Source organism: Herbidospora mongoliensis (genome assembly GCF_001570545.1).
GTDB classification, from domain to species: domain Bacteria; phylum Actinomycetota; class Actinomycetes; order Streptosporangiales; family Streptosporangiaceae; genus Herbidospora; species Herbidospora mongoliensis.
Genome location: NZ_BBXD01000011.1, coordinates 402,127 through 517,049, shown reverse-complemented (window position 1 = coordinate 517,049; position 114,923 = coordinate 402,127). Strand labels below are relative to the sequence as shown.

The 114,923-nt window shown below is 70.2% G+C and carries 103 protein-coding genes and 2 riboswitches (2 of these 105 only partly in view); of the genes, 57 read left to right on the top strand and 46 right to left on the bottom strand.

What is annotated here, in order from left to right; translation table 11 throughout:
• The 3 genes from AW272_RS13885 to AW272_RS13875 form a co-directional block, all read left to right on the top strand.
• A protein-coding gene (locus AW272_RS13885) for an APC family permease (protein WP_066364365.1) crosses the window boundary here: on the top strand, positions 1-235 show its end. The gene continues 1,814 nt to the left of window position 1, outside the view; only the last 235 of its 2,049 coding nucleotides appear in the window; its start codon lies beyond the left edge, outside the window; it ends in the stop codon at positions 233-235.
• 7 nt (positions 236-242) lie between these two features.
• On the top strand, positions 243-1,475 hold the full coding sequence (locus AW272_RS13880) for a class I SAM-dependent RNA methyltransferase (protein WP_066364364.1): 1,233 nt from the start codon (positions 243-245) through the stop codon (positions 1,473-1,475).
• Positions 1,476-1,604: 129 nt separating this feature from the next.
• Positions 1,605-2,033 carry a hypothetical protein gene (locus AW272_RS13875; protein ID WP_066364360.1) on the top strand — a complete coding sequence of 143 codons (429 nt, stop codon included), beginning with the start codon at positions 1,605-1,607 and terminating at the stop codon, positions 2,031-2,033.
• A gap of 4 nt (positions 2,034-2,037) precedes the next feature.
• Here the strand turns inward: AW272_RS13875 and AW272_RS13870 are convergent, their stop codons facing one another.
• Positions 2,038-2,982 (bottom strand): glycoside hydrolase family 18 protein, encoded by a 945-nt coding sequence (locus tag AW272_RS13870; protein WP_066364358.1) that lies wholly within the window; start codon positions 2,980-2,982, stop codon positions 2,038-2,040.
• A gap of 106 nt (positions 2,983-3,088) precedes the next feature.
• On the opposite strand from AW272_RS13870, the gene AW272_RS13865 reads away from it, so the two are divergent.
• The 4 genes from AW272_RS13865 (at position 3,089) to AW272_RS13850 (ending at position 9,630) form a co-directional block, all read left to right on the top strand.
• The gene (locus tag AW272_RS13865) at positions 3,089-4,000 is read left to right on the top strand and encodes an LLM class F420-dependent oxidoreductase (protein WP_066364356.1); all 912 of its coding nucleotides are present in this window, start codon (positions 3,089-3,091) and stop codon (positions 3,998-4,000) included.
• A gap of 96 nt (positions 4,001-4,096) precedes the next feature.
• Complete coding sequence (locus AW272_RS13860) at positions 4,097-5,482, top strand: 3' terminal RNA ribose 2'-O-methyltransferase Hen1 (protein ID WP_066364355.1); 1,386 nt, start codon at positions 4,097-4,099, stop codon at positions 5,480-5,482.
• Positions 5,479-7,938, top strand: coding sequence for a polynucleotide kinase-phosphatase (locus tag AW272_RS13855; protein WP_066364351.1), 2,460 nt, complete (start codon positions 5,479-5,481; stop codon positions 7,936-7,938). Before AW272_RS13860 ends, AW272_RS13855 begins: the two co-directional genes overlap by 4 nt.
• 282 nt (positions 7,939-8,220) lie before the next feature.
• Complete coding sequence (locus tag AW272_RS13850; protein ID WP_066364349.1) at positions 8,221-9,630, top strand: sugar porter family MFS transporter; 1,410 nt, start codon at positions 8,221-8,223, stop codon at positions 9,628-9,630.
• Here AW272_RS13850 and AW272_RS13845 read toward each other — a convergent pair.
• The 4 genes from AW272_RS13845 to AW272_RS13830 form a co-directional block, all read right to left on the bottom strand.
• Positions 9,584-10,192 (bottom strand): DUF6879 family protein, encoded by a 609-nt coding sequence (locus tag AW272_RS13845; protein WP_066364348.1) that lies wholly within the window; start codon positions 10,190-10,192, stop codon positions 9,584-9,586. The two genes, AW272_RS13850 and AW272_RS13845, sit on opposite strands and share 47 nt — an antisense overlap.
• Positions 10,193-10,423: 231 nt before the next feature.
• Entirely contained in the window at positions 10,424-11,506 is a 1,083-nt protein-coding gene (locus tag AW272_RS13840; RefSeq protein ID WP_066364347.1) for a HesA/MoeB/ThiF family protein, read from the bottom strand.
• A 24-nt stretch (positions 11,507-11,530) separates the two neighbouring features.
• Positions 11,531-12,016 carry a DUF1707 SHOCT-like domain-containing protein gene (locus AW272_RS13835; RefSeq protein ID WP_066364346.1) on the bottom strand — a complete coding sequence of 162 codons (486 nt, stop codon included), beginning with the start codon at positions 12,014-12,016 and terminating at the stop codon, positions 11,531-11,533.
• 8 nt (positions 12,017-12,024) lie between these two features.
• Positions 12,025-12,747 carry a PadR family transcriptional regulator gene (locus AW272_RS13830; RefSeq protein ID WP_066364344.1) on the bottom strand — a complete coding sequence of 241 codons (723 nt, stop codon included), beginning with the start codon at positions 12,745-12,747 and terminating at the stop codon, positions 12,025-12,027.
• Positions 12,748-13,012: 265 nt separating this feature from the next.
• Here AW272_RS13830 and AW272_RS13825 point away from each other — a divergent pair, with 265 nt between their 5' ends.
• From AW272_RS13825 to AW272_RS13800, 6 genes are all read left to right on the top strand, one after another.
• Complete coding sequence (locus AW272_RS13825; RefSeq protein ID WP_066364343.1) at positions 13,013-13,732, top strand: metal-dependent hydrolase; 720 nt, start codon at positions 13,013-13,015, stop codon at positions 13,730-13,732.
• 130 nt (positions 13,733-13,862) lie between these two features.
• Positions 13,863-16,601: an aconitate hydratase AcnA gene (acnA, locus tag AW272_RS13820; protein ID WP_066364341.1), complete on the top strand. Its 2,739-nt coding sequence runs from the start codon at positions 13,863-13,865 to the stop codon at positions 16,599-16,601.
• 268 nt (positions 16,602-16,869) lie between these two features.
• Positions 16,870-18,000 (top strand): sugar ABC transporter substrate-binding protein, encoded by a 1,131-nt coding sequence (locus tag AW272_RS13815; protein WP_066364340.1) that lies wholly within the window; start codon positions 16,870-16,872, stop codon positions 17,998-18,000.
• 89 nt (positions 18,001-18,089) lie between these two features.
• The gene (locus tag AW272_RS13810) at positions 18,090-18,866 is read left to right on the top strand and encodes an ATP-binding cassette domain-containing protein (protein WP_066364339.1); all 777 of its coding nucleotides are present in this window, start codon (positions 18,090-18,092) and stop codon (positions 18,864-18,866) included.
• Positions 18,863-20,116, top strand: coding sequence for a sugar ABC transporter permease (locus AW272_RS13805; RefSeq protein ID WP_066364338.1), 1,254 nt, complete (start codon positions 18,863-18,865; stop codon positions 20,114-20,116). The genes AW272_RS13810 and AW272_RS13805 overlap by 4 nt, the downstream gene beginning before the upstream one ends.
• Positions 20,117-20,159: 43 nt before the next feature.
• Positions 20,160-21,380 (top strand): ROK family transcriptional regulator, encoded by a 1,221-nt coding sequence (locus AW272_RS13800; protein ID WP_066364337.1) that lies wholly within the window; start codon positions 20,160-20,162, stop codon positions 21,378-21,380.
• Here the strand turns inward: AW272_RS13800 and AW272_RS13795 are convergent.
• The 4 genes from AW272_RS13795 to AW272_RS13780 all read right to left on the bottom strand — a co-directional run bounded on the left by AW272_RS13795 (position 21,328) and on the right by AW272_RS13780 (position 25,070).
• On the bottom strand, positions 21,328-22,749 hold the full coding sequence (locus AW272_RS13795) for an MFS transporter (protein WP_066364336.1): 1,422 nt from the start codon (positions 22,747-22,749) through the stop codon (positions 21,328-21,330). The two genes, AW272_RS13800 and AW272_RS13795, sit on opposite strands and share 53 nt — an antisense overlap.
• Positions 22,750-22,810: 61 nt before the next feature.
• Complete coding sequence (locus AW272_RS13790; RefSeq protein ID WP_066364334.1) at positions 22,811-23,293, bottom strand: MarR family winged helix-turn-helix transcriptional regulator; 483 nt, start codon at positions 23,291-23,293, stop codon at positions 22,811-22,813.
• A 51-nt stretch (positions 23,294-23,344) separates the two neighbouring features.
• Positions 23,345-24,196, bottom strand: coding sequence for a neutral zinc metallopeptidase (locus tag AW272_RS13785; protein WP_157518536.1), 852 nt, complete (start codon positions 24,194-24,196; stop codon positions 23,345-23,347).
• 100 nt (positions 24,197-24,296) lie between these two features.
• The gene (locus AW272_RS13780) at positions 24,297-25,070 is read right to left on the bottom strand and encodes a neutral zinc metallopeptidase (protein WP_169807543.1); all 774 of its coding nucleotides are present in this window, start codon (positions 25,068-25,070) and stop codon (positions 24,297-24,299) included.
• A gap of 124 nt (positions 25,071-25,194) precedes the next feature.
• Here AW272_RS13780 and dxs point away from each other — a divergent pair, with 124 nt between their 5' ends.
• On the top strand, positions 25,195-27,072 hold the full coding sequence (gene dxs / locus AW272_RS13775; RefSeq protein ID WP_066364327.1) for a 1-deoxy-D-xylulose-5-phosphate synthase: 1,878 nt from the start codon (positions 25,195-25,197) through the stop codon (positions 27,070-27,072).
• On the opposite strand, the gene AW272_RS13770 is transcribed toward dxs, so the two are convergent.
• Genes AW272_RS13770 through AW272_RS13755 form a run of 4 tightly spaced genes read right to left on the bottom strand, consistent with a single transcriptional unit; the run spans position 27,069 to position 31,535 of the window.
• Entirely contained in the window at positions 27,069-27,728 is a 660-nt protein-coding gene (locus AW272_RS13770; RefSeq protein WP_066364324.1) for a DedA family protein, read from the bottom strand. The two genes, dxs and AW272_RS13770, sit on opposite strands and share 4 nt — an antisense overlap.
• Positions 27,729-27,748: 20 nt before the next feature.
• Positions 27,749-28,351 carry a LysE family translocator gene (locus AW272_RS13765; protein WP_066364323.1) on the bottom strand — a complete coding sequence of 201 codons (603 nt, stop codon included), beginning with the start codon at positions 28,349-28,351 and terminating at the stop codon, positions 27,749-27,751.
• A gap of 11 nt (positions 28,352-28,362) precedes the next feature.
• Complete coding sequence (locus tag AW272_RS13760) at positions 28,363-30,354, bottom strand: 3-hydroxyacyl-CoA dehydrogenase NAD-binding domain-containing protein (RefSeq protein WP_066364318.1); 1,992 nt, start codon at positions 30,352-30,354, stop codon at positions 28,363-28,365.
• A complete protein-coding gene (locus tag AW272_RS13755) occupies positions 30,351-31,535 on the bottom strand; it encodes a thiolase family protein (protein WP_066364317.1) in 1,185 nt (394 codons plus the stop codon). The genes AW272_RS13760 and AW272_RS13755 overlap by 4 nt, the downstream gene beginning before the upstream one ends.
• Before the next feature lie 137 nt (positions 31,536-31,672).
• On the opposite strand from AW272_RS13755, the gene AW272_RS13750 reads away from it, so the two are divergent.
• Entirely contained in the window at positions 31,673-32,206 is a 534-nt protein-coding gene (locus tag AW272_RS13750; protein WP_066364315.1) for a hypothetical protein, read from the top strand.
• A 2-nt stretch (positions 32,207-32,208) separates the two neighbouring features.
• Positions 32,209-32,400 (top strand): hypothetical protein, encoded by a 192-nt coding sequence (locus tag AW272_RS13745; protein ID WP_066364312.1) that lies wholly within the window; start codon positions 32,209-32,211, stop codon positions 32,398-32,400.
• Here AW272_RS13745 and AW272_RS13740 read toward each other — a convergent pair.
• Positions 32,377-35,484: a CHAT domain-containing protein gene (locus tag AW272_RS13740; RefSeq protein WP_066364311.1), complete on the bottom strand. Its 3,108-nt coding sequence runs from the start codon at positions 35,482-35,484 to the stop codon at positions 32,377-32,379. The two genes, AW272_RS13745 and AW272_RS13740, sit on opposite strands and share 24 nt — an antisense overlap.
• Before the next feature lie 60 nt (positions 35,485-35,544).
• Between AW272_RS13740 and AW272_RS13735 the strand changes: the two genes are divergently transcribed.
• Genes AW272_RS13735 through AW272_RS13725 form a run of 3 tightly spaced genes read left to right on the top strand, consistent with a single transcriptional unit; the run spans position 35,545 to position 39,076 of the window.
• Positions 35,545-37,347 carry a hypothetical protein gene (locus AW272_RS13735; protein ID WP_157518535.1) on the top strand — a complete coding sequence of 601 codons (1,803 nt, stop codon included), beginning with the start codon at positions 35,545-35,547 and terminating at the stop codon, positions 37,345-37,347.
• A 38-nt stretch (positions 37,348-37,385) separates the two neighbouring features.
• Positions 37,386-38,366 carry a LacI family DNA-binding transcriptional regulator gene (locus tag AW272_RS13730; protein WP_083958280.1) on the top strand — a complete coding sequence of 327 codons (981 nt, stop codon included), beginning with the start codon at positions 37,386-37,388 and terminating at the stop codon, positions 38,364-38,366.
• The gene (locus tag AW272_RS13725) at positions 38,363-39,076 is read left to right on the top strand and encodes a sugar phosphate isomerase/epimerase family protein (protein ID WP_066364306.1); all 714 of its coding nucleotides are present in this window, start codon (positions 38,363-38,365) and stop codon (positions 39,074-39,076) included. The genes AW272_RS13730 and AW272_RS13725 overlap by 4 nt, the downstream gene beginning before the upstream one ends.
• Here the strand turns inward: AW272_RS13725 and AW272_RS13720 are convergent.
• Genes AW272_RS13720 through AW272_RS13710 form a run of 3 tightly spaced genes read right to left on the bottom strand, consistent with a single transcriptional unit; the run spans position 39,027 to position 42,036 of the window.
• The gene (locus tag AW272_RS13720) at positions 39,027-39,857 is read right to left on the bottom strand and encodes a sugar phosphate isomerase/epimerase family protein (RefSeq protein ID WP_066364305.1); all 831 of its coding nucleotides are present in this window, start codon (positions 39,855-39,857) and stop codon (positions 39,027-39,029) included. The two genes, AW272_RS13725 and AW272_RS13720, sit on opposite strands and share 50 nt — an antisense overlap.
• Positions 39,854-40,903 carry a dihydrodipicolinate synthase family protein gene (locus AW272_RS13715; protein ID WP_083958279.1) on the bottom strand — a complete coding sequence of 350 codons (1,050 nt, stop codon included), beginning with the start codon at positions 40,901-40,903 and terminating at the stop codon, positions 39,854-39,856. The genes AW272_RS13720 and AW272_RS13715 overlap by 4 nt, the downstream gene beginning before the upstream one ends.
• Positions 40,900-42,036, bottom strand: a complete 1,137-nt coding sequence (locus AW272_RS13710) for a Gfo/Idh/MocA family protein (protein ID WP_066364302.1) — start codon at positions 42,034-42,036, stop codon at positions 40,900-40,902. Before AW272_RS13710 ends, AW272_RS13715 begins: the two co-directional genes overlap by 4 nt.
• Before the next feature lie 110 nt (positions 42,037-42,146).
• On the opposite strand from AW272_RS13710, the gene AW272_RS13705 reads away from it, so the two are divergent.
• Positions 42,147-43,691 carry an alpha-amylase family glycosyl hydrolase gene (locus tag AW272_RS13705; protein WP_066364300.1) on the top strand — a complete coding sequence of 515 codons (1,545 nt, stop codon included), beginning with the start codon at positions 42,147-42,149 and terminating at the stop codon, positions 43,689-43,691.
• A gap of 103 nt (positions 43,692-43,794) precedes the next feature.
• Here AW272_RS13705 and AW272_RS13700 read toward each other — a convergent pair whose 3' ends face one another.
• Positions 43,795-45,021: an HRDC domain-containing protein gene (locus AW272_RS13700; RefSeq protein WP_066364298.1), complete on the bottom strand. Its 1,227-nt coding sequence runs from the start codon at positions 45,019-45,021 to the stop codon at positions 43,795-43,797.
• Positions 45,018-45,620: a DUF3000 domain-containing protein gene (locus AW272_RS13695; protein ID WP_066364730.1), complete on the bottom strand. Its 603-nt coding sequence runs from the start codon at positions 45,618-45,620 to the stop codon at positions 45,018-45,020. Before AW272_RS13695 ends, AW272_RS13700 begins: the two co-directional genes overlap by 4 nt.
• A gap of 528 nt (positions 45,621-46,148) precedes the next feature.
• Between AW272_RS13695 and hemE the strand changes: the two genes are divergently transcribed.
• The 3 genes from hemE (at position 46,149) to AW272_RS13680 (ending at position 48,490) form a co-directional block, all read left to right on the top strand.
• Entirely contained in the window at positions 46,149-47,186 is a 1,038-nt protein-coding gene (hemE, locus tag AW272_RS13690) for a uroporphyrinogen decarboxylase (protein ID WP_157518534.1), read from the top strand.
• On the top strand, positions 47,186-47,644 hold the full coding sequence (locus tag AW272_RS13685; protein ID WP_066364296.1) for a GNAT family N-acetyltransferase: 459 nt from the start codon (positions 47,186-47,188) through the stop codon (positions 47,642-47,644). The genes hemE and AW272_RS13685 overlap by 1 nt, the downstream gene beginning before the upstream one ends.
• A gap of 84 nt (positions 47,645-47,728) precedes the next feature.
• Complete coding sequence (locus AW272_RS13680) at positions 47,729-48,490, top strand: hypothetical protein (RefSeq protein WP_066364295.1); 762 nt, start codon at positions 47,729-47,731, stop codon at positions 48,488-48,490.
• On the opposite strand, the gene AW272_RS13675 is transcribed toward AW272_RS13680, so the two are convergent.
• Entirely contained in the window at positions 48,473-49,480 is a 1,008-nt protein-coding gene (locus AW272_RS13675) for a DUF4349 domain-containing protein (protein ID WP_083958277.1), read from the bottom strand. The genes AW272_RS13680 and AW272_RS13675 overlap by 18 nt on opposite strands.
• Before the next feature lie 77 nt (positions 49,481-49,557).
• Between AW272_RS13675 and hemG the strand changes: the two genes are divergently transcribed.
• The 3 genes from hemG to AW272_RS13660 all read left to right on the top strand — a co-directional run bounded on the left by hemG (position 49,558) and on the right by AW272_RS13660 (position 52,258).
• Positions 49,558-50,988 (top strand): protoporphyrinogen oxidase, encoded by a 1,431-nt coding sequence (hemG, locus tag AW272_RS13670; RefSeq protein WP_066364292.1) that lies wholly within the window; start codon positions 49,558-49,560, stop codon positions 50,986-50,988.
• Complete coding sequence (gene hemQ, locus AW272_RS13665; protein ID WP_066364291.1) at positions 50,954-51,655, top strand: hydrogen peroxide-dependent heme synthase; 702 nt, start codon at positions 50,954-50,956, stop codon at positions 51,653-51,655. The genes hemG and hemQ overlap by 35 nt, the downstream gene beginning before the upstream one ends.
• A gap of 123 nt (positions 51,656-51,778) precedes the next feature.
• Entirely contained in the window at positions 51,779-52,258 is a 480-nt protein-coding gene (locus AW272_RS13660; RefSeq protein WP_157518533.1) for a hypothetical protein, read from the top strand.
• Here AW272_RS13660 and msrB read toward each other — a convergent pair.
• The gene (gene msrB, locus AW272_RS13655; RefSeq protein ID WP_066364289.1) at positions 52,233-52,643 is read right to left on the bottom strand and encodes a peptide-methionine (R)-S-oxide reductase MsrB; all 411 of its coding nucleotides are present in this window, start codon (positions 52,641-52,643) and stop codon (positions 52,233-52,235) included. The two genes, AW272_RS13660 and msrB, sit on opposite strands and share 26 nt — an antisense overlap.
• An 84-nt stretch (positions 52,644-52,727) precedes the next feature.
• Here msrB and ligD point away from each other — a divergent pair, with 84 nt between their 5' ends.
• Positions 52,728-53,723, top strand: a complete 996-nt coding sequence (ligD, locus tag AW272_RS13650) for a non-homologous end-joining DNA ligase (RefSeq protein WP_066364288.1) — start codon at positions 52,728-52,730, stop codon at positions 53,721-53,723.
• Between the two features lie 227 nt (positions 53,724-53,950).
• Positions 53,951-56,071: a glycogen debranching protein GlgX gene (gene glgX, locus AW272_RS13645; protein WP_066364285.1), complete on the top strand. Its 2,121-nt coding sequence runs from the start codon at positions 53,951-53,953 to the stop codon at positions 56,069-56,071.
• On the opposite strand, the gene AW272_RS13640 is transcribed toward glgX, so the two are convergent.
• Complete coding sequence (locus AW272_RS13640) at positions 56,068-56,472, bottom strand: hypothetical protein (protein WP_066364728.1); 405 nt, start codon at positions 56,470-56,472, stop codon at positions 56,068-56,070. The two genes, glgX and AW272_RS13640, sit on opposite strands and share 4 nt — an antisense overlap.
• Positions 56,473-56,601: 129 nt before the next feature.
• Between AW272_RS13640 and AW272_RS13635 the strand changes: the two genes are divergently transcribed.
• From AW272_RS13635 to AW272_RS42025, 3 genes are read left to right on the top strand one after another with little or no spacing between them, the layout of a single operon-like run.
• Positions 56,602-57,336, top strand: coding sequence for a pyrimidine reductase family protein (locus AW272_RS13635; RefSeq protein WP_066364283.1), 735 nt, complete (start codon positions 56,602-56,604; stop codon positions 57,334-57,336).
• On the top strand, positions 57,333-58,451 hold the full coding sequence (locus tag AW272_RS13630; RefSeq protein ID WP_066364281.1) for an ATP-dependent DNA ligase: 1,119 nt from the start codon (positions 57,333-57,335) through the stop codon (positions 58,449-58,451). Before AW272_RS13635 ends, AW272_RS13630 begins: the two co-directional genes overlap by 4 nt.
• Before the next feature lie 2 nt (positions 58,452-58,453).
• On the top strand, positions 58,454-58,609 hold the full coding sequence (locus AW272_RS42025) for a hypothetical protein (protein WP_157518532.1): 156 nt from the start codon (positions 58,454-58,456) through the stop codon (positions 58,607-58,609).
• Between the two features lie 166 nt (positions 58,610-58,775).
• On the opposite strand, the gene AW272_RS13625 is transcribed toward AW272_RS42025, so the two are convergent.
• The 7 genes from AW272_RS13625 to AW272_RS13595 all read right to left on the bottom strand — a co-directional run bounded on the left by AW272_RS13625 (position 58,776) and on the right by AW272_RS13595 (position 65,338).
• Entirely contained in the window at positions 58,776-59,204 is a 429-nt protein-coding gene (locus tag AW272_RS13625; protein WP_066364279.1) for an OsmC family peroxiredoxin, read from the bottom strand.
• Between the two features lie 47 nt (positions 59,205-59,251).
• Positions 59,252-60,022 carry an ABC transporter ATP-binding protein gene (locus tag AW272_RS13620; RefSeq protein ID WP_066364277.1) on the bottom strand — a complete coding sequence of 257 codons (771 nt, stop codon included), beginning with the start codon at positions 60,020-60,022 and terminating at the stop codon, positions 59,252-59,254.
• A complete protein-coding gene (locus tag AW272_RS13615; RefSeq protein WP_218010882.1) occupies positions 60,019-60,843 on the bottom strand; it encodes an ABC transporter permease in 825 nt (274 codons plus the stop codon). Before AW272_RS13615 ends, AW272_RS13620 begins: the two co-directional genes overlap by 4 nt.
• 106 nt (positions 60,844-60,949) lie before the next feature.
• Positions 60,950-61,408 carry a hypothetical protein gene (locus AW272_RS13610; protein ID WP_066364273.1) on the bottom strand — a complete coding sequence of 153 codons (459 nt, stop codon included), beginning with the start codon at positions 61,406-61,408 and terminating at the stop codon, positions 60,950-60,952.
• Positions 61,405-62,382 carry an ABC transporter substrate-binding protein gene (locus tag AW272_RS13605; protein WP_066364271.1) on the bottom strand — a complete coding sequence of 326 codons (978 nt, stop codon included), beginning with the start codon at positions 62,380-62,382 and terminating at the stop codon, positions 61,405-61,407. The genes AW272_RS13610 and AW272_RS13605 overlap by 4 nt, the downstream gene beginning before the upstream one ends.
• Entirely contained in the window at positions 62,382-63,503 is a 1,122-nt protein-coding gene (locus AW272_RS13600) for an agmatinase family protein (RefSeq protein ID WP_066364270.1), read from the bottom strand. Before AW272_RS13600 ends, AW272_RS13605 begins: the two co-directional genes overlap by 1 nt.
• A gap of 51 nt (positions 63,504-63,554) precedes the next feature.
• Positions 63,555-63,651, bottom strand: a riboswitch (guanidine-I (ykkC/yxkD leader).
• 88 nt (positions 63,652-63,739) lie between these two features.
• Positions 63,740-65,338: an isovaleryl-CoA dehydrogenase gene (locus tag AW272_RS13595; RefSeq protein ID WP_083958321.1), complete on the bottom strand. Its 1,599-nt coding sequence runs from the start codon at positions 65,336-65,338 to the stop codon at positions 63,740-63,742.
• A gap of 64 nt (positions 65,339-65,402) precedes the next feature.
• Between AW272_RS13595 and AW272_RS13590 the strand changes: the two genes are divergently transcribed.
• Positions 65,403-65,939, top strand: coding sequence for a sigma-70 family RNA polymerase sigma factor (locus tag AW272_RS13590; RefSeq protein ID WP_218010881.1), 537 nt, complete (start codon positions 65,403-65,405; stop codon positions 65,937-65,939).
• The gene (locus AW272_RS13585) at positions 65,936-66,823 is read left to right on the top strand and encodes a maleylpyruvate isomerase N-terminal domain-containing protein (protein WP_066364267.1); all 888 of its coding nucleotides are present in this window, start codon (positions 65,936-65,938) and stop codon (positions 66,821-66,823) included. The genes AW272_RS13590 and AW272_RS13585 overlap by 4 nt, the downstream gene beginning before the upstream one ends.
• A gap of 8 nt (positions 66,824-66,831) precedes the next feature.
• Here the strand turns inward: AW272_RS13585 and AW272_RS13580 are convergent, their stop codons facing one another.
• Positions 66,832-68,211 carry an ankyrin repeat domain-containing protein gene (locus tag AW272_RS13580; protein ID WP_157518530.1) on the bottom strand — a complete coding sequence of 460 codons (1,380 nt, stop codon included), beginning with the start codon at positions 68,209-68,211 and terminating at the stop codon, positions 66,832-66,834.
• A gap of 123 nt (positions 68,212-68,334) precedes the next feature.
• Between AW272_RS13580 and AW272_RS13575 the strand changes: the two genes are divergently transcribed.
• From AW272_RS13575 to AW272_RS13560, 4 genes are all read left to right on the top strand, one after another.
• Positions 68,335-68,949: a DedA family protein gene (locus tag AW272_RS13575; RefSeq protein ID WP_066364724.1), complete on the top strand. Its 615-nt coding sequence runs from the start codon at positions 68,335-68,337 to the stop codon at positions 68,947-68,949.
• Positions 68,950-69,004: 55 nt separating this feature from the next.
• Positions 69,005-69,829, top strand: a complete 825-nt coding sequence (locus tag AW272_RS13570; RefSeq protein ID WP_083958319.1) for a DUF1707 SHOCT-like domain-containing protein — start codon at positions 69,005-69,007, stop codon at positions 69,827-69,829.
• Between the two features lie 89 nt (positions 69,830-69,918).
• Entirely contained in the window at positions 69,919-70,407 is a 489-nt protein-coding gene (locus AW272_RS13565; protein ID WP_066364264.1) for a SigE family RNA polymerase sigma factor, read from the top strand.
• Positions 70,404-71,105 carry a hypothetical protein gene (locus tag AW272_RS13560; protein WP_066364262.1) on the top strand — a complete coding sequence of 234 codons (702 nt, stop codon included), beginning with the start codon at positions 70,404-70,406 and terminating at the stop codon, positions 71,103-71,105. The genes AW272_RS13565 and AW272_RS13560 overlap by 4 nt, the downstream gene beginning before the upstream one ends.
• A 2-nt stretch (positions 71,106-71,107) precedes the next feature.
• Here AW272_RS13560 and AW272_RS13555 read toward each other — a convergent pair whose 3' ends face one another.
• The 5 genes from AW272_RS13555 to AW272_RS46005 form a co-directional block, all read right to left on the bottom strand.
• A complete protein-coding gene (locus tag AW272_RS13555) occupies positions 71,108-71,827 on the bottom strand; it encodes a sirohydrochlorin chelatase (protein WP_066364261.1) in 720 nt (239 codons plus the stop codon).
• Entirely contained in the window at positions 71,827-72,555 is a 729-nt protein-coding gene (locus AW272_RS13550; protein WP_066364260.1) for a phosphoadenylyl-sulfate reductase, read from the bottom strand. The genes AW272_RS13555 and AW272_RS13550 overlap by 1 nt, the downstream gene beginning before the upstream one ends.
• Positions 72,556-72,575: 20 nt before the next feature.
• Complete coding sequence (locus tag AW272_RS40575; RefSeq protein ID WP_082801373.1) at positions 72,576-72,728, bottom strand: Insertion element protein; 153 nt, start codon at positions 72,726-72,728, stop codon at positions 72,576-72,578.
• Between the two features lie 49 nt (positions 72,729-72,777).
• Complete coding sequence (locus tag AW272_RS13545; protein WP_066364259.1) at positions 72,778-74,460, bottom strand: nitrite/sulfite reductase; 1,683 nt, start codon at positions 74,458-74,460, stop codon at positions 72,778-72,780.
• A 119-nt stretch (positions 74,461-74,579) separates the two neighbouring features.
• Complete coding sequence (locus tag AW272_RS46005) at positions 74,580-74,663, bottom strand: putative leader peptide (RefSeq protein WP_369408734.1); 84 nt, start codon at positions 74,661-74,663, stop codon at positions 74,580-74,582.
• Between the two features lie 109 nt (positions 74,664-74,772).
• On the opposite strand from AW272_RS46005, the gene AW272_RS13540 reads away from it, so the two are divergent.
• The 6 genes from AW272_RS13540 (at position 74,773) to cydB (AW272_RS13515) (ending at position 81,536) form a co-directional block, all read left to right on the top strand.
• Entirely contained in the window at positions 74,773-75,741 is a 969-nt protein-coding gene (locus tag AW272_RS13540) for a YihY/virulence factor BrkB family protein (RefSeq protein ID WP_083958276.1), read from the top strand.
• Between the two features lie 2 nt (positions 75,742-75,743).
• Positions 75,744-75,825, top strand: a riboswitch (ZMP/ZTP riboswitch).
• 27 nt (positions 75,826-75,852) lie between these two features.
• On the top strand, positions 75,853-77,130 hold the full coding sequence (gene glyA, locus AW272_RS13535; RefSeq protein WP_066364255.1) for a serine hydroxymethyltransferase: 1,278 nt from the start codon (positions 75,853-75,855) through the stop codon (positions 77,128-77,130).
• A gap of 263 nt (positions 77,131-77,393) precedes the next feature.
• Positions 77,394-78,479, top strand: a complete 1,086-nt coding sequence (rsgA, locus tag AW272_RS13530; RefSeq protein WP_066364722.1) for a ribosome small subunit-dependent GTPase A — start codon at positions 77,394-77,396, stop codon at positions 78,477-78,479.
• A 20-nt stretch (positions 78,480-78,499) separates the two neighbouring features.
• Entirely contained in the window at positions 78,500-79,126 is a 627-nt protein-coding gene (locus tag AW272_RS13525) for a phosphoribosyltransferase (protein WP_066364254.1), read from the top strand.
• Positions 79,127-79,150: 24 nt separating this feature from the next.
• The gene (locus AW272_RS13520) at positions 79,151-80,524 is read left to right on the top strand and encodes a cytochrome ubiquinol oxidase subunit I (protein WP_066364253.1); all 1,374 of its coding nucleotides are present in this window, start codon (positions 79,151-79,153) and stop codon (positions 80,522-80,524) included.
• Between the two features lie 10 nt (positions 80,525-80,534).
• Positions 80,535-81,536, top strand: a complete 1,002-nt coding sequence (gene cydB / locus AW272_RS13515; protein ID WP_066364252.1) for a cytochrome d ubiquinol oxidase subunit II — start codon at positions 80,535-80,537, stop codon at positions 81,534-81,536.
• Positions 81,537-81,576: 40 nt separating this feature from the next.
• Here the strand turns inward: cydB (AW272_RS13515) and AW272_RS13510 are convergent, their stop codons facing one another.
• From AW272_RS13510 to AW272_RS13500, 3 genes are all read right to left on the bottom strand, one after another.
• Positions 81,577-81,891 (bottom strand): WhiB family transcriptional regulator, encoded by a 315-nt coding sequence (locus AW272_RS13510; protein ID WP_083958275.1) that lies wholly within the window; start codon positions 81,889-81,891, stop codon positions 81,577-81,579.
• 117 nt (positions 81,892-82,008) lie between these two features.
• Positions 82,009-82,887 carry a sucrase ferredoxin gene (locus AW272_RS13505; RefSeq protein ID WP_245657512.1) on the bottom strand — a complete coding sequence of 293 codons (879 nt, stop codon included), beginning with the start codon at positions 82,885-82,887 and terminating at the stop codon, positions 82,009-82,011.
• A gap of 102 nt (positions 82,888-82,989) precedes the next feature.
• On the bottom strand, positions 82,990-84,489 hold the full coding sequence (locus AW272_RS13500; protein ID WP_066364250.1) for a glycerol-3-phosphate dehydrogenase/oxidase: 1,500 nt from the start codon (positions 84,487-84,489) through the stop codon (positions 82,990-82,992).
• Positions 84,490-84,580: 91 nt separating this feature from the next.
• Between AW272_RS13500 and AW272_RS13495 the strand changes: the two genes are divergently transcribed.
• The 3 genes from AW272_RS13495 (at position 84,581) to AW272_RS13485 (ending at position 89,372) form a co-directional block, all read left to right on the top strand.
• A complete protein-coding gene (locus tag AW272_RS13495) occupies positions 84,581-86,080 on the top strand; it encodes an FAD-binding oxidoreductase (protein ID WP_066364249.1) in 1,500 nt (499 codons plus the stop codon).
• A gap of 20 nt (positions 86,081-86,100) precedes the next feature.
• Complete coding sequence (locus AW272_RS13490) at positions 86,101-87,612, top strand: metallophosphoesterase family protein (protein WP_066364248.1); 1,512 nt, start codon at positions 86,101-86,103, stop codon at positions 87,610-87,612.
• Positions 87,613-87,776: 164 nt separating this feature from the next.
• A complete protein-coding gene (locus AW272_RS13485; RefSeq protein WP_083958274.1) occupies positions 87,777-89,372 on the top strand; it encodes a bifunctional 3'-5' exonuclease/DNA polymerase in 1,596 nt (531 codons plus the stop codon).
• A gap of 23 nt (positions 89,373-89,395) precedes the next feature.
• On the opposite strand, the gene AW272_RS13480 is transcribed toward AW272_RS13485, so the two are convergent.
• The 4 genes from AW272_RS13480 to AW272_RS13465 all read right to left on the bottom strand — a co-directional run bounded on the left by AW272_RS13480 (position 89,396) and on the right by AW272_RS13465 (position 96,519).
• A complete protein-coding gene (locus AW272_RS13480) occupies positions 89,396-90,649 on the bottom strand; it encodes an MFS transporter (protein WP_066364245.1) in 1,254 nt (417 codons plus the stop codon).
• Between the two features lie 43 nt (positions 90,650-90,692).
• Entirely contained in the window at positions 90,693-92,714 is a 2,022-nt protein-coding gene (locus tag AW272_RS13475; protein ID WP_066364243.1) for a serine/threonine-protein kinase, read from the bottom strand.
• 98 nt (positions 92,715-92,812) lie between these two features.
• Positions 92,813-95,620: a bifunctional FdrA/YlbE family protein gene (locus AW272_RS45000; protein WP_245657510.1), complete on the bottom strand. Its 2,808-nt coding sequence runs from the start codon at positions 95,618-95,620 to the stop codon at positions 92,813-92,815.
• Complete coding sequence (locus tag AW272_RS13465; protein WP_066364241.1) at positions 95,617-96,519, bottom strand: oxamate carbamoyltransferase subunit AllH family protein; 903 nt, start codon at positions 96,517-96,519, stop codon at positions 95,617-95,619. Before AW272_RS13465 ends, AW272_RS45000 begins: the two co-directional genes overlap by 4 nt.
• 165 nt (positions 96,520-96,684) lie before the next feature.
• Here AW272_RS13465 and AW272_RS13460 point away from each other — a divergent pair, with 165 nt between their 5' ends.
• From AW272_RS13460 to cutA, 5 genes are all read left to right on the top strand, one after another.
• Positions 96,685-98,295, top strand: coding sequence for a PucR family transcriptional regulator (locus AW272_RS13460; RefSeq protein ID WP_083958272.1), 1,611 nt, complete (start codon positions 96,685-96,687; stop codon positions 98,293-98,295).
• 154 nt (positions 98,296-98,449) lie between these two features.
• On the top strand, positions 98,450-99,772 hold the full coding sequence (locus tag AW272_RS13455) for a uracil-xanthine permease family protein (RefSeq protein WP_066364239.1): 1,323 nt from the start codon (positions 98,450-98,452) through the stop codon (positions 99,770-99,772).
• Positions 99,769-100,581, top strand: a complete 813-nt coding sequence (locus AW272_RS13450; protein ID WP_066364238.1) for an FAD binding domain-containing protein — start codon at positions 99,769-99,771, stop codon at positions 100,579-100,581. The genes AW272_RS13455 and AW272_RS13450 overlap by 4 nt, the downstream gene beginning before the upstream one ends.
• On the top strand, positions 100,574-101,050 hold the full coding sequence (locus tag AW272_RS13445; protein ID WP_066364237.1) for a (2Fe-2S)-binding protein: 477 nt from the start codon (positions 100,574-100,576) through the stop codon (positions 101,048-101,050). Before AW272_RS13450 ends, AW272_RS13445 begins: the two co-directional genes overlap by 8 nt.
• Positions 101,047-103,470 carry an aerobic carbon-monoxide dehydrogenase large subunit gene (cutA, locus tag AW272_RS13440; protein WP_066364235.1) on the top strand — a complete coding sequence of 808 codons (2,424 nt, stop codon included), beginning with the start codon at positions 101,047-101,049 and terminating at the stop codon, positions 103,468-103,470. Before AW272_RS13445 ends, cutA begins: the two co-directional genes overlap by 4 nt.
• On the opposite strand, the gene cydB (AW272_RS13435) is transcribed toward cutA, so the two are convergent.
• The 4 genes from cydB (AW272_RS13435) to AW272_RS13420 all read right to left on the bottom strand — a co-directional run bounded on the left by cydB (AW272_RS13435) (position 103,407) and on the right by AW272_RS13420 (position 108,047).
• Positions 103,407-104,315, bottom strand: coding sequence for a cytochrome d ubiquinol oxidase subunit II (gene cydB / locus AW272_RS13435; protein WP_066364232.1), 909 nt, complete (start codon positions 104,313-104,315; stop codon positions 103,407-103,409). The two genes, cutA and cydB (AW272_RS13435), sit on opposite strands and share 64 nt — an antisense overlap.
• 11 nt (positions 104,316-104,326) lie before the next feature.
• Positions 104,327-105,757, bottom strand: a complete 1,431-nt coding sequence (locus AW272_RS13430; protein ID WP_066364229.1) for a cytochrome ubiquinol oxidase subunit I — start codon at positions 105,755-105,757, stop codon at positions 104,327-104,329.
• 456 nt (positions 105,758-106,213) lie between these two features.
• Positions 106,214-107,071 carry an SAM-dependent methyltransferase gene (locus AW272_RS13425; RefSeq protein ID WP_066364227.1) on the bottom strand — a complete coding sequence of 286 codons (858 nt, stop codon included), beginning with the start codon at positions 107,069-107,071 and terminating at the stop codon, positions 106,214-106,216.
• 157 nt (positions 107,072-107,228) lie between these two features.
• On the bottom strand, positions 107,229-108,047 hold the full coding sequence (locus tag AW272_RS13420) for a polysaccharide deacetylase family protein (protein WP_083958271.1): 819 nt from the start codon (positions 108,045-108,047) through the stop codon (positions 107,229-107,231).
• 285 nt (positions 108,048-108,332) lie between these two features.
• On the opposite strand from AW272_RS13420, the gene AW272_RS13415 reads away from it, so the two are divergent.
• The 6 genes from AW272_RS13415 to AW272_RS13390 all read left to right on the top strand — a co-directional run.
• Positions 108,333-109,016 carry an SRPBCC family protein gene (locus AW272_RS13415; protein ID WP_066364222.1) on the top strand — a complete coding sequence of 228 codons (684 nt, stop codon included), beginning with the start codon at positions 108,333-108,335 and terminating at the stop codon, positions 109,014-109,016.
• Positions 109,017-109,049: 33 nt separating this feature from the next.
• Positions 109,050-109,946, top strand: a complete 897-nt coding sequence (locus tag AW272_RS13410) for a hypothetical protein (RefSeq protein WP_066364221.1) — start codon at positions 109,050-109,052, stop codon at positions 109,944-109,946.
• A gap of 39 nt (positions 109,947-109,985) precedes the next feature.
• A complete protein-coding gene (locus tag AW272_RS13405) occupies positions 109,986-110,633 on the top strand; it encodes a DsbA family oxidoreductase (protein ID WP_066364219.1) in 648 nt (215 codons plus the stop codon).
• Between the two features lie 283 nt (positions 110,634-110,916).
• A complete protein-coding gene (locus AW272_RS13400) occupies positions 110,917-112,935 on the top strand; it encodes a hydantoinase/oxoprolinase family protein (protein ID WP_066364217.1) in 2,019 nt (672 codons plus the stop codon).
• Positions 112,922-114,742 (top strand): hydantoinase B/oxoprolinase family protein, encoded by a 1,821-nt coding sequence (locus tag AW272_RS13395; RefSeq protein ID WP_245657508.1) that lies wholly within the window; start codon positions 112,922-112,924, stop codon positions 114,740-114,742. Before AW272_RS13400 ends, AW272_RS13395 begins: the two co-directional genes overlap by 14 nt.
• A 65-nt stretch (positions 114,743-114,807) precedes the next feature.
• Positions 114,808-114,923 carry the 5' portion of a GNAT family N-acetyltransferase gene (locus AW272_RS13390; protein ID WP_066364216.1) on the top strand. It continues 346 nt past the right edge of the window, so only the first 116 of its 462 coding nucleotides appear in the window; it begins with the start codon at positions 114,808-114,810; its stop codon lies off the right edge, out of view.

Here is a 114,923-nt window from a genome sequence, read left to right as displayed (position 1 = left end):
CTACATCCCCGAATACGTCGTCGGCCGGTGGTGGGAGCACCTTCTGCACAACCAGAGCGCCCTGCGCCTGAAGGCCAACCTGCTGTTCAAGCCCGGGGTCATGGTCACCAGCGTCCCGTGGCAGCTCCAGTCGGCCGACCGCGTCATCGGCCGCGCCGAAGCGGCCGCCCCCGGCTCCGCGCGACGGGCGTATGGATCTCCGCCCGGTCGGTCCGATGGTCAGCCCAAGGCATGATGGGGGGATGCTTGAACTGACGGTGGGCCAAGTGGCCAATGGCGGATGGTGCGTCGCCCGGCACGACGGGCGGGTGGTGTTCGTCAGGCACGCGCTTCCCGGAGAGCGTGTTCGGGCCCGGATCACCGAGGAGACGTCCCGTTTCCTGCGCGCCGACGCGGTGGAGATCCTTGAGGCGTCCCCCGACCGGGTGACCCCGCCGTGCCCTTTCAGCGGGCCCGGAAAATGTGGTGGCTGCGACTGGCAGCACGCGTCCTTGGAAGCGCAGCGGCGCCTGAAGGCCGAAGTGGTGGCCGAACAGCTGTCCCGCCTGGCGGGCATCGACCGTGAGATCACGGTCGAGGAGGTGCCCGGGGCGCCCGACGGCCTGGGATGGCGCACCCGCGTGCAATACGCGACCGGGCGCGACGGCCTGCTGGGCCTGCGCCGGCACCGCTCCCACGAGGTGGAGCCGGTCACCGACTGCCGGATCGCCTCCCCGGAGATCGAAGAACTGCGGGTCGCGACCGAGGGCTGGCGCGGCGCCGCTTCGGTGGAGTTCATCGCCTCCACCGGGGGAGACCACGCGGTCGTGGTGACCCCCAAGCCGCACCGCGACGTGCGGATCCCCGAGATCGACGCCAGCGTGATGCTGGATGAGGGCCGGCGGGGAACCCGGGTCGTCCAGGGCCAGGGCACCCTCATCGAGCGCGCCGGCGACCGCGACTTCCGGGTCTCGGCCAGCGGGTTCTGGCAGGTCCACCCCGGCGCGGCCGAGACCCTGCTCGACGCGGTGATGGACTTCGCCCAGCCCAAGCCGGGCGAGTGGGCCCTCGACCTCTACTGCGGCGCCGGCCTGTTCGCGGCCGGCCTGGCCGAGGCCGTCGGCCCCACCGGCGCGGTCCTCGGCATCGAGTCCGAGGCCCAGGCCGTGCAGGACGCCCGCTGGAACCTGCGCGGTGTCTCCCAGGTCTCCTTCGAGCGCGGCCGCGTCGAGGAGGCACTCGACCGGCTGGAGCTGGAGAGCGCCGACCTCGTGGTGGCCGACCCGCCCCGGGCCGGGCTGGGGCGCGAGGTGGTGGAGCGGGTGGCGAGCCTGCGGGCGTCCAGGATCGTCTACGTGTCCTGCGACCCGGCGACGCTGTCCCGGGACATCAAGTGGTTCAAGGAGCTCGGCTACGACCTGGCCGAGATCCGCGCCTTCGACCAATACCCGATGACGCATCATGTGGAGTGCGTGGCGCTGCTGGTCCAGATCTAGATCGTCCCGCTGACCTGGAGTTCCTGCTTCAGGTCAGCCCGTCGCCTGGTACGCCAACCAATCGCGTCAGGAGCGTCGGGTCGCCGATCCCGCGGGGCAACGCTTGGGGTGAGAACCCTGAGGAGCCTCATGAGGATCACCCCCTTACTGGGCCTCGCCCTGGCCCTGACCGCCTGCGGCACCGCTGGGCCCTCCGGCGCCCCGGCGCCCGATCCGATCAACGCGGCCGCCTGCCTGGAGTTCGCCTTCGCCGCCGACGACCTGCGCGAGGCCGCCCGCCGATTAGGGTCCGGCGACGAGCCGGCCTGGGGATCCGCCCTGCGCCACATGGACCGCGCCGTCCAGGCCGCCAACGGCGAGGTCGAGCCGCTGATGGACGAGGCCGTTCTGGCGGCGGAGGACCTGCGGGCCGCCGCCAGCGGCGGACGGGCCGTCGACGCGGAGGCCGCGGCCCTGGTGAACAGGCTCGGCATCGTCGAAGGCGCCTGCCGCAGAGCGGGCACCCCGATCGAGGTGCCCTTCCCGACGAGCGGCGACGCCGTCAGCCCGCCCGCGTGATCTGCTATTGGCGCGGGGCCGTCAGGACCTGGGAGACCTCTTCCCCGGGCATCGCGCCCCTGATCGACAGTTCGCCCAGGCTGTTCTTGGTCTGGAAGGCCACCAGGGTCTTCGCGTCGGCCACCGTCAGGTCGTCGGCGCTGGCCAGCACTGGGGTCAGGCCCAGGTGGGGCCAGGCCGGGCGGTTCAGCAGGCGGGTCAGCTGGCGGTTGGTCGCGTGGGCCGCGTCAGCCAGGGCCCGCAGGTTGTTGCTCGCTCCGGGGGTGAACGGGACCAGGACGTTCACCCGTCCGATCTCCGCGCCGGCCGCCCACGTCGCCTTCAGCATCGCGCGGTCGGCCGTCGACAGGCCCGTCGGCGTCGCGGGCAGGGTCATCGTCACCAGGAGTTCGTCGCCGGCCCGGCGGGCCTCCTCCTGGAGGCGCTGGATCGCGACCGCTCGCCGCGTGGTCGCGGCGGCGTCGGCGGAGTCGGTGACCTCGAAGTCGATGGATTCCGGCCGGTACGCCTTCAGCACCGACCGATAGGCCCGCAGCAACCGGGCGGGCCAGGCGCAGGTCGAGGCCAGTTCGGCGCCCTGGGGGCCGCCGAACGACAGCGCGACCGGGCGGCCGGTCTTGTGCAGGGTCGAGACCAGCGGTTTCTTCGCCGAGGCAGGGAGGCCGCTCCACGTCGGGAGGCAGCCGGTCGCGTTGACGTGGCCGACCAGGTAGGACGGCGCGCGGGACACCCCGCCTTCGGCGCGGATGGCGTCGATGAAGGTCACGTAGGGGACGGTGCGTTCGGCCTTGGGGACCACCGCGACGGCGGGGGCGGCGGCCACGGGCGGGGCGATCGGGGCGGCCCATTCGGGGAGCGGCTCGGCCGGGAGCAGCCACAGCGCGGCTCCGGTGGCCGCGGCGAGGGCGGTCGCGGCGGCCGTGACGAGGGCGCGCGAGGGAGTGCCCACAGGGCGGGGCTGAGTTGCGGAATCCACTTGGGTCACCACCGAGCGTCGCGCGACGACTACTATCCGCAAGGGACCATAGCAAGGGCGGGGCGGCGATAATGGCCGAATGAAGTTGAGGATCTTCACGGAGCCCCAGGAGGGCGCGACTTACGCCGATCTGCTCGCGGTCGCCCAGGCGGCCGAGCGGCTGGGGTTCGACGCGTTCTTCCGGTCCGACCACTATCAGAGCATCAACGGGGGCGACCCCGGGCCGGGATCGACCGACGCCTGGCTGACCCTCGCCGGGCTGGCCCGCGAGACCGAGACGATCCGGCTGGGCACCCTCGTCACCCCTGCCACCTTCCGGCTCCCCGGCCCGCTGGCGATCAGCGTCGCGCAGGCCGACCACATGAGCGGCGGGCGGGTCGAGCTGGGCCTGGGCGCCGGGTGGTTCGACGCCGAGCACCTCTCCTACGGCATTCCGTTCCCCCCGGTGAAGGAGCGCTTCGACCGGCTGGAGGAGCAGCTCGCGATCATCACCGGGCTGTGGGCGGCCGAGAAGCCGTTCTCCTACGACGGCGCGCACTACCGGCTCACCGACTCCCCGGCGCTGCCCAAGCCGGTGCAGGACCCGCTCCCCATCATCATCGGCGGGTTCGGCGCCACCCGCACCCCCCTGCTGGCGGCCACCTACGCGGACGAATACAACATCCCCTTCCGCTCGGTCGCCGAGGTGGCCGAAGGCTTCGCCCGGGTGCGGGCGGCCAGTGAGAAGACCGGCCGGACGCTGGTCTACTCGGTCGCCCAGACCGTCTGCGTCGGCGCCGACGAGGCCGAGGTCTCCCGCCGGGCCGCCGCCATCGGCCAGACACCGGCGCAGCTCCGGGCCGGCGGCCTCGGGGGCACGCCCGAGGAGGTCGTCGACAAGATCGGCCGCTTCGGCGAGCTGGGGGCCGAGCGCGTCTACCTCCAGGTCATGGACCTGTCCGACCTCGACCACCTCGATCTGATCGCTCGCGAGGTCATGCCCCGCGTCTGACCCCGAAGTCGGGCGGCGACAGCCGCCCGACAAGTAGGGAACCACTTAGGGGAAACCCGGTCGCTCCCGGCATTTCGCCAGGGCACACTTCTCCCTGTGCTGCTGACTATCTCGACCACCCGTGAACCGGCCACCGATCTCGGCTTCCTGCTGCACAAGCATCCTGGCCGGGTGCAGGAGTTCCCACGGGCGTTCGGGGTCGCGCACGTCTTCTATCCCGAGGCCGATGACCAGAGGTGCACCGTCGCGCTGCTGCTGGAGGTCGATGCGGTACGCCTCGCCCGCACCCGCGGCAAAACGACCCCCGACTTCAGCCTCGGCCAGTACGTCAACGACCGCCCCTACGCCGCGTCGTCGCTGCTCTCCACCGCCATGGCCGACGTGTTCCGCACCGCCAGGTCGGGGCGCTGCAAGGCGCGGCCCGAGCTGGTCGAGACCGCGATCCCGCTGGAGATCACCCTCCCGGCGCTGCCGTGTCGCGGCGGACCGGGCATGGCCAGGCGCCTGTTCGAACCCATGGGCTGGGACGTCACCGCCGACCCGATCCCGCTCGACCCCGCCTTCCCCGAATGGGGCGACTCCCGCTATGTCACCCTCACGCTGAAGGGTGAGCTCCGCCTCGCCGACGCGCTCAACCACCTCTATGTCCTGCTGCCGGTCCTCGACGACGCCAAGCACTACTGGATCGCCGAAGACGAGGTCGACAAGCTGATCCGCGCGGGCGAGGGCTGGCTGGCCACCCACCCCGACCTCACCCTCATCACGAAGCGGTTCCTCAACCGGAGGGCCGCGCTGACCAGGGCCGCCTTCGCCCGGCTGGCCGAAGTGGGCGACGACGACGAGGAGACGCTGGAGCCCCCGGCCGAGGAGGAGGTCCGGGTCCCGCTCAACACGCTCCGGCGGGACGCCGTGGTGGCGACGATCGAGGAGCTGGGCGCGCGTACCGTCCTCGATCTGGGCTGCGGGTCGGGCCAGCTGGTCGCGGCGCTGCTCGACCGGGGCGTCCACAAGATCACTGGGGTGGACGTCTCCGCGCACACGCTCATGATCGCCGCCCGGCGGCTCAAGCTCGACCGCATGGGCGAGCGGACCCGCGAGCGCGTGGGCCTCTTCCAGGGCTCGGTCACCTACACCGACGCCCGGTTCGCCGGATATGACGCCGCCGTCCTGATGGAGGTCGTCGAGCACCTCGACCCACCCCGCCTCCCGGCCATGGAGCGCGTCGTCTTCGGCACCGCCAAGCCTCTGTACGTGCTGGTCACCACCCCCAACGCCGAATACAACCCGCGCTACGAGAACCTCACCGGCCTGCGCCACCCCGACCACCGCTTCGAGTGGACCCGCGCGGAGTTCCGTCACTGGGCGGGGAGCGTGGTCGAACGCTACGGCTACCAGGTCGACTACCGGCCCGTCGGCGAGGACGACCCCGAGGTCGGCCCGCCCACCCAGATGGCCGTTTTCACCAAGGAGGGTCAGGTATGACCGCGATCAGTGTTCCGGCCATGTCGCTGGTCGTGCTCGTCGGGGTGTCCGGCAGCGGCAAGTCCACCTTCGCCGGGAAGCACTTCAAGCCCACACAGGTCATCTCCTCCGACTACTGCCGGGGACTGGTCGCCGACGACGAGAACGACCAGTCCGCCACCCCGGAGGCGTTCGACCTGCTGCACCACATCGTCGGCGTGCGGCTGAGGCTCGGCCTGCTGACCGTGGTCGACGCGACCAACGTCCAGTGGAAGGCCCGTCAGTCGCTCATCGCCCTGGCCAAGAGCCATGACGTGCTGTGCGACGCCATCGTGCTCGACGTGCCGGAAGAGGTGGCCGCCGCGCGCAACGCCTTCCGGCCGGACCGCGACTTCGGGGCGCACGTCATCCGGCGGCAGCGCAACGACCTGCGGCAGTCGCTGTCGAAGATCTCCCGCGACGGGTTCCGCCGCGTCCACGTGCTGCGCGGCGACGACATCGAGAACGCGGCGATCACCTACGAGAAGTCGTGGACCGACAAGACCGAGTTGACCGGCCCGTTCGACCTCATCGGCGACGTCCACGGCTGCGCCTCGGAGCTGGAGACCCTGCTGGCCGGGCTCGGCTACGAAGACGGCGTCCACCCCGGGAACAGGACGGCCGTGTTCGTCGGCGACCTCGTCGACCGGGGCCCCGACAGCCCGGCGGTGCTGCGCCGGGTCATGGGCATGGTCGAGCGCGGCACCGCGCTGTGCGTGTCGGGCAACCACGAGCAGAAGCTGGTCCGCGCCCTCAACGGCCGCAAGGTGAAGGTCGCCCACGGCCTGGAGAAGTCGCTGGAGCAGTTCGCCCTCGAAGACGACGACTTCACCCAGCGGGCCAAGGCGTTCATGGACGGCCTGATCAGCCACTACGTCCTCGACGGCGGCAAACTGGTCGTCGCGCACGCCGGGCTCAAGGAGGCCTACCACGGCCGAGCTTCGGGCCGCGTCCGGTCGTTCGCCCTCTACGGCGACACCACCGGCGAGACCGACGAATACGGCCTCCCGATCCGCTACCCGTGGGCCGAGCAGTACCGGGGCCGGGCCATGGTCGTGTACGGCCACACCCCGACCACCCACGCCGAATGGGTCAACAACACCATCTGTCTCGACACCGGCGTCGTCTTCGGCGGCCGGCTCACGGCGCTGCGCTACCCGGAGAAGGAACTCCTCACGGTCCCGGCCGAGCAGGTCTGGTACGAGCCGACCCGCCCGCTGACGTCCAAGGGACGGGAGCCCGACGTCCTGGACATCGCGGACGTCACCGGCGACCGCTACGTCGAGACCTCGACCGGCACGATCAAGATCCGGGAGGAGAACGCCACCGCCGCGCTGGAGATCATGAGCCGGTTCGCGGTCGATCCGCGCTGGCTGGTCTACCTGCCGCCGACGATGGCCCCGCCGGAGACGTCCAGGCAGGACGGCTACCTCGAACACCCCGACGAGGCGTTCGCCGAGTTCGCCGCCGCCGGGGTGGAACGGGTGGTCTGCGAGGAGAAGCACATGGGCTCGCGCGCGGTCGCCGTGCTGGCCAGGACGCCGCAGGACGCTCTCAAGAAGTTCGGGATCGAGGGCGTCGGCACGATCTTCACCAGGACCGGCCGCCCGTTCTTCGGCGACGTCCAGGACGAGTTCACCCGCGCCCTGCGCGAGGCCGTCGACCCGCTCTTCGACACGCTCGACACCCCGTGGCTGGTGCTCGACGGCGAGCTGCTGCCCTGGTCGGCCAAGGCCGGCGAGCTGATCCGCAGCCAGTACGCCTCGGTCGGCGCCGCCGCCGCGGCGGCCCTGCCGGTGGCGGTGACGGCACTCGAAGCGGCGGCCGGGCGCGGCCTGGATGTGGGTTCGATTCTTGACCGCACCCGGCGCCGCCACACCAACGCTGCCCGGTTCCGCGAGGCCTATGCCCGTTACTGTGGGCCCGTTTCCGGTATTTCCGGTCTGCGTTTCGCGCCGTTCCAGATCCTCGCCTGCGCCGAGGGCGCCACCGCCGTGACCCGTCCGCACAATTGGCACCTGGATCACCTGGCCGCGCTTGAGCATCCGCTGATTGAGGCCACCCGGCACACGTACGTGGATCTGGAGGACGCCGATCAGCGCGCGGCGGCGACGGACTGGTGGACGGCGCTCACCGACGCCGGCGGCGAGGGAATGGTGGTGAAACCGGTCGTCCAGGGGGCTGGCCGAGTGCAGCCGGGGATCAAGGTGCGCGGGCCCGAATACCTGCGCATCATCTACGGCCCCGACTACCCGGAATCGCTCGATGAGCTGCGCAAACGTTTCCTCGGGCGGAAGCGGTCACTGGCGCTGCGCGAGCATAGCCTGGGAGTCGAGGCGCTCGCGCGACTGGCGGCCGGTGAGCCGCTCCACCGCGTCCATGAGGCGGTTTTCTCCGTGCTCGCTCTGGAGTGTGAGCCTGTCGATCCTCGGTTGTGAGGAGGGTTTCACGGGAGCGACACCTTCGTCACCCCCAAGGTCCGTGGAGAGGGCCTAGCATCGGGGCAGGCGACAGAGCGTGAACTTGCGATCACTCATGAATATACGTGGAACGAGAAAGCCCTGGTTTCACCTGCGTCATGACTGGCAGGACACCGAGCGCATCGGCAACGTCGTGGTGCAGCACTGCACCGTGTGCCTGAAAAGCCGCGTACGCATCCGGTAAGGGCCCCTTAGTGTAGTCATGGCGCTACTTGTCGTAATTGCGGGCAAGTAGGGGACATGGGGGGTCCATCGGTAGCCGCGCACAAGCAGGAGCGTCTCGGCTACGTCACGTTCATCGCGGCCGCCGGTGCCATAGGGGGTTTCCTGTTCGGCTACGACAGTGCGGTGATCAACGGCGCGGTCGTGGGCATCCAGCGCTACTTCAACGTGGGCCCGGTCACCATCGGCGTCGTGGTGGCCATCGCGCTGCTCGGGTCGGCCGTCGGCGCCTGGTTCGCCGGCACCCTGGCCGACCGGTGGGGGCGCACCAAGACCATGCGGCTGGCCGCGCTCATCTTCGCCGTCAGCTCGATCGGGCAGGCGCTGCCCTTCGCGATCTGGGACCTGGCCTTCTGGCGGGTCCTGGCCGGCGCCGCGATCGGCATGGCCTCGGTCCTCGGGCCCGCCTACATCGCCGAGGTCGCCCCGCCCGCCTATCGCGGCAGGCTCGGCTCGTTCCAGCAGCTCGCGATCGTGCTCGGCATCGCCGTCTCCCAGCTCGTGAACTTCGCCATCAACCTGTGGGCGGGCGGCGAGGTCAACAACGACCTCGGCGGCCTGCAGGCCTGGCAGTGGATGCTCGGCGCCTGCCTGGTGCCCGCCCTGATCTTCCTCATCTTCGCCAGCGTCATCCCCGAGTCGCCCCGCTTCCTCGTCTCGGTCGGACGCGACCAGCAGGCCCGCGAGGTGCTGCGCGACATCGAGGGGGAGCACGTCGACCTCGACGCCCGGGTGACCGAGATCAGGAGCGTGCTGCGCACCCGGCGCCGTCCGCGCTTCAGCGACCTGCGCGGACCCCGCTTCGGGCTGCTGCCGATCGTCTGGACCGGCGTCATCCTGTCGGTCTTCCAGCAGTTCGTCGGCATCAACGTGATCTTCTACTACTCGTCGGTGCTCTGGCAGTCGGTCGGCATCAACCAGTCGGACTCGCTGCTGATCAGCTTCTCCAGCTCGATCATCAACATCGTCGGCACGTTCATCGCCATGGCCCTGGTCGACAAGGTCGGCCGCCGTCCGCTGCTGCTGGTGGGCTCGGCCGGCATGGCGATCGCGCTGGCCGTGGCGTCGTGGGCGTTCAGCTTCACCAACAGCATCGACGGGATCGTGCAGCTGCCGCCCGTGCAGGGCGCCGCCGCCCTGATCGCGGCCAACGCGTTCGTGCTGTTCTTCGCGTTGTCGTGGGGAGTCATCGTCTGGGTGCTGCTGGGCGAGATCTTCCCCGGCCGCATCAGGGCGGCGGCGCTGTCGGTCGCGGCGGCGGCGCAGTGGCTGGCCAACTGGGCGGTGACCGTCACGTTCCCGCCGCTGTCGGAGTGGAACCTGGCCCTCACCTACCTGTTCTACGCCGTGTTCGCCGCGCTGTCGTACCTGTTCGTGGTGTTCATCGTGAAGGAGACGAAGGGTCGAAAACTGGAGGAGATGGGCTAGTGGTCTTCAGCCATCGGCTCAGGTCGTCGGCCTGGTCGTAGAGGGCCTCCACGTCGGTCAGGCAGGTCGCGATCACGTCCTTCTGGATGATCCTGCGCCCGCCGATGTGCGCGCCGATGTCGTCGTAGAGGACCTCGTACATCAGCTCGCGCGACAGGATCAGGATCTCCGGGAGCGGGCCGTGTCGCTCCAGGTGCCGCACCGCGGACACGTCGAGCACGCGGGTCCGCTCGCCCACCCCCGCCCGCGCCCTCAGGACCTGAAGCTCCCAGTTCAGGTATGCCGTCTGCGGCTGCTCGGCGATCCGCAGCCGCCGCAGCTCCACCGAGTCGACGACGTCGGCCGCGAACTCCCCGGCCGCCTCCTCGATGAGTTTCATGGCCCGGTCCCAGTCGCCGTCGGCCCAGGCCACCCAGCTCGGACTGTAGGGCTCATGAAAGTGCTGCGCCCGTTCGAGCTTCCACAGCACCCCCTCCATCTCCCGATAGACGCCGTAGAACTCGGTCGTGTACGCCTGCCGGTCGAGCACGACCCCGGGGGCGCCTTGCACGATCTCCCGCACTCATCCTCCATCGGCCGGGTCGGCGATTCGCGCCTCTCGCCGGCCCGCTTCGGTGGTCAGTTACCGTACGAGTTGCTACAGATAGCTGTTTCGTTACGCCCCAGGCGGCGAATGATGATCTGCCGTCTGACGGGCGTACTGGGCGTTGTGTCGTTTTGCGAATGCTTCATCCCATTACCTTCCGTCCCGGTTCCCCGACACGACGTGATCGTAAAGCGGTCCGCGTGGTCGTCAAGGCCCAAAGCAGACGGGACATCCCGGGCGCGCGGCGTGCCGGGCGTAGACGTGGTGGTCGGGCGAGAGCAGGTTGATCCCGTGGACGTAGCCGGGCGCCACCTCGGGCACGCCTGTGACCAGCGAGATGATCGCCTGCGCGACCAGATGACCGGAGATGCCGGCGGAGGTTCCGGTCACGCCGGGGCCGCCGCTCAGGTCGGGGATGCCGCCCTCGGCGCGGTGGGCCTGCTCGGCAGCTGTGACGCACTCGTAACAGGCGCCGTTCGGCGGGTCGAACACGCCGACGGTGACGAGGGGGCCGTTGTAGCCGCCGCCCGCCCACGGAACGCCCGCCGCCGCGCAGGCGCGGTTGGCCCAGACGCGGATGCCCTCGCCCCTGGGCTCGTCGGCGCAGAGGGCGAGGGCGTCGTAACCGGCGACCAGTGATCGCAGGTCGGCCTCGCAGGTGACGCGGTGGCGGTCCGAGGTGACCACGATGTCGCTGTTGATCCTGCTCAGCCGGGCCTGCGCCAGCAGCGCCTTCGGGAGGCCGACGTCGGCCTCGGTGTAGAGGAGCTGGCGGTTCAGGTTGGACAGCTCGACCAGATCGGGGTCGACGCAGTGGAGCCGCCCGACGCCGACCGCGGCCAGCGCCCAGGCGGCGTGACTGCCGGTGCCGCCCAGGCCCACCACGACGACCCGGGCCCGTTTCAGCGCGAGCTGGGTCTCCCACGCGCTGTGGCCGGGAACCAGGTCGACGCCCCTGAAGAAGGCCTGGTTGCGGCTGTAGCGGTCGAGTTCGCGCGCGCTCAGCCCGCGCGGCGGGCGAGCGGCGGCCTCCTCCAGATAACCGGAGCCGACCAGGTCGTCGATGACGCCGCGCGCGTCACCGGGGTCGAGCCCCGGGAACATCACGAGCAGGCGACCGGCCACCTCTTCGGGGCCGCGCCGCCCGTCGAGCAGCGAAAGGGCCGCCCACACCCAGCCCCCGGGGTCGGCGATCTCGGCGGCGAGTCCGTAGATCTCGCCGCCGATCCGCACGGTTCCCTCGGGGGTGCGGAAGGGGCGGTGCTCCGCTTTGACCCGCGGAAACCGCAATCTCGATCTCCCCCGTGACGACGCCTACCTGAATCTGGTGTGTGTACGACGTCCGTGCCGGCCGGCCGCCCCCGCGACCAGCGAGATGATCCACAGGAAGAACAGGATCTTGAACACCGTGAACACCGCACCTGTGGCGATCATGACGATGATCGCCACGACGATCAAGGGCACGAACGGTGCCATTCCGGGCCCCCTGCCCCGCGCGCAGGCCGAAGCCCGCTTCGGGGGACGGGCCAGGTGGTATCCCCAGTTGCCCATGTCGATGCCCGGAGGCACCTGAACCGGCGGAGCCTTGGGCGCCCCCACGCCCTGCCCGCCGGGCAGGTCGGCCAGCACGGCGCCCAGATTGCCGGCGGTCTTGGCGGCGAGCGTGACGTCGAGGCGCTCGTCGAGCTCCTCGCGGGTGATCCGCCCCTGCGCGAACGCGTCGTGCAGGAAGGCGGTCACCTCGTCACGCTCCTTGTCGCCGATGCGCAGCTCGGCGGGCGGAACGCGGTCAGCGGTCATGAGGGTCTCTACTCCTCGTCGGTGTCGCCGTCGGCCAGGACCTGGTACAGCTTGCGCCGGCTCTCGGCCAGGATCTTCTTGGCCTGACGCACCTGGTTCTCACTCCCAGTCTGCGCGATTTGGAACAGAGCGGACGCGGCCTGGCGTGACAAATCAAACAATTCGTGGACGTTGTCCCCGATGTCGGGAGTCATTTCCTCCCACGGGGCGCGGACCTCGTCCTGGTGCTCGGCGATGTAGGCGCGGCCGGCGTCGGTGAGGGTGAACGTCTTGCGCCCGTCGTTCTCCTCGGCGCGCACCAGCCCCTCGTCGGTGAGCTGCTGGAGCGCCGGGTAGACCGCGCCGGGGCTGGGCTTCCAGCCGCCCTGCGACCGCTCGGCGATCTCCTGGATGATCTGGTAGCCGTTGCGCGGCTCCTCGGACAGCAGAGCCAGGATGGCGGCGCGGACGTCACCGCGCTTGGCCTTCCGGCCTCCGCCGAAGCCGCGGGGCCCGAACGGGAACCCGGGCCCGAAGGGGCCGCCAGGACCGAAGCCCGGACCACCTCCCCAGGGACCGCCGCGCCCCCGGGGGCCGCGATGGCGGTGTTCGTGCGGGCCGCCGCGCGAGGTCTCCCAGGTCGCGGCGAGGCCGCGCAGGTTCTCCTTGAGCGCGGCCTTGAGGTTGCGGATCTCATGATGGAACTCGTGGGGGTGGGCCCAGGGGCCGCCTGCTGTGTGTGCGTTGGTCATGATCTCTCCTAGAGTGTTACGCGATGCCTCAACGATATATCGAGAACATGTCGTCAGCAAGAAAAAGCAGTAAGTGACTCAAGTCACGAAAAAAGATGGGAACTCCGGGAACAGGTATTGAGACCGCTCCGTTACATTGGGCAGAGACGGGATTGTTCCGCGCTGAGAGGGCTGGGGGGTGCTCTTGGAGCGGAGCGATCCCGTCTTGCATGCCCGATGATTTTTGTCGGTGCTTTGCCGTACGCTGCCGTGTCGTGATCACGACATGATGGGGCATTCCCATGCGCTGACCGGGGCGATCGTCTGGCTGGGCATCGCGCCCGGGTTGTCCGCGCTGCCCGCCGTTTTCGACTTTCAGCCGACTCTGGCCTTCGCCACGGTGATGTCGCCGGCCGAGTTGATCGCGGGGGCGATCATCTGTGCGGGGGCGGCCATGCTGCCCGACCTTGACCACCCCAGTGCGACCATCGCGCAGACCTTCGGGCCGGCCACCTGGTTATTGAGCAAGGGGGTCAACTTCATCAGCGGGGGGCATCGGAAGGCCACTCACTCGCTGTTGTTCGCGATCCTCATGGGGGTGGCCGCCCACCTGCTGGCGACCAAGTTCACTGTCGGGCAGGACATTCTTGTGGTGCTGTCGATCGGGTTGGCGTTGCGGGCCATCGGGATCGGGATCCCGGGGAACAAGATCGGGTCGGCGGTGGTGAACATCGTGCTGACCGGGGGGATCTTCGCGGCGTTCTGGGGGCTGGGGGTGAGTTACGCCTGGCTGGGGTTCGCGATCGGGATCGGGTGTCTGGTCCATGTGGCGGGTGACTGCCTGACCGAGCGGGGGTGTCCGGTGCTGTGGCCGCTCAAGCACAAGTGGCTGCTGCCGTGGGACTGGGGTCTGAAGACCGGGCAGAAGTTCGAGACCAAGATCCTGGCGCCGGCGCTCTCCGTGGCCGTGCTCGCGCTGCTGTTCCTGCGGTTAATCCCCGCGTGAGAATGCGATATCTTGATATCAAGAGATATTCGCTCAAGGTTAGGCGAGCCTGACCGATCAGCCGCTCCTGTGTATACGGGAGACTGGCCGGGCGAGTTGTCAACAGAAACCTTTGGGGAGGCGAGACTTCGTGTCCGCGAACAGCTTCGGCGCCCGTGACACACTGCGCGTGGGTGACGCGTCGTACGAGATCTACCGGCTGGACAGGGTCGAAGGGTCGGCGCGCCTCCCGTACAGTCTGAAGATCCTGCTGGAGAACCTGCTCCGCACCGAAGACGGCGCGAACATCACCGAGGCCCACATCAACGCCATCGGCCAGTGGGACCCGTCGGCCGCGCCGAGTGTGGAGATCCAGTTCACCCCGGCCCGCGTGATCATGCAGGACTTCACCGGCGTCCCGTGCGTGGTCGACCTGGCCACCATGCGTGAGGCGGTGCGCGACCTCGGGGGCGACCCCGACCGGGTCAACCCGCTGGCGCCCGCCGAGATGGTCATCGACCACTCGGTCATCGTCGACTTCTTCGGCGGCCCCGACTCCTTCCAGCGCAACGTCGACAAGGAATACGAGCGCAACCACGAGCGCTACCAGTTCCTGCGCTGGGGCCAGACCGCCTTCGACGAGTTCAAGGTGGTGCCGCCGGGCACCGGCATCGTGCACCAGGTCAACATCGAGCACCTCGCCCGCGTGGTCATGATCCGCGACGGCAAGGCCTACCCCGACACCTGCGTCGGCACCGACTCCCACACGACGATGGAGAACGGCATCGGCGTGCTGGGCTGGGGCGTCGGCGGCATCGAGGCCGAGGCCGCGATGCTCGGCCAGCCGATCTCGATGCTCATCCCGCGCGTGGTCGGCTTCAAGCTGACCGGCAAGCTCCCGGCCGGGGCGACCGCCACCGACCTGGTGCTCACCATCACCCAGATCCTGCGCAAGCACGGCGTCGTCGGCAAGTTCGTCGAGTTCTACGGCGAGGGCGTCACCTCGGTGCCGCTGGCCAACCGGGCCACGATCGGCAACATGAGCCCCGAGTTCGGCTCGACCTGCGCGATCTTCCCGATCGACCAGGAGACGATCAACTACCTCACGCTGACCGGCCGGTCCGCCGAGCAGACCGCCCTGGTCGAGGCCTACGCCAAGGAGCAGGGCCTCTGGCTCGACCCCCAGGCCGAGCCCGCGTTCTCCGAATACATCGAGCTCGACCTGTCCACCGTGGTGCCGTCGATCGCCGGGCCCAAGCGCCCGCAGGACCGCATCGCGCTGAGCGAGTCGAAGGAGATCTGGCGCCGCGACGTGCGCGCCTACGTCACCGACTTCGACGGCGACGGCGTCGACGAGGCCAACGAGGAGTCCTTCCCGGCCTCCGACGCGCCCGCCTCCAACGCCCGCGCCGGCGCCCCGCGCCCGCACAAGGCGGTGCCGGTCACCCTGGCCGACGGCGCGACCTTCGAGATCGACCACGGTGTGGTGACGATCGCCGCGATCACGTCGTGCACCAACACGTCCAACCCCTATGTGATGCTCGGCGCGGCCCTGCTCGCCCGCAACGCGGTCGAGAAGGGCCTGACCCGCAAGCCCTGGGTGAAGACCTCGCTGGCGCCGGGTTCCCAGGTCGTGACCGGCTACTTCGAGCGGTCGGGCCTCCAGCCCTACCTCGACAAGATCGGGTTCAACCTGGTCGGCTACGGCTGCACCACCTGCATCGGCAACTCGGGCCCGCTGCCCGAGGAGATCTCGGCCGCGATCCAGGCGGGCGACCTCGCCGTGACGGCCGTGCTGTCGGGCAACCGCAACTTCGAGGGCCGCATCAACCCCGACGTGAAGATGAACTACCTGGCCTCGCCGCCGCTGGTGGTCGCCTACGCGCTCGCGGGCACGATGGACCTCGACCTGAACAACGAGCCGCTGGGCGTCGGCTCCGACGGCGAGCCGGTGTTCCTCGCCGACATCTGGCCCGAGCCCGAAGAGGTCTCCCGGGTCGTCGCCGACTCGATCGGCCAGGACATGTTCCTGCGCGACTACGCCGACGTCTTCAAGGGCGACGACCACTGGCAGTCGCTGCCGATCCCGACCGGCAACACCTTCGAGTGGGACCCGAACTCGACCTACGTGCGCAAGGCGCCCTACTTCGAGGGCATGCCGGCCAAGCCGGAGCCGGTCACCGACATCGCCGGCGCGCGGGTGCTTGCGGTGCTGGGCGACTCGGTCACCACCGACCACATCTCGCCCGCCAGCTCGATCAAGGTCGGCACCCCCGCCGCCGACTACCTCAAGGCGAACGGCGTCGAGGTCCGTGACTTCAACAGCTACGGCTCGCGCCGGGGCAACCACGAGGTCATGATCCGCGGCACCTTCGCCAACATCCGGCTGAGGAACCTGCTGCTCGACGGCGTGGAGGGCGGCTACACCCGCGACTTCACCGCCGACGGCGGCCCGCAGGCGTTCATCTACGACGCCTCGGTCAACTACCAGGCCGCCGGCATCCCGCTCGTGGTCCTGGCAGGCAAGGAATACGGCTCCGGCTCCTCGCGCGACTGGGCGGCCAAGGGCACCGCTCTGCTCGGCGTGCGGGCGGTCATCGCGGAGTCCTACGAGCGCATCCACCGCTCGAACCTGATCGGCATGGGCGTGCTGCCGCTGCAGTTCCCCGAAGGGGAGACCGCGGCGTCCCTCGGCCTGACCGGTGAGGAGACCTTCGAGATCACCGGCGTCGAGGAGCTCAACCAGGGCCACACCCCGGCCACCGTGACCGTGCGGGCGGGCGACAAGCGGTTCGAGGCGCTCGTCCGCATCGACACCCCGGGCGAGGCCGACTACTACCGCCACGGCGGCATCATGCAGTACGTGCTGAGGTCGCTGCTCGCGAAGTAGCGCCGTTCGCGCCACCAAGCCGCTCGGGTCCGCCGGACCCGGGCGGCTTTCGTGTTTCCGGGGTTGACCTTGGTTTTTACCTGGGCTTGGTGGGGAGACCAGGTTCTTTGCGGGTACGTTTCTTCATTGTTACCCCAGACAACAAACGTTACCTTCCTGTGTCTTTCTCCCCATGTTGTCTTGGGCGTACGTTGTCCCAAACAACATTCACCCATTAGGTGATGTACACCCCCCAGATAGACCCCCGGCCAGAAAGGACCCACGCATCATGCGCAAGGGGATCCTCAGCATCGGTGCCGCATTCGCGGCCCTTTCCCTCGGTCTCACCGCGTGTGGCGGGGGTGACGAGGGCACGGAAGCCGCCCCGGCGACCACCGGTGCCGCGCCCGCGACGTCCGCCGCCGCGCCCGCCCAGGGCAAGATCGGCGTCATCCTCCCGGACAGCAAGTCCTCCGCCCGCTGGGAGACCGCCGACCGCAAGTACCTCGAAGAGGCCTTCAAGGCCGCCGGGGTCGCGTACGACATCCAGAACGCCCAGGGTGACAAGACGCAGTTCCAGACCATCGCCGACCAGATGATCACCGGCGGCGTGACCGTGCTCGCGATCGTCAACCTCGACTCGGGCACCGGCAAGGCCGTTCTCGACAAGGCGAAGGCCCAGGGCATCGCCACCATCGACTACGACCGCCTGACCCTCGGCGGCAACGCCGACTACTACGTGTCCTTCGACAACACCGCCGTGGGCAAGCTCCAGGGCGAGGGCCTGTCGAAGTGTCTCGACGACGCCAAGGCCGACAAGCCGATCATCTCCTACCTGAACGGCTCGCCGACCGACAACAACGCCACCCTGTTCAAGGAGGGCTACGACAGCGTCCTCAAGCCGAAATTCGACTCGGGCGACTACGTCAAGGGCCCGGAGGACTCCGTTCCTGACTGGGACAACGCCCAGGCCGGCACCCTCTTCGAGCAGCAGCTCACCAAGGAGGCGAAGATCGCGGGCGTCCTCGCCGCGAACGACGGCCTCGGCAACGCCGCCATCGCGGTGCTGAAGAAGAACAACCTCAACGGCAAGGTCCCGGTCACCGGCCAGGACGCCACCGCGCAGGGCCTGCAGAACATCCTCGCCGGCGACCAGTGCATGACCGTCTACAAGGCCGTCAAGCAGGAGGCCGACGCCACCGCGCAGCTGGCCATCGCGCTGGCCAAGGGTGAGAAGCCCGCCGCCACCGGCACCGTCAAGGACACCGAGACCAACGCCGACGTCCCGGCCGTGCTGCTGACCCCGGTCGCCATCTACAAGGACAACGTGAAGGACGTCGTCGCCGACGGCTACGTCACGAAGGAAGAGCTCTGCACGGGCGACTTCGCCGCCCTGTGCACCGAGGCCGGAATCAGCTAACAACATTCCGTCGGGTACGGCCCGCGCCCCCATTCCCTAGAACAAGGGGCGCGGGCCGTACCTCTCTCTGGAAGCAGGAGTAGCCCATCGTGTCCACGGCACCCGTCCTGGAGCTGCGCGGAATCGACAAGAGCTTCGGTCCCGTACAGGTCCTTCACGATGTCGCCTTTTCGGTGTATCCCGGAGAGGTGACCGCTCTTGTCGGCGACAACGGCGCCGGTAAGTCCACCCTCGTCAAGTGCATCGGGGGAATCCACCCCTTCGACTCTGGCGATTACTTCTTCGAGGGCAAGCAGGCCCACGTCAGCAGCCCCCGCGACGCGGCGTCGATGGGCGTCGAGATCGTCTATCAGGACCTCGCGCTCTGCGACAACCTCGACATCGTCCAGAACATGTTCCTCGGCCGCGAGCGCAAGCGCGGGCTGGTGCTGGACGAGGACACGATGGAGGAGATGGCGGCCAAGACCCTGCTGGGCCTTTCCGTCCGGACGGTCAAGTCCCTCCGCCAGCACGTCTCCAGCCTGTCGGGCGGACAGCGGCAGACCGTCGCGATCGCCAAGGCCGTTCTGTGGAACAGCAAGGTCGTCATCCTCGACGAGCCGACCGCCGCTCTGGGCGTCGCGCAGACCGCGCAGGTCCTGGAGCTGGTACGCCGCCTGGCCGACAAAGGCCTGGCCGTCGTGCTCATCTCCCACAACATGAACGACGTGTTCGCGGTCTCCGACCGGATCGCCGCCCTCTACCTCGGCCGGATGGCGGCCCAGGTCAAGACTTCCGACGTCACCCACTCCCAGATCGTGGAGCTCATCACGGCCGGGCGCAGCGGGGAGCTCGGCCTGCAGAACGGCAAGGAAGCGACCGCATGACCACCACAGCCACTCCGGAAGAGAAGGCCGTCGTGGCCCCCGCCGCGTTCGGTCAGCAGATCCGTGACTACGTGGATCGGGTGCGCGGAGGTGAACTCGGCGCCCTTCCGGCGGTCATCGGCCTGATCGTGCTGTGCACGGTCTTCGCGGTCCTGTCACCGGTGTTCCTGTCGCCGGTCAACTTCGCCAACCTCTTCACCCAGGGCGCGGGCGTCACCATCATCGCGATGGGCCTGGTGTTCGTCCTGCTGCTGGGCGAGATCGACCTGTCGGCGGGCTTCGCCTCAGGGGTCTGCGCGGCCGTGCTGGGCGTGACCCTCACCAACGAGGGCTGGCCCTGGTACGCCGCCGTGCTGGCCGCCATGGTCATCGGCGTGGTGATCGGCCTGATCATCGGCTGGCTGGTCGCCAAGCTGGGCATCCCGTCGTTCGTGGTGACGCTGGCGGCGTTCCTGGCCTTCCAGGGCGTCGTGCTGATCCTGCTCGACGAGGGCACCAACATCTCGATCCGCGACTCGGTCATCCTGGCCGTCGCCAACGAGAACATGTACCCGTGGCTCGGCTGGGCGCTCGTGGTCGTCGGTGTGCTCGGCTACGCCGGGCTCCAGCTGGCCAACAACCGCCGCAGGGCGGCCCGCGGCCTGGTCACCGACCCGCTGTCGCTGGTCGCCGTCCGCGTCGGCGCCCTCGCGGTCGCCGCGGGCTTCGCGGTCTACGTGCTGAACCTGGAGCGCAGCCGCAACCCCGGCGTCATCTCCCTGACGGGCGTGCCGGTCGTGGTGCCCATCATCCTGGTGCTGCTGCTGGTCTGGACGTTCGTGCTGCGCCGCACCCGCTTCGGGCGGCACATCTACGCCGTCGGCGGCAACGCCGAGGCGGCCCGCCGGGCCGGCATCAACGTCGACCGGATCAAGATCTCCGCGTTCGTCATCTGTTCCTTCATGGCGTCCATCGGCGGCATCGTGGCGGCCTCCCGGGCCAACTCGGTCGACCCCAACACGGGCGGCAGCAACGTGCTGCTGTTCGCGGTCGGGGCCGCGGTCATCGGCGGCACGTCGCTGTTCGGCGGCAAGGGCCGGGCCCTCGACGCGATCCTCGGCGGCGCGGTCGTCGCGGTCGTCATCAACGGCATGGGTCTGATGGGCTACAGCTCCAGCGTGAAGTTCGTGGTCACCGGTGCGGTGCTGCTGCTCGCGGCCGGCGTGGACGCCCTTTCCCGCAAGCGGGCGTCGGCATCCGGCCGCCGATAGGGTGGGCGCGAACGACGACCCCCCGGCACCAGAGGCAGGACGCATGCTGCGCGCAGGTCCCTCCCAGGAGGAGATCCGCAGGCACAACCTCGGGACCCTGCTGCGACACGTCCATCTCGGTGGTCCCACCTCGCGTGCCGAACTGACCAGCCGCATGGGGCTGAACCGCAGCACCATCATGGCGCTGACGGCCGACCTCACCGCGGCCGGTCTGGTGCGCGAGGAACTGCCCAGAGAGACCGGCCGGGCCGGGCGCCCGTCACTGGTGGTCCGGCCCGAGTCCTCGCGGGTCTACGTGCTCGCCTTCGACGTGGGTGTCGACCGGCTGGTCGCCGCCCGCATCGGTTTGGGCGGGGTCATCCTCGACCGCCGCTGGGCGGTGCGCCCGCGCGGCGCCTTCGACCTCAACGAGTCGGTGGCCACCCTGGCCGGGTTCGCCCGCCAGATGCACCGCAAGACCAGAGCCGACACCGTCTGCGTCGGCGCGGCCGCGGCGTTCTGCGGCGCGGTGCGCAAGGCCGACGGCGTCGTCCGGTTCAGCCCGAACCTGGAGATGGAAGACGGCCCGTTCGGCGAGGAGCTGTCCAAGCGCCTGGCGCTCGGCCTGCCGGTCACCGTCGGCAACGACGCCAACCTGGGCGCTCTCGCCGAACACACACGCGGCACCGGCGCGGGCTGCCGTGACATCGTCTACCTGCACGGCGACGTCGGCATCGGCGGCGGCATCGTGGTCAACGGCCAGCTCCTCGGCGGTGCGGCCGGTTACGGCGGCGAGGTCGGCCACATGATCGTCAACCCCGGCGGCCGGGCCTGCGGCTGCGGCTCCCACGGCTGCCTGGAGGCCGAGGTGGGGGAACGGGCGCTGCTCGAACTGGCCAGCCGCTCCGGCATCCACCGCCTGGCGGCCGGGCGCGGCCGCGACGGCATCCACGCGGTCGTCGAGGCGGCCGACCGCGGCGACATAATCGCGCAGGACGCGCTCCACCGGGTGGGCGACTGGCTGGGCATCGGCGTCTCCAACCTGGTCAACGTCTTCAACCCCGAGGTCGTCATCTTCGGCGGCACGCTGCGCGAGATCTACCTCGGCTCGGCCGCGCAGGTCCGCAGCCGCCTCAACCTGGCCACCCATCCCGCGCTGCGGGAGACGCTGCGGCTGCGGACCTCGGAACTGGGCGACGACGCGACGCTGGTGGGGGCCGCCGAACTCGCCTTCACGAAGGTACTCGCCGACCCGCTCGAGGTCCTCGCGCGGATGAGTGGCTAGCCGGGCGCAGCACCGTGAAGGCCACGACGAAGGCCACCACGAGCAGCCCCGCCGCGACGGTGAACGCCAGCCGAAATCCCTCGGTCAGCGCGACCGGTTCCGGCGTACCCGCCCCGAGCAGGCTCCCCGCCCGCCCCGCCGCCAGCGTCGACAGCACCGCCACACCGAGGGCCATGCCGATCTGCTGCGTGGTGTTGAACAGGCCCGAGGCCAGTCCGGCGTCGTCCTCCCCGGCGTCCGACATGCCGAGGTTCGTCAGCGCGGGCAGCACCAGTCCGCCACCGGCGATCAGCAGCATCACCGGCAGCAGGTCGGTGACATAGTCCGCCTCGACCGGCACGCGGGTCAGCCATCCCATCGCGGCCGCCAGCAGCACCAGCCCCGCGAGCAGCACCGTCCGGGCCCCGAACCGGTTGTTGAGCCGGGCCGAGACGAACAGCGACACCCCGCCGATGGCGACGGCGGCGGGCAGCATGGCCAGCCCGGTGGCGAGCGCGCCGTATCCGAGCACCCGCTGCATGTACAGGGCGACCAGGATCTGGAAGGCGAACATCGCCGCCAGCGCCAGGATCTGCACCACGTTGGCGCCCGACACGTTGCGGGACCGGAACACGCGCAGCGGCATCAGCGGGGTGCGCGCGGTCGCCTGCCGCAGGAAGAACCCGGCCAGCAGCAGGAGCGCCACGGCGCCGGACACGAGGCTCTGCCCGCCGCCGCGCTGCTCGATCCCGACCACGGTGTAGACGCCCAGCATCAGGCCGCCGGTGACCAGGACCGCGCCGGCGACGTCGGCCCCGGCGGCCAGTCCGGCCCCGCGTTCCGACGGCAGCACCCGGATCGCGAGCAGGATCGTGGCCAGCCCGATCGGCACGTTGATGAAGAAGATCCAGTGCCAGTCGAGGGCGTCGGTGAGCACGCCGCCGACCACCTGCCCGATGGAGGCCCCGGCCGCGCCGGTGAAACTGAACACGCCGATGGCCCTGGCCCGCTCGGCGGGCTCGGTGAACATCGTCACCAGGATGCCCAGCACGACCGACGAGGCCAGCGCGCTGCCGGCGCCCTGCAGGAACCGGGCGGCGATCAGCAGACCCGGGCTGTCGGCCAGCCCGGCGAGCAGGGACGCCGCGACGAACACGACGTTGCCGGCCAGGAACACGCGTTTGCGGCCGATCAGGTCGCCCAGCCGCCCGGACAGCAGCAGCAACCCGCCGAAGGGGATCAGGTAGGCGTTGACGGTCCAGCTCAGGTCGGCCGAGGAGAAGCCGAGGTCGTGCTGGATGGCGGGCAGCGCCACGGTCACGATGCTGCCGTCGAGGATCGTCATCAGCATGGCGGCGGACAGCACCGCCAATGCGAGCCAACGGGACATGGTCGTCTCCTGTTCATGGGGGAACAGAAACGACCGTAGCAGATAGTTTTGTTGTAGACGATTATCGGGCGACGCGCTGCCGGGCCCGCCGCGCGCCCTGGGGCGCTTCGACGGGGGTGGCCAGATGACCTTCTGTCAGGTGAGTCAGCAGGCGGACCAGGGTCTTGGCCCCGTCGGCGGGAAGGGCGTCGAGGACCTCGCGGTGGACGCGGTCGGCGATGCGCTGACTCTGGGCGGCGACCTCGGCGCCCCGCTCGGTCACCGCGATGATCCGGGCCCGGCGGTCGGTGCTCGACGGCCGTCGTTCGGCCAGGCCCTCCTGCTCCAGGGCGTCGACCGTGACCACCATCGTGGTCTTGTCCATGTCGCCGATCTCGGCGAGCTGGATCTGGGTGCGCTCCTCTTCCAGGGCGTGCACCAGCACGCAGTGCATCCGCGCGGTCAGCCCGATCTCGGCCAGCGCCGCCGCCATCCGGGTGCGCAGCACATGGCTGGTGTGGTCGAGCAGGAACGACAGATCCGGTTCGGTACGGGAGGGCGCCATCCCCTCAGGATAGACAACCGCTCCCGTACCGGATCGTCCGCGACGGGAGGGTCAGGCGACCCTGGCGTTGGGCGCCGACCACGTGTTGCACGAGGCGAACGACTGCGAATCGTAGCCGCGCTCGAGCCAGAAGGCCTGGTTGCGGCCCTTGCCGTGGACGGTGTCCGTGGCGTGCTTGGCGGCCCAGTCGACGACCTGGTCCCACTCCTCGAACACGACCGGCAGGCTCTCCTGCACCGACCCGAGGAAGACCCCGGCCATGCATTCGGCCTGCTGCTCGACCCGGTGGTTCAGGTAGTTGCGGGCGGTCTTGGTGCGCGCCTGCGCGTAGAGCTGGTTGAACGCCGGGACGATCCCGGCCCGCTGCTGCGCGTGGTGGCCGATCTCGTGGGCCATCGTCTTGGCCAGCGTCAGGCCCCACGGGTTGCGGATCGTGGACTTCGGCAGGATCTGGTAGATGGTCTGCGAGGCGGTGCAGTAGTGCGCCGTGTAGGTGTTGGTGAGCTTGCCGCACGGCGTCCTGGCGCCGGTGGCGCGGATCACGATCTTCGGCACCCGGTAGCTCATCCCGGCCGCCTTGAACTGCCGGGCGTACATCAGGTTCACGCACCGCGCGACCTTCAGCAGGTACGTCTTCAGCGAGTTCGCGCTGCCCGCGCGTGGCTCGCCGGGGGAGCAGGTGAACGAGTCGACGGCGCCCGAACGGTAGAGCCTGTTCTTCGTCAGCACCGTGGGGAACCCGCGCTGCGCGGCGGCGGCCGGCGCGGCCGGTGGGGCCGGGGCGGCCAGACCGGACGGGGCGGCGGCCAGGGGCGGGGGAGAGGAGGTGGCCTGGGCGGCGGAGCCCGTCACGACGAGGACGGAGAGCACGCCGGAGGCCAGTGCGATCAGGGGAATTCGCATGGTGTGGAAGACCATAAACCAGGTCTTATGAACGAGTAAAGTCGGGTAAATACGGATATTTACGGCGGTCACCCCCCGTGGATGACCGCCGCACCGCAGGTCAGGCCACCTGTGAGGCCGGGGCCTTGTAGGTGTTGCAGGCGCTCGGCGAACCCGCCTTGAAGCCTCTGTCCGTCCATGCCGCCCGGCTCTTACCGGTGCCGTGCACGGGGTCCCCCATGTCCTCCTTGATGTAGGTCAGCAACTCCTTCCAGTCGTAGGAGTCGCGTCCCGTGGAGGCCCAGATGCTGCGCAGATACGCCCCGGACAGGCAGTCGGCCTGCAGTTCGAGGCGGGCGTGCCAGCGGTAGGCCTTCTTGGTGTCCTTGGGGGTCAGCTTGTCGTGGGCCTTGATGATCCCGGCCCGCTGCTGGACGTGGTGGCCGTATTCGTGCGCCAGCACATAGAAGAGGAAAGGCGTGCCCTCGTACTCGAGCATCCAGCCGTCGACCAGGACGACGATGCCCTGCGTCTGCTGGCAGTACGCGCCACCCCAGAAGCCGTCGATGCTGCCGCACGCGCGGGTCTTGACGGTCGACTTGTGGATGAACTCCATGCTCGGCTTGCGGAACGGGAGCTTGGCCTTCTTGAAGTAGGACGTCCAGGTGGCGTCCAGGCACAGCGCGCCCTCGCGCAGGTAGTTCTGCGCGGTCAGGTAGTCGGGGATCTCCTCGGCGTATTCGGGACACGACCGGACCGGCAGCTTGCCGGTCGTGTAGATCGGGTTGTTCGTCAGAGCGGACAGTCCGGTCGGAACAGGCCGTGCGTGGACCGTTCCGGGCGCCAGAAGAGGCGCGACCAAGCCCGCGACTAGTAAGGAGATGATTTTTCGCACGAATCCAGGAGAGTACGGGACAAGCCAACCACCCGTAAAGGGATTCCCCAGGCCTTGGATCCGGAAGCCGGGCATTGTCGAACTACACTCCTACTGTTCGACGGCGAACGGGAAAGGAATCGCAGTGGGCCTTCTGGAGTCCCTGAGCGGACCGACCGACCTCAAAGCACTCGACGCGAGCGAGCTGCCCCGGCTCGCCGAGGAGATCCGCGACCTGCTGGTCCGCTCCGTCGCGAACTCGAAGGCCGGCGGCCACCTCGGTCCCAACCTCGGGGTGGTCGAGCTGACCATCGCCCTCCACCGGGTCTTCGACTCGCCCCACGACCGCATCGTCTGGGACACCGGGCACCAGTCCTACGTCCACAAGATGCTGACCGGCCGGGCCGACCAGTTCGACGGCCTGCGCCAGGAGGGCGGCCTGTCGGGCTACCCGAGCCGGGCCGAGTCGGCCCATGACATCGTGGAGAACTCCCACGCCTCCACCGCCCTTTCATGGGGCGACGGCATCGCCAAGGCGTTCCGCCTGACCGGCAGCGACCGCACGGTCGTCGCGGTCATCGGCGACGGCGCCCTCACCGGCGGCATGGCCTGGGAGGCCCTCAACAACATCGCGCTGACCAAAGACCTGCCGCTGGTCATCGTGGTCAACGACAACGGCCGCTCCTACTCCCCGACGATCGGCGGCCTGGCCACCCATCTGTCGAAGCTGCGCGTGACCCAGAGCTACGAGCAGGTCCTGGAGTTCGTGAAAGACCGCTTCGGCAACGTGCCGGTCCTCTACGACACCCTCCACGGCATCAAGAAGGGCCTCAAAGACGTCCTGGCCCCGCAGGTCATGTTCGAGGACCTCGGCATCAAATACGTCGGCCCCATCGACGGCCACGACGAGCCCGCGATGGAGGCCGCGCTGCGCAAGGCGAAGGCCTACGGCGGCCCGGTCATCGTCCACGTGGTGACGAAGAAGGGCCAGGGCTACGAGCCGGCCGAGAACCACGACGAAGACTGCTTCCACGCGCCGCAGCCGTTCGACATCGTCACCGGCGAGGAGCGGCCCAAGCAGCTCGGCTGGACCAACGTGTTCAGCGACGAGATGGTCCGCGTCGGCGCCGAGCGTCCCGACGTGGTCGCCATCACGGCCGCGATGCTCCACCCCACCGGCCTGGCCGACTTCGCCGCCCTCTACCCCGACCGCATCTTCGACGTCGGCATCGCCGAGCAGCACGCGTTCACCAGTGCGGCGGGCCTGTGCGTCGGCGGCCTGAAGCCGGTCGTCGCCGTCTACGCGACGTTCCTCAACCGCGCCTTCGACCAGCTGCTGATGGACGTCGCGCTCCACCGGCTCCCGGTGACCGTGGTGCTCGACCGGGCCGGGGTGACCGGCGACGACGGCGCCAGCCACAACGGCATGTGGGACCTGTCGATCCTCCAGGTCGTGCCGGGCCTCCAGGTCGCGGTGCCGCGCGACGCGGTGCGGCTGCGCGAGCTGTTCGGCGAGGCGCTCGCGGTCACCGACGGCCCGACCGTGGTGCGTTTCCCCAAGGGCGGCCTGGTCAAAGAGGTCGAGGCGGTCGGCCAGGTCGGCACGATGGAGTTGCTCCACGAGGGCGAGGGCGAGCCCGACGTGCTGATCGTCGCGGTCGGCCCGATGGCCGAGATGTGCCTCGACGCCGCCGGGCTGCTGGCCGCCCAGGGCGTCTCCGCCACGGTGGTCGATCCGCGCTGGGTCAAGCCGCTCGACGAGTCGCTGACCCTGCTCGCCTCGGCCCACAAGCTGGTCGCGGTGGTCGAGGACAACGGCCGCGTCGGCGCGGTCGGCGACGCCGTGTCGCGGCTGCTGCGCGACCACGACATCGACGTGCCGGTGCGGAACTTCGGGCTGGCCCAGGAGTTCCTCGACCACGCCAAGCGGCCGAAGATCATGGCCGACGCGGGGCTCACCGCGATCGACCTGGCGGGCGAGCTGTCCGACGCGCTGCGGCGCCGGACCGCGGTCGACTTCTAGCGCTTCTCCGGATTCACCACGCGAGACTCGGCCGGCCCGCGGCCGTCCGTGTCTCGTCTGGCCAGGACCTTCTTCATCACGAAGCCGATCGTGGCCGCGACCACCGCGACCCCGGCCGCGATCGGCATGATCAGCCCCTCGTTCTGGCGGGCCGCCTCCCCGGCGACCGCGCCGATGGTGACGTAGCCGACGACCCAGACCGCGCCGCCGAGCATGGCCCAGAAGCCGAACCGGCGGCGCGGCATGTCGAGGATCCCGGCCAAGACGGGGGTCAGCGCGTTCAGTCCCGGCACGAAATAGGTCAGCGCGATCAGCCAGCCGCTGCCGTTGAGCACCTCTTCCGCCTGCTTCCACTTCTGGTCGCCGACCCAGCGGCCCACCCTGCCCGCGCGGATGCGAGGGCCGAAGTGCTTCCCGATCCAGTGGCCGGAGAACGCGCTCACCGCGACCCCGCCCAGCCCGCCCGCGACCACCAGCGGGCCCTCCGCGACGCTGTCGACCGTGGTCCCCGCGATGATCAGTGACAGGTCACCAGGCACGATCACCCCGATGAGCAGCAGGCCTTCCAGGGCGACGTACAAGAGAATGACGAGGGCGACGAGGGCGGGGCTCTGGGTGGTCAGCCATTCGAGAATCTGGTCCACGGCATCGAACATCACGACACTCTGCCCAGCGGCTATCCGGTCACGCCTTGGATGATCAACCAGACCCCCGCCCCGGCCAGCAGGAGTCCGCTCGCGGCCAGGGTGAGCCGGTAGGCGCGTGGGCTCAGCCTGTGCCTGCCCGCGGAGACGAGCGCGGCGAGGATCACCTTCGAGCCGACGAGCAGGAGATAGAAGCCGGCGAGGAAAGCGGCGGCCGCTGAAAGACCGGTCTCCCAGGCCGCCACGACCGATGGCCCGCCCACGGTGATCCAGAACAGCCACGGGTGCGGGTTCAGCAGGTTGACCAGCACGCCCTTGCCCATCTGGGCGGGCACCTTCTCGCCGGGCGTGGGCAGGGTGGCCGTGCGAGAACTGGAGAACGCCTCGTAGCCGAGGTGGACGACGTACAGACCGCCGGCTACGGACAGACCACGCAGCAGGGCGGAAGGGAGCGCGCCCGCGAGCACGATCGAGAGCACCACGACGGGCAGGTCCGACAGCAGCGGCACGCACGCCATGCGCAGCCCGGCCGGGAAACCCCCGCGAAGGCTCGCGGTGATGACCAGGCCGAGCAGCGCGCCCGGCGCGACCCCGGCGCCCAGGCCGAGACCGATTCCGAGCAGCAGTTCCCGCACAGCACGGGAGCTTAAGGGAGGAAACGGGCTCCGTTGACCGCCTCGGAGACACCGGTCCGGTCGAGGTAGGGCGTGATGCCGCCCAGGTGGAACGGCCAGCCCGCGCCGAGGATCAGGCACAGGTCGATGTCCTGCGCCGCCGCCACGACCCCTTCGTCGAGCATGATCCGGATCTCCTCCGCCAGCCCGCGCAGCGCCCGGTCGCGCACCTGCCCGGCGTTCGACACCTCGCCCGGCCCCGGGTACAGCGTGTCGCCGCCGGTGGAGACCATCGTCGCCAGCGCGGCCGAGACCGCGAACCGGTCGGGATAGGCGGTGTTCATCGTCTCGGCGACGTGCAGCGCGACCGCCGGGCCGACCAGTTTGAGCAGCGTGAACGGCGTCATCGGCAGGCCGAGCCCGTCGAGCGCGTGGTCGGCGACGTCGGCCGAGGTGCCCGTGTCGACCGAGGCCAGCACCTCGCCCATGAACCGGGTGAGCAGCCGGTTGACCACGAACGCGGGCGCGTCCTTGACCAGCACGGCCGACTTGCGCAGCGTCTTGGCCACGGTGAACGCGGTCGCGACGGTGGCGTCGTCGGTCTGCTCGCCGCGCACGATCTCCAGCAGCGGCATGACCGCGACCGGGTTGAAGAAGTGGAACCCGACGAGCCGTTCGGGGTGCCGCAGCAGGGAGGCCATCTCGCTGACCGACAGCGAAGAGGTGTTGGTCGCCAGCACGCAGGTGTCGGAGACGACCTCCTCGACCTCGGCGAACACCGTCTGCTTGACCTTCAGGTCTTCGAACACGGCCTCGATGACGAAGTCGGCGTCGGCGAACGCCTCCTTGGTCAGCGACCCGGTGACCAGCTTCTTCAGCCGGGTGGCCTGGTCGGCGGTGATCCGCCCCTTGGCCTGGAGCTTGTCGGCCTCAGCATGCACGTAGCCGACGCCCTTGTCGACGCGTTCCTGGTCGAGGTCGGTCAGCACGACGGGAACCTGCAGCCGCCGCGCGAACAGCAGCGCGAACTGCGAGGCCATCAGCCCCGCGCCGACCACGCCGATCTTGGTGATCGCGCGCGGCGGCACCGCGGGCACCCCGGCCGGCTTCTTGGCGCGGCGCTGGGTCAGGTCGAAGGCGTAGAGCCCGGCGCGCAGCTCGTCGCTCATGATGAGGTCGGCGAGCACGTCGTCCTCGGCCGCGAAACCGGTGTCGCGGTCGCTGGTGCGCGCCTTCTCGATGAGCTCCAGTGCCCGGTACGCCGCCGGCGCCGCCCCCCGGAGCTTCAGGTCCACCAGCTGACGGGCCTGCTCGACGACGGGCGCCCAGTCGGCGGCCTCGTGCCCCGGCCGGTCGACCACGACGTCGCCGTTGACGACCTTGGCGGCCCAGCGCAGCGACTCCTCCAGGAAGTCGGCCGGCTCGAACAGCGCGTCGGCGAGCCCCAGCCCGTAGGCCTCGGGACCCTTGATCATCCGGTTCTGCGACAGCGGGTTCTCGACGATCAGCTTGATCGCCTTCTCCGGCCCGATCAGCCGGGGCGTGAGGTAGGTCCCGCCCCACCCCGGCACCAGCCCGAGGAAGCACTCGGGGAAGGCGACCGCCGGGGCACCGGAGGAGATCGTCCGGTACGTGGCGTGCAGCGCCAGTTCCAGCCCGCCGCCCATCGCGGCGCCGTTCACGAAGGCGAACGACGGGATGCCCAGCTCGCCGAGCCGCCGGAACACGGAGTGGCCGAGCTGACCCACCACGTGGGCCTGCTCCCGGGACGAGATGGAGCCCGCCTCCTTGAGGTCGGCCCCCACCGCGAAGATGAACGGCTTGCCGGTGACCCCGACGGCGGCGAGGTCCGTGCGCTTCGCGATCGAGTCGAGCGCGTTCTTCAGCTCGTTGAGACCGCCCTCGCCGAAGGTGTTCGGCTTGGTGTGGTCTTCGCCGTTGTCGAGGGTGATCAGCGCCATCGTGCCCGCGCCGTAGGGGAGTTCGACGTCGCGGACGAGGGCGTGCGTGACGAGCTCGCTCATGCCAGGTTCTCCCAGATCACGGTGCCGCCCATGCCGAGGCCGACGCACATGGTGGTGATGCCGTACCGGACGTCGGGGCGCTCGGCCATGCTGCGCGAGAGCTGGGTCATCAGCCGCACGCCGCTGGACGCGAGGGGGTGGCCGTAGGCGATGGCGCCGCCGTAGGGGTTCACCCGGGCGTCGTCGTCGGCGATGCCGAAGTGGTCGAGGAAGGCCAGCACCTGCACGGCGAAGGCCTCGTTGATCTCGAACAGGCCGATGTCGTCGATGCTCAGCCCGGCCAGCCGCAGCGCCCGCTCGGTCGAGGGGATCGGCCCGACACCCATGAGCTCGGGGTCGACCCCGGCGAAGGAGTAGGAGACCAGCCGCATCCTGGCGGTCAGCCCGAGCTCGGCCGCGACGTCCTCGGCGGCCACGATGCACCCGGTGGCGCCGTCGTTGATGCCGGAGGCGTTGCCCGCCGTCACGTTGCCGTGGGGCCGGAAGGGGGTCTTGAGCTTCGCGAGACCGTCCATGGAGGTGCCCGGCCGCATCGCCTCGTCGGTGGTGGCCAGCCCCCAGCCCTCGGCCGCCTTGCGGGTGGCCGTCGGCACCAGGTCGGGCTGGATCACCCCGTCGGCGTAGGCCTTGGCGGCGCGCTCCTGGGAGAGCACGGCGTAGGCGTCGGCCCGCTGCTTGGTGATCGCGGGGTAGCGGTCGTGGAGGTTCTCCGCCGTCATGCCCATGATCAGGGCGGACCCGTCGACCAGGCCCTCGGACAGGAACCGGGGGTTGGGGTCGACGCCCTCACCCATCGGGTGGCGGCCCATGTGCTCGACGCCCCCGGCGATGGCGACGTCGTAGGCGCCGAAGGAGATCCCGCCCGCCACGGTCGTCACGGCCGTCATCGCGCCCGCGCACATGCGGTCGATGGAGTAGCCGGGGACGGTCTTGGGGAGCCCCGCCAGGATCGAGGCCGACCGCCCGAGGGTGAGCCCCTGGTCGCCGATCTGGGTGGTGGCCGCGATGGCGACCTCGTCGACCCGCTCGGGCGGCAGGGACGGGTTGCGGCGCAGCAGTTCGCGAATGACACGGACGACCAGATCGTCCGCCCTGGTCTCGGCGTAGAGGCCCTTGGGCCCCGACTTGCCGAACGGCGTGCGAACGCCGTCGACGAAGACGACTTCACGTGACGCGGGCACGGTATCTCCCTATTTGCGTGGGCTGACACCTGTAATGCTACTCACCAGTAACCATAACGGCTCACGGGGTCCGCGATATCTGTGTCACGGAAAGCTGAGAGATGTCACGATACGTACATGCCCCCTGAGGAGCGCGGATGAACGACGCCCCGACGGTCGTCGAGACGGCGCAGACGGTGACGACGACGGTGGCCGTCCTCATCGGGGGCGGCTGGGCCTACTTCAAGTTCGTCAGGGGCCGGGTCTTCGCGCCCCGCGCCGAACTGACGGCACGGGCGAGCCTGTTCACCGGCCCTGAGGGCACTCTGGTCGTCGGCACCGTGACCCTGACCAACCGCGGCATCACCCGCGTCCGCCTGGAACCCGACGGCAAGGTGGTCAGGGTCCACGCCGGGACCATCACCGACCGGACCGCCGTCTCGCCGCCCGCCGAGCGGTACCTGGGCATCGCGCGCCTCTTCGACCGGCACTCCTGGGTCGAGGGCCAGGAGACCATGGCGGAGGAGATCACGTTCTTCGTGCCCGCCGGCGACTGGGTCTCCCTGCGAGTGGACGCGGAGGTCTTCGCGAGCCGCAGGCGGTGGCGGCGGCGAGGGGTGCGGTGGGCCGCCTCCGTGGTCGTCCCCGGACCGGGGTGGCAACCCGCCGTCGAGACACAGCAGAAGAGGTGAACATGGGAGAGAACGGCAGATACCAGGGCTCGTGGGCCGAAGAGGACCTCGACCGCAACCGTCGTGAGCTGAGAGACATCAGCAGGCGGTCCCCCTCCCTCGCGGAAGCGGAGGAGGACGACGACGAACCCCCGGCCGAGCAGGAGATCCTGCCCGGGAAACGGCGCATCCTATGGCGACGCGGCGGCACCTGATTCCAGACTCGCCAGCAGGGACCGCAACCGGGTGACCTCCTCCTCCCCGCCCGGCAGCGCCGACAGCTGCTCCAGAGCGGCCCCGCCGTAGGTCCGGGCGTCGGCGTCGCGCCCGGCGCGCGCCAGCAGGTAGGCCACGGCGGCCCGGCTCACCGCCGCCTTGAACCGGTCACTGGCAGCGACATGCAGGGCGATCGCCTCCTGGAAGCGGGCCAAGGCCCGGTCGAAGTCGCCCCTCATCTCATGGATGGTGCCGATCTGGTGGAGGATCGCCCCCCGGTCGGCCCGGTCCCCGAGCTGCCCCAGGGCGAGCTCGTAGTACCGTCCGGCGTCGGTGACGGCCGCCGCGGCCTCCTTCGTGAGGTCCACCGTGATGCGTCCGGGTTTGAGGACGCCCTCGTCGACCAACCGCCGGACATGCTCCGCCATCAGCCGTTCCATCGTCTGCATCCGGGTGGAGGCGAGTCCCTGGAGCGCCAGGGCGGCCAGGTCGGAATCGCGGTCGCCCGCCAGTCCGAGGGCCTCCTGGAAGTGGCCGAAGGCGTGGAACTCCTCCCGCGCTCCCGCGTCCTGCTGGTTCAGGTGCCAGTGGCCGATGGAGACGAGGCCGCGCGCCTCCAGGACGACGTCGCCGATCGAGTGGGCGATGTCGGCCACCCGCACCAGGTCGGCCAGGTCCGTGGAGTCGAGCAGCCCGACTGCGGTGTTCCTCGGCTGACCCTCACCCGACCTGCCCCGCCGGAACGCCTCGCGGACCTGAGCCGCCCGTTCGCCGCCGTGCCTGATCGAGGCGAGGGCGGCTCCGTAGCCGGCCAGGATCACCAGGTTCGCGTCGTCGGTGAAGGCGAGGTGGTCGTGCGGAAGGAAGGTGTCGGGAGACAGCAGGCCCGGCACGAGGTCCGCGAGAAGCCCGGCCCAGCTGCCGGTACGGCCCTGGTGCTCGTAGAGCAGGCGTAACGCCTGCATCGGCCCGATGGCCGCTTCCGGGGCCGGTCCGGCCAGCGCGAGCGTCCGGGCGGACAGCAACTGCGGTTCTTCGATCGCGATCAGCGACTTGAGCTCCGGTGAGCCCATGACGACGTTCGCGAACAGCGCGTGGCCGTAGCCGTCGTACTCGGCGACCACGGCCGCGTCGATCCTGGCCCGCGCGGCGTCTTCGACGGCGATCCAGCGGGGCAGCAGCGGGTGGAGGGTGAACAGATCGCCGGGGTGGCGGGCGAGCAGGCCCATGTCGGCGGCCCGGTCGAGGAGGGCGGCCACGTCGTCGTAGCCGGGTCCGGGCGGGCTCAGCCGGGCGGCGATCCGGGTCAGGTGAGCCACCGGGACGTGGCCGCGCATCCGGGTGAGGATCGCCAGGATCTCCCGCTCGTCCGGGGTGAACCGCTGATCGATCGGCGGGGCCTGCGGCGGGTCGGCCGCCGGGTCGAGGGCGAGCCGGAGCGCCAGGGGGTTACCCTCGCACGCCGCGGCGGCGGCTTCCACGGTCGCCGCCTCGGCGTCCGGAGCGAGGGAACGGGCCAGCGCGAGACAGGAGGGCCGGTCCAGCGGAGGCAGCGGCACGCGCTCCACCCCGGTTCCGGCCCAGCGCGCGGGATCCCGGCCGACGATCAGGATCTTCGTGGCGGTGCCGGCGTCCAGAAGCGCTTTCAGGCGGGCCGGCTCGGCGGCCTTCTCGGCGTCGTCCCAGATCCACAGGCCCACATGGCCGGCGGAGGCCGGGAGAGCGGCGCCGAGGACCGTTCGCACGGCCGGGCCGGGCACGCCCTCGGTCCGGGTGTACCAGCGGGCGAAGTCCAGGGCCGCCGTGGTCTTCCCGGCGCCGATCGGCCCGTGCAGGACGACCACGGGAGCACGGTCGAAGGCGCGGTCCAAGGCGATCGTGGTCCCGTCGCGCCCGAGGACCTCGGCTCCGGTCTCGGCCGGCGCGGAGTCCCTGGCGGCGCGCGGCAGGCGGGCGCCCGGCCCTCGCTGGTAGAGAGCGGGCACCAGCCAGTCGTCCTGGGGGAGGCCGGGCCCGCGCGCCGGGGCGAGGGCCGTCCGCCCGGCCGTCGTGGCCGCGCCGGGGTCTCCGCCGGCCAGCAGGGCCTCGTAGAACGCCGAGGTGAAGGTGACGGCGGCGTCGACGTAGACGTCGTAACGCATGGCGACGACCGAGGTCAGGCCACCGAGCAGGGCGTTGCGGGCCAGCGAGCCGAACGTCCGCGCGGGGTCGCCGGAATCGTCGCGGCCGATCTCCCAGGCGTGGGCGGTCTTGGCCGAACCGCAGGCGTTGAGTACCAGGACGGAGACGCCGTACGCGGCGAGCCGTCGCCCGAGTTCGGTGCCGTCCACCAGCTCGCTGTTGCCGGGGGAACCGGGCTTCTCGAACACGATGCGCCCCTGGGGGAAGGTCTCCCCGGGCTTGCCGAAGACGCCGTGCCCGTCGAAGTGCACGAGGTGGAAGGGCTCTCCCCGGGACCGCGCGGCCTCCAGCCGCTCGCGCAGCGCCTCGAAGGTCGGCGGACGCAGCACCTGCACCGTGAGGCCGGGATGGCGTTCGCCCAGGCGCACCAGGTGGGCGCCGATGGACCGGTAGGAGACGTCCCGCCCGAGTCGGGGACGGGACACCACGAGCAGCACCCGCAGGACCCCGTCGACCGGTTCGGCTCCGGCGCGACCGTCGGCCACGTGGGCGAACGACTCCGCCGCCAGCGCGAGGCGGGTGCCGTCGGCGGGGTCCCTGAGCAGTTCCAGCGGAAGGGGGATCCGGTCGTTCACCTGCGTGCCGATCTCCACCCGCAGCTCGCTCAGTGAACGTCGGGCCGCGGCCCACAGCGCGCGGGCCTCGCCGGACGCGTGGAAGATCGAGGTGAAGAGCTCCTCGCCGAGTTCGACGAGGCGGGCCGAAGTCCGGGCGGCGATGATGGGAGCGGGATTATCCGGATATATCCGGAAATCTTCTAAATACCAGCGTATTTCGCTGTGGTCCGATGGGCCGATCGGCACATTCGGAAACGGAACCTCCACCCGGAAAACGGGATGGTCCGGTTCTCGCAGCTCCAGAATCAGAGCCTCGCTCACGCTCATCGTCAGCACGGTTCCCACAGATGCTTCCCTTTCTCCGGCTATCGTAAAAATCCTGACATCTTCGCCGGACGGATGGACATGAATCTCGAAGACGCATACTCCGTGCCCGAGCTCTACGACATGGGTCTGCAGCTCGCACAGCTCCCCCACGGCGATCGGGCGGAGAACATCGACCGGTCGATCTCCTGTTTCGCGGCGGCACTGCGGGCGATTTCCGGTCCGGCGGAAACGGAGCTCATCGGCGGGCTCCTCTATGAGCTCGGCATCAGTTTCCAGGAACGCGTGAACGGCGACCCGCTGGAGAATCGTCAGAACGCCCGCGCCGCATACGAGGAAGGAGCGCGTTTCCTGAGCGGCCGGACGGGTGTCGGCGATCGTCGGCTGCTCGGGCTCACATTGGGCAACCTGGCCGGAATCCACCTGCTTTCCGAGGACGCGGAAAAGGCGCTCGAAACGGCGAAGGCCGCGGCCGAGGTGCAGTCTCCCGAGACCGACCGGCGCGCCTGGGGCGTCACCCACCAGACCATGGGCGACGCCTGCCAGAGCCTCAGGGGCGGATCTCCGCGTGACAATCTGCGGGCGGCCGTCGCCGCCTACCTGACGGCGCTGGAGGTCAGGGATCAGGCAAGCGAGGCGGGGCTCCGGGCGCGGACCGAGGGTAGCCTCGTGATCGCCCGGCGGCGGCTGGCCGAGCTCGACGAGCCAGGGACGGGCCGGACCGATCCGGAGATCGCCGCGCTCTACCACCGGGCCACGGAGCTGGTGACAGCCGACGAAGAGGGGAGCCTGCGAGAGGCCGTCAGGCTCTACCAGGAACTGCTCGACCGCGCGGCTCCGGGCACCCACGGCGAATACCGGGGCGGCGCCCTGCACAACCTCGGCACCGCTCTCCTGGCCGGGGCGGATCCCGACGACGCGCCGGCGGCCGTCGCGGCGTTCGAAGCGGCTCTGCGGGTGCCCGAACGTGCCGCCGATCCGCTCGGGACGGCCATCACCCAGGGCAATCTCGCGGCCGCCCACCTGGCGCGGCGCTCCCCGGGAGAGGCCGACGTCGCCCGGGCGATCGCGGCGGGGGAGGCGGCCCTCACCGTGCTCACCCCGATCGGCGCCGCCGACCACTGGGCGCGGGCCTGCACCAACCTCGGCATGGCCCTGGTCGTCCGGGAACAGGGCCGTCCCCACGGGGAGCAGGAGGAGGCCGGGCTTAGGCGAGGCGTCGAACTGCTGGAATCCGGCCTCAGCCGCACCGATCTGACCGGGGAGCGCAGTCCCGACCCGCGCGTCATGCTCGTCCTCGCCTACAGCGAACTGACCGCCATGACCGACAGCAGACAGGAGCGGCGCGACTTCACCCGCCTTTCCGGCTTGCACGCCGACCGGGTCCGCGAGTCCTTCGGCGACGACCGCGGGGTGCGGCGGGCCCTGGAGACGATCACCGTGCTGCTCTACACCCAGCAGAGCGCCCGCGACCCCGGCGAGCAGACCGAACAGTTCATCGCGCGGGCGGAGGCGCTGCTCGCCGGGCCCGCGCCCCGGGACGACAAGCCGCTGGTCGCCTTCGACGAGATGACGGTCCGGTGGGATCTCGGCCGCGCCTACCTGCACCGGCTGGAAGGCGACCGGCCCGCCAACGCGGAGAGGGCCCGGACCTGCTTCGCCGATGTTCGCGACGCGCTCGGCGCCGACGGGCCTGACCCGAAGGTCGCGAAGATCCACCGCGATCTCGGCGACGCCTGCGACGCCCTCGGGGACGGGCCCGCCGCGGCCGCCCACTACCGGGCGGCGCTGCGGGCGCTCTCGCGTCGCGCCGCCTCCTCCCAGGATGATGAGATCGTCTTCGCCTCGGCCACCTGGGGTCTGGTGAACTCCGACCAGGGGTAGGCGATACTGGAAACCGCTTTCCGGGAGGGTTGTCACTCGTGGTCACGCTCGAAGACGTCGCACGACACGCCGGCGTGTCCCTCGCGACCGCCTCACGCGTCCTGAACGGGAGCGCCCGGCAGGTCGGGGCGGGGCTGCGTGCCAAGGTCGAACAGGCGGCGGCCGAACTGGGCTATCGCACGAACGTGGCGGCCCAGACCCTCGCCCGTGGGGCGGGGAACGTGATCGGGCTCGTCGTCCACGACCTCGTCGACCCCTATTTCGCGGCGATCGCCGACGGGGCGGTGCGGGCGGCGGAGTCCCGCGGGATGGTCGTCATGGTCGGGACGACGCACCGGGATCCGGTGAAGGAGATCGCCTACGTGTCCACGCTGGGGGCGCAGCGGGCGCGGGCGGTGATCCTCGCGGGGTCGCGGATGGACGACCCGTCGGCCGCCGGGCTGCGGACCGAACTGGACCGCTACCAGGCCGGAGGCGGCCGGGTCGCGGTCATCGGCCAGGATCTCCTCGGTACGGACACCGTCGCGGTGGCCAACCGTTCGGGTGCCGCCGCGCTGGCGGAGGCGCTGCTGGCCATGGGGCACCGGGAGTTCGCCGTCCTCGCCGGGCCGCCCCGGCTGATCACGGCGGTCGACCGGTGCGAGGGGTTCGCGGGGACCCTTCCCGGGCTGTCGCCGCAGATCATCCATGGGCCGTTCGACCGAGACGGGGGTCATGCCGCCGCCGCGTCGATCAGGCAGGGGGTGACCTGCGTGTTCGCGGTCAACGACGTGATGGCCGTGGGCGCGCTGGCGGCGTTCCGGGAGCGGGGGATCCGGGTGCCCGAGGACATCTCGCTGGCCGGGTTCGACGACATCGCGACGCTGCGTGACCTGGTTCCGGCGCTGACGACGGTCCGGCTGCCGCTGGCCGATCTGGGGGCGCGGGCGGTCGCCCTGGCCCTGGGCGAGGAAGAGGGGCCGTCGGTTGTCCACGTCGAAGGTGAAGTCGTGATCAGGGAGAGCGTGCGGTCCCGATGAGATTCGCGATCAGTACCCTCGGGCTGCCGGGGGCGTCCCTGTCCGACGCCGTCGAGGTGGCCGTTCGTCATGGGGTCGACGGGCTGGAGCTGCGGCTCCATGAGGACATGCCGCTGGAGGGCGATCTTCAGGGGATCGAGGTGGTCGCGCTCTGTGGCTATGTGCGGATCGCCAAGCCGGGGCCTGACGCGCCGGTGATCCAGGCCCTCCGGGAGCAGCTGGCTCTCGCCGATGAGTTCGGGGCGATGGGGGTCCGGGTCTTTCCCGGGGGTCTGGCGGTCGACGCCGCGTTGAGGCGGCTTTCCGCCGTCGCGGGGGAGACCCGCGCCCGGGTGCTGATCGAGACCCATGACCACATGGCCACCGGGGCGGCCGTGGGCGACCTGCTCGATCGGTTCGGGCGGCCCGACGCAGCCGGGGCCATCTGGGACATCCTGCATCCGTGGCGGAACGGGGAGGCCCCGGCCGACACGATGACGGCGCTGGCACCTCATCTCGCGTACGTCCAGATCAAGGACGCCGTCGGCACCACGCCCCGGCCGATGGGCCTCGGTGAGGTGCCGCTCGACGTCATCGGTGAGCTGCTTCGCGGCTATCCCGGGTGGATGTCGCTGGAGTGGGAGAAGGCCTGGCACCCCGAGGTCGAGCCGCTGGAGGAGGTCATCCCCGGGGCTCAGGAGTGGGTGCGATCAGTCGTTCGTAGCGGGTGATCATTTCCGCCAGGACCTCGTCGGGGTCCCTCGCCCAGATGTCGGCGTTGAAGATCTCGACCTCGATGTCGCCGTCGTAGCCGGCCTTCAGGACCGCTTCGGTCAGAGGCGCGAAGTCGATCACGCCGTCGCCCATCATTCCCCTGCCCAGGAGGACGTCGGCGGGAAGAGGCGTGAGGAAGTCGCAGACCTGGTAGCTGAAGATCTTGGCACGGGCGATCTCGGTGAGGACCTCCGGGTCCCACCACACGTGGAAGGTGTCGACCACGACCCCGACGTCGTCGAACGGCTCCGCCAGGTCGTTGGCCTGTTTCAGGGTGGACAGGACGGCCCGGTCGGCGCAGTACATGGGGTGGAGGGGTTCGAGCGCCAGACGCACACCCGCCGCGGCGGCGTAGGGGGCGAGGACCTCTAGCGACTCCGCGACCTTGGCCCGTGCGGCGGGGAGGTCTCTGGAAATGTCGCCCGGTGGCTGGCCGGGGACCACACCCGGGAGGCCGCCGACGACCATGACCAGGCACGACGCTTCCAGGGCCGCCGCCTCGTCGATGGCGCGGCGGTTGTCGTCGAGGGCGTCGTCGCCGGTCAGGAAGCCGCCCCGGCAGAGGGACGAGACCCTCAGGCCGGCGTCCCGGACCAGTTTCACCGATTCGGTCAGGCCCTGTTCGGCCACGTTCTGGCGCCACAGGCCGATGGCCTCGACGCCGTGCCGGGCGCAACCCTCGACCGCCTCGCGGACGGTCCAGCGCTTGGTCGTCCACTGGTTCAGGGACAGGGTCACTGGCCGTACACCGCCTTCAGGGAGCGCAGGCGGGCGGCGGCGAGGTCGGGGTCGGCGATCAGGCCGGCGCGGCCGGCCAGCCGGTGGACCTCGATCAGGTGGGGGAGTGACCGGGCCGACTGGGCGCCGTTGATCATGGTGAAGGCGTCTTGGTGGCCGTTGAGCCAGGCCAGGAAGACGAGGCCGGTCTTGTAGTGGAAGGTGGGGGCCTCGAAGATCTTCCTCGACAGGTCGACCGTGGGGGCCATGATGCGGTCGTATTCGGCCAGGTCGCCCTCGTCGAGGGCGGTGAGGGCGGCCGAGGCGGCGGGGGCGATGGCGTCGAAGATGCCGAGCAGCGCGTGGGAGCCCGACTTGATCAGGGACGGGTAGTTGAAGTCGTCGCCGGTATAGAGGCGGACCCCCTCGGGGAGGGCGGCGCGGAGGGCGATCTCGTGGTCCTCGTCGAGCAGCGAGACCTTCACGCCCTCGATCTTGGCGGCGTTCTCCCTGACCAACGTCAGGAATTCGAATGTCGCCTTCTCGACGTCGCGGGAACCCCAGTAGCCCGTCAGATTCGGGTCGAACATCTCGCCGAGCCAGTGCAGGATCGCCGGGCGCTCGACCTCGGCCAGCAGACGGCCGTAGATCGTGTGATAGTCCTCCGGATGCCGCGCGAGGGCGGCCAGCTGACGGGACGCCATGATGATCACACCGGCGCCGGCCTCCTGAACGACGGCGATCTGCTCCAGGTAGGCGTCGAGGACGTCGGTCAGGTCGCAGGGGCCGGTCAGCTGGTCGGTTCCGGCGCCGCACGCCACGAGCCCGGGGGCCTCCGCCGCGCTCAGCCTGATCAGCTCCCGGGTCGCGGCCCAGTCGAGGCCGGCGTTGCGCTGCGCGGTGTCCATGGCGTCGGCGACGCGGAATCCGTGGGACCACAGGTGCCGCCGGAAGCGCAGCGTCGCCTCCCAGTCGACGACCGCCGGTCTGCCCGGCGTGTTGTCGGCGAGGGGATCGGCCACGACGTGCGCGGCGGCGTACACGACCCGGCTTTGGAAGCTTTTCACGAGGTCACCGCGATCCGGCGGCCCTCGGCGGCGGAGCGGAGGCCGAGTTCGGCGAGTTCGACGCCGCGCGCGCCCGAGCGCAGCGTGTAGGGGAAGGGCGCGTCGTCGACCACGTGGCGGATGAACTGCTCCCACTGGATCTTGAAGCCGTTGTCGAACTCGGCGTTGTCGGGTACCTCCTGCCAGCCGTCACGGAACCGCGCCGTCGCGGGCAGGTCGGGGTTCCAGACCGGCTTCGGGGTGGCGCTGCGGTGCTGGACGCGGCAGTTCCGCAGGCCCGCGACCGCGCTGCCGTGGGTGCCGTCGACCTGGAACTCCACCAGTTCGTCGCGGTTCACCCGGACCGCCCACGACGAGTTGATCTGCGCGACCACGCCGCCGTCGAGTTCGAACACCGCGTAGGCGGCGTCGTCGGCGGTCGCCTTGTACGGCCGGCCGCGCTCGTCCCAGCGCTCGGGGATGTGGGTCGTGACGTGGGCGTAGACAGAGGTCACCGAGCCGAACAGGTTCTCCAGCACGTAGGCCCAGTGGGGGAACATGTCGAGCACGATCCCGCCGCCGTCGTCGGCGCGGTAGTTCCACGACGGGCGCTGGGCGTCCTGCCAGTCGCCCTCGAACACCCAGTAGCCGAACTCGCCCCGGATCGACAGGATCCGCCCGAAGAACCCGCCGTCGATCAGGCGCTTCAGCTTCAGCAGGCCCGGCAGGAAGAGCTTGTCCTGGACGACGCCGTTCTTCACCGACGCGGCCTCGGCCGTCGCGGCCAGGTCGAGCGCCTCTTGAGAGGTCTCGGCGGTCGGCTTCTCGCAGTAGACGTGCTTCCCGGCCGCGATGGCCCGCTTCGTCGCCGCGACCCGGGCCTGGGTGATCTGGGCGTCGAAGTAGATCGTGTTGGCCGGGTCGCCCAGAGCGCCGTCGAGGTCGGTGGTCCAGTCGGCGATGTCGTGCCGGGCCGCGAGCTCCTTGAGCTTGGCCTCGCTCCGGCCGACCAGCACGGGCCTGAGCGTCACTTTCGAACCGTCGGCGAGCACTACCCCGCCCCCGGCGTTGATCGCCAGCACCGACCGCACCAGGTGCTGCCGGTATCCCATCCGCCCGGTGACCCCGTTCATCACCACGCCGAGTTCGGTCATGCGTTGCTCCTTGTCTATGGAAAGCGCTTTCCGCACGGTACGTCAGCCCTCTCCCCCAGAGCAAGGGGTCTGATTAACTAGGCAAACGACCAGCCAAAAGGGAGTACTCGTTGAGTCAGTGGTGGCGTGACGCCGTTGTCTACCAGATCTACCCACGGAGCTTCGCCGACGGTGGGGCCGACGGCACCGGCGACTTCACCGGGGCGCTGGCCCGGCTGCCTTATCTGGCCGATCTGGGGGTCGAGGCCGTCTGGTTCTCGCCCTTCTACCCCTCGCCGCTGGCCGACGGCGGTTACGACGTGGCCGACTACTGCGACGTCGACCCCCGCTTCGGCACCCTCGCCGACTTCGACGCCTTCGTCGCGGCGGCGGCGGCCCTGGGCATCCGGGTGATCGTCGACATCGTCCCCAACCACTGCTCGACCGCCCACCCGGCGTTCCAGGCCGCGCTGGAAGCCGGTCGCGGCAGCCCCGAGCGGGACATGTTCATGTTCCGCGACGAGCCCAACAACTGGCAGTCGATCTTCGGCGGGTCCGCCTGGACGCAGGTCGACGACGGCCAGTGGTACCTGCACCTGTTCGACACCTCCCAGCCCGACTTCAACTGGCACAACCCGGCCGTCCCGGCGATGTTCGAGAAGGTCATCCGGTTCTGGCTCGACCGGGGCGTGGCCGGGCTGCGGGTCGACGTGGCGCACGGCCTGTTCAAAGACCCCGACCTGCCCAACGTGGCCGACCCGGCGCCCTCCGACCGGCCCTCGCCGTGGTTCCACCGGCCCGAGCTCATTGGGCACTACGCGTCGTGGCGGGCCATTCTGGACTCGTACTCACCGGAGGTCTTCCCCGGCGAGCGCACGGCGGTGGGAGAGTTCTGGGGCACCGAGATCACCCACCTGGAGCCCTACTTCCGGCCGGGCGGGATGCCGCAGGCGTTCAACTTCTTCCTGTTCCAGACCGCCTGGGACGCCGCCGCCCTGAAGCACACCATCACGACCTCGATCGGCCTGGGCGCCGAATCCGACGTCGTGGCCCCCTGGGTGATCAGCAACCACGACGTGGTCCGCCCGGTCACCCGCTACGGCGGCGGCCCGCAGGCCACCCACGACCTCCATGTCGACGTCGTTCTGGGCACCCGCCGCGCCCGCGCCGCGGCGTTGCTGCTGCTGGCGCTGCCCGGCTCGGCCTACGTCTACCAGGGCGAGGAACTCGGCCTGCCGGAGGTCATCGACATCCCCGACGGCTTCCGCGACGACCCCGTCTTCCACCGCACGGCCGGCGCGCGCCTGGGCCGCGACGGCTGCCGGGTGCCGATCCCCTGGTCCGGCACGGCCAAGCCCTACGGTTTCACGGAAGGGGAGTCGACCTGGCTGCCCCAGCCGGGCAACTGGGCCTCACTGACCGTGGAAGCCCAGCAACCCGACCCCGACTCGACTCTGAACCTCTACAAACGCGCCATCGCGGCCCGGCCGCGCGGTCGCGAGTTCGCCTGGCTCGACCAGGGCGACGACGTGGTCGCCTTCACCCGGGGCGACGGCTTCAGCTGCGTGATCAACCTGTCGGCCGCGACGATCCCGCTGACCGGCGAGGTCATTTTGGCGAGCGGTCCGTTGGACGGCGGCCTGCCGCAGGACACGGCGGTGTGGTTGCGCCCGTAGACCTTTCGGGCGGCGCGAGCCGCCCGAAATTTCGTCATATGTAGTTCGGTCCGCGCCACGGCGTCAGGCTCTTCGCCTTGTGCTCGGGCGCTGACGTGGCGTCCTAGATCTCGCCCTTGATCTCCAGCCGCTGGAGCGCGCGGGACATCGGATGGGCCGCCAGGCCGATCTGCCACTCGCGCGCGCCCAGCGCCCGCAGTCGTTCGGCCAGCGTCTCCTCGTCGAGCTCCTCCGGCGGCTCCCAGGTCAGCCGACGCACCGCGTCGGGCTGCAGGAGGTTCTCGGTCGGCATCCGGTGCTCGTCGGCCAGTGCCGCGACGACCGCCCGTGCGGCGGCCAGGCGCTTGGCGGCGGCCGGATCCCGGTCGGCCCAGCGGTTCGCCGGAGGCGGGCCGTCGCCGGGGCCGAGAGGCTGGGGGAGTTCGGTCTCGGGCATCGTGCGCCCGCGGGTGATCGCGGCCAGCCAGTCGCGCAGGTGGCGGCGGGCGCTGCGCCCGGTGAAGGGAGCGATCTCCGTCAGCGACTTGGTCGTGCGGGGCTGGTCGAGGGCCGCCTGGACGATCGCCGAGTCGGGGAGCACCCGGCCCGGGGCCAGGTCGGTCTCACGGGCCAGGGAGTCGCGCAGGTTCCACAGCTCGCGCACCACGCCCAGGCCGCGCAGGGCGCGGACGCGGTGGATGCCGCTGGTGCGGCGCCACGGGTCGGTGCGGGGCGGCGGGGTCGGCGCGTTGAGGATCGCGGAGAACTCCTCCATCGCCCAGTCGAGCTTGCCGGTCTCGGTCAGCTCGGCGTGGAGGGCGTCGCGGAGCTCGATCAGGACCTCGACGTCGAGGGCGGCGTAGCGGAGCCAGTCTTCGGGCAGCGGGCGGGTCGACCAGTCGGCGGCCGAGTGGCCCTTCACCAGGCCGAAGCCCAGAACGACCTCGACCATGGTCCCGAGGCCGACACGTTCGTAACCGAGCAGCCGGCCGGCCAGCTCGGTGTCGAACAGTCGTGTCGGGCGGAACCCGATCTCGGCCAGGCACGGCAGGTCCTGCGTGGCGGCGTGGAGCACGACCTCGGCGCCGGCCAGCGCGGCGTCGAGGCCGGAAAGGTCTGGGCAGGCGATCGGGTCGATGAGCGCGCTCCCACTACCCGTGCGCCGCAGCTGCACGAGGTAGGCCCGGCCGCTGTAGCGGTAGCCGGACGCCCTCTCGGCGTCAACGGCCACCGGGCCGGTCCCGTCCGCGAAAGCGGCCACGGCCGCCGTGAGGTCGGCGGCCTCCGCTATGACGGGCGGAATCCCTTCGCGAGGTTCCAGCAGAGGCTGAACGGCTGTCTCATCGGTCACGTACTGGTCTTCCGGTCTGTCTCTTCATCGGGGCGTCTCGGCCGCAGGGCCGTGACATCTGGCGGCAGGGGGGGTATCCCGGCGGCGATGCACATCAGGTCGCACCAGGCGGCGACGTGCGCGGAAAGATCCTCGTCGAGCGGCGACCATGACGCGCGCAGTTCCAGCTCGGTCGTGACGGGATCGTTGTCCTTGTTGCCGAAACCCTCCGACACCGCTCTGGTAACCGTACCTCCCGCGGCGGCGAAGCCCGCGCCGTGGGTCTCCAGCGCGTCGGTCAGCCAGCTCCACGCCACCGGGCCCAGCAGGGGGTCGGAGGTGATCTCCGGCTCCATGTCGGCGCGGACGTAGGCGACCAGCCGGAACGGACCCTCCCAGCCGCGCTGGCCGTCGGGGTCGAACAGCATGATGAGCCGGCCCATGGCCAGCTCGTCGTCGTCGCGGTAGACCGACGCGCCCACGGCGCCCGAATAGGGGGCCAGCCGCTGGGGAGCCGGGATGTCCTCCAGCTCGATCTCGGGGCGTACGGTCACGGGCCGCAGCGTCGCCAGGGCACGGGTGAACGCCTCGGGCGGCCCCGGGCGGTCACCGATGGTCATGACGGGCGCGCAGGCGGGTCGCGGGACGAGACGGAGCAGGGGGGTGGTCGTCGCGGTCATCTGTGGTGATCAAGCCGCCGCCATCGCAGGAACGAGACGCGGCTCGCATGATGAACCCGCCTCGGAGAAGAACAGGGCGCTCCCGCAGTGAACACACGACCACTCGGGGCACACCTCGTGACCCTCCTGGCAGGGCGGCTGCGTGAACTCGCGCTCGGTGTCGCAGGAGGCACAGCGCTCAGTGCGGTGTTCGGGGGAACTCCACATCGAAGTCATCGCCCTTTCATCGGAACCGGTGCGTCCGACGGTGGCACGTCGCGCCGACAAAACCCCGCATCGCGCTCGGCGTGTCTCGAAAGTGGTATTGGAATCGATGCCGGAGCACCATTTGGCGAACACTTTGCCTAGAGCGGCGCTCGCGAGGCGTTTGACCGGGGTGTCGCGAGGGCCCAACGATACCGATCATTGGGCGGCTCTGTACCCGGGGTCGTGGCACGGACCGGCCCATCCTCGTGGGACTCTGGTTCGGTGAATCCCCAGCTGGCCGAGTCGCCGTTCCTGCTGGCCTGCCGCCGCCAGGCAGTGCCCCACACGCCCGTCTGGTTCATGCGTCAGGCCGGCCGCTCGCTGCCCGAATACCGCAAGGTCCGCGCGGGCACCGAGATGCTCACCGCGTGCGCGACCCCCGACCTGGTCGTGGAGATCACGATGCAGCCGGTCCGCCGCTACGGCGTCGACGCGGCCATCTTCTTCAGCGACATCGTGGTGCCGCTCAAGGCGATCGGGATCGACCTCGACATCAAGCCCGGCGTGGGCCCCGTGGTCGCCGAGCCGATCCGCGACGCCGCCGCGATCGAGCGGCTGCGCCCGCTGGAGCCGGGCGACGTGCCCTACATCACCGAGGCGGTCACCGAGCTGACCAAGGAGCTCGGCCCGACCCCGCTGATCGGGTTCGCCGGCGCGCCGTTCACCCTCGCGTCCTACCTCATCGAGGGCGGGCCGTCGAAGAACCACGACCACACGAAGTCGATGATGTACGGCGCCCCCGGCCTCTGGCACGCCCTCATGGACCGGCTGACCACCATCACGCTGGCCTGGCTCAAGGTCCAGGCCGACGCGGGCGCCTCCGCGCTGCAGCTGTTCGACTCGTGGGTCGGGGCGGTGGCCCCTCGTGACTACCGCGAGTTCGTGCTGCCGTACACGAGCAGGATCTTCGCCGGGCTCGAAGAGCTCGGCGTCCCGCGCGTCCACTTCGGGGTGGGCACCGGCGAGCTGCTCCACGTCATGGGCGAGGCCGGGGCCGACGTCGTCGGGGTCGACTGGCGGGTGCCGCTCGACGAGGCGGCGCGCCGCGTCGGCGCGGGGAAGGCGCTGCAGGGCAACCTCGACCCGGCGATCCTGCTGGCGCCGTGGGAGGTCGTCCGGGAGCGGGCCCGCGCGGTCGTCGAGGCGGGCAGGGCGGCCGAGGGCCACGTGTTCAACCTCGGCCACGGCGTGCTGCCGTCGACCGACCCGAACCAGCTCGCGCGGCTGACCGACTACGTCCACGAGATCAGCGCGCGCTGATGCGGATCGTGGTCGACGACCTCTCGGGGCCGGAGATCGCGGCCTTCCTGGAGGACCACGTCAGGGAGATGCGGGCGATCACGCCGCCCGAGAGCAAACACGCCCTCGACCTCGACGGCCTGCGCCGCCCCGAGGTGACCTTCTGGTCCGTCCACGACGCCGGGGCGATCGTCGGCTGCGGCGCGATCAAGGCGCTCGACGCCGTACACGCGGAAGTGAAGTCGATGCGGACCGCCGCCGCGCGCAAGCGTGGCGGGGTCGCGTCGCTGGTGCTGACCCACATCATCACCGAGTCGGCCCGCAGGGGCTTCACCCGGCTGAGCCTGGAGACCGGTGCGGCCGATTTCTTCGCACCGGCGAGGTCCCTGTACGAGAAATTCGGCTTCACCTACTGCGAACCGTTCGCCGGATACAAGCCCGACCCGCTGAGCGTCTTCATGACGAGAACGCTGAACTGACGAGCTTCCCGCGCCGGTTTCCGTTCCCCGGGACTCTCACCGGATCTGCGCGATTTCTCCCGATCGACCGTTACCGTGACCCCCATGCGGTTGGCCCTGCTCTCGGCGTCGCTCCTTCTGCTGATCGCCTCGCCCTATCTCCCGGGCGGCTACGACCCGCTGGCGATGCCCCTGTCGACGCTGGCGCAGATCTTCGGGGGAGTGGGCCTTCTGGCCTTCCTCACCTCGGTGCCGCTGCTGATCTGGCCGCGCAACCGGTTCTGGAGAGTCGCCCAGACGGTCACCCTGACGATCACCGCTCTGGCGGTCTCGGCGGCCGCCGCGGCCGAGTTCGGGCTGATCCTGGGCCTGGTGTCGCTCGCGCTCTGGGTCGTGGTGCTGGCCCGGCGGCCCTCGCCCGTCTACTTCGTGGTGCTGCCGCTCGTCGCGCTGGCGGGGCAGGCCGCGCTCAACCGGCCGCTGACCGCCTACGCCCGCGACACCGCCATCGCGAACGCGGGCGAGATGATCGCCGCCGTCGAGCGCAGCCGGGCCGACCTCGGCGGCTACCCCGACGCCCTCAACGCCGTCTGGCCCGACTACCACCCGGGTGTCCGGGGCGTCGGGCAGTATCGCTACGCGAAGGGCGGCGACTCGTACAACATCTCGTTCGAACTCCCGAGGTTCTTCTTCGACGCCTTCGGGACCCGCGAGTTCGTCGTCTACAACCCCCGTGACCGGCACCTCATGCCCAGCCACGCCTCCTGGGTGCTGCTGTGGTCCGACGCCCGGCTCCGCAACCAGCAGGGCTGGTACGGATCCCGCGACGCCGGACCACCGCACTGGAGGTCATTCCTTTTCGACTAGCGCCTCATCCCGCTTCTCGGGGACCCGCTCCGCGAGGGGAGCCGCCGGCACCGCCTCCTGACGCCGCCGCATCCGCCGCCAGAACGGCAGCGCGATCACGAGGAAGACGGCGATCACGACCAGCCACGGCAGCAGCGCGCCCACGATCGTCGACAGCGCCTCGGCGAAGTTGACCAGGCCCTTCCAGCCCGCCTTCAGGCCGGCCAGGAAGCCCGTCTCCTCCTCCTGCGGCTGGACCGGGGGAGCCGACGGGCCGACGAGGGTGATCGTCACGGTGGCCATGCCGGTCTGCTCGGCCAGGGACTTCTGCCGGGCCTGGAGGGCCTCCAGGTCGGAGGTGCGGGCCTGGATCTCCCGCTCGATGTCCATGATCTCGCCGATCTTCTCGGCCTTGGTCAGCAGCGTGCGGAACTGCGCCACCGCCGCCTCGGCCGACTTCACCCGGGCCTCGACGTCGGCGACCTCGCCGGTGACGTCCTGGGTGCCCTGGTGCAGCTGCTCGGTGGTGCCGAGTTCCTTGCCCAGGCGGCTGATCGTGCCCGGGTATTGGGCCGGCGGGATCTTGAACGTGATCGTGGACTCCTGGCGGGACGAGGAGGAGTTGGAGCGCTCCTCCGCGACGTAGCCGCCGGACTCGGTGACCATGCGCTTGGCCTGGTCGAGGGCGGCGCCCACGTCCTTGGCCCGCACGGTCATCTCGGCCGTGTAGATGATCGCCCGGTCGGCGGGGGCGACCGCGACTTTCGCCTCGGACGCGGGCGCCTTCTGGTCCTCGCCGGCCTCGGTCGCCTGGGTGTCGCCGTCGGCGGGCACGCTTTTGGCGTCGGGGTTCATCGGCTGGGCGAACTCAGAAGAGCCGCCAGCGGCCGCGGGAGCCGGGGCGTCCGCGGACACGCCGCTCGCCGACTCGCCGTCGCTCGCTCCACACGCCGTCAGGAAGAATGCCGCGACGACAAGCGGCAGTATCGCGCGTGAACGCAATGTGCTCATGCACCATTGACGTTCCCCGAGCGTCACCGGTTTGGGGCTCCGCGTCACGATGCAGTCACGGCCTTAGGGTGATCCTCATGGAGCGATTTCACGTCGTCGTCGTGGGGGGCGGCATCGCCGGTCTGGCCGCCGCCTGGCACCTGAGGAACGACCGCGTCCGGGTGACCGTGCTCGACGGCGCGGGGCGGATCGGCGGCAAGCTCGTCGCCACCGACGTGGCGGGGGTGCCGGTCGACGCGGGCGCCGAGTCGATGCTGGCCCGCCGCCCCGAGGGCATCGAACTGGCCAGGCTGGCCGGGCTCGGCGGCGATCTGGTCGATCCCGGCACGACCGGCGCGAGCATCCTCTCCCGGGGCGAGCTACGGCCGATGCCGAAGCGGCAGGTCATGGGCGTGCCGTCCGACCTGGTGGCGCTGGCCCGCTCGGGGGTGCTGTCTCCGGCCGGGCTGGCCCGGGTGCCGCTCGACCAGGTCCTGCCGGCGACGCTGGTGACGACCGACGTCTCGGTGGGCTCCTACGTCCGGGCGCGGATGGGCGACGAGGTGGTCGACCGGCTGGTCGAGCCGCTGCTCGGCGGCGTCTACGCCGGTTACGCCGACCGGCTCTCGCTGGAGGCGACCATGCCGGCGGTGGCCGCCGCCGCGCGTTCCGAGGCGTCGCTGCTGCGGGCCGCCCGCGACATCGCGGGCGCCGCGCCCGCGAACGCGGGCCACGTCTTCACGTCGTTGAAAGGCGGTCTCGGGAGCCTCCCGCCCGCGCTGGCCGCCGCGTCCGGCGCGCAGGTCCGCACCGGGGTGATGGTGCGGGAACTGTCCCGTACGCCCACCGGCTGGCAACTGATCACCGGCCCCACCCGCGACGAGCACGTCATGGACGCCGACGCGGTCGTGGTGGCCGTCCCGGCGACCCCGGCGGCCCGCCTCCTGGAGAGGGAGGTGCCCAAGGCCGCCGCCGAGCTGGCCCGGATCGACTACGCCAGCATGGCCATCGTCACGCTGGCCTATCCGATCGACGCCTTCCCGAAGCTCCCCGGCGGCAGCGGCTACCTCACCCCGCCCGTCGAGGGCCGCGCGGTCAAGGCCGTCACCTTCTCCAGCGTCAAGTGGCCCCACCTGAGCCACCACGGCTACGTCTTCGTCCGCTGCTCGGTCGGCCGCATCGGCGAGGAGCGCCTCCTCCAGCGTGACGACACCGAGCTGACCACCCTGGCCATGAACGAGATGACCGAGATCATGGGGGTACGCGGTCTCCCGGCCGACACCCGGGTCACCCGCTGGGGCGGCGCCCTCCCGCAGTACGACGTCGGCCACAACGACCGCGTCGCCCGCATCCGCGCGGCGGTGGCCGCGGTTCCGGGGCTGGCGGTTTGCGGGGCGGCGTACGACGGTCTGGGCATCCCGGCGACGGCGGCGACGGCCCGCGCGGCGGCCGCCCGGATTCTCGACCACCTGGATCCCCGGGCAGAATGGCGGCATGACGGACGGCACCACGCGGCCCAAGGCACGTGACCTCAACAATGTGATCCGCTACACCATGTGGTCGGTCTTCCGGCTGCGCGAGGGCCTCCCGGCCGAACGCGACGCCGTGGCCGACGAGGTGCAGGAACTCCTCGACCAGTACGCGCAGAAAGACGTGGTCACCCGCGGCGCCTACGACGTGGCCGGGTTCCGCGCCGACGCCGACTACATGTTCTGGTGGCACGCCCCGACCGCGGAGGACCTCCAGGAGGTCTACGCCCGGTTCCGCCGCACCGCGCTCGGGCGGGCCAGCGAGCCGGTCTGGTCGGCGATGGCGCTGCACCGCCCGGCCGAGTTCAACAAGTCGCACATCCCGGCCTTCCTGGCCGAGGAGGAGCCGCGCGGCTTCGTGAGCGTCTACCCGTTCGTGCGGTCGCTGGAGTGGTACCTGATGGAAGACGGCGAGCGCCGGGCGATGCTGGCCGAGCACGGCCGGATGGCCCGCGACTACCCCGACGTGCGCGCCAACACGGTGGCCTGCTTCGCGCTGAACGACTTCGAGTGGATGCTCGCCTTCGAGGCCGACGAACTGCACCGCATCGTCGACCTCATGCGCCACCTGCGCGGCGCCAAGGCCAGGGAGCACACGCGCATCGAGATCCCCTTCTACACCGGTTCCCGCAAGCCCGTGACCGAACTCGTCAACGCGCTGCCGTAAGTCGCCCGTTCTTGGCATACTCGTGGGCAAATGATGAATATGGCACGATCCACGGGGAAACGCCGCAGGTCACGATCTCGGGCCACAGAGGTGGTCGTCGGTGTCTCGTGCCTGGGGCTCGGAGTGACGGCCGTCGTGGTGCCCCTCCTCGCGTCGCGCGGGGAGCAGGCGCCCGTGCGCGTCGCGTCGATCGAGGAGCCCGCGCCGGCGAAGGCCGCGACCGCTCCGGCGGCGGCGGCACCGGCGGAGGCGGAGAAGGAAGAGAAGGAGGCCGAGCGCAAGGAGTCGAAATACTCCGACAAGGACGCGCTCGCCTACTTCGACGAACGGTGGGACGACGCGACCCACAAGCGGATCACCGACATCCGCACCACCGGCACCTACCTGCGCATCTACACCGACTTAGGGGAGTCTTCCGATAACTCCCCGACCGCGATCCGGCTCTGCGAGCGGGGCATGCAGTATCTGGCCGAGCTCGGGGTGAAGAAGCGGGTGGTGTTCGTGCAGGCCCGCACCGGGGGCAACGGCAACCCGGTGCTGGCCAATGTGCTCGGCCCGAAGGACGACGACTGCCGGGTTACTTATCCGAAGCCGAAGTCCTGAGCTTGAGCGATACGGAGTTGATGCAGTAGCGGTCGTCAGTGGGGGTCGGGTAACCCTCACCGTGGAAGACGTGTCCCAGGTGCGAGTCACAGGCCGCGCAGCGCACCTCGACGCGCGCCATGCCGAGGCTGCGATCCTCGATGAGGGTCACGTGGTCGGCCGCGCTGGGCTCGTAGAACGAGGGCCAGCCGCAGTGCGACTCGAACTTGCTGTCCGAGGTGAACAGCTCGGCGCCGCAGGCGCGACACGAGTAGACGCCCTCGGTCTTGGTGTCGACGTACTCACCGGTGAAGGGCCGCTCGGTGCCGGCCTGGCGCAGGACCCGATATTCCTCGGGGTTGAGCTGGACTCGCCACTCGGCGTCCGTCTTCATGACCTTGTTCATCAGCCACCAGCCTTCTGTGGACGGGTTTTCACCTAGGTCAACTCAACAGGAGGGTGGAACCTTCCCGGTGGGTAGGGTTCGAACATGCCTTCGCCATTCATCGAAATCGAGGCCGGGGGACGGACCGTCAAGGTCACCAACCCCGACAAGATCTACTTCCCGGGCATCGGCGCGACCAAGCGCGAGCTCGTGGAGTACTACCTCAGTGTCGGCGACGGCATCCTGCGCGCCGTGCGCGATCGGCCGACGTACATCAAGAGGCATCCCGACGGGGTGCAGACCGACGCGATCTACCAGAAGCGGATGCCCAAGCACCCCGACTGGCTGGAGACCGCCGAGGTGCACTTCCCGTCCGGCCGCACCGCCGACGCGTTCCGCCCGACCGAGGTGGCCGGCATCGCCTGGTGCGCCAACCTCGGCACGATCGACTTCCACCCGTGGGCGGCCCGGGTGCCCGACCTGCACCACCCCGACGAGCTGCGCATCGACATCGACCCGCAGCCCGGCACCGGCTTCGAGGAAGCCCGCAAGGTGGCCTTCGCGGCCCGTGAGGTGCTCGCCGATCTCGGGCTGACGGGGTTCCCGAAGACGTCCGGGAACCGGGGCATCCACATCACCGTCCGGCTCCAGCCGCAGTGGACGTTCACCGAGGTCAGATACGCCGGCATCGGGTTCGCCCGCGAGGTGGAGAAGCGCGTCCCCGACCTCGCGACCACCGCCTGGTGGAAGGAGGAGCGCGGCGAGCGCGTCTTCATCGACTTCAACCAGAACGCCCTCGACCGGACCGTCGTGTCGGCCTACTCGGTGCGGGCCCGGCCCGACGGGCAGGTCTCGGCCCCGGTGACCTGGGAGGAGCTGGAGTCGTGCGACCCCGCCGACTTCACGATGCGCACCATGCCGGCCCGGTTCGCGAAGATCGGCGACCCCCACGAGGGCATCGACGAGGTGGCGTGTGATCTGACGGGGCTTCTTGAGGTGTACGAGAAGGACGGCCGGGGCGACATGCCCTATCCGCCCAACTATCCCAAGATGCCGGGGGAGCCCAAGCGCGTGCAGCCGTCCAAGGCCCGTCCCGAGTAGGTTTCGGGGGGTCGTCCCCCCGAGTAGCGCCGTTCGGGCGCAGTGTAATCTTGCCGGTCACAGTCGCGGCATTCATCCTGACGGCGTCATGGGGGCCCTGAGAGACCTGCTACTCCGCCCACTGATCCATTCATGTGGCTCTTCCGGCTCCTGTTGGGTAGGGCTCCCACCTGTGTTAAATCGAATGAACGGGTAGGGAAAATCCCGGACGCGAGAATAGGACCTGCATGCGCGACGTCTGGCCTGGAGAGTCTTACCCCCTTGGTGCCACCTGGGACGGTGTCGGCACCAATTTCTCGATGTTCAGCGAAGTGGCCGAGCGGGTCGAGCTGTGTCTTTTCGACGAGGCGGGCAACGAGACCCGCGTCGACCTCCCCGAGATGGACGGCTTCGTCTGGCACGGCTTCCTGCCCGGCGTCACCCCCGGCCAGCGCTACGGCTATCGGGTCCACGGCCCCCACAGCCCCCGCCAGGGACACCGGTGCAACCCTTCGAAACTCCTCCTCGACCCCTATGCCAAGGCGATCGAGGGCGAGGTCAAATGGAATGAGTCGCTTTTCTCCTACGACTTCGCCGATCCCCGGCGGCTGAATCTCGGTGATTCGGCGCCTTACATGCCGAAGAACATCGTCGTATCGCCGTTCTTCGACTGGGGAAACGATCGCGCTCCGCGCATCCCCTATCACCAGACGGTGATTTACGAGGCCCATGTGAAGGGGCTGACCAAGCTTCATCCGGCCGTGCCGGAAGACCAGCGGGGCACCTACGCGGGGCTGGCCCACCCGGCCGTCGTCGAGCACCTGAAGTCGATCGGCGTCACCGCGGTCGAGCTGCTGCCGATCCACCAGTACGTCCCGGAACACTTCCTGGTCGCCCGCGGGCTGACCAACTACTGGGGCTACAACACGATGGCCTACCTGGCCCCCCACAACGCCTACTCCTCGTCGGGGCAGTGCGGGGAGCAGGTGCTGGAGTTCAAGGCGATGGTCAAGTCGCTCCACGAGGCGGGCATCGAGGTCATCCTCGACGTGGTCTACAACCACACCGCCGAGGGCGACCACATGGGGCCCACGCTGGGCTTCCGCGGCATCGACAACAACTCCTACTACCGGCTCCAGGACGCCGACCGCCGCTACCACCTCGACTACACCGGCTGCGGCAACTCGCTCAACGTGCGCAGCCCCCACGCGCTCCAGCTGATCATGGACTCGCTGCGTTACTGGGTGCTGGAGATGCACGTCGACGGCTTCCGCTTCGACCTGGCCGCCGCGCTGGCCCGCGAGCTCCACGACGTCGACCGCCTGTCGTCCTTCTTCGACCTCATCCAGCAAGACCCGGTGATCTCCCAGGTCAAGCTGATCGCCGAGCCGTGGGACGTCGGCCCCGGCGGCTACCAGGTCGGCAACTTCCCGCCGCTCTGGACCGAGTGGAACGGCAAATACCGCGACACGGTCCGCGACTTCTGGCGCGGCTCCTCCGCCGCGCTCCCCGATTTCGCCTCCCGGCTCACGGGTTCCTCCGATCTGTACGCCACCGGCGGTCGCCGCCCCATCGCCAGCATCAACTTCGTGACCGCCCACGACGGCTTCACCCTCGACGACATGGTCTCCTACGACCGCAAGCACAACGACGACAACCTCGAGGGCAACCGCGACGGCTCCGACGACAACCGCTCCTGGAACTGCGGCGTCGAGGGTCCCACCGACGACCTCGCGATCAAGGCCCTGCGGCACCGCCAGCGGCGCAACTTCCTGGCCACCCTGTTCCTGTCGCAGGGCGTGCCGATGCTGACCGCCGGCGACGAGTTCGGCCGCACCCAGGGCGGCAACAACAACGCCTACTGCCAGGACAACGAGGTCTCCTGGATCGACTGGTCGCTCGCCGAGTCGGAATCGGAGCTGCTCACGTTCGTCCGGGAGATCTCCGCCTTCCGGCACGACCACCCGGTCTTCCGCCGCCGCCGCTTCTTCTCCGGCCGCGAGCAGTCCGACGGAGTCCGCGACATCGTCTGGCTCACCCCCGCAGGCAAGGAGATGGACGACTCCGACTGGCACGCCGGCTACTCCAAGGCCGTGGCCGTTTTCGTCAACGGCGACGCCATCAGCGAACCGGGCCAGCGCGGCGAACGCATCACCGACGACTCGTTCCTGCTGCTGATCAACGCCCACCACGAGGACATCACGTTCACCCTTCCCGGGCGCGACTTCGCGATCAGCTGGAAGTCCCTGTTCGACACCGCCACGGAAGCGGCCGGCGCCGGGCAGTCGCCGGCCGACGTCCGTCACACGGGCGCCGACGTCGAGGTGCAGGCCCGCTCGTTCCGGGTGTTGCGGGCGGTCCGCCGCTAACGGGTCGTCAGCTCCGCCGCCGTCAGCAGCACCAGCACGAACGTGCTCACCCCGGCCAGCCCATGGAGGCCCACCGCCAGCAGCGGGAACCGCTTCTCGGCCCCTCGCGCGTGGCGCCCGCCGCCGAGCCAGCGGGTGAACATCACGAAGCCCAGAAAAGCCACCAGGCACAGGGCGCCGAACGAGCCCCAGGCGTAGGCGCTGACTCTGGTGACCATAAAGGCCACCCACAAACCCAGTCCGGTCACCGCCAACAGCGGATGGCTGAAGATCAACGCCACCGGGAAACTGGTCACCTTGGTGGCCTGCTGACGCAGCCCCCCACCACGTAACCACAGGTAAAGCAGATAGACACCGACCGACGCGGCGAGCAACCACACGATCAACACGACAAGCGGCACGAAAACCCCCTCCGACCACATCTGGTTCGATCCAACACCGAACCTGACAATCGGCGACCGCTTGACATCAAACCGTTACTCCTTGGGACGCTCTCCCTGCTTGTCGGAGGGCTGTGAAAGTGTGGGGTCGTGCGCCAGATACATCCCGAGCCGGCCGACGATCCCGACCTCTCGTCGGTCTACGCCTACCCTCAGGCCGAGTGGCTGCGCCTCAACATGGTGGCCAGCGCCGACGGCGGAGCCTGGCTGAAGGGCCTGTCCAGGGGGCTGTCCTCACCAGGTGATCGGCGGGTCTTCATGACTCTGCGCGGTCTCGCCGACGTCGTGGTGGCGGGCGGCGCGACCGTTCGGATCGAGGGCTACGGCCCCTCGAAGCCCCGTGACGCCTGGCGGCCCCTGCGCGAGGGGCGCTCCGCCGCCCCGCCGGTGGCCGTGATCACCCGCAAGCTCGACCTCGACCTCGGCGGCGCCCTGTTCACCGAGTGCGCCCCCGAGTCCCGCACGATCGTGATCACCACCGAGTCGGCCCCGGCCGACCGCAGGGCCGAGGCGGCCCGCTGGGCCGACGTGATCGTGGCCGGGGAGCAGCGCGTCGACCTGGCCGAAGCGGTCGCCCGGCTCCGCGCCGAGGGCCTCGGGCGCATCCTGTGCGAGGGCGGCCCGCGCCTCAACGCCCAGCTCGCGGCGGCCGCCCTGGTCGACGAGCTGTGCCTGACCGTCTCCCCCCTGATGATCGGCGGCGACGCCGCCCGGGTGCTCAACGGCACCGCCTCCCACACCTCGTTCACGCTGGCCGGGGTGCTGGAGGAGGAGGGCTCGCTGTTCTGCCGCTACATCCGTGAAGCCACTCAGGAGGGGCCATGACCCAGCCCGCACCCGATTCGCCCGTGCCCGGCCTGCCGGTGCGGCCGCCCGTCTCGCCGATGCTGGCCAAGGCGGTCAAGAAGATGCCGGAGCAGAACGGCTCCCTGTTCTACGAACCCAAATGGGACGGCTTCCGCTGCGTCGTCTTCCGCGACGGCGACGAGGTGTTCCTGGGCAGTCGCAACGAACGCCCGTTCACCCGCTACTTCCCCGAGGTCATCGAGGCGATCAAGCGCGAGCTGCCGGAGCGGTGCGTGCTCGACGGCGAGATCGTGGTGATGCGCGGGCCGGTGCTCGACTTCGAGGCCCTCCAGCAGCGCATCCACCCCGCCGCCTCGCGGGTGAAGCTGCTGTCCGAGGCGACGCCCGCGTCGTTCATCGCGTTCGATCTGCTCGCTCTCGACGACGAGAACCTGATGGACCGGCCGTTCTCGGAGCGGCGCCGGTTGCTCGTCGAGGCGACGGCCAAGGCCGGCGACTCGGTGCGGTTGACGCCGATCACCACGAACCAGGAGCAGGCGGTCGAGTGGTTCGAGATGTTCGAGGGGGCCGGGCTCGACGGGATCATCGTCAAGCCGGGCGGGATCGCCTATGAACAGGACAAACGCGTCATGTTCAAGGTGAAGCACGAACGGACCTGCGACGTCGTGGTGGCCGGATACCGCGAGCACAAGTCGGGGCCGATCGTGGGGTCGCTCCTGCTCGGGCTCTACGGCGACGACGGGAAGCTGCACCACGTCGGGGTGTCGGCGTCGTTCCCGATGAAGCGGCGCGAGGAGCTGGTGGCCGAACTGGAGCCCTACAAGGTGACCGATCCGGCCGAGCATCCGTGGGGCGAGTGGGCGGCCTGGGCCGGAGCCGGGGTCGGCGGCGGTCCCGAGGGGCAGCGGCTGCCCGGCGCGATCTCCCGGTGGAACGCCAAGAAGGACCTGTCGTTCATCCCGCTGCGGCCCGAGCTGGTGATCGAGGTGGCCTACGACCACATGGAGGGCGTGCGGTTCCGGCACACGGCCCAGTTCCGCCGCTGGCGCACCGACCGCACCCCCGAGTCGTGCACGTTTGAGCAGCTCGAAGTGCCGGTGGCCTACAACCTCGACGACATCCTGGCCAGGTAGAGATGCCGGAACTGATCGCCGCGTTATCCGACGTCGTCCCCCTCGACTCCATCTACGGCCTCACCGGTGTGAGCGCCGATGGCGGCGATCCCGGCGTCTGGGAAGGCAACTGCCACAAGGTGGCGGGCCAGATCATGCGTTTCCGGTTCTGGGCCTGAAGCCGCCGGAGGTCTGTCGTCGCGAGGTGGGGCGGGAGCGGGTGGCCGGCGCCGGATACGGCGCGGTGCGGGAGCGGCGGGCGGGGCCAGGGTGGGCGGAGCCGTAACGGAAAGTACATGGAAACGGCCCCCGCCTTCTGGACGGGGGCCGTTCCTGCTGGACGTCCTAGCTGAGGAGCTCGGCGTTCAGGGTGATCGTGGTGCCGGTGAGGGCCTTGCTGACCGGGCAGTTGGCCTTGGCGGTCTCCGCGGCGGTCTGGAACTCTTCGGCGGTGAGGCCGTCGACCTGGGCCTTGACCGACAGGACGATGCCGGTGATGCCCTCGCCGGGCTGGAAGGTCACGTCGGCCTTGGTCTCGACCGACTGCGGCGGGGTGCCCGCCTGGGCGAGGCCGTGCGACAGCGCCATCGAGAAGCAGGACGAGTGGGCAGCCGCGATGAGCTCCTCGGGGCTGGTCTTGCCGTTGGCCGCCTCGGCGCGCGACGGCCAGGAGACGTCGAACGTGCCGACGCCGGACGTGTCCAGCGACACGGTGCCGGAGCCGTCGAGGAGCGCGCCCTTCCACTGGGTCGTCGCGGTACGAGTGGTCGCCATAGCGATATCCCTTCGATAACGGTGATGCCACCGACGAACATAACGCCTCAGGCTCGCGCGGCTGCCAGGTGGGCACGGTGTTCGCGGCGCACCAGATCCTCGACCTGGGCCCGTAGCGTGAGGAATTCGGCGGTTCGTTTCACCTCGAGGCCGGTGCCCGACAGCTCGACCCGCAGGTCACGGGCCACCCGGCCGGGGTCGCTGGCCAGCACCAGCACCCGCCGCCCGAGGAACACGGCCTCCTCGACGTCGTGGGTGACCATGACGACCGTGGTGCCGAGGTCCTGCCAGACCTGGCGGATGAACAGCTGCATGTCCTCTTTCGTCTGGACGTCGAGCGCGCCGAACGGCTCGTCGAGCAGCAGGACCTTGGGGGAGCGGGCGAGCGCCCTGGCGATCGAGACCCGCTGCTGCTGGCCGCCGGACAGGCTCCCGGGAAGCTTGCCCGCGTGCTCGGTCAGCCCGACCTCCTCCAGCAACCACTCGACGCGCTCTTTACGGGCCTGGCGGGAGAAGCCACGCGTCTCCAGGCCGAACGCGACGTTCTGGGCGACCGTCCGCCAGGGGTAGAGCGAGGGCGACTGGAAGGCCATCCCCCGGTCGGGCCCCGGGCCGATGATCTCCTGGCCGTCGAGGGTGATCCGGCCCTCGGTGGCCCGGATGAGCCCCGCGACCAGCGACAGCAGGGTCGACTTCCCCGACCCGCTGGCCCCGACGACGGTGACGAACTCGCCCGCCGGGATGTCCAGATCGATCTCCTCCAGGACCGGACTGCCGGCCTGGTAGGCCATCGACACGTTTTCGAAGCGCAGGCTCACACCGACCACCTGCCGACGCGCGCCCTCAGGATTCTGAGGGTGATGTCGATGGTCAGGCCGATGAGGCCGATCACGATGAGGATGGCGAAGATCCGGTCGGTCTGGAGGAACCGCTGGGCCCGGGTGATCCGGTAGCCGAGGCCGGAGGTCGCCGCGATCAACTCGGCCACGACGACGAGGTTCCAGGCCACGGCGGCGTTGACCCGCAGGGCGTCCAGGATGCCGGGAAGGGAGTAGGGGAAAACGACCCGCGCGGCGACGCGCGCCCGCCCGGCCCCGAGCGTGGCCGAGACGTCGAGCAGCCGACGCGGGACCTGCCTGACCACGTCGGCGGTCATGAGCGTGTTGAAGAACACCACCCCGATCACCAGCAGCGCGATCTTCGACGTCTCCCCGATGCCCAGCCAGATGATCAGCAACGGGATGAACGCCGAGGCCGGCAGGTAGCGCAGGATCCCGATGATCGGCTCGAACAGCGGCTGCGCCCAGCCGACGGTCCCCATGAGGAACCCCAGCGGGACGGAGATCAGGATCGCCAGCCCGAGCCCCGCGCCGATCCTGCCCAAGCTGGACAGCAGATCGCTTTGGAGATCGCCGTTGGCGACCATCTCCGTGAACGCCGCCCACACCTCGGGCGGCGCGGGCAGGAACCGGTCGACGACCAGCCCGGAGACGCTGAGCAGCCACCATCCGGCGAAGGGCCCGGCGATCGAGGCGATCCGCAGGATCCAGGCGGTCCGGCGCGACACCTCGGTCTTCAGGAGCTTCACCCGTGGGGCCGGCGAACCGGCCTTCTCCACGGGCGGCGACTCCACGCTCACCACGACTCACCTCCGGCAGGTGGTGCCGGGCTCACGACATCTTCGATGTCATGAAATTTCGGGTTACGTGATGGGTGGCCGCCTAGGTGCGTCGCCGCGCCGGCCATCAGTCACCTCGGTGAGGCGCTGAAGACGGGCCGTCCCCGGCCGCTCCGACCTGCCAGGTCCCGTCGGCGACCGCCACGACCACCTGCCGTCCCGAGTTGGCCACCGGGCCGGTGGGAAGAGCCTCCGCGAACTCGTGGACGACGGCCGGAACGTCGGTCAGTACGGTGATCCGACTCCGGTCCTCGCCCGCGAGCATGGATGCGGTGGCGCGGGTACGTTCGGCCGGCTCGCCCGAGGTGGTGGCGGCGCCCCGGCTACGGGTGGTGCCGCGGTTGCGATCGGTCGATTCGGCTGAGGCGTTCCCACCGGTGGGAGTGGTGCCGCAGACCCGGCCCACTGCTTCGGCCGGGGGCGTTCCGTCAGGAGAGTCCATGCCCTGGGTGCGCCTGGAGTTGGCGGTGCGGCTGGGGGTTCCCGACGAGGTCACGCGGACGCGGTGGTGGTTGGCGAGGGTCATGGCTGGACGGCCTCCACGAACTTGGACACGAAGAGGCCGTCCAGTGGTGGGGCGGCGTCCACGAGTTTGGTTGAGACGAGGAACTTGGATATCAGTTCGGCCTGCTTGCCGAGTTCACCGTTGAAGGCGGCCCGGTTCTGGTCGAGGGTGAAGATCGAGGTGCCCTTGTCGTAGGTCTCGTATTCCTCAGCCGTGACGCCGCCGCGCTTGGCCATGATCTCCACGGCCGCCGCCCGGTTCGCGCCGATCCACTCGATCGTGTCGAACCACGTGTCGACCAGGCCCTGGACCGCCTTCTCGTTCTTCGACACCAGGTCCCGGGTCACCACCAGGTGGTCGGGGATCGCACCGGGGAAGTCGGCCGAGGTCGCGATGGCCGTGCTGCCCTCCCGTTCCAGCGCCGTCGAGGTGAAGGGGGCGAACGCGCCGACCGCGTCCACCTGCCCCGCCACGAAGGCCGCCGCCGCGGCGTCGGTCAGCATCGGGGTGAACTTCACGTCGGCCTCGGTCAGGCCGGCCTTCTCCAGGGCCAGGAGCAGCAGGTAGTGGTCGACGGTCCCCTGCTCGGCCGCGACCGTCTTACCGCGGAGGTCGGCCGTGGTCTTGATGTCCGGTCCGGCGATGATCTGGTCGTTGCCGGTCGAGTTGTCGTTGACCAGGACGATGCTCTGCTGCGCCCCGCCCGCCACCGAGGCCAGCGTGTCGTTCAGGGTCTGGCTGTTGGCGTCGATGGTCCCGGTCGCGAGGGCGTTCAGGGAGTCGGTGTAGCTGTCGAAGTACTTCAGCTCCACCTTCACCCCGTTCTTCTCGAACAGGCCCTGCTCCTCGGCGACCTGCCACGGGAACCAGCCCGGCCAGGCGCTGAAGCCGAGAGTGATCGGCGCGGCTTCGGATGGTGCCGCGGGTTCGGCCGGGGTGCTTCCGCAGGCCGTACCGGCGAACAGGACGGCGGCCACGAGCAAGCGACGGAACATCACGCCGCTCCCTTCTTCTTGGGGAGGTGACCCGCGCGGACCAGGCACCCGAGGGTGTCGCAGATCACGCGGGTGGCGATGAGGGAGGTGATGTCGGCGTTGTCGTAGGGCGGCGAACACTCGACCACCTCGATGCCGGCCAGCGGCCGGGCGCCGGCGATGAGCTGGATGAACTTCAGCACCTCGCGCGGCAGGAACCCGCCCGGCTCGGGCCAGCCGGTGCCGGGCACGAACGCGGCGTCCAGGCAGTCGACGTCGAAGGAGAGCCACACGGCCTCGGCGCCGTCCCAGGCGACCTCGAGGGCCCGCTCGGCGGCGGCCTCGATGCCCATCTCGACGCAGTCGGTGACGGTCATGATGGTGGTGCCGCGCTCGCGGCCGACCTTCACTCCCGGTCTCGGGGCCTGCCAGCCGCCGATGCCGATCTGTACGAGATTCTTCGGCGGCACATTCGGCAGATCCGTGGCGTGGAACCAGGGGGTGGTGTGCATCCGCTCGTCGAGGTCGGTCTCCTGGGTGTCGACGTGGCGGTCGAAGTGGATGATCCCGACGTTCCCCGAATGGTGTTCGGCCACCGCCCGGACGGTCGGGTAGCCGATCGAGTGGTCCCCGCCCAGCACGACCGGGAACGCCCCCGACTCGTAGACGTGCGAGACGCCCTTGGAGATCTGGTCGAAGGTCTTCTCGATGTTGCCCGGGATGGTGAAGATGTCGCCCAGGTCGCAGATCGTGATGGATTCCCGCAGGTCGACACCGAGCTCGAAGCTGTAGGGGCCGTAGAGGGCGCTGATCTTGCGGATGCCCTGCGGGCCGAACCTCGTGCCCGACCGGTACGTGGTCCCGCCGTCGAACGGCGCCCCGATCACCGCCACGTCGTAGTCGCCGCAGAGGCGGACGTCCTCGACGTACGGGGCCTTGAGGAAGGTGTTGATCCCGGCGAAGTGCGGCAGCTCACCGCGCGAGAAGGTGGGGATCGACCGGTCGACGATCGAGTCGGCGCCCTGCAGACCGAGCTCCAGACCCCGGGCGATCTCGCGTTCGTGCATCGTGGTGGGCAGCGCGGCCTCGCGCTCCACGGCCGAGCGGGCCTCGGGTCCGTAGTTGTTGTGGAGGTGTCCCACGGGCACTCCTTTTCGGGAAAAGCCTCAGGTCGAGAGGCAGCCGTCATGACTGTCTCCCGGGCTTTTCTCCCGCCGTGGAACGGCCTGACGGCCGCCTGCACCTCTCGGACCAGCCTCGCGGACGAGCGGAACCCTAGGTGCGCCTCACGCCTTCGTGAGTCGTCTTCATGACACTGCCGACCCGTTTCCTCCGTGTTTCCGGGGCGTAGCACCTGGGTGACTCAAAAACCGGTGACTCACGTGCGGGCCAGGATCGCGTCGATGTCGGGACCCGGTCCGAGCGCGCCGTACGCCCGCCCGGAGCCGCCCAGCCGCGAGGCGCAGAACGCGTCGGCCACCGCCGCCGGGGCGAACCTGATCAGCAGGGACGCCTGGAGGACCAGCGCCATCTCCTCCGCCAGCCGCCGCGCGTCGGCCTCGGTGGCGTGGGTGAGCGTCTTGCGCACCCGGCTGACGGCTTCCGAGACACGCGGGTCGGTGGCGAGCTCGACCTCGGCGAAGAACGCCTCCGCCGCCTCCGGGTCGCGGGTGAGCGCCCGCATCAGGTCGAGCGCGGCGACGTTCCCGGAACCCTCCCAGATCCCGTTCAACGGCGACTCGCGGAACAGCCGCGGCATGCCGGACTCTTCGACGTAGCCGTTGCCGCCGAGGCATTCGAGCGCCTCGGCGGCGTGCCCGGCGGCGCGCTTGCAGACCCAGTACTTCCCGGCCGCCAGCGCCACCCGCCGGAACAGCCCCTCCTGCGTCTGCCCCGTGAGCGCCCGGTCGGTGGCCCCCGCCAGCCGCATCATCAGGACCGTGGCCGCCTCTGACTCGAGCGCGAGGTCGGCCAGCACGTTCCGCATGAGCGGCTGATCGATCAGCGTCCGACCGAAGGCGGTGCGGTGCCGTGCGTGGTGGACGGCCTGCATCAACCCCGCCCGCATCCCCGCCGCCGACCCGATCACGCAGTCGAGCCGGGTCATGTTGACCATCTCGATGATCGTCCGGACCCCGCGCCCCTCCTCGCCGACCAGGAAGGCGACCGCGTCGTCGTACTCGACCTCGGCCGACGCGTTCGACCGGTTGCCGAGCTTGTCCTTGAGCCGCATGATCCTGATGGCGTTGCGGGTCCCGTCCGGGAGCACCCGGGGCAGCAGGAAGCACGAGAGCCCGCCCGGCGCCTGCGCGAGCACCAGGAACACGTCACACATCGGCGCCGAGTTGAACCACTTGTGGCCGTTCAGGGCATAGGTTCCGTCGCCGAGCGGCTCGGCGGTCGTCGCATTGGCCCGGACGTCGCTCCCGCCCTGCTTCTCGGTCATGGCCATCCCCGCGAGCACCCCGCGCTTGTCGGCCAGGGGCCGCAGTCCGGGGTCATATGTACGGGATGCGAGCGCCGCCTCCCACTCACCCGCGAGCGCCGGGGCATGACGCAGCGCGGCCACCGCGGCGTAGGTCATCGAGATCGGGCACCCGTGCCCCGCCTCGACCTGCGACCACACGTAGAACTTGGCCGCCCTCGCGACGTGGGCGCCAGGCCGGGCCATCCCCCAGGGCGCGGCGTGCAGCCCGTTCTCGACAGCCACGGTCATCAGCTCGTGCCAGGCGGGGTGGAACTCCACCTCGTCGATCCGGTGGCCGTAGCGATCATGCGTCCGGAGCACCGGCTCGTTCTCGTTGGCCAGCCGCCCCCACTCCTGCGCCCTGGCGGTGCCGGCCAGCAAGCCGAGCTGCCGCAACTCACCCTCGGCCCAGTCGGCCCCCTCCCGGGCCAGCGCCGCCGCCAGCGCCGGGTCGGCCGCCACGTCGTGACCGGACAGAGCCGGCACCTGATTCATGACTTCATGGCTCATGTCATCCATCTGACCATCTCCGGCGAATAATGCGATGCTCGGGCCGACGAGTGGGAGGACGCACGTGGACGACCACCTGTTCCACCGCCGGATCGTGAGCGGCGACGAACTCGCGCTGGGGGAGCTGTACGACCATTTCTCCGCCCTCCTCTACGGTCTGGCGCTGCGCGTGACCCGAGATCGGGCGGCGGCCGAGGACATCACCCAGGAGGTCTTCGCGACCTTCTGGGAACGCCCGCTCGGCTTCGACCCCGGCCGGGGCAGCCTGCGGACCTGGCTGGCCACCATCGCCCACCGCCGCGCGGTCGACCACGTGCGCTCGGAGGAACGCCGACGGGTCGGCGCCCTTGGACCCCGCCTTTTCGAACGCCCCGCCGACCTGGAGGAAGGCGTGGTCGCGGCCGACGAGATCGTCCGCGTGCGCGAGGCGGTGCGAGGCTTACCCGACGGGCTCAGACAGGTGATCGAACTCGCCTACTACGGCGGCCGGACCTATCGCGAGGTGGCGGTCGAGATAGGCGTACCGGAGGGAACGGCCAAATCCCGCCTCCGCCTGGCCCTGCGACGGCTGGCGGAAACGCTGAACGAGGGGGCGCTGTGAGCCTCGACCGCCTGTACCTGGATCTCCTCGACGAGGCCCCCATCGCCCCGCCCTCCGGCGGCCGCGCCCACCTCCTCACGACCGCCGCCGGTCGCCGGCGCCCCGCCGCTTCGTGCGTCTCCTGGGCCCGCCCCTACGCGGGCCGGATCGCCGCCCTGGACGCCGTCTTCGCCTCGGCGACGGCCTGGGACGTGCCCATCGTCGAAGGCTGGAACCTCCAGGAACTCCTCACCCACCTGATGGCCAAAGACGGCCTGCTCGCGGCGGCCGTCGGGGCCCCCGTCCACGGCCCGCCGATCGCCGAGGACGAGGCGATGGCCCGAACGCGTGACCTGCAGCACCACGAACGCTCCCGCTCCCTGCTGGAGACCCGCCAGTCGTGGCGCGACCAGGCCGACACCCTGTGCCACGCCCTGTCCACGGCCGACCCCACGCGGATGATCTCCCCCGGCGGCCTGCCCCTCCCCATCGGCGACCAGATCCTCGGCCGCGCCCTGGAGACGTGGATCCACACCCACGACACGGCCGTGTCCGAGGGCCTCACCCTGCCGCACCCGGTGCCGGACGAACTCCACGCGATGGCCGACCTCTGCGCCCGCCTCCTCCCTCTGACGGCGATGCTGAGCGGCCTGCATCTCGGCGACCGGGCGATCAGGCTCACCCTGACCGGCGACGGGGGCGGAGACTGGCACATCCCGTTGACCCTGGGCCACCCCGGTTCCGTGTACGAGGGCCAGGAGGTCGCCCTGTCCATTCGGGCTGACGCGGTCGAGTTCTGCTTCGTGCTCGGCGGGCGGGGTGCCGACCGCACGTGGGAAGCGGAGGGCGACCTGGCGCTGGCGGCGGATTTGCGCGCGGCGGCACCCGCGTTGTCGGGCCCATGAATCTCGCCTTACAGGTCCAGCCCCAGCGTCCCCGCCGCCTGCAGCACCAGGTCACGGGCGTAGACGTCGTCGCTCTCCGACAGCACGCGCTGCACCCCCTGCACCGCCCGGTCGTCGCCCCGGATCGCCAGCCCCCGCGTCGCCTCCGCCGCCGTCGTCAGGTCCGCGTCGGTCAGGCGGTCCACGAGCGCCGACCGTAGGTCGCTGTTGTCCTCGTCCAGGGCCGCCAGCCCGAACGTCGCGTAGTCCCGCACGTCAGGCGACGCGTCCCGGGACAGCGAGATCAACGCCGCCAGCCCGTCCACGTCCCCGCCGGGCAGCACCGCCGACAGGGCGACGGGGTCGCGCACGGTGTGCACCCGCCCGGGACGTTCGATCAGCGCCAGCACGTCGGGCAGCACCCGGGGATCCCCCTGCTGGCCCAGCGCCCGCAGGATCGAGTCGATCACGCGTGGATCGTCCTCGCGTTCGGCCAGGTCGCGCAGCACGGGCAGGGTCCGGTCGAGGTAGGGGCGGGTTCCGGCGGTGAAGCCGAACTGGGACAGGACGTCCACGCCGAAGTCGCGCTCCATCGGGTCGGCGCGCTCCATGAGGGCCACGGCGGAGGAGAAGGTCGCGTCGTCGGCCCGGCGCTGGATGGCGTGGACCGCGGCCCACCAGGTCTCGCCGTCTTCGTCCACGTCCCGGTAGGGGACCGCCCGGCGCATCAGCTCCTCCACCGGGGGCCGCTCCCCGAGCGCGTCCTCCAGGAGGGTCGCGATGGCCGCGTGGCCGCGCTGGGAGACCTCGTCGCCGTCGGGGGAGGGTGACGACGCCAGAGTGGTTCCGTCAGCCGCCAGGGACACCACGACGCCGGGGCCGTCGGACAGTTCGGCCAGGTCTTCGGCGGCGAGGGTGCGGGCGACGTCCAGGGCCTCGGGCAGGGGGGTGGCGCCGTGTTCGAGCAGCGTCCAGACCACTCCGTAGGCCCCGAACCTGGCGGCGGCGACCAGGGGAGAGCACAGGTCGGGGTCGGCGCCGAAGTCGAGGAGGAGGTCGGCCGTGGCCAGGTGGCCGAGGGTCGCCGCCCACATCAGGGGGGTCCAGCCCTCGCATTCGGCCAGGTCGGGGTTGGCGCCGGCTTCGAGCAGGGCCCGGAGCGCCTCCTCGTGGTCCCACGACGCCGCCGCGCAGAGCGGCAGGCCCTCGTCCTCGCCGTGCGAGGCCTGGTTCGGGTCGGCCCCGTGCTCCAGGAGCAGGGAGACCATCGGCGCGTTGCCCCGCTGTGCCGCCCGGTAGAGCGGGAGGGTGCCCCGGCCGTGGTTGAGGTCGGGTTCGCGCCGCAGCGCGGCGCGGGCGCGGGCCAGGTCGTCGTGCGCCACGGCGAGCATCAGCTCACTGATCGTCACCCCTCCAGGGTACCTTTATGGTGATATGTCCGGAATTCGGGTTGCCGGGAGGGGGATGTCCCCCGGTCGAATCGGTGGCTTCCCGGCTCAATCGCCCGAACGGATCTCCCTAGCGTGATCGCCATGGAAAAACTTGACGGAATCGCCGGTTGGGTCGTCGGACTGATGGAGACGCTGGGCGCTCCCGGCGCGGGCCTCGCCACCGCGATCGAGAACCTGGCGCCGCCGATTCCCAGCGAACTGATTCTGCCGCTCGCCGGGTTCACCGCCAGCCAGGGTGAGATGAGCCTGGTCGCCGCCATCGTCTGGACCACGACCGGCTCGGTGGCGGGGGCTCTGGTCCTGTACGGCCTGGGCGCGCTCCTCGGCCGCGATCGCACCGTCGCCCTGCTCGGCAGAATCCCCATGGTCACCGTCGGCGACATCGAGAAGACCGAGGCCTGGTTCGCCCGCCACGGCCGCAAGACCGTCTTCTTCGGCCGGATGATCCCGGTCTTCCGCAGCCTCATCTCCATCCCGGCCGGGGTCGAGCGGATGCCGCTTCCGACGTTCACCCTGCTCACCGCCCTCGGCAGCGCCATCTGGAACTCGATTTTCGTGCTGGCCGGATATCTCCTCGGCGAGAACTGGGAAATCGTCCAGCGCTACTCCGGCTGGTTCACCAACGGGGTCGTCGTCCTCTGCGCCGTCGCGGTGGTGACCTTCGTGATCGTCAGGATGCGGGCGAAGGTGAGGTAGGAATCGTCCCAAGGGAGGATCGAGCAGGAGCTCCCGGGGCGTTATGTTCGATGGCATGACCGAACCAGCCGGCATGCGCGCGTCCGACAGCGAGCGCGAGGCCGCCGTCGAGCGCCTGCGAGTCGCCTCCACCGAGGGCCGGCTGACCCTCGCCGAACTGACCGACCGCACCGAGGCCGCCTATCTGGCCCAGACCCAGGGCGAGCTGGCCCAGATCACCGCCGACCTCCCCGGCGGCGGCCCCGCTCCCGCCTACGCCCCCGCGAAGCCCCCGGGCAAGGCCCGGCAGTGGTTCGTCGCGGTGATGGGCGACACCAAGCGCAAGGGCAAGTGGCGGGTCGAGAGCGAGATCGGCGCGGTGGCCGTCATGGGTGACGTCACCATCGACCTGCGCGAGGCCGAGGTGCGCTCGAACGAGATCGACATCGTGGCGACCTGCGTGATGGGCGACATCAAGATCATCGTCCCCGACGGCGTCGACGTGCAGATGAGCGGTGTCACGATCATGGGTGACAAGAAGATCCGCGTGGTCGAGGCGCCCTCCGGCCAGCACGTCCCGGTGATCCGCATCCGCGGCTACGTCCTCATGGGCGACATCAAGGTCATCGGCGACTCTCACGCGACCCCGATCAGACGCAACATGGCCGCCTGGACCGACTGGTGGCTCCACCGCCGAGGCCTCGGGACCGGCTCCATGCACGGCACTATCAACCGAGCCGTCAACGATTCGATCCGCGACACCAACCGCGTGGTCAACGATTCGATCCGCGACACCAACCGGGTCGTCAACGACTCCATCCGCGAGGCCATCCAAGACTCCAAGACGGCCTGGAAACACATGAACCAGGGCACACCCCCGCCCGGCGGCAACGACCGCTAGCGACACGGTGGCCGGCCCGGTGCAACGGATCGGTGGACCCAGGGCGTCATCGTCGGTGACATGAATTCTCCGACGGTGAGGAATCCGCGATGCGCGACCGGGCCGACTTCGAGCGGTATGTCGACCAGCGGTCCGCCCGCCTGCTGCGGATGGCCTACCTGTTATGCCGCGACTGGTCGACCGCCGAGGACCTGACGCAGACCGCGCTGGCCAAGGCCTGGCTGGCCTGGCGGCGGGTGGGCGACAATCCGGACGCGTACGTCTACCGCATCCTCGTCAACACCCACAACTCCTGGTGGCGTCGCATGTGGCGGCGCGAGGTGCCCGCGGGTGAGTTGCCCGATCTGCCCGAGGCCGGTGGCGAGGACGTCATCGAAGACCGGGACGTGCTGCGGGTCGCGCTGGCGGGGTTGCCGCCGGGGATGCGGGCGGTGCTGGTGCTGCGGTATTTCGAGGACCTCTCCGACGCCGAGATCGCCGCGATCCTCGGCTGCTCGGAGGGCACCGTACGGAGCCAGGCCAGTCGCGCCCTGGCGAAACTGCGCGTCGACCCCGCCATGGACTGGAGCAGGCGATGATCCGTGACCTTTTCGAGGATGACACCCGCGAGGCGCCCGTACACAGGATCTCTCTGAAGGAGATCGATCGGCGGGCCGCGCACATCCGGCGGCGCCGCACCGCTCTGGGCACGGCGGCCGTGACGACCGCCCTGGCGGCCGCCGTGTTCGTCGCGCTACCGGCGGGAGGCCCCGGCGGGGCGGACGTCACCATGGCCCAGGTGACCGGGAGCCCGACCCCGCAGACCGTCTACATGCTGGCCGAGCGGTCGGTGGCCGTGCCCGGCATTCTGGAGGACATGTTCTACCCCGGGAACGAGGGTCCGGTGCAGATCTTCGTGCAGTGCCCCGGTTTCCAGGCTCACGCCGGAGTGTGGATCAACGACGAACTGGTCGCGCAGGGCTCCTGCGGTCCGATCAGCGAGTTGCGCTACGACGACCACGCCGACCCCGACCGGCCCACGGGGAAAGACGGCATGGTCAAGGTAAAGGTCCGCGCCTTCCCCTACGACGAGGGGCAGCCCCTCGATGAGGCCGACCTGGTGGAGCGCGCGGAGCAGGCGAAGGACTACCGGATGGGCGTGATGGTGCACGTCTACCGCTACCCCGGGCTGTTCACCCCGCCCGTCGACTGCGCCCAGCCGCTCGTGGTCGATCGGCTGAACGAAGGCCTGGAGACACTCCAGCCGGTCAATTGCGAGATCCCGCCGAAGGACTGAGCTCAGGCGCGGAGGTATTCCAGCCGCTCGGCCGCCACCGCGACCGCGTCGTAGCGGTTCAGCACGATCCGGACCAGCTCCGGCGCGGGCCCCAGGCCGTCGGCCACCAGGTCGGCGCCGGCCGCCAGGGTCTCTCTGGCCACCTTGTCGGCGAAGTGGCCGGGTGCCAGCAGGTAGGGCGCCACCACCACGCGCGGCGCGCCGGCCGCCCGCAGCATCGTCACCGCATCGGCCGGACGGGGGCCCGACGCGCTGGCGAAGGCGGTCGTGACCGCCCACCACGGACGCGACCTCGCCCAGTCGCGGGCGATCTTCCGGATCGTCGCGTTGGCCGACACGTCGCTCGACCCGGCGGACACCAGGACGACCGCCGTGCCGGGGTCGCCGATGCCGGCCCCGGCCTCGGTCAGGCGGCGTTCCAGGGCGGCGGTCAACAGCGGGTCGGGGCCCAGGGTGGGGCTGACCTCGACCCGGGTGCCGATCCCGGCCAGCGCGCCCGGGATGTCGACCTTGCTGTGGTAGGCCGCCGTCAGCAGCAGCGGGACCACCACCGCCCGGTCGAGGGGGGCCAGCGCCGTGGTCAGCGAGGGCTTCACGTGGTCGAGGTAGCTGATCCGGACGTCCAGACCGGGGCGCGCGAGACGTACACGATGGAGAAGGGCCTCGGCCACGGCGGCGGCGCGCGGGTCGCGGGACCCGTGCGCCACGGCCACGAGGGGCATCAAAGGTGGATACCGCACTCGATCTTGCCCAGACCCGCCCAGCGGCCCGACCGCGCGTCTTCGCCGTCGGCGACGCGGCGGGTGCAGGGGGAGCAGCCGATCGAGGGGTAGTTGTCGTAGTGGAGCGGGTTGATCAGGACGCCGTTGTCGGCGATGTAGTTGTCGACCTCGTCCTGGGTCCAGCGGGCGATCGGGTTGACCTTGACCATCTGGCGCTTGGCGTCCCACTCGACGACCTTGGTGCCGGTGCGGGTGGGCGACTCGTCGCGGCGGATGCCGGAGATCCAGGCCAGGTAGGGCTCCAGCGCGCGGTTCAGCGGCTCGACCTTGCGCAGGAAGCAGCAAAGGTCGGGGTTGCGGCCGTTGAGGCGCGGGCCGAGGTCGCGGTCCTGCTCGGCGACCGTGCGCGACGGGGTGATGTTGATCAGGTTGACGTTGTAGACCGCCTCGACGGCGTCCCGCGTGCCGATCGTCTCGGCGAAGTGGTAGCCCGTGTCGATGAACAGCACGTCGACGCCCGGCTTGACCCGGCTGACCAGGTCGATCAGCAGGGCGTCGGACATCGAGGAGGTGAGACACAGGCGGTCGCCGAAGGTGGCCGCCGCCCAGCGGATGATCTCTCGCGCGGGGGCGTCCTCAAGGAACTCGGCCGCCGACTCGACGATGCTCTGGAGGTCGAGCACGCCGCGTCGGCGCTCAAGATCGGCCTCAATGTCCACCAGGGTCATCACGCTCTCCTCACGGGGGGTCACGATCGCACGCCTATCCCCAGGAACTTCACCCGGAAGGCCCGGGCGCAGCTCCGGCAGTACCAGCCGTAGGGCTCCTCTTCGGAGACATACGGTTCAAGATCTTCATCACCGCAGTACGGGCAGTAGTACGGCGCGGCGCGTTCACTCATGTGGAACTCCGGTGGAGTCCGGTGTCTTCCGTCGCGGAGACCCCGGTATTCACTTGAGATCCGCTTCGTCGGCGCGTTGGACCCAGGTGGCGAACGCCTCGTCGTCGTGGCGCTGCTTGGCGAAGTTGGACGCCACCCGCTCGATGTAGTCGGGCAGGTCTTCGGCGGTGGTCTTCAGGCCGCGGACCTTGCGGCCGAAGCCGGGGGTCGCGCCCAGGGAGCCGCCCAGGTGGATCTGGAAGCCCTCGACCTGCTCGCCCGCCTCGTTGACGACGAGCTGGCCCTTCAGGCCGATGTCGGCGACCTGGATCCGGGCGCAGGAGTTCGGGCAGCCGTTCACGTTGATCGTGAGGGGGTGCTCGAAGTCGGGGAGGCGGTTCTCCAGCTCGTGGATCAGCGTCGTCGCGACCCCCTTGGTCTCGACGATCGCGAGCTTGCAGTATTCGATGCCGGTGCAGGCCATCGTCTGCCGCCGGAACGTCGACGGGCGCACCTTCAGCCCGATCGCGTCGAGCCCCTCGATGAGCGACTCGACCCGGTCTTCCGGCACGTCGAGGATGACCATCTTCTGCTCGACCGTCGTGGCCACCCGGTTCGACCCGTGGGCCTCGGCCAGGTCGGCGATCTTGTTCAGGACGTCGCCGTCGACCCGGCCGACCTTGGGCGCGAAGCCGACGTAGAACTTCCCGTCGTTCTGCCGGTGGACGCCCACGTGGTCACGCCGCGCGCCTTCGGCCAGCACCGGGGCGGGGCCGTCGGGCAGCGCGTAGCCGAGGTATTCGTCCTGGAGGATCTGCCGGAACTTCTCCGCGCCCCAGTCGTTGACCAGGAACTTGATGCGGGCCCGGTGGCGCAGCCGGCGGTAGCCGTAGTCGCGGAAGATGCTGATGACGCCGCCGTAGACGTCGCCCACCTGGTCGGGCCGCACGAACGCGCCGAGCCGCTTGCCGATCATCGGGTTGGTCGACAGGCCGCCGCCCACCCAGACGTCGAACCCGGCCTCGCCGGCCTCGTTCACCACGCCCACGAACGCCACGTCGTTGATCTCGTGGACGGTGCAGTGGGCGGCGCAGCCGCTGATGGCCGACTTGAACTTGCGGGGCAGGTTCGAGAACGCCTTGTCGCCGATGAAGCGGTCGAAGACCTCGCGGATCTGCTCGCGCCCGTCGATGACCTCGTCGGCGTCGATGCCCGCCAGCGGGCAGCCCAGGATCACGCGCGGGGTGTCGCCGCAGGCCTCGGTCGTGGACAGGCCGACCGCCTCGAGGCGCTCCCAGATCTCCGGGACCGACTCGATCTCGACCCAGTGGAGCTGCACGTTCTGGCGGTCGGTCAGGTCGGCGGTGCCGCGGCCGAAGTCGTTGGAGATGTCGGCGATCACCCGGAGCTGGCGCAGGTCGAGCTGGCCGCCGTCGATGCGGATGCGCAGCATGAAGTAGCTGTCGTCGAGCTCCTCGGGCTCCAGGATCGCCGTCTTGCCGCCGTCGATGCCGGGCTTGCGCTGGGTGTAGAGGCCGTACCACCGCATGCGTCCGCGCAGGTCAGCCGGGTCGATGGAGTCGAAGCCACGCTTCGAGTAGATGTCGATGATCCGCTGACGGACGTTGAGGCCGTCGTCGTTCTTCTTGTTCTCTTCGTTCTTGTTGAGGGGCTCGCTGTAGCCGAGAGCCCACTGACCTTCGCCACGCGGGCGCTTGTGGTGGCGGTTCGCCGGGCGGGCCGGGGTGCTCATGCGGGACCTTTCCAGTGGTCGTCGCGCGCGTCAGGCTTTCCCTCCCGCCTCGGCTCTGAGTGCGGGGGCATAAGAAAAGACGCCTGTCACGCGCCCTTAACAGAAAGAAGGGGCAGCGATCAACGGGCGTCGAGACAGATGGCGCTGTGGACGCGCTGAAGGTCGACGTGGCGGCGCACGACGAGCATCGGGTCCACTGGCATGTCCGTAACAATACCTCGCGGGTAGTTCATGTCCAAGTTTGCGTCCAGAGTGTGGGACGCCAGGTGCGACAAACGGTTCGACAACGGAGGTCCCGTAGTGTTAACGCCGATGACCTCCGCGAACGCGCCACGGCGCCGGTCCCGTCGCCACTGGTTCGGGCACCGCTCCCGAGCCGGCATGGAGCGCGCCCGCGAGGGGATGACGCGGTTCGCGGGAACCAGCTTCTGGGCGCTGCTGAAGGCCACCACGATGGCCGGCGTCAACTACCGCGTGACGGGCCTGGCGGGGGAGGCGGCGTTCTTCGCGCTGCTGTCGCTGCCGCCGTTCGTGCTCGGCCTCCTGGGTGTCCTCGGTCACCTCTCCGGACTGCTCGGCCCCGAAACGATCACCGACGTCAAGGCGTCGGTGATCGAACACGCCAACCTGCTGTTCACCCCCGACGCCGTGCACCGCGTGGTCGAACCCCTGCTGAACAACGTCTTCAACGGCGGCGAGGTCTCGCTCATCTCGGTGGGCTTCCTGCTCTCGCTGTGGTCGGGGTCCCGGGCCCTGTTCGTGTACGTCGACCTGATCTCCATCGCGTACGGCATGGGCGAGACCCGCGGCATCATCCGCACCAGGATCTTCAGCTTCGGCCTCTATCTGGGAGCCCTGCTGATCGGCCTGGTCGTGATGCCGATCCTGGTCGTCGGGCCGACGCTGCTGATGACCGCGCTGCCGGGCTACGAGCCGCTCATCTCGATCTTCTACTGGCCGGTCGTGGTGGCCGGCTCGGTGCTGATGCTCACGCTGCTCTACCACGTGAGCGTGCCGATGCGGACGAAATGGTGGCGCGAGGTGCCGGGAGCGCTGCTGGCGCTGCTGATCTGGATCATCTGCGCGGCCGTGCTGCGCGAGGTGCTGGCCGCCTGGTTCGACCCGCTGTCGATCTACGGCTCGCTCGCCGCGCCGATCGCGGTGCTGCTCTGGCTCTACATCACCGCCCTCGCGGTGCTGATCGGGGCCACCCTCAACGCCGAGATCGACCGCCTGTGGCCCCTGCCCGGCAACGCCCGCGCCCACACCGAGAGCCGATAAGGTGGGGTTCTCGCTACTGGCGCTATGAGGTGGGGTACCACCGGGGAGCGGAAGCCGTGTCGGCCGTGCGCCTGGGTCGACGCAGTCGTCGAGTTCCGAGGAAGGCGCCCAATGCCCAACCCAGTGTCCGACCACACGCTCAACGCCGTCGACCCCGAGATCGCCGCGCTGATCACCGCGGAAGAACGCCGTCAGACCGACACGATCAAGCTGATCGCCTCGGAGAACTACGTCTCCAAAGCGGTCCTCCAGGCCACCGGCTCGGTCCTGACCAACAAATACTCCGAGGGCTACCCGGGCAAGCGCTACTACGAGGGCCAGCAGGTCATCGACCAGGTCGAGACCCTGGCGATCGAGCGGGCCAAGTCGCTGTTCGGCGTCAACCACGCCAACGTGCAGCCCTACTCGGGCTCGCCCGCGAACCTCGCGATCTACCTGGCCTTCCTGAAGCCCGGCGAGACCGTCATGGGCATGGGCCTGCCGTTCGGCGGCCACCTGACCCACGGCTGGTCGGTCAGCGCCACCGGCAAGTGGTTCAACCCGGTCCGTTACGGCGTCCGCCGCGACACGGGCATGGTCGACATGGACGAGGTCCGCGAGATCGCGCTCAAGGAGCGCCCCAAGCTGATCTTCTGCGGCGGCACCGCGATCCCGCGCACGATCGACTTCCCGGCCTTCGCCGAGATCGCCAAGGAGGTCGGCGCGGTGCTGGCCGCCGACATCGCCCACATCGCCGGTCTGGTCGCCGGTGGCGCCCACCCCTCGCCGGTCGGCCACGCCGACGTGATCTCCACCACGACCCACAAGACCCTGCGCGGGCCGCGTGGCGCGATGCTCATGGCCACCTCCGACGAGCACGCCACCGCGCTCAACAAGGCCGTCTTCCCCGGTCTTCAGGGCGGCCCGCACAACCACACCACCGCCGCCATCGCGGTGGCGCTGCGTGAGGCCGCGACCGACGACTTCAAGGACTACGCGCGCCAGATCGTCGTCAACAGCCGGGCGCTGGCCGAGGAACTGCTCGGCCGGGGCTTCGACCTGGTCTCGGGCGGCACCGACAACCACCTGATCCTGATGGACCTCACGCCCAAGGGCGTCGGCGGCAAGCCCGCCGCGCAGGCCCTCGACAAGGCCGGGCTGGAGACCAACTACAACTCGGTGCCGTTCGACACCCGCAAGCCGTTCGACCCGTCGGGCATCCGCATCGGCACCGCCGGCGTCACCAGTCGGGGCATGGGCGTCACCGAGATGCGCCAGATCGGCGCCTGGATCGACCAGGTCGTCTCGGCCCTGGCCAAGGGCGAAGACGAGGCCAAGCACACGATCGTGCGCGTCCACGCCGAGGTCCGTGAGCTGACCAGCCACTTCCCCGCGCCGGGCCTGAGCTAGCCCAAAAGGAAGCCCCGGTCTCCGCGCGAGACCGGGGCTTCGTCATGCCGGGGAAAGGGCCGGAAATAGCGTTGCGAGGCTCTCCTGGTCTGCGTATCGTTCTTCCAGGCCGGAACGAACCGGTCCTGATTCCTTCGGGGAGGTGGCGACAACATGCGGGTCTTTCTCCTGAGCATGCCGTCAGTCAACCTCCGGGCCGCCCGCTGACCTTCGCGGCGCCCGTTTCATCCTGAAGGGTTTCACCCAAAGTGTTTTTCAACCCGTTGGTTTTCGATCTTTCTCTTCTCGGCTGGGACGACAAGCGCTCGCTTCCCGCTGACACGATCCCGGGCAGGGTCTCCCAGGTGCACCGCGGCGCGGCCGAGGTCATCACCGAACAGGGCCAGTTCCAGGTCCACTACGGCGCCCGGGTGCGCCGCTCCTCCGCCGCCGACCCGACCACGCTGCCCTGCGTGGGCGACTGGGTGGCGCTGAGACTCCTCGCCGAGGGCCGCTACGAGCTCGACGAGGTGCTGCACCGCACCACCGCGTTCGTCCGCGGCGGCGTCTCGCGCGACTCGCGCGGCGGCCTGTCCGGCGACGGGCAGGGTCAGGTGCTGGCCGCCAACGTCGACATCGTGTTCGTCGCCGAACCGGCCATGCACGCCACCGACTTCGCCGACCTCGGCCGGATCGAGCGGCTGACCGCGCTGGCCTGGGAGAGCGGCGGCATCCCGGTCGTCGTGATCACCAAGGCCGACCTGTTCGACCAGGGCCTCGACGACCTCCTGGACGACGTCAGGAACGCCGCCCCGGGCGTCGACGTGCACGCCGTGTCGTCGTTCACCGGCGACGGGGTGGAGGCCATCCGGTCCTACCTGATGGGCTCCAGGACCGCCGTGATCCTGGGCGCCTCCGGCGCGGGCAAGTCGAGTCTCGTCAACGCCCTGGCGGGCGGCGACGTGATGGAGACCCAGCAGGTGAGGGCCGGCGACGGACGGGGCCGCCACACCACCGTGCACCGGGAGCTCATCCCGCTGCCCGGCGGCGGCATCGTCATCGACACCCCGGGCATCCGGCGGGTCGGTCTCTACGACATGTCCGACGGCGTCGACCGGGTCTTCTCGGAGATCGAGGACCTGGCCGAACAGTGCCGCTTCGGCGACTGCTCCCACGAGGCCGAGCCGGGCTGCGCGGTCGTGGCGGCGCTGGAGAGCGGCGAGCTGCCCGAGCGGCGGCTCGACAGCTGGCGCAAACTCCAGCGTGAGGCGGCCTGGATGGCGCGGCGCAGCGACGCCCGGCTCCAGGCCGAGGAGACCAGGAAGTGGAAAATCATCCACAAGGGCATGCGGGGCCGCAGCCGTCCCTGATTGCCGGGTACACCCCAAAGGTGGACCCTTTTCCGGATCGCACGACCGCCGGCGCGCTTCTCGCGGAGGCACTGGCGGGCGTGCCCGCCGACATCGTGCTCGCCCTGCCGCGTGGCGGGGTGCCCGTCGGCGCCGTGGTCGCGCGGGCGCTCGGGGTGCCCCTCGACGTCCTGGTGACCCGGAAGCTGGGCCACCCGATGCAGCCCGAGCTGGGCCTGGGCGCCATCGCCGAGGGCGGCGAACCGGTCTACGACCACACGATGCTGCGCCGCACCGGCATCCGTCAGAGCGATCTCGCGGAGGTCGTGGCGGCCGAACGCGTGGAGCTGGCGCGGCGCGTGGAGGCGTACAGAGGCGGAAAACCACCGCCTGACCTGCACGGGCGCGACGTGATCGTGGTCGACGACGGCCTGGCCACCGGCGGCACCGCCCGCGCGGCCCTGCGGGCGGTGCGGGCCCAGAAGCCTCGCCACGTCACGCTGGCCGTGCCGGTCGGCGCGGCGGCGGCGGTCAGCATGCTCAGGAGGGAGGCCGACGAGGTGGTGACGGTCACCGCGCCCGAGGAGTTCGGTTCCGTCGGCAGGTGGTACGAACGGTTCGAGCAGCTCACCGACGACGAAACCCGGGCGTGCCTTCGCTCGGTGTGATGAACGGTCACTTACGGTGACTGGGTGGATGTTGTGGATGTGGCCCGGTGGCAGTTCGGCATCACCACCGTCTACCACTTCCTCTTCGTCCCCCTCGCGATCGGCCTTTCGCTCCTGGTCGCCCTCCTGGAGACGGCCTGGGTCCGCACCGGTAAGCACGTCTATCTGACCGCGACGCGCTTCTGGGGCCGGCTCTTCCTGATCAACTTCGCGCTCGGGCTGGTCACGGGCATCGTCCAGGAGTTCCAGTTCGGGATGTCCTGGAGCACCTACTCGCGGTTCGTCGGCGACGTGTTCGGCGCGCCGCTCGCCATCGAGGCGCTGCTGGCGTTCTTCCTGGAGTCCACCTTCCTCGGTCTGTGGATCTTCGGCTGGGACCGCCTGAACAAGGTGGTCCACGTGCTGTGCATGTGGGCGGTGGCGATCGGCACCGCGCTGTCGGCCTATTTCATCCTCGCGGCCAACTCCTTCATGCAGTGGCCCGTGGGGTTCGTCAACACCGGCACCCGGGCCGAGATGACCGACTTCGGCGCGGTGCTCACCAACAAGGTCGCGGTGGCCACCTTCCCGCACGTGCTGATGGCGAGCTGGCTGACCGCCGGGGTCGTCATGATGTGCTTCAGCGCCTACCACCTGGGCCGCAGCCGCAACGTCGAGGTGTTCCGGCCGTCGCTGCGGCTCGCGCTGGTGACCACGGTGATCGCGGGCGCGGGGCTGGCCTACACCGGCGACTCGCTCGCCAAGGTGATGACGCAGACCCAGCCGATGAAGATCGCCGCCGCCGAGGCGCTCTACGAGACCGCCCAGCCGGCGCCGTTCTCCCTGTTCACGATCGGCAACCTGAGCGGGACCGAACCGCTGTTCTCGATCGAGGTCCCCGGCCTGCTGTCGTTCCTGGCCACCGGCCGCTTCGACGGACAGGTCCAGGGCATCAACAACCTTCAGGCCGAATATCGGCAGAAGTACGGCCCCGGCGACTACGCGCCCTATGTGCCGATCGCCTACTGGGGCTTCCGGCTGATGATCGGATTCGGCCTGCTGGCCGCGTTCATCGGCCTGTGCCTGCTCTGGCTGACCCGGGGACACCGGCTGCCCCGGAAACGGTGGATCTGGCGGGTCGCCACCTGGGCGGTCGTGCTGCCGTTCCTGGCCAACAGTGCCGGATGGATCTTCACCGAGATGGGGCGCCAGCCCTGGATCGTGTTCACCCAGCTCAAGACCGCCGACGCGGTCTCACCGAGCATCGGGCTGGGACACATCATCGCGTCGCTGACCGCCTTCACGCTGCTCTACGGCGCGCTCGCGGTCGTCGAAATGCGGCTGATGTACGTCTTCGGCACCGCCGACCCGCCCCACGACCAGCCCGAACCCGTCAAAGACCCTGCTCTGGCCTACTGAGAGGACTCCCGTGACGCTCAACGACCTCTGGTTCGCCGCCATCGCGGTGCTCTTCGTCGGCTACTTCGTGCTGGAGGGGTTCGACTTCGGGGTGGGCGTGCTGTTGCCGTACATCCCGAAAGACGAACGGGAACGCCAGGTCATGGTCGGCACGATCGGACCCGTATGGGACGGCAACGAGGTCTGGCTCATCACCGCCGGGGGCGCCCTGTTCGCGGCCTTTCCCGAGTGGTACGCCACGTTGTTCAGCGGCTTCTATCTGCCCTTGCTGTTCATCCTGCTGGCGCTGATCGTGCGGGGAGTGGCATTCGAATACCGGGGCAAACACGATTCGAAGCGGTGGCGGCGCAATTGGGACCGCTGCCTGTTCTGGGGATCGCTGGTGCCGGCGTTCCTGTGGGGCGTGGTGTTCGGCAACATCGTGCGCGGAGTGGCACTCGACGAAAGGCATGAATTCGTCGGCACGTTCTGGGCGCTGTTGAATCCGTTCGCCCTGCTCGGCGGATTGACGACGCTTGCGATGTTCGTCACACACGGCGCGGTGTTCCTGGCGCTGAAGACGCGGGGGAAGGTCCGCCGGAAGGCGAAAGACACGGCGGAACGAGCCGGGGTCATCGCGGCGGTTCTGGCCATCGGGTTCCTGACCTGGACGCAGGTCATGGAAGGTTCATTCGCGAGCGTTCTGCTCACCGTGGTCGCGATCGCCGCGTGGGCCGCGGGGATGGTCGCCAACTTCTTCGGCCGGGAGGGCTGGGCGTTCCTCGGCTCGGCCGTCGCGATCGGGATGGCGACGATCAGCTTGTTCGCGGCGCTCTATCCCGATGTGCTGCCGTCGACGGTCAGCTCGGAGAACAGCCTGAACATAGAAAACGCCGCGTCCACGCCCAAGACCTTGCAGATCATGACGTGGGTCGCGGTCGTGTTCCTGCCGCTGGTGTTGCTGTACCAGTCGTGGACCTACTGGGTGTTCCGCCGCCGCATCGGTGTGCGGAACATCCCAGCAAGCCACTAAAGGGAGGGTTGGCGAAATGCCGGGGAGGGTGGCGATGCGCTTAGGCGACGGCGCTGATGCCGGCGCTCGCGGCGCGACGCATCCGACGGCGACGCTCGGAGGCGCGCTCGTCTTCGTTCAGGCCACCCCAGGTGCCGTACTTCTCAGGGCGGGAAAGCGCGTAGTCAAGACACTCCGCGCGGACCGGGCAACCACCACAGATGGCCTTTGCCTTACGTTCGCGGATGTCACGCTCCGGCTGGCGCTCCCCGTCAGGGCCGAAGAACAGCACGAGGTCCTCTCCCCGGCACGCGGCATCATCCTGCCAACCCCAGCTGGGGCGGGGGCGGGCGAGCTGCCGACGTACCTGAGACATGAGAAACCACCTTTGGTGAGAAGAGGTATTTCAGTGTTTGTGCCGCAATGGACGCTTATGGGTTCCTCTTTTGCAACGCAAGGAGCGTCCGTGGTGTTCCCAGCTTCTTGCGAAGCCTCAGGTCAGCACTGGGGTGAGCTGCTTGAGCTCGGCCAACCTGTAGGTCGTGATCTCTTCGGCGCAGGCGAACCCACACGGTGCCGCGAACACCGAAGGCTCGACCACTACCCGAAAACGGGACGTTCCACCAGGCGCGTTGGTTTGCACAACGCACACGGTGGAGTCACCTTCCGACCGGGAGGATTCCACGGCCACTCCGCCGACCGAGAGCTCGCCCGTGTGTGACCGGACAAAATGCTCGGCGGCTTGCGATGGCTCAGGGAGACCCGCGCGCCCCCGGAAACGGTCAAGAACGATCTTGCCGTCACGGTAGGCGCCTGCTGCCACGATCGCGGCAGCCTCAGACATGCTGCCGTAGTAAAGCCCGTGTGGCAAGCACACGAGGTTGGCGGCGTATCGATCGCCACCAACATGTGTGGTTTCCCACACATTCCCGGGCTGCTTCCGGGAGAGTGATCTCGCGATCGGGAGACCAAAGCGGGCGCAGCACGCGTTGCGCTTGGCGTGCGTGCAGACCAGAAATACCGGCTCACTCACAAGTATGCAGGACTCGGGAAGCGCTCCGTCCACAAGTGCGCCCAGGTCAAGATCGTCTGGATGGTCGAGCCAGGCTTCCGCAAGCCAGGGGTCTTTTCCGGTGGAGGATCCGACGAAAACGTGCAGCGGTTTGGGTCCCTGAGTGGTCTCACGGTCGGGCCGGCGGATGAGCTGCGAACGGATGCCGAGGGCGGTGGCGCGGTCGATGAGGGCCAGCACGCTCTGCGGGAGGCGGCATTCGGGCAGGTAGGCCGCCCAGGGGCCGTTGTGTTCGATGAGGAGCCAGCGGCGGGCGCCCACCGTCGCACTGGCGAGCACGGGCGCCTCGCCCGTGTGCATCGCCCCACCGGCGTGGTCGCACCCCTTGCTCATTGCCCCTATCCGTCCTTCGTGATCATCTCAGATTAGGTAATCCTAACCTTAGACGATGCTGTCAAACGTTCAGGTCTCGAGTGACAGAACGTGGCGTGCCACTTTCAAGGCCGATAGGCGGTCTTCCGGAATCAGCCCGATCCTGGTACGCCGGTCCAGAAGGTCGTGTTCGTCCAGCGCCCCTTCGTGGCGGACCGCCCAGACCAGTTCGGCCCAGGTCGTGGCGCCGCCGGGGATGACCTTCGCGCCGAGCGCCCGGTTGGTCTCGATCAATGCGGTGATGTCCTCCGCCTCGGAGCCGTAGCGCTCGACCAGCCGCCACGGCGCCCTGACGCCACGCGGCGTGGCGCCGACGAGCGGGAGCCGCGCGGTCGTGCTGCGCCGGGCCTGCGGGCAGGCCGCGTCGACGGCGTCCTCGGCCATCCGCCGGTAGGTGGTGAGCTTGCCGCCGACCACGGTGATGACGCCGTCCTTGCCCTTCAGCACCGCGTGGCGCCTGGACAGGTCGGCGGTCCGGCCGGTACCGGCGTCGATCAGGGGGCGCAGCCCCGCGTAGGCGCCCGCGACCTGCTCACGGGTGACGTGGGTCGCCAGCACGCTGTTGAGCGTGCCCAGCAGGGACGCGACGTCGCTCTCCGGTACGTCGGCCACATCCGGCACCGGCCCCTCGACCGGCTCGTCGGTCAGCCCGACCAGGACATGGCCGTCGCTCTGCGGCAGTACCAGCAGGAACCGGCTCGTCTCGCCCGGGATCGGCACGTGCAGGCCGGCTTTCAGCGGGCCCAGCGTGTCTTCCCGGAGCACCAGGTGGGTGCCGCGCGAGGGGCGCAGCGCGATCTCGGGGGCCAGTTCGCCGGCCCACACGCCCGTGGCGTTCACCACCACTCTGGCCTTGATCGTGAACGTCTCGCCGGACAGTTCGTCGCGCACCTCGGCGCCGTCACCGGCCAGGCCGAGCGCCCGGCAGCGGGTCAGCACCCGCGCGCCGTGCCCGGCGGCGGTCCGGGCCAGCGCCACGACCAGGCGCGCGTCGTCGACCACCCGGCCGTCGTAGGAGCGCAGCGCGCCCCGTAACCCGTCGGCGGCCAGTGCCGGGACCAGGTCGAGCGCCGCGCCCGCGCCGAGCCGCGACGGGCCCGGCACGAGCTTCTTCGGGGTGCCCGCGGCGGCGCGCAGGAGGTCGCCGAGCCGGTAGCCGGTCATCAGTTTCCTGGCCGTCGCCGCCGAGACCGCCGGGGTGAGCGGCATCAGGAAGGGCTGCGCCTTCACCAGGTGGGGCGCGATGTGCCGGAGCAGCAGGTCGCGTTCGGCCGCGCTCTCCCTGGCCAGCCCGATCCGGCCGGTGGCCAGGTAGCGCAGGCCGCCGTGGATGAGTTTCGAACTCCAGCGGGAGGTTCCGAACGCCAGGTCGTGGGCGTCGACGGCGACCACCGACAGCCCGCGTGCGGCCGCGTCGAGCGCGACCCCCGCCCCCGTGGCGCCGAGACCGATGACGAGCAGGTCGGCGACCTCGTCCCGCGCGTCTTCGAGATCGTGGGCGCGGCGGACGGCGTTGAGCGAAGACTCCATGGAGGTTCCTTGATCGGGTCGGGCTTTACCCTTGGGTAACCTAGCGAGAGGGCGGCATCCTGTGGAGACTCCGAGAACCCCCGTGCAGCCCATGCTCTGGTCGGGCTGGGGTGATCCCGGCAAGGCGGTCGGGCTCGACCCCGCCGTGCGGGAGCTGCTCACGGAGGCGCTGGGCGTCACCCCTCCCACCGGCGAACCGGCGGGCTTCGGCGATGTTCGGCTCCCCGCAGCCGAGCTGTCACCCTTCGTGCTGGCCTCGTTGCGCTCCATCGTAGGCGCAGAGCATGTGCGTACCGATGCTGATGCTCGCATCCGCCACACGAGGGGCAAATCCACATCAGATCTGCTGAAGATGCGCATGGGGGACGGTTCCGACGCCCCGGACGCAGTCCTGCTGCCGGGATCCCACCACGAGATCGCCGAGGTGCTGCGCGTCTGCACCGCCGAGAAGGTCGCGGTGGTGCCCTTCGGCGGCGGGACGTCCGTCGTCGGGGGAGTCACGGCGCAGCGCGACGTGTTCGCCGGGGTCGTCGCGCTCGACCTGCGGCGGCTCGACAAACTGGTGTCGGTCGACGAGGAGTCGATGCTGGCCGAGCTCCAGCCGGGGCTGCGCGGGCCGCAGGCCGAGGAACTGCTCAACGGGCACGGGCTCACCCTGGGGCACTTCCCCCAGTCGTGGGAGTACGCCACCCTCGGCGGGTTCGCCGCCGCGCGGTCGTCCGGGCAGGCCTCGGCCGGATACGGGCGGTTCGACGACATGGTCGAGGGGCTGACCGTGGCCACGCCGGTCGGCGATCTGGAGCTGGGCCGCGCTCCCCGGTCGGCGGCCGGGCCGGATCTGCGCCACCTCGTCCTCGGCTCCGAGGGCGCCTTCGGGGTGATCACCTCGATGCGGCTGCGGGTGCGCCGCCTTCCGGCGCGGCGGCGGTGGGACGCCTGGCGGTTCCCGTCGTTCCAGGTCGGGCGCGACGCGATGCGCGCACTGGCCCAGGAACGGCGGCTCCCGGCGGTGCTCCGCCTGTCCGACGAGACCGAGACCATGATCGGCGGCGGTTCGGGCTGCCTGATGGTCATCGGGTACGAACAGGGCGAACCCCCGACGTTCCCCGGCGCCGACCACTTCGGGGCCGAGCCCGCCGAACGCTGGGCCGAAGGCCGTTACGCCGGTCCCTACCTGCGCGACGCGCTCATCGCCGCCGGAGCGACCGTGGAGACGCTGGAGACCGCCACCCACTGGTCGGGGCTGCCCCGGCTCTACGAGGCCGTCAAACTCGCTCTGGAGGCCTCGCTGGGCCGGGCGATCGTGATGTGCCACGTCTCCCACGTGTACGAGACCGGCGCGTCGCTCTACTTCACCGTCGCCACCGCCGCCGGAGACGACCCGCTGGCCCGCTGGGACGCCGCGAAGATCAAGGCCAACGAGGCGATCGGCCTCGCCGGCGGCACCATCTCCCACCACCACGGGGTCGGCCGCGACCACCGGGCCGCCTACGCCGCCGAGATCGGGCCCGTCGGCGTCACCGTCATGCGAGCGATCAAGAAAAGTCTCGATCCTGTAGGGATTCTGAACCCCGGTGTCCTGATCCCCTGAAACCGAGCAAGATTGACGGCATGGCGGACATCGGCGTCGAGGCTGCGGCCGCGCGCGGGAAGCTGGTCTCCTCCCGGATCTCCGAAAGCGGCGCCGGGTGGCACTGCCAGGAGATCGGGAACTTCCAGGCGTTGCGTCCCAACAAGAACTCCTTCACCTGGTTGCATCCGAAGACGCTGTGGCGCTCGCGCAACGAGATCCTGGCCGGGGTGCTGGGCGACCCGTCCGCGGAGGTCCGCCGCCGCTGGGTCGCCTCGATGCGGGAGAACGGCGCCGACCCCGACTTCCGGATGGTCCGCGAGATGGGTTCGGAATACGCCTTCATCGTCATCGGCGACACCGGCGAGGGCGACGCCTCGCAGTACGCCGTCGTGCCCGGCCTGCTCAAGATGGGCGAGAAGACCGACTTCGCGGTCATCGCCAGCGACGTGATCTACCCGACCGGCGCCGCGAGCGACTACTGCGACAAGTTCTTCCGCCCCTTCAAGGACTACGACGCCCCCATCTTCGCCATCCCCGGCAACCACGACTGGTACGACGGGCTCGGCGGCTTCATGCGGGTGTTCTGCGGCGCCAAGCCGCTGACGGTCGAGCGCGAGGGCTTCAAGCTGTCCCCGGCCGGGCTGCGCGGCATCTTCTGGAAGAAGCCCGAGCCGATCGACGAGGCCGCCCTCGCCGAGGCCTGGAAGATGCGCGGCCGGCCCACGCAGGAGGCCAGGCAGCCCGCGCCCTACTGGGTGCTCGACCTCGGCGAACTGGTGCTGGTCGGCATCGACACCGGCATCACCGGTTCGCTCGACCGCGAGCAGGGCGAGTGGCTGCGCCACGTGTCGTCGGCCGACTCCCGGCCGAAGGTGCTCATCACCGGCAAACCGATCTACGTGCGCAACGACTACAAACCCTGCCCCATCGAGGGCGGCGGCACCGTCGACGAGATCGTCCGGAACCCGGCGCACAACTACGTGGCGGCGATCGGCGGCGACGTCCACAACCACCAGCGGTTCCCGGTCATGGTCGACGGCCGGGTGATCCAGTACATCGTCTCGGGCGGCGGCGGCGCGTTCATGCACGCCACCCACACGATCCCGCGCGTCGACAAAGTGCACGAAGACGACTTCCGCTGCTATCCGCTGCGCGGCGACTCGCTGTCGTTCTACAGCCTCCTCTACTCGCGGAAGCTGCGGATGAAGTGGCTCTACCTGACACCCGAGGAGGCCGTGACGCTGATGTCGCGGCGGATCGGCAACGAGCCGGTGCGCGACACCCCCGAGGTGAAGATCACCGCTCGGATGAAGTGGGCGGCCCGGCTGCTCGGCGGCTGGCCGATGCCCTTCCACCTGCCGGTGGGCCGCTTCTTCCACCGGTGGATCTCCGAGCTGACCGACTGGGACACCCCGCCGTTCTTCAAGAGCTTCCTGCACGTGTCGGTCTCGCCGGGCGTATTGCGCATCCGCTGCTTCGCCGCGACGGGCTGCCTGGCCCAGGAACTCGAACCGCCGATGGAGGACGAGGTCATCATCCCGCTGGTCTGAGCCCCTTTTTCGGGGCGGTCGTCTCACCGGCGCGGGCCCGCGCGCCCGCTCAGGCCCGCTCATAGCGTTTTCCGTTACGGCTCCCGCCCACCCTCCGGCGCCCCGGGCACGGGCCATGCCTGGCAGGAAACGAAACTGTCAGTGGGGCCTGGCAGGGTGGAACCGTGCAAGTAGTGGTCTCCGGGGCGAAAGACGGCAGTGGCGAACTGCTGCCCGGCGGCCCGGTGACCGACCTGGCCCCGGCGGTCGGTGAGATCGAGGCGGGGGAGTCGCCCCGGTGGGTGTGGGCCGACACGCGGCGGATCTATCCGGGGCTGCTGGCCAGGGGCGTGCGGGTGGCGCGCTGTCACGACGTCGCGCTGACCGAGAACCTGCTGCTGGCGGCCGAGGGGCGCTACGGCGAACCCCGGTCGGCCGAGGCGGCCCACGCGCGGCTGCACGGGCTGCCCGTCCCGGAAGACCGGCACGACGCGCCCGAGATCGCGCAAGGGTCGCTGTTCGACCCGGAACCGCCGGCGCCGGAGACCGGGGTCGCGGTCGTCGAAGAGGTGGCCGCCGCGCAGGCCGCCCGGATCGCGGCCCTGCCGGAACCCGGGCGGTTCCGGCTGCTGGTGGCGGCCGAGTCGGCCGGGGGGCTGATCGCGGCCGAGATGGGGCACGACGGCATGCCGTGGCGCGAGTCGGTGCACCAGGCCCAGCTGACCGAGCTGCTCGGCCCTCGCCCGGCCCACGGGATGCGGCCGGCCAAATTGCAGGCGCTGGCCGACCAGGTGTCGGCGGCGTTCGGAACACCGTTCAACCCCGACTCGCCGCAGCAGATCGTGAAGGCGTTCAAAGCGGCCGGGGTGCCGGTGGCGTCGACCCGGTCCCACGTGCTGAAGGAGGTCGACCATCCGGGGGTGGCGCCGCTGCTGGCGTACAAGGAACTGGCCCGGCTGTTCAGCTTCCACGGCTGGGTGTGGGCCGACCAGTGGGTGCGCGAGAACCGCTTCCGCACCGAATACGTCGTGGGCGGCGTCGTCAGCGGCCGGTGGGCGACCAGCGGGGGAGGCGCGCTCCAGATCCCGAAGGTGATGCGCAGAGCCGTGGTGGCCGACGACGGCTGGACGCTCGTCGTCGCCGACGCGGCCCAGCTCGAACCGCGCGTGCTGGCCGCGATGGCCGGAGACCGCGGGCTGGCCCGGGCCGCCGGGGAGATCGACCTCTACGCCGCCCTCGCGCAGGCGTTCGGCGGCCAGCGCGACGCCGCCAAGATCGCCATGCTGTCGGCCATGTACGGCGGCACCAGCGGCGACGCCCCCAAACTGCTGGCCGTGATGCGCAACCGGTTCCCCCAGGCCTACGCGTTCGTCGAAGACGCCGCCCGCGCCGGCGAGGAGGGCAGGGTGGTCAGGTCGTGGCTGGGCCGCACCAGCCCGCCGCCGTCCGACCGCTGGCGGGCGATCGTCTCCGGCCCCGACGGGGGCAGGACGGCCCGCGACCGGGGCCGGTTCACCAGGAACTTCGTCGTCCAGGCCACCGCCGCCGAGTGGGCGCTCACGCTGATGGCCGTGCTGCGCGGGCGGCTGAGGGGCCCGGCCAAGCTGGTGTTCTTCCAGCACGACGAGGTCATGGTGCACTGCCCGCAGGAGCAGGCCCCCGAGGTGGCCGCCGCGATCGGGGCGAGCGCGGAGGAGGCGACCCGGCTGCTGTTCGGCGCGACCCCGGTCAGGTTCCCGATGGACGCGGTGGCCGTGACGTGTTACGCCGACGCCAAGTGAACGTTCGGTCGGCCCGGCGGTGACTACGCCGGGCTCTTCAGCGACGTGGTGCCGCGCCGACGCCAAATGACCACCCCGGTGACGCCGGTCAGCGCCGCCGTGATCACGCCGAGCGCCAGGTAGGACACCACGCCGACGATCGCCCCGGCCACCAGCGCGCCGGCCGCGCCGCAGACGTTCATCGTCAGGTCGGACAGGCCCTGTACGGCCGGGCGGCGGTCGATCTCCACCGCTTCGGTGAGCAGCGCCGACCCCGACACCAGCGTGCACGACCAGCCGAGCCCCAGCAGGATCAGCCCGGCGGTGATCACCGGCACGTTGTGCCCGCCGAAGGCGGCCAGCAGCCCGGCCGCGACCAGGATCCCCATGCCCGCCGTGGCGACCAGGGCCCGGCCGAACCGGTCGGCGGCCCAGCCGACCAGCGGCGAGAACATGAACATCCCGGCGATGTGCAGGCTCAGCACCATCCCGATGACCGAGATGCCGGCGTGCCCGTGGTCGAGGTGGACCGGCGTCATCGACATCACCGACACCATCGCGGTGTGCCCGGACGCGATCGTCAGCAGCCCGATCCGGGCCGCCGGGCTGGCCTTCACGGTCTCCACCGCCGCCCGGAGCGGCTGCCGCTTGCGGGCGACGGTCACCTCACGGCCCTGCCGGGCCAGCAGCAGCGGGTCGGGCCGCAGCCCCGCGTTGATCACCACGAGGGCGACCGCGAACGCGAGGGCGGCCAGCGCGAACGGCCCGGCCGAGTGGTTCAGCCCGAGATCCATGCCGAGGCCGTCGGCCGGGTCGGCCAGGTTGGGGCCCGCGACGCTGCCGATCGTGGCGGCCCAGACGACCAGCGACAGGTGGCGGGCGGTCTGGCCGGGTGGCGCCAGGTCGGTGGCGGCGTACCGGGCCGACAGGTTCCCCGCGCTGCCCGCACCGACCAGCACCAGCGAGACCAGCAGCAGCGGCCACGACACCAGCTCGATCGACGCCACCGCCGCCAGGCAGCCGAGGAGCGCCGTGCCGTAGGCGAGGGACAGGCCCGCCCTGCGGCCGCCGCCGTCGGCGGCCCTGGCTGCCGGGAGCGCCATCAACGCCGTGCCCAGCACCGCGGCCGTGCCGGCCAGGCCGCTGATCGCCTCGGAGCCGGACAGTTCGTACACGGTCAGGGAACTCAGCGCGAGCATCACGGCGATCCCGACCCCGGAGACGATCTGGACCGCCGAGAGCACCCCGAGTGTCCGGCGCTGAACCTTCTGGTGGGATGCGAGGGGGATCGCTGTCATGAGCGAAGTCTGGCATGGCTCATGACAGGCCTTAAAGCTGATTTTATGCCGGGCTGAACGAGCTCCACAGGGTCGCGCGGACGTTCGCGGCGCTCTCGGTCCAGTCGTAGTCGGGCGCGGTGAACGTCACCGCGTAGGAGCGGCCGTCGACCGTGACGTAGCGGACGGCCGTGTGGACCGTCACGTTCGCCTCGTTCCGGTGGGTGTACTCCCATTCGGAGGCCGGCCAGCGGTAGTCGACCTGGGCCAGCGCGAGCTGGGTGTACTCCTCGAACGACGCCTTGGCCTCGGTCACCTTCAGCGCCGCCAGGTCGCCGTCGGGGATCTCCTCGATCAGGCCGCTCTGGCCGCTGTCCTTCGGGCCGGTCAGCACGACCGCGCCGTCTTGGGCGGCGACCTTCCAGGTGTCGGGGACGGCCACGGTGACGTTGCCCGCCGTGTGGTTGCGGTAGCCCTCGGGCAGCTCGCCCTCGGGAGAGGCCGGCACGTCGGGTTCGGTGGGGTCGGCGGCCTGGCCGGTCCCGGAGTTCGCCGGACGGCCCTGCGGCTCGGCCGGTGTGCCGTCGCCCGGCACCATGATCAGCAGCACCAGCACGATCACGGCGATCACGGCCACGGCCGCGACCACCGCGAGCAGGCTGCTGCGGCTGCCGCCCCCGTCGTCGTCGGGTTCGCGTCGGCGCCGTGAGGGACGCGGCGCGGCCCCCCTGTCGGGGGCGCCCTTCTCGCCGGGCCGGTCGAACAGGTTCCCGGTGCGCATCTCCTTGGCCAGCTCGGAGACGTCGGGCGCCTCCCGCTGCTCGGGCATCGGCCAGCCGCCGGAGGCCGCCGCGTGGCGGGCCGGACCGGCAGGCATCTGGTTGGGCCCTGTGGTGGGGGCCGGACGGCTCGGGCCACCGGGCTTCGACGGGGTGATCGGGGCGAAGAACGACACGCCGCCCGTGGTGGCGATGTCGCCGGTGGGGCTGCTCAGCGGGTCGGGCTTCTGGACGCCCATGTTGTAGCCGCCGGAGGGGCTGTTGGGGTCGTACGGCACCCGGACCGGACCCGACGGGGTCTCGATGATGCGCGAGGGCATGGGGCCCGACGGCGGGTCGAGCGGCGGGAGCATCTGGACCGGCATCGGGTCGGCCGGGGTCGGCGCGGGGGAGGGCGCGGGCGGGCCGACGGGGCTGGCCGGGCGGACGCCCACGCCGTGCTGGCGCAGCACGTTCTCCAGCATCTCGGAGATCTGCGCGGCGGGCAGCCGGTCGGCCGGGTTCTTGCGCAGCAGGCCCTCGATGACGGGCATCAGCGCGCCCGCGCGGCCGGGCCGGTTGGGTTCCTGGGTCAGCACCGCGCCCAGCACGGCCACGGCGTCGGGCCCCTCGTAGGGGGGCCTGCCCTCCACCGCGGCGTAGAGCGTGGCGCCGAACGACCACAGGTCGGCCGCGAACGTGATCTGGCGCCCCTGGAGCCGCTCCGGCGGGATGTAGGCGGGCGAGCCCATCAGGAGCCCCGGGTGGGTGATCGAGACGTCGCCCTCGATCGCGGCGATGCCGAAGTCGGTGAGCACCACCCGGTCGGCCGTCAGCAGCACGTTGCCGGGCTTGACGTCACGGTGGAGTATGCCCGCGGCGTGGGCGTGCCGGAGGGCGTCGAGGACCCTTATGCCGATCTCGGCGGCCTGGACGACCGGCAGCGGCCCGCTCTGGCGCACCGCCTGCTCCAGCGACCAGGCCCGGACCAGCTCCATCACGATCCAGGGACGGCCGTCTTCCTCGACGACGTCGTGGACGGTGACGATGCCCGGGTGGCTCAGCCGCGCGGCCGAACGGGCCTCGCGGAGCATGCGCGTGTGGGCGGTCTGGCGGCCCTGCTGGTCGAGGCCGTAGGGAAGGATCAGCTCCTTGACCGCGACGTCGCGGTCGAGCAGCACGTCGTGGGCGTGCCACACCATTCCCATGCCGCCGCGGCCGACCGGCGAGAGAAGCCGGTAGCGTCGGCCGACGAGCCTGCCCTGCCCCTCGGGCGTGCTGCCGCCCTGACCATCGGGGACCATACCGAGCAGGCGGTCGGTCGTCATAAGGCGGATCCCCATTCCTCGTCCGGGCCGCGCGGAAAAGCCCGCACGATTTCTGAGGTTGGCCCCCGATTTTAGGGTCAAACCCGCGTCAAAGGGAATTAAACGCGGGCCAAAGCGGCCAGCGCGGCGGTGAAAGCCTCCATCGGAGGACTCACCAGACCCGCTCCGACCTGCCCTGTTCCGGCGAGCCGCCCAGCGATACCCGTATTGACTACCGGCAGCACCGAGGTCCGAGTGACCAGTGTGACATCGATCCCCGCCGGAGTTCCCCGGAACCCGAGACCCGGGATCTGGTAGACGGGGTGCTCGGCGAGCGTGATCTCGTACATGGCCGTGGTGGCCGCGATCGCGTCCGCGACGTCGCCGCCCACGAACCGGACGATCGCCGGCGCCGCCGCCATCGAGAAGCCGCCCAGGCCGACCGTCTCGGTGATGGTGGAGTCGCCGATGTCGGGGTTGGCGTCGTCGGGACCGTAGGCGCCGAGGTAGAGACCGTCGGGCACACCGGCCGGGCCGGTGAACCAGCGGTCGCCGAGGCCGGAGACCTGGATGCCGAAGTCGGTGCCGTTCCTGGCCATCGCGACGACCATCGTCGAGCCGGGGACGTCCCTCGCCGCGTCGGCGGCGACCTTCCCTGCCGCCATGCCGGCGTTGAGGAAGAAGTGGTCGTTGCCGTTGATGAACCTGAGCACCTCGGAGGCCTGGTTCGGGACGGCGTCCACGATGGCGGGGGCCAGTTCCCTGACCATGAGGGAGGTCGCGGCGCGGTTGCGGTTGTGGAGCTCGTCGCCCATCTGGAGCGCCTGCGCGATCAGGTTCCGCAGGTCGAGCGGGCCGGTGAGCTTCATCACCTCGGCCAGGGCGGGCCCGAGGACGTCGCCCATCCACCTGAGCCGCTCGATCACCTCGGGCCCGTAGGCGCCGTACCTGAGGACCTTGCCGAGGCCCTCGTTGAGGGAGCAGTAGGCGGTGCCGCCGTTCTCGGCGTCGTGCACCTCCAGCATCCACATGGACGGCGAGACGACGCCCGCCATGGGGCCGACGGTCCGGTGGTGATGGCAGGAGTCGAGCTTGACCTCCCCGGCGGCGAGCTTCCGCTCGGCGTCCTCGGCATCGGCCGCGAGCCCCTCGAACAGCATCCCGCCGATCAGCGCGCCCCTCATGGGGCCGGAGGCGCGTTCCCACTCGATGGGAGGTCCGGCGTGGAAGAACGTGCCCTTGGGAAGATCCAGTACGTCACCCGCGCGCTTGACGCCGACGAGGTGCGGCCGGGCGGCCAGCAGCCTGCCGACGGCCTTCTCGTTGGCGGCCCGCCGACGGGGATCGGCCATGACGGCTGCCAGGTCGGCGGCCACGCCCTGGACGGGGGGCCGCCAGTCGACCGGGGTGTGGGCAACGGCCTGCTGATCGAGAGCTTCAGCCAGAATCGATGCGCCGACAGAGATGACCGAAGGCTCCGCCGAGAGCATGGCCAGAGGATGCCCAGCCCACCCGCCCTGAGTTTCGCGGTCGGGGGTGGCCCCGGTCTCGGCCGGGGTGGCGACGGCCACGCCCGCGAGGGCTGCGGCCCGTCGGGCTGCCTGGGCGTTCGACGTGTAGACCTCGGCGCCCGCTTCGAACAGCCGGGCGGCCTGGGCCTGAAGGTTCTGGGGGTCGCCTTCCGTACCGACGAGAGCGACCACGACGGCCACACCGCGCGACTTCGCCGCGGCGATGGCGCTCGCGAGGGAACCGGCCGGATCGGGGTCGGAGCCGTGGCCCAGGACCACGTCGAGGAGGGCCACGCCTTCCGTCACCGCGTCCAGGGCCTCCAGCCGGAGGGCGGGGTCGATCATGGGGTGGGCGCGGCCGACGGTGTACTCGTCGTCGCCGTAGTCGGTGAACTCGCCCGCGCCCGCCGCGATCAGGCGGGCCTCGGTGCACAGGGTGCCGCCGGAGTAGAGGCCGCGCAGGGGGCCGGTTCCGGCCTCGGTGTTCCCGGGCCAGCTCGGCCATGCCGGGATCTCGGCGCCGACGGCGCGCAGGACCGACTCGGCCGCCGTGGTCAGGTCGGGCTGGCCTTCGCCGAGCAGGGCCGTGATGACCGGCTTGGGGCTCTGGGCGATGGCCTCGGCGAGGCGGGCGGCCACGTCCGGGTTCGGGGGCTTGGAGATGACGACGATGAGTTCGGTCGCGGGGTCGGCGTTCAGCGCGGAGAGGGCCTGCAACGTCGATCGACCGGCCACGTCGGCGGACAGGTCCCGGCCGCCGACGCCGAGCACGTGGCTGACGCCCACTCCGGCCAGGTCGAGCAGCGAGGTGAGCTGCTGGGCGCCGGTGCCGGAGGCGGCGACCACGCCGACCTTGCCGGGGCGTACCACGTTGGCGAAGCCGAGGCCCGCGCCGCCGACGATGGCGGTGCCGCAGTCGGGGCCCATGACCAGGACGCCTCGCTCACGAGCGAGGTCCTTCAGGGTCACCTCCAGCGCCACCGGCACGTTGTCGCTGAAGATCATCACGGAGTGGCCGCTGTCGACCGCCTCCATCGCCTCGGTGAAGGCGTGTTCGCCGGGCACGCTGACCAGCACGATCGCCGACGGGTCGGCCAGGCGGGTGGCGGCCTTGATCGTCCGGGGGAGTGCCTCGTCGCGGTGGCCGGTCTCGGCTCGGGCGGTGAGCTGTTTCTCCAGGTCGGCCGCGGCCTCGCCGAGGTCCTCGCCGGTCTTGGCCCTGATCGCCACCAGCAGGTCGCCGGAGGTCGCCTCGGGCACGTCGAAGCCGGCGTCCTGGGCGAGTTCCACGTTCAGGGCGGTCGCCATGGCCACGATGGCCAGTTCGACCCCCGGGCGGCCGGTCAGCGCCTGGCTGACCCTCATCAGGCTGACCGAGTCGTGATAGACCCCGGGCCGGATCTCCACCAGGTTCACTCAGCGTCCCTCTCGCGAAGTTCGAGCACGGCCGACACTCCCGTCCGGATCCCCCACGCCAGGTCGGCGCCCGAGGTGTGCCCCAGCCGGAGCAGACGGTGCACGGCAGGTTCCAGCGGCTGGCGGCCGGTGAGGCCGCGCAGGACCGCGATGGTCTCCAGGCCCGCCTCGCCGCGCGCCGCGCAGTGCAGCAGGGTCGCGGAGATCGGGGTGGTCCTCGTACGGGCGTCGAAGGTGACCGCCGCCGCGAGCCAGTCGGCCAGCCACACGGCCCTGCCGACCCCGGCCGCCGAGCCGACGGCGCGCAGCGTCACCAGGAGCCCGGCGAGCATGTCGTCGCCGCTGGGGGTGAGGCCGGGCCCGAGGCCCATGAGCTGCTCGGCCGCGGTGATCGCGTCGACGAGCGAACCCTGGTGGCAGCCGGCCGCCAGCAGCGCGGACGCGCCGCCGCCGTCGAGGCCGGGCCGTCTGTGGGAGGTGGCGCAGATGTCGGAGAGGACGGGGAGGGTGGTCGCGAGGTCCGTACAGGAAAGGGGACCCAGGACGGGAGCCGGGTCCCACCAGCGGCGGACCCGGACGGCCCGGCCACCGGCCTCGACGACCCCGTCGCCGACCCACGCGTCGTCGCCGGCCGCGAATCCCTCGAGCGGTCCGGCGAGTACAACGGCGTTGGGCAACCGGGTAGCCTCTCCGGTCACGAGTGCGAGGACACGCGGCTCGGTGTCGGTCCGCACCTCCAGGTAGACCGCCATCGGGAACGCGGCCAGCACGCGGGCGGGCCGGCGCGGCGCCTCCAGCAGCGGCCGGAGACTGGTGGCGGCGGCCCCTGACAGGTACGTGACCTCGGGTTGCGCCGTCTGCACCGGGCGGCGGCTTCGAGGGCGGGTACCTACAGCCACGAGTCCTCCATCGTCAGAACCCCCATTAGAAGGGACGCTAGAACGGGACCCCCGGGGTCCGTACGGGGAAATCTGCCAACAGTCGGCCAAATGCTTGGCTCTTCCTGACAGTCGCCCAGTCGGGCACAATTTGCTGAGAACGCACAAATTCCCCCGGAGCGCACCATGACGACGGATCCCGCGGCACCCGCGATGCGGCTGGCAAGCACCGGAACGATCATCCACGGAGTGGCCGTCGGAGAGGTCCTGGGAGTGTCGACCCTCGCGGGGGCACGGCTCATCGCCGGGAAGACCGGGCTCGACCGCATCGTCCAACGTCTCAACGTCATGGAGGTCCCCGACATCCTGGCGTGGGTGAAGCCCAACGAGCTGTTGCTCACGACCGGCTACCCGCTCAGGAACACTCCCCAGTCGCTGGGCCGCCTTGTGGCGGATCTTGACGAACGCGGACTGGCGGCACTCGCCATCAAGCTGGGCCGATATCTCGACGAACTGCCCGCCGAGATGATCGAGCAGGCCGACCGGCTGGGCTTCCCGCTGATCATCCTGCCTAACGATGTTGGATTCGATGACATCCTCAATCAGGTTCTCACCGACATCCTCAACCGGCAGGCCGCCATCCTCGCCCGCGCCGAGGACGCCCACCGGGGGCTCGTCCAGATCGTGCTGGCCGGCGGGGGCATGCGCGAGGTGACCGCCGAGGTGGCCGGGCTGCTGGAGGTCGCCGTCGCCGCCATGGACGTCTCCGGCGCCACCCTGGCCGCCGCCGGGGGTTCCGAGCAGGTCGGGATGCTGCGGGAGGCCTATCTGATCAGCGGGCCGGGCCGCGACCAGCCCGAGCCGATGGTGCGGGCCGACGGCCACTACGCCGTCGTGCCGATAGTGGCCGGCGGGCACCACCATGGCCGGATCGTCGCCTTCAGCCAGGCCGGGACCCTGCGGGAGAGCGACATCCGCATCCTGGAGCGGGCCGCGACCGTGGCCGCGCTCGTCATCACCAAGCAGGAGGCCGTCAACGCGGTCGAGAGCAAATACCGCGCCGACTTCCTGCGCGACGTGCTCACCGGCCGGGGCGGCGGGCGCATCGCCGAGCGGGCCAAGGCCTTCGGCTGGGACCTGGAACGCCCCGTCAGCGTCATCGTCGCCGAACTCGACCCCGAGAGCGACGAGCGCACCGCCCAGGACCGGCTGCTGGCCGTCTGGCAGGCCGCCGTCCGCCGCCACGACCCGCGCGGCGCGGTCGCCGGGTTCTCCCACGAGGTCGTCGTCATCGTCGGCGCCGGGGTCGACACGACCCGGCTGGCCGCCACCGCGCAGTCGTCGTTCACCGACTGCAGCTTCTCGACCGGCATGAGCAGGATCGCCTCCGGCGCCGAAGGGCTCGCCGACGCCTACGGGCAGGCGCTCAAGGCCGCCCGGGTGGGCCGCCAGCTCCACGGCAACGGCGCGGTCGCCCACTTCGACCAGCTGGGCGTCTACCGGCTGCTGTCACTCGTCAACGACACGGCCGAGCTGCACTCGTTCGTCCGGGAGACCCTCGGCGCCCTGGCCAGCGACGACGACGCCGAGAACGCCGACCTGCGGCGCACCCTCCACGTGCTGCTGGAGACCAATCTCAACGTCGCGGAGACGGCCCGGCGGCTGCACTTCCACTACAACACCCTGCGCTACCGCATCGGAAAGCTCGAACGCCTGCTCGGCAACTTCACCGAAGACGCCCACCTGCGGCTCAACCTCACGTTGGCGCTCCATGTCCTCAATATGCGCGGCATCTGACCCTGGTTGTTTGGCAGATGCTGCCCGTGTGCTACGACGATCACGGGCCTAATCTGCCCGCAACAGCCCAGGTAGAAGGGCTGATGAAAGATTTGCCGCGCTGGGATGCCCGCGGGGTGGCCACCAGATGTCGGCCCGTAGTAGAGGGGCTTACATGGCTTTCGGGTGGAAGGTACACGGAGAAAAGGGCAGCCTCGCTCCCGGCGAGGTCGTCAAACCGGATGAACGGCTGTCCTGGCCGCGCATGATCGGGTTCGGCGCCCAGCACGTCATCGCGATGTTCGGCGCCACGTTCGTGTTCCCTGTTGTGATGGGGCTCGACCCCAACGTCGCCGTGATGATGAGCGGCGTCGCCACGATCATCTTCCTGCTCATCGTGAACGGGAAGGTCCCCAGCTATCTCGGCACGTCGGCGTCGTTCGTCGGCGGCGCGCTGGCGATCACCGCCTCAGGCGGCTCGCCGGCCGTGATCACCGGCGCCATCCTGGTCGCGGGTGTGGTGCTGGCGCTGTGTGGTGTCGTCATCCACTACATGGGCGTCGAGACGATCAACAAGATCTTCCCGCCGGTCGTGACCGGCGCGGTCGTCATGCTCATCGGATTCGGTCTCGCCTATGTGGTGGCCGACATCTACTGGCCGCAGGACCACTGGATCGCGTTCCTCACGATGCTCGTCGTCTTCGTGATCATCGCGACCTTCCGGGGGTTCATCGGCCGGCTCGGCATCCTGCTCGGCCTGGTCATCGGCTTCCTGCTGTCCTGGGGCGCCGACCTGATCTTCGGCCAGATCACCGCGCCCGACGGCACGGGCAAGATCACCACCCACTTCCGCGTCAACTTCGACGGCGTGGAGCAGGCCAGCTGGTTCGGACTGCCCAACTTCCACGCGCCCTCGTTCCAGCTCTCGGCCATCATCCTGGTGCTCCCGGCGGTCATCGCTCTCATCGCCGAGAACATCGGGCACGTCAAGGCCGTCGGCGAGATGACCGGCACCGACGTCGACCCCGTCATGGGCAAGGCCATCATCGGCGACGGCGTCGCCACCGTGATCACCTCGGCCGTCGGCGGCTCGCCCACCACCACTTACGCCGAGAACATCGGTGTCATGGCCGCCACCAGGGTCTATTCGACGCTGGCCTACTACATCGCCGCCGTCATCGCGATCCTGCTCGGACTGGTGCCCAAGTTCGGCCAGCTCGTCTACGCCATCCCGGGCGGCGTTCTCGGTGGCGTGACGGTCATTCTGTACGGAATGATCGGGCTCCTCGGCGCCAAGATCTGGGTCGAGAACCGGGTCGACTTCGCCGACCCCGTCAACATGGTTCCGATCGGCGCGGGCATCATTCTGGCCATCGGTCCGGTCACCCATCAGGTCGCCGGCGACTTCTCCCTCGCGGGGATCGCGTTCGGGACGATCGTCGTCCTGGGCGGATATCACCTCTTGAGAGCTCTTTCCGGGAGTAGAACGGTTTCGTGAAACCTCCGTCGTTCGTCTATCACGCTCCCGCCACGGTGGCCGAGGCCGTCGAGGCCCTCGCCGCGGCGGGAGCCGACGGGAAGGTGCTGGCCGGGGGCCAGAGCCTGATCCCGCTCATGAACATGCGGCTCGCCGCGCCCGGTCACCTGGTCGACATCAACCACGTCGCCGGGCTCGCCGAGATCACCGCCGAGCCCGGGGGAGTCCGGGTCGGCGCGCTGGCCCGGCACGCCGAGGTCGAGGCGAGCGAGACGGCCCACGCCGCGCAGCCGCTCGTGCGGGAGGCGCTGCGGCTGGTGGCCCATCCGGCGGTGCGGAACCGGGGGACCACGGTCGGGAGCATCGTGCACGCCGACCCGGCCGCCGAGATGCCGGCCGTGCTGGCGCTGCTCGACGGTTCGGTCCGGGTGCGCGGGCCCGAAGGGGAACGTGACATCCCGGCCGGGGAGTTCTTCGTCGGGCCGATGGAGTCGTCGCTGCGTACCGGCGAACTGGCCGTCTCGGTGTTCTTCCCGTCGGCCCGGGGCGGGACCGCGATCCTGGAGGTCGCCCGCAGGCACGGCGACTACGCCATGGCGGGGGTCGCGGCGCTGGTCGCTCCCGATCACGCGAAGGTCGCCTGTCTGAGCGTCGGGGCGGTGCCCGTGGTGGTCGACGTCACCGAGGCCGAGGGTGACTGGAAGCGGGCGGCGGAACTCGTACAGGACCAGATCGATCCGGAGGCAGACATCCACGCCACAGCCGACTATCGACGGCACCTCACCGGAGTGCTGACCGAACGGGCTCTCAAGGCGGCCGCCGATGCATGACGTCTCGCTGATCGTGAACGGGGTGCCGCGCGAGGCGCGGGTGCCCGCGCGGCGGCTGCTGAGCGACTTCCTCCGGCATGATCTCGGGCTGACCGGGACCCACGTCGGGTGTGAGCACGGGGTCTGCGGGGCCTGCACGGTGCTGCTCGACGGGCAGCCGGTGCGGTCGTGTCTCACTTTCGCCGTGTCGGTGGCCGGGCATGAGGTGACCACCGTCGAGGGGCTGGCCAAGGACGGCGAGCTGTCGGCCGTTCAGCGGGGGTTCGCCGAGTGTCACGGGCTCCAGTGCGGGTTCTGCACGCCCGGGTTCCTGACCACGGCGACCGCGTTCCTGCGTGACCATCCCGCGCCTTCCGACGACGACGTGATCGAGGCGGTCTCGGGGAACCTGTGCCGGTGCACGGGTTATCAGAACATCGTGAAATCGGTGCACCGCGCCGCCGAACTGCTGGCCGAGGAGGGCTCGTGACCACCAAGCTGTTCGGCGAACCGGTCCGCCGCAGGGAGGACGCCCGGCTCGTCGCCGGGAACGGCCGCTATCTCGACGACCTCGGCGCGAACGCGCTCGCCGTGGCGTTCGTGCGGTCGCCGCACGCGCACGCCCTCATCACCGGCATCGACGTCGACGACGCGATCGACGTCGAGGGCCTGGTCGCGATCTACACGTGGGAGGACCTGCCGGCGGGCGTGCGCGAGCCGCTGCCGCTGCTGATCCCGCACCCGGCGCTCACCCACGGCCGCACCGCCTACTGCCTGGCCAAGGACGTCGTCAGGCACGTCGGCGAGCCGATCGTCATGGTCGTCGCGACCGACCGCTACATCGCCGAGGACGTCTGCGAGCGTATCCAGGTCTCCTACGAGTTCCTGAAGCCGGTCGTCGGGCTGGAGACCGCCGTCAGCGGGCCCAACCTGGTGCACGAGGACGTGCCCGGCAACATCGGTGCGCACATGATCCAGGAGGTGGCGGCCAAGGACGGTCGTGCCACTCGTGACGTCATCGCCGCCGCCCCCCACACGCTGGAGTTCCGGCTCGACATCGAGCGGTCGGCCTGCATGCCGATGGAGGGCAAGGGGGTGTACGCCCGCTGGGACGCGGACGACAGGTCCCTGCGCGTCTACAGCTCCACCCAGACCTCCACCAGCGTCCGGATGGCCATCGCGGCCAAGCTCGGGCTGCCCCTGCCGAAGGTCGAGGTCATCGCGCCCGACGTCGGCGGCGGGTTCGGGGTGAAGATCGTGCACCCGTGGCCGGAGGAGATCCTGGTCCCGTGGGCGGCCATCCTGCTGAACCGCGAGGTCAAGTGGAGCGAGGACCGGCGGGAGCACTTCATCTCCTCGGCCCACGAGCGGGCCCAGGTCCAGCACGTCAAGGTGGGGTTCGACGACGAGGGCCACGTCCTCGGGCTCGACGTCGAGATCCTGCACGACCACGGCGCCTACACGCCCTACGGCATCATCGTGCCGATCATCACCTCGACGCAGTTGCTGGGGCCGTACAAGATCGGCTCCTACCGGGTCGAGTTCTTCTCCGTCTACACCAACACCGTGCAGGTCACCCCCTATCGGGGCGCCGGGCGTCCGCAGGGCGTCTTCTGCATGGAACGCACGATGGACAAGATCGCCCAGTACCTGGGCAAGGACCGGACTCTTGTCAGGGCCGCCAATTTCATCCAGCCCGACGAGTTCCCCTACGACCAGCAGATGATCTTCCAGGACGGCCGCCCGCTGATCTACGACAGCGGCGACTACCCCGAGTCGTTGCGCAAGCTGAAGGACCTGATCGGGTGGGACGAGTTCCCTCTGATGCAGTCGAAGGCCGCGGAGGAGGGCCGGAAGCTGGGCATCGGGGTCGGCTGCTACGTCGAGGGTACGGGCGTCGGTCCCTACGAGGGCGGCCACGTCCAGGTGACCTCCGACGGGCGGGTCCACGTCTCCACCGGGCTCACCTCACAGGGGCAGGGCCACGAGACGGTGTTCGCCCAGATCGCCGCGACCGAGCTCGGCGTGCCGATCGAGAAGGTGTCGGTCGTCACCGGGGACACCCGGCGGTTCGGCTACGCCGTCGGCACGTTCGCCTCGCGGGCCGCCGTGATGAGCGGCAACGCCATCGCGCTCGCGTGCCGGAAGGTCAAGGAGAAGGCGCTGCGGATCGCCGCCGACGCGCTGGAGGCCGACCCGGCCGACCTGGAGATCACCGACGGCATGGTGCACGTCGTGGGCGCGCCCAGCGCCTCGATCCCGCTCGCCACCGTCGCGGTGCTGTCCAACCCGCTGCGCTACGCCTTCGACGAGGAGGCCAAGCGCGCCACCCAGTTCGCCACCTCCGGCAGCATGGACAAACCCCCCGTCGCGGAGGGCCAGGAGCCGGGCCTGGAGGGCAAGGACTACTACTCGCCGGTGCGCTCGACGTTCGCGTCGGGCATGCACGCCGCCATCGTCGAGACCGACCCCGACACGGCCGAGATAAAGATTCTCCGGTACGCCGTCGTCCACGACTGCGGCAAGATGATCAACCCGATGCTGGTCGAGGGGCAGATCCACGGCGGCGTCGCCCAGGGCGTCGGCGGGGCGCTCTACGAGAAGATGGTCTACGACGAGCACGGCCAGCTGCTGAACGCCTCGTTCATGGACTTCCTGATGCCCTACGTCACCGAGATCCCCTTCATCGAGACGGATCATTTGGAGACCCCGTCCCCGCTCAACCCCCTGGGCATCAAAGGGGCCGGCGAGGCCGGGGTCATCCCGGTCTCCGCTGTCATCGCAGGCGCGATCGAGGACGCCGAGAAGATCGTCATCGACCGGATGCCGATCTCCCCGTCCGACCTCTACGCGCTGCGCGACTCCAGCAGGACCTCCGGAGCGGTCAGCCGCTTGCGGAACACCCAGTAGGTCCACGCCTGGTAGGCGATGACCCCCGGGAGCGCGAGCACGCCGATCCACGTGAGGACCGTGAGGGTGTACGGCGCCGACGCCGCCGACTCGACCGTGAGCCCCGGAAGGGGCTCCGGGTAGAGCGCGAGGAACAGCGAGGCGGTGGTCAGCGCGATCGTGACCGCGGTGCAGGCGAACGCCCAGGCCTCCCGGCCCGCCCAGAGCAGCGCGACCCCGGCCGCGTACGTCGCCATCGCGCCGTAAGCCGGCCAGGCGCCCATGCGCCACAGGGCGAACGCCACGACCGGGACGAGTATCACGCCCAGGACCCAGCCCATCTCGCGGGCGCGGGACCGGACCGGGCCCCTGGTCTTGAGCGCGACGAACACGGCGCCGTGCACCAGCGCGAGCCCGAGCGACAGCAGCCCGCCCATGACGGTGGCGAACGCCGAGCCGAACAGCACGTTGCCGAAGATCGCCCCCCACAGGAAGGCCGGCAGCACGCTCCCGGTCACGATCGCGGCGTCGACCAGCGGCACCTCCTTGGCGCGCACCTTGCCGCGCCACTCGAGGCCCACGCCGCGCACGATCAGGCCCAGCACCACCATCACGGCGGCCAGGTAGAACCCGCTGAGGAACCCGGCGTACCAGGCGGGGAAGGCGGCGAACATGGCGCCGATCGCGGTGATCAGCCACACCTCGTTGCCGTCCCAGACGGGGCCGATGGTCCGCAGCACCTGGCGGCGTTCGGCCTCGCCGCGGGCCAGGAGCGGCATCAGCGCGCCGACCCCGAAGTCGAAGCCCTCCAGGACGAAGTAGCCCGTCCAGAGGAAGGCGATCACGATGAACCAGAACGTGGTCATGTCAGCGCACCTCAGTACATCAAAGTCGGGACGCGGCGTTCGGTCTCGGTCTCCACGACGGCGGGCACCGGTTCGTCCGGCCCCGCCTTCACGTGCCGGACCAGCAGGACGATCTCGGCGACGGTCAGCACGCCGTAGACCACGGTGAACAGCGCCAGCGAGATCGCGACCTCGGCCAGGCTGACGCCCGGCGACACGCTCGCCGCGGTGAGCAGCTCACCCTGGACGGTCCAGGGCTGCCGCCCGATCTCGCTCAGCAGCCAGCCGGAGATGATCGCCGCGATCGGCAGCGGCAGCGCCAGCACGCAGAGCCGGGCGAACCAGCTCGGCACCGGCCGCGCCTTCCGGCCGCGTCCCCGGGTCAGGAACAGCCCGAGGAAGGCCAGCCCGACCGTGGCCAGGCCGAACACGATCATCACGCGGAACGACAGGTAGACGACCGGCAGGTTCGGCGTGTAGTCGCCGGGCCCGAACTGGGTCACGAGGCGCTGGTTGATGTCGTCGATGCCCTGGACGACCGCGTTGGGGTCGTGCGCGGAGAGCAGGCTCAGCAGGTTGGGGACCTCGATGCCCGGCACCGGTGAGAACGCCGCCCCCGCGGTGTCGTGCCGCAGCCCCTCGGCGGCGGCCAGCTTCATCGGCTGCTGCTCGTGCAGGAGCTGCCCCGACATGTCGCCCGTGATCGCGACGATCGCCCCCGCGATGGCCGTCATGACCAGTGCGCCGCGCAGCGCCGCCCGCCACATGTCCACCCCGCGCCGCATGGGCGTGGTGGTGTCGAGGAAGTCCTTCTTCCGGGGGAGCAGCCCGGTGACGTTGCGCTCCCGCAGGATCCGGTAGCCGGCCACCGCCAGCACGAACCCGCCCGCCACCACGAACGACCCGGCCACCACGTGGGGGACCTGCGCGAGCGCGGTCGAGTTGGTCAGCACCGCCCACAGGTCGGTCATCCGCGCCCTGCCGTCGACGACCTCGTAGCCGACGGGGTGCTTCATCCAGGCGTTCGCGGCCAGGATGAAGTAGGCCGACAGGTTCGACCCGATGACCGCCGCCCAGATCGTGGCCAGGTGGAGCTTCTTGGGCAGCTTGTCCCACCCGAAGATCCACAGCCCCAGGAACGTCGACTCCAGGAAGAACGCCAGCAGCGCCTCCAGCGCCAGCGGCGCCCCGAAGACGTCCCCCACGAAGATCGAATACTCGCTCCAGTTCATCCCGAACTGGAACTCCTGCACGATGCCGGTGACCACACCCATCGCGAAGTTGATCAGGAACAACTTGCCGAAGAACTTCGTCAGCGTCAGGTAGTGCTCTTTGCCCGTGCGGTACCAAGCGGTCTGCAGACCGGCGACGAACACCCCGAGGCCGATCGTCAGCGGTACGAAGAGAAAGTGATAGACGGTGGTGATCCCGAACTGCCACCGCGCTAGGTCCAAAGCGTCCATGGTCCCCCCTACGGGATGCCTGAGCTCTACAGGGTGTAGTTCTACTTCAAGTAGTACTACGGGTTGTAGAGCTCGAAGCCCCGTGAGTACTGCGATCTTCGTCACATGACGTGGAAGACCGGGATCCGGAGCTCTCCCAACCCCCGGATCCCGGTGCTCACAACCCCCGTTGCGTCTACGAGAATGCCGCCCCGGGTGTCCCGGGCGACAGGGACGCACGCCCTGTCTCCACGGGATCCTTACGACATCGAATGATCCGGGCCCGGGGGCTTGCGGGGCGTCCGCCGCTGGGCTGATTCGCCGGTACCTCGCGCGGGGGACGGCCGTCCTCGACGGCTCCGTCGGCGGCGGGAACGCCTCGGCCCATCCGGATGAGCGCGGATGCGGGCTGTCGCCGCCGACGGGTGTCAGGCGAACAGAGAATTCTGACGGTACTTATCAAATGCGAGTAATGAATTACGGCTTCACGGCCACTCCGCCGTACGCCCACGCGTGGCCGCCACCGGGAATCGGCTCCTGGTATTCGTTCTCGTCCGGCCGCCACGTGACGACTTCGACGAGGCCGGGAGCGAGGAACGTCCAGTCCTGGAAGAATTCGTTCACCTGTGCGTGAGTGCGCGGGACCATCGAGGCCGGGCCCTTGTCGTAGGGCTTGGTGAACTCGCCCTCGGCCACCTGAGGGGCGAAGTCGAGCGTGATGTGCGACAGCAGCAGATGGCTGCCCGACGGCACGGCAGCCTTGTACCGCTCGACCAGTTCGCCGGGCTTGTCGTCGTCGGTGACGAAGTGCAGGACGCCGGCCATGATGATCGCCACCGGCCGGGTGAAGTCGAGGATCGCGTTGACCTGCGGATGCGCGAGGATGCTCTCCGGGTCGCGCAGATCGGCCTCGATCACCGTGGTCCGCCCCTCTTCGCTGCTCGTCAGCAGGGCGCGTCCGTGGACCAGGACGATGGGGTCGTTGTCCACGTACACCACGCGGGCCTCGGGGTTGATGCCCTGGGCGATCTCGTGGGTGTTCCCCTGGGTGGGGATGCCGGTGCCGATGTCCAGGAACTGGGTGATGCCGGCCTCGCCGGCGAGATGGCGTACGGCCCGGCGGAGGAAGTGGCGGTGGGCGCGCACGCCCTCGCGGGTGCCGGGTGAGAGCTTGATGAGCTGCTCGCCCGCCTCGCGGTCGGAGGCGAAGTGGTCTTTGCCGCCCAGGAGGTAGTCGTAGACGCGGGCCGGATGGGGGATCGTCGGGTCGATTCGCGTGAGGGGCGGGGCGTCGCCGATCGATGATGCCCGTAAACCGTCGCCGAAACCGGCCATTGTGTTCTCCCTCGGTGTTCCTGCGATCGAGCGTTCGCTCACTGTAGTCCGTTAAACCCGTTTCCCCATACTTGCGGGTCATTTGTCGGCGCAACCATTACGGGAAATCGGGCGATGAAATTTTCATCGGACATTTGTTGCATTCGCCGCGTTCGGGTTATTGCGGAGGGAGGAGTTCGTCCATATAGGCGCCGAGGTCGCCGAAGGTGAAGCCGCGCTTCTCGATCTTCCGCACCAGCTTGGCGAAGTCCTTCTCCAGCGGCGGCCGGAAGTGCAGGAGCAGGATGTCGCCCGGGCGGAGCCGCTTGTCCTCGACCTGGTAGGCGATCTTCGCGTCCGACTGGACCGACGCCGTCCACAGGACCACGGCGCGCAGGCCGCACTTCCCGGCGGCGGTGAGGGTCGCGGGGTTCCAGGATCCGAAGGGCGGGCGGAACAGTTCCGGTGCCCTGCCGATGTGTCTCCCGATCGCCTTGGAGGCGCCGCAGATCTCCGCCTTCTGCGCCTCCGGGCTGAGGGTGCGCAGGTCGGGGTGGGTGAGCGTGTGGTTCTCTATCGCCACGCCCAGGTTCTTGAAGTAGGGCCAGCCGCCCGCTCCGACGTACTTCCAGCCGGGCTCGCCGTCCGGCAGGTCCTCGGCCTCGACGGCGTCCCGGGTCGCGAAGACGGTGATGGGGATCCGGCGCTCGCGGACGATCCGGGCGAACCCCGGGTCCTGCTCCCAGCCGTCGTCGATGGTGAGGAAGACGACCTTGCGCTTGGTCGGGATGCTGCTGATGACGGGGAGTCCGTCCTGCTTCATCCGGGCTACCTCACCCGGGCGAGGTAGTCCGCTGGGTGTAGGGGATGGCGACGGTGTCCCGATCGGGGCGGCGGCGGGCGTGGACGGGGCCGCCTTCGGCGGGGGAGCGGCCTCGGGGGCCGCGCAGGCGCCCAGCACGAGGGCCGGCAGGATCATCGTCAGGGCCCGGCGCATGGGGCGTCATCTTAGCTTTGGACCGTGGCACAGGCGGGGACCTTGCCTCGGCGCGCGGCCGGGCGGCTCCCGCCGCCCGAGATTTCGGCATATGGGCCCGTCGAGGAGCCGCGGCACCGGCGCGCGGGCGCCTGCCGGGGATTCCAGCCGGTCTACGCTGTAGATCGTCGTCGTGGGCGGGTTCGTGAACATCTGCACGCTGTTCCCGCTCCCGGGCGGCAGATCTTGCCGTACTCGCCGATCGCCTGGATTCCCTAGTGTGCTCGGCAACCGAGGAGGTTGGCCGTGAAAGTCGTCGGCAATGCCCTGATCGGGGCGGAACGGTCGAAGGTCTGGGACGCGCTGCAGGATCCCGCCGTGCTGGTGCGCACGATTCCGGGATGTCAGCGTCTGGAGGCGGTCGGAGACGACGTCTACACCATGACGATCTCGGCCGGTGTGGCGTCCATCAAGGGCGTCTACCAGGGGCAGGTCGCGCTGACCGAGCCCAAGGAGCCCGAGACGTTCGTGCTCAAGGGGCGCGGCCAGGGCGCGCCGGGGACGGTCGACGTGACGGTGAACGTGCGCCTCACGGACGAGCCGGGCGGGACCCGGATCGACTACGACGCCGACGCCGTCGTGGGCGGGATGGTCGGCGGGGTCGGGCAGCGGATGCTCACCTCGGTGGCCAAGAAGATGGCGGGGGAGTTCTTCGCGGCGGTCGAGAACGACATCCTGGCCGTGCCCGCGGTCTTCCCCGACGCCCTGCCGCTCCCGGCCACGGCTTCCGGGGAGCCGCCGTTCGCGAGTCGGCTGTCCTTCGCGGAGCAGGCGGCCCCGACCGTGTTCACCAGGCCGGAAGACCCCGCTCGGGCACGCCGTGACGGCCCCCGCGCCTGGCCCCTCTTGGCCGCTTTCGGGATGGGCGCCGGGATCGCCCTGGGAAGTGCCGTCATCGGATGGCTTCTCGGACGTGCCAAGAAACGCTAGCGATCGGGCGATCTTTGGGCGTACGTTGTCCGCATGCGGGAGTCGCACGCGGAGGACGCTCGGGCCGAGGCACGAAGGCTGACCACCGACCTGCTGGGGGAGGACCGCCCTACGGCGGGCACTCTCCTGCGGGAGGCGCAGGCTGTGCTGGGCCGTGAACGCACCCGCCGCATCGCGGATCTGGTCCGTCTCGCCCCACTGACTCGGCGCTCAGCCGAACTGGCGGCCGTCGCCGCGCTCCTCGTCGGGACCGATGAGCTCGGCGGCGGTTGGTGGACGGTCAGTCGCGACGGGCAGCTGCCCGCCCCCGAAGAGGCGCTGGTCAAGGCCCGGCCGATCGAGCCGTGGGGTGACCTGACCGTTCTCGAGACGCTGGCCGCGTGGGTCTCCGACGACGTCGCCGACACCCTGTGGGGTCCGCCCGTCGGCACCGCCGACCTCAACTCCTGGCAGGCAGAAGACCGCGTCCCGGTGCCGCCGGGCGCCAGGTCGGGAGGCAAGCTGGTCGTCGCGTTCGACGCCGGCGGCCGTCTCGACGCCGTGGTGGTCCGCCGCTCCGACGACGAACTCGGCACCAACCTCGACTTCAACTCCCTCCGCTACGCCCGCCCGGCCGAGGCCCAGTGGTCGTGGGGCGTCGCAGCCGGTCTGGGGCCGCACCCGCTGCCGGGGGAGGAGCCCAGCCCGTACGACAAGGAGATCGACCCGAAGTCCGGCCAAGTGCTGCGTGAATGGACGATCCGGCACGGCGCCTCCACCGACGAGACCGGACCGGCCTGGCAGACCGTGGGCGAGGTCGTCGCGGCCGTCGAGCGGCTCAACTGGATGTGGCGCAGCGCCGAGTGGTTCGCCTGGTGGCGGGCGGTGTCGGCGCTCGTCGACGGCAACGACGAGCAGCTGACCGGACGGCTTCACGACCTCGCTAGATAAACGGGAATTCGGCCGCACCTGTCACGGGTTGCAGCCGATGTGAAGGTTGAGATCTTTTCTGACGTCATCTGCCCGTGGTGTTACATCGGGCACACCCGCTTCAACGCGGCCGTCCGTGCCTATGGCAAGCCCGTCCAGGTGGCCTACCGCCCGTTCCAGCTCTCCCCGGAGTCCGTCAGCGACGGCACCCCGCTGACGGTCTATCTGGAGCAGCGGTTCGGCAAGCAGTCGCTCCAGATGATCGAGCGCGTGGTCGGCACGGCGGCCGTCGACGGGCTGGAGCTCCGCTACGACCAGGCCATCGGCGCCAACACGCTGGAGGCCCACCGGCTGATCTGGCTGGCCCAGCGCGAGGGCAAGGCCCCCGAGATGGCCGACCGCCTGTTCCGGGCCCACTTCACCGACGGACTCGACGTCGGCGACGCGGCCGTGCTTTCCGACCTGGCCGCCGAGGTCGGGGTGGCCGACACGGGCGAGGGCGAGAAGGAGGTCCTCGCGGAGGTCGACCGGGCCCGGCAGCTGGGCATCACCGGGGTGCCGCTGTTCCTGTTCGAGGACAAGTACGCGGTCTCCGGCGCGCAGCCCGTCGAGGCTCTGGTCGGGGCGCTGCGCGAGGTCGAGCAGCGCGAACCGCTCTCGGTCCCCCAGGGCGACGCGTGCGAGGACGGGTACTGCCTCGTCGGGTAGCGAGACCGGCTCAGCTCTTCAAGCTGAGCCGGAAGCCCGAGTTTCGGTCGTCCGGAAATGGGTCTGCGACCACAATGTCCAAGGTTTTGCCCAAAAAACGGCCCCCCCGGTGACCGCTCTCATGCGATCTTCCGAAGGGCCTACAACGCCGATGACCTGGGGGCACACGTTGTCCGGCGGCCGGAGGTTCACGACCCGGCCGGGCAGGCTGTGACGAGTATTTTGGGATTCTTCGGCACAACCCGCTGATTCCCCACGTCGGGCAGGTCGGTAGAAACGGGGCATGTACAGCGTCCGAATCGGTGTCGACACGGGTGGCACGTTCACCGACGTGGTGCTCGTCGACGAGCGCACCGGCCAGATCGTGACGACCAAGACCCCGTCGACGCCGTCGAACCCGGCCGACGGGTTCCTCGCCGGAGTCGCCAAAGTCCTGGAGCTCCACGGGGGCGGACACGACCTGGCGAGCGTCTCGGCCCTGGTCCACGGCACCACAGTGGCCACCAACCAGCTCCTGGAAGACCGCCCTGACCGGTCGGACCATCTCGGCTTCATCACCACAGAAGGCTTCGAGTTCATCCTGGAGATCGCCCGTCAGAGCGTCCCGGACGGCTACGGCAACTCCTACTTCTGGGTGAAACCGCCCCGCATCGTGCCGGTGCACCGGGTGAAGACCGTGCCCGGCCGCCTCGATCACACGGGCGCGGAGGTCCGCCCGTTCGACGAGGACGCCGCCGCCGCGGCCGCGCGCGGGCTCCGCGACCAGGGTGTCACCGCGATCGGGGTGTGCTTCCTGCACGCGTACGCGAACCCCGCCCACGAGCGGAGGATGCGCGACGTGCTGGCCCGCGAGCACCCCGAGGCCGTGGTCTCCCTGTCGAGCGACGTGCTCCGGGAGTACCGCGAATACGAGCGCTCGGTCACCACGCTGGTCGACGCGGCGGTGAAGCCGATCATGCGGACGTACATAGGAAACCTGTCCGATCGCCTGGGCCGCAGCTTCTCGGTGATGAAGAGCAACGGCGGCGTGCTGTCGGCGGCGGAGGTCGTCAACCAGCCCATCACCACCGTGCTGTCCGGCCCGGCGGCCGGCGCCCTCGGCGCCGCGCTGATCGCCGGGACGGCCGGCCACCCGAGCGTCATCACCCTGGACGGCGGCGGCACCAGCACCGACGTGGCCGTCATCGTCGACGGGGAGCCCTCCCAGACCACGGAGGGCTCCATCGGGCGTTATCCCTGCAAGATTCCCATGATCGACATCGTGACCGTCGGAGCGGGCGGCGGCTCGGTGGCGTGGATCTCGCCGGAGGGGACGTTGAAGGTCGGTCCCCGTTCCGCGGGGGCCGACCCCGGCCCGATCTGCTACGGCAAGGGCGGCACCGAGGTCACCGTGACCGACGCCCACGTGTTCCTCGGCCGGGTCCCGCCCCACCTGCTCGGCGGCGAGATCCCGCTCGACGCGGCGGCGGCGAAGGCCGGGATCGAGGGCCTGGCCGCCAAGCTCGGCCTCACCCCGGAGCGCTGCGCGACGGGCATCCTGGAGATCAGCGCCTTCAACCAGTCGAACGCCATCCGCCAGATCACCGTCAAGCGCGGCCTGGACGTGCGCGACTTCCCGATGGTGGCGTTCGGCGGCTCGGGGCCGCTGCTGGTCTGCCGTCTGCTGGACGTCATGGGCCTGAAGAGCGCGATCGTCCCGCCCGACCCGGGGAACGTCTCGGCGTTCGGCCTGCTCACCGTGGACGTGAAGAACGACTACGTGCGCACCCATGTGACCACCGAACCTCGTCCGGAGGAGATCGAGGAGATCTTCCAGGACCTGGAGGCCCAAGCGGCGGAGGCGCTGACGCGGGAGGGCTTCACCGACCACGTCTACGTCCGCACCGCCGACCTGCGCTACTACGGCCAGGCCTACGAGGTGCGGGTGCCCTTCGACGGCGACGTCGAGGCCCGTTTCCACGAGGCGCACCAGAAGCTCTACGGGTACGGCTACCAGGACGACCCCCGCCACGCCGTCGAATGGGTCAACCTCCGCGTGAGCGGGATCGGCCCCATCACCCGTCCGTCGATCGCCCGCCGCCACGAGCAGATCGACGAGGCCACCCCGTTCTGCACCCGGGACGTCCACTTCGAGAACTGGGCCCGGACGGTCATCTACCGCCGCCGCGACCTGGGCGCCGGCGCCGTGGTCCACGGTCCGGCCGTCATCGAGGAGTACGGCTCCACCCTCCCGCTCCATCCCGGCTTCACCGCCACGATGGACGACTACGGCAACCTGGAGGTGCGCCGTGACCTTGGCTGACCCGATCCTGATCGAGATCGTCGAGGGGACGCTGGCGTCGGTCGAGATGGAGGTCGAGACCGCCATCGCCCGGACGGCCCGCTCGCCCATGATCCGCGACGCGCACGACTTCCGCGCCGGGATCCACGACGTGCGGCTGCGCAAGCTGACGGGGCGCTCCTACAGCGCCCTCGTGCAGCCGATCGTGCGCGACTTCCCCATCGAGACGATGAACCCCGGGGACGTCTTCTTCCACAACGACGTCTACCTGTCCGAGGGCGGGATCGGGCACCTGCCCGACCTGTGCGTGACGGTCCCCGTCTTCCACGACGGCCGCGTGGTCGCGTTCGTGCAGGCGTTCGGCCATCACGACGACATCGGCGGCTCCTGCCCCGGCTCGATGCCCTCAGGGGCGCGCAGCGTGTTCGAAGAGGGCCTGATGGTGCCCCCGATCAGGCTCTGGGACCGGGGCGTGCCCAACGACGCCGCGTTGCGGATCATGACGCGGAACTCCCGCATGCCCGACTCGCTGGCCGGCGACCTGGACGCGGAGTGCTCGGCCTGCCTGATGGGCGCGCGGCGGCTCGGCGAGCTGTTCGACCGCTACGGCCGGGGGGCCGTGGAGGCCTGCTTCGACGCGATCCTCGACAAGACGACGGAGACCTTCCGGCGCGAACTGCTGGCGAAGATCCCCGAGGGTGTGCACGTGTGGGAGGACTACGCGGAGCACGACGGCGTCGACGAGCCCCGCCTCCACGCCCAGCGCATCACCATGACGGTCGACCACAACGCCCCCGAACCCCTGGTGATCGACTTCACCGGGACCTCTCCGCAGGCCAAGGGCCCCATCAATCACGCCGGCGACTACGCCGACGGGGTGTTCCTGAAGAAGTGGCTGGCCCCGATCCTGCGGAACCTGGCCGACACCCCCGAGCGGATGGCGGAACTCGACGTCAACGAGGGCGTGGTGCCCCTGATCAAGATGGTCTTCCCGGAGAAGGGCACCCTGCTCACGCCGATCTTCCCGGCCCCCACCAACGCCCGGACCTTCGTGATCCTGCGTCTGCTGGGCGTGCTGGCCGGTGTGCTGGCCAAGGCCACCGGCGGGCGGATGCCCGCCGACCAGGAGACCATCCGCTACACGGGCGTCCACGGCCAGGACGCGGCCGGGAACGACTACCTGATGCGCGAGGTCCTCGGCGGCGGCTCCGGCGGCCGGTGGTACGCCGACGGGGAGGACACGATCCACGTCGTGCCCGACTCCCGCAACATCCCGGTCGAGTTCGCCGAGGCCCGGTGGCCGCTGCGGGTCGAGCGGCTGGGCCTGGCCGTCGACAGCGGCGGCCCCGGCCGCTACCGGGGCGGCCTGGGCTACGACAAGCACATCCGCCTGCTGCGCGACGCCTCGTTCATGAGCATCGCCGACCGGTCGATCCTGAGCTGCTGGGGCGTGAACGGCGGCAGGGCCGGGCGCCCGTTCGTGGTGACGGTCGACGGCGTCGAGATGGACGGGCTGGTCGACGACTTCCCGATCGAAGAGGGCCAGATCGTCCGGGTGCGGACGACCGGCGGCGGCGGCTGGGGTTCCCCCTTCGACCGTGAGCCGTCCCTCGTCGCCGACGACGTGCGTGACGGGAAGGTGTCCCGGGAGGCGGCGCGGGAGGAGTACGGGGTCGTCTTCGCGGACGGTCTCGAGGTCGACGAGGTGGCGACCGAGGCGCTGCGGGCGGAGCTGAGGGTGCCGCAGGAGGCGTTCTTCGACCGGGGGCCGGGGTTCCCGAAGCTGTCGGGCGGCCTTCCCCACGCCGACGTGGACGTACGCGAGTAGGCCGGCCCGGTATCTTCGACCTGGAGTTCCGCGGCGTGGCGCAGGCTGGAGATATCCTCACGATCGTGGTGGATTGGGCGCTTCGGCCGGCTTCGCGGGACGACGTCGAAGACGTGGCCGAGCTACGGGCCGTCGTCCTTCGGCCGGACCTCGAACGGCTCGGCCGCTACGACGAGCGCCG

What these genes read in the sequence shown, in the direction of transcription:
- AW272_RS13880 (WP_066364364.1), top strand. Translation starts at nt 243, where the DNA reads ATGCTTGAACTGACGGTGGGCCAAGTGGCCAATGGCGGATGGTGCGTC.
- AW272_RS13875 (WP_066364360.1), top strand. Translation starts at nt 1,605, where the DNA reads ATGAGGATCACCCCCTTACTGGGCCTCGCCCTGGCCCTGACCGCCTGC.
- AW272_RS13865 (WP_066364356.1), top strand. Translation starts at nt 3,089, where the DNA reads ATGAAGTTGAGGATCTTCACGGAGCCCCAGGAGGGCGCGACTTACGCC.
- AW272_RS13855 (WP_066364351.1), top strand. Translation starts at nt 5,479, where the DNA reads ATGACCGCGATCAGTGTTCCGGCCATGTCGCTGGTCGTGCTCGTCGGG.
- AW272_RS13850 (WP_066364349.1), top strand. Translation starts at nt 8,221, where the DNA reads ATGGGGGGTCCATCGGTAGCCGCGCACAAGCAGGAGCGTCTCGGCTAC.
- AW272_RS13835 (WP_066364346.1), bottom strand. Translation starts at nt 12,016, where the DNA reads ATGACCGCTGACCGCGTTCCGCCCGCCGAGCTGCGCATCGGCGACAAG.
- AW272_RS13830 (WP_066364344.1), bottom strand. Translation starts at nt 12,747, where the DNA reads ATGACCAACGCACACACAGCAGGCGGCCCCTGGGCCCACCCCCACGAG.
- AW272_RS13825 (WP_066364343.1), top strand. Translation starts at nt 13,013, where the DNA reads ATGATGGGGCATTCCCATGCGCTGACCGGGGCGATCGTCTGGCTGGGC.
- AW272_RS13815 (WP_066364340.1), top strand. Translation starts at nt 16,870, where the DNA reads ATGCGCAAGGGGATCCTCAGCATCGGTGCCGCATTCGCGGCCCTTTCC.
- AW272_RS13805 (WP_066364338.1), top strand. Translation starts at nt 18,863, where the DNA reads ATGACCACCACAGCCACTCCGGAAGAGAAGGCCGTCGTGGCCCCCGCC.
- AW272_RS13800 (WP_066364337.1), top strand. Translation starts at nt 20,160, where the DNA reads ATGCTGCGCGCAGGTCCCTCCCAGGAGGAGATCCGCAGGCACAACCTC.
- AW272_RS13795 (WP_066364336.1), bottom strand. Translation starts at nt 22,749, where the DNA reads ATGTCCCGTTGGCTCGCATTGGCGGTGCTGTCCGCCGCCATGCTGATG.
- AW272_RS13790 (WP_066364334.1), bottom strand. Translation starts at nt 23,293, where the DNA reads ATGGCGCCCTCCCGTACCGAACCGGATCTGTCGTTCCTGCTCGACCAC.
- AW272_RS13785 (WP_157518536.1), bottom strand. Translation starts at nt 24,196, where the DNA reads ATGCGAATTCCCCTGATCGCACTGGCCTCCGGCGTGCTCTCCGTCCTC.
- AW272_RS13770 (WP_066364324.1), bottom strand. Translation starts at nt 27,728, where the DNA reads ATGTTCGATGCCGTGGACCAGATTCTCGAATGGCTGACCACCCAGAGC.
- AW272_RS13760 (WP_066364318.1), bottom strand. Translation starts at nt 30,354, where the DNA reads ATGAGCGAGCTCGTCACGCACGCCCTCGTCCGCGACGTCGAACTCCCC.
- AW272_RS13750 (WP_066364315.1), top strand. Translation starts at nt 31,673, where the DNA reads ATGAACGACGCCCCGACGGTCGTCGAGACGGCGCAGACGGTGACGACG.
- AW272_RS13745 (WP_066364312.1), top strand. Translation starts at nt 32,209, where the DNA reads ATGGGAGAGAACGGCAGATACCAGGGCTCGTGGGCCGAAGAGGACCTC.
- AW272_RS13735 (WP_157518535.1), top strand. Translation starts at nt 35,545, where the DNA reads ATGAATCTCGAAGACGCATACTCCGTGCCCGAGCTCTACGACATGGGT.
- AW272_RS13725 (WP_066364306.1), top strand. Translation starts at nt 38,363, where the DNA reads ATGAGATTCGCGATCAGTACCCTCGGGCTGCCGGGGGCGTCCCTGTCC.
- AW272_RS13710 (WP_066364302.1), bottom strand. Translation starts at nt 42,036, where the DNA reads ATGACCGAACTCGGCGTGGTGATGAACGGGGTCACCGGGCGGATGGGA.
- AW272_RS13695 (WP_066364730.1), bottom strand. Translation starts at nt 45,620, where the DNA reads ATGACCATCGGTGACCGCCCGGGGCCGCCCGAGGCGTTCACCCGTGCC.
- AW272_RS13685 (WP_066364296.1), top strand. Translation starts at nt 47,186, where the DNA reads ATGCGGATCGTGGTCGACGACCTCTCGGGGCCGGAGATCGCGGCCTTC.
- AW272_RS13680 (WP_066364295.1), top strand. Translation starts at nt 47,729, where the DNA reads ATGCGGTTGGCCCTGCTCTCGGCGTCGCTCCTTCTGCTGATCGCCTCG.
- AW272_RS13675 (WP_083958277.1), bottom strand. Translation starts at nt 49,480, where the DNA reads ATGAGCACATTGCGTTCACGCGCGATACTGCCGCTTGTCGTCGCGGCA.
- hemG (WP_066364292.1), top strand. Translation starts at nt 49,558, where the DNA reads ATGGAGCGATTTCACGTCGTCGTCGTGGGGGGCGGCATCGCCGGTCTG.
- hemQ (WP_066364291.1), top strand. Translation starts at nt 50,954, where the DNA reads ATGACGGACGGCACCACGCGGCCCAAGGCACGTGACCTCAACAATGTG.
- msrB (WP_066364289.1), bottom strand. Translation starts at nt 52,643, where the DNA reads ATGAACAAGGTCATGAAGACGGACGCCGAGTGGCGAGTCCAGCTCAAC.
- ligD (WP_066364288.1), top strand. Translation starts at nt 52,728, where the DNA reads ATGCCTTCGCCATTCATCGAAATCGAGGCCGGGGGACGGACCGTCAAG.
- glgX (WP_066364285.1), top strand. Translation starts at nt 53,951, where the DNA reads ATGCGCGACGTCTGGCCTGGAGAGTCTTACCCCCTTGGTGCCACCTGG.
- AW272_RS13630 (WP_066364281.1), top strand. Translation starts at nt 57,333, where the DNA reads ATGACCCAGCCCGCACCCGATTCGCCCGTGCCCGGCCTGCCGGTGCGG.
- AW272_RS42025 (WP_157518532.1), top strand. Translation starts at nt 58,454, where the DNA reads ATGCCGGAACTGATCGCCGCGTTATCCGACGTCGTCCCCCTCGACTCC.
- AW272_RS13625 (WP_066364279.1), bottom strand. Translation starts at nt 59,204, where the DNA reads ATGGCGACCACTCGTACCGCGACGACCCAGTGGAAGGGCGCGCTCCTC.
- AW272_RS13610 (WP_066364273.1), bottom strand. Translation starts at nt 61,408, where the DNA reads ATGACCCTCGCCAACCACCACCGCGTCCGCGTGACCTCGTCGGGAACC.
- AW272_RS13605 (WP_066364271.1), bottom strand. Translation starts at nt 62,382, where the DNA reads ATGTTCCGTCGCTTGCTCGTGGCCGCCGTCCTGTTCGCCGGTACGGCC.
- AW272_RS13595 (WP_083958321.1), bottom strand. Translation starts at nt 65,338, where the DNA reads ATGAGCCATGAAGTCATGAATCAGGTGCCGGCTCTGTCCGGTCACGAC.
- AW272_RS13575 (WP_066364724.1), top strand. Translation starts at nt 68,335, where the DNA reads ATGGAAAAACTTGACGGAATCGCCGGTTGGGTCGTCGGACTGATGGAG.
- AW272_RS13570 (WP_083958319.1), top strand. Translation starts at nt 69,005, where the DNA reads ATGACCGAACCAGCCGGCATGCGCGCGTCCGACAGCGAGCGCGAGGCC.
- AW272_RS13565 (WP_066364264.1), top strand. Translation starts at nt 69,919, where the DNA reads ATGCGCGACCGGGCCGACTTCGAGCGGTATGTCGACCAGCGGTCCGCC.
- AW272_RS13560 (WP_066364262.1), top strand. Translation starts at nt 70,404, where the DNA reads ATGATCCGTGACCTTTTCGAGGATGACACCCGCGAGGCGCCCGTACAC.
- AW272_RS13555 (WP_066364261.1), bottom strand. Translation starts at nt 71,827, where the DNA reads ATGCCCCTCGTGGCCGTGGCGCACGGGTCCCGCGACCCGCGCGCCGCC.
- AW272_RS13550 (WP_066364260.1), bottom strand. Translation starts at nt 72,555, where the DNA reads ATGACCCTGGTGGACATTGAGGCCGATCTTGAGCGCCGACGCGGCGTG.
- AW272_RS40575 (WP_082801373.1), bottom strand. Translation starts at nt 72,728, where the DNA reads ATGAGTGAACGCGCCGCGCCGTACTACTGCCCGTACTGCGGTGATGAA.
- AW272_RS13545 (WP_066364259.1), bottom strand. Translation starts at nt 74,460, where the DNA reads ATGAGCACCCCGGCCCGCCCGGCGAACCGCCACCACAAGCGCCCGCGT.
- AW272_RS46005 (WP_369408734.1), bottom strand. Translation starts at nt 74,663, where the DNA reads ATGCCAGTGGACCCGATGCTCGTCGTGCGCCGCCACGTCGACCTTCAG.
- AW272_RS13540 (WP_083958276.1), top strand. Translation starts at nt 74,773, where the DNA reads ATGACCTCCGCGAACGCGCCACGGCGCCGGTCCCGTCGCCACTGGTTC.
- glyA (WP_066364255.1), top strand. Translation starts at nt 75,853, where the DNA reads ATGCCCAACCCAGTGTCCGACCACACGCTCAACGCCGTCGACCCCGAG.
- AW272_RS13510 (WP_083958275.1), bottom strand. Translation starts at nt 81,891, where the DNA reads ATGTCTCAGGTACGTCGGCAGCTCGCCCGCCCCCGCCCCAGCTGGGGT.
- AW272_RS13505 (WP_245657512.1), bottom strand. Translation starts at nt 82,887, where the DNA reads ATGCACACGGGCGAGGCGCCCGTGCTCGCCAGTGCGACGGTGGGCGCC.
- AW272_RS13500 (WP_066364250.1), bottom strand. Translation starts at nt 84,489, where the DNA reads ATGGAGTCTTCGCTCAACGCCGTCCGCCGCGCCCACGATCTCGAAGAC.
- AW272_RS13495 (WP_066364249.1), top strand. Translation starts at nt 84,581, where the DNA reads ATGCTCTGGTCGGGCTGGGGTGATCCCGGCAAGGCGGTCGGGCTCGAC.
- AW272_RS13490 (WP_066364248.1), top strand. Translation starts at nt 86,101, where the DNA reads ATGGCGGACATCGGCGTCGAGGCTGCGGCCGCGCGCGGGAAGCTGGTC.
- AW272_RS13480 (WP_066364245.1), bottom strand. Translation starts at nt 90,649, where the DNA reads ATGACAGCGATCCCCCTCGCATCCCACCAGAAGGTTCAGCGCCGGACA.
- AW272_RS13475 (WP_066364243.1), bottom strand. Translation starts at nt 92,714, where the DNA reads ATGACGACCGACCGCCTGCTCGGTATGGTCCCCGATGGTCAGGGCGGC.
- AW272_RS13460 (WP_083958272.1), top strand. Translation starts at nt 96,685, where the DNA reads ATGACGACGGATCCCGCGGCACCCGCGATGCGGCTGGCAAGCACCGGA.
- AW272_RS13455 (WP_066364239.1), top strand. Translation starts at nt 98,450, where the DNA reads ATGGCTTTCGGGTGGAAGGTACACGGAGAAAAGGGCAGCCTCGCTCCC.
- AW272_RS13445 (WP_066364237.1), top strand. Translation starts at nt 100,574, where the DNA reads ATGCATGACGTCTCGCTGATCGTGAACGGGGTGCCGCGCGAGGCGCGG.
- cydB (WP_066364232.1), bottom strand. Translation starts at nt 104,315, where the DNA reads ATGACCACGTTCTGGTTCATCGTGATCGCCTTCCTCTGGACGGGCTAC.
- AW272_RS13430 (WP_066364229.1), bottom strand. Translation starts at nt 105,757, where the DNA reads ATGGACGCTTTGGACCTAGCGCGGTGGCAGTTCGGGATCACCACCGTC.
- AW272_RS13425 (WP_066364227.1), bottom strand. Translation starts at nt 107,071, where the DNA reads ATGGCCGGTTTCGGCGACGGTTTACGGGCATCATCGATCGGCGACGCC.
- AW272_RS13420 (WP_083958271.1), bottom strand. Translation starts at nt 108,047, where the DNA reads ATGCGCCGGGCCCTGACGATGATCCTGCCGGCCCTCGTGCTGGGCGCC.
- AW272_RS13410 (WP_066364221.1), top strand. Translation starts at nt 109,050, where the DNA reads ATGCGGGAGTCGCACGCGGAGGACGCTCGGGCCGAGGCACGAAGGCTG.
- AW272_RS13400 (WP_066364217.1), top strand. Translation starts at nt 110,917, where the DNA reads ATGTACAGCGTCCGAATCGGTGTCGACACGGGTGGCACGTTCACCGAC.